The sequence below is a fragment of the Spirosoma humi genome, from assembly GCF_054776575.1.
The window spans coordinates 172,249-287,591 of record NZ_BAAHBR010000005.1 but is presented as its reverse complement, the minus strand read 5'-3'; the positions used below and the strand labels follow the sequence as shown (position 1 = coordinate 287,591).

Annotated in this window: 106 protein-coding genes and 1 other RNA gene (2 of these 107 only partly in view); 48 read left to right on the top strand and 59 right to left on the bottom strand. The window is 50.4% G+C overall.

All coding sequences use genetic code 11. The features are described from left to right. Positions 1–2,085: the 3' portion of a lantibiotic dehydratase gene (locus ACYU8Y_RS08180; protein WP_460936035.1), read on the top strand. It extends 957 nt beyond the left edge of the window; 2,085 of the gene's 3,042 nt are visible here — the last part of the coding sequence; the start codon falls outside the window, past its left edge; it ends in the stop codon at positions 2,083–2,085. Positions 2,086–2,110: 25 nt separating this feature from the next. Here the strand turns inward: ACYU8Y_RS08180 and ACYU8Y_RS08175 are convergent, their stop codons facing one another. Further along, positions 2,111–2,863: a hypothetical protein gene (locus ACYU8Y_RS08175; RefSeq protein WP_460936033.1), complete on the bottom strand. Its 753-nt coding sequence runs from the start codon at positions 2,861–2,863 to the stop codon at positions 2,111–2,113. 342 nt (positions 2,864–3,205) lie between these two features. Here ACYU8Y_RS08175 and ACYU8Y_RS08170 point away from each other — a divergent pair, with 342 nt between their 5' ends. Further along, positions 3,206–4,234, top strand: coding sequence for a LacI family DNA-binding transcriptional regulator (locus ACYU8Y_RS08170; RefSeq protein ID WP_460936031.1), 1,029 nt, complete (start codon positions 3,206–3,208; stop codon positions 4,232–4,234). A gap of 9 nt (positions 4,235–4,243) precedes the next feature. Here ACYU8Y_RS08170 and ACYU8Y_RS08165 read toward each other — a convergent pair whose 3' ends face one another. Then, positions 4,244–5,110 carry a helix-turn-helix domain-containing protein gene (locus ACYU8Y_RS08165; RefSeq protein WP_460936029.1) on the bottom strand — a complete coding sequence of 289 codons (867 nt, stop codon included), beginning with the start codon at positions 5,108–5,110 and terminating at the stop codon, positions 4,244–4,246. A 164-nt stretch (positions 5,111–5,274) separates the two neighbouring features. Here ACYU8Y_RS08165 and ACYU8Y_RS08160 point away from each other — a divergent pair, with 164 nt between their 5' ends. The 3 genes from ACYU8Y_RS08160 to ACYU8Y_RS08150 are packed head-to-tail and all read left to right on the top strand — an operon-like array spanning position 5,275 to position 8,510. Continuing rightward, complete coding sequence (locus tag ACYU8Y_RS08160; protein ID WP_460936027.1) at positions 5,275–6,186, top strand: dihydrodipicolinate synthase family protein; 912 nt, start codon at positions 5,275–5,277, stop codon at positions 6,184–6,186. A gap of 60 nt (positions 6,187–6,246) precedes the next feature. After that, positions 6,247–7,251 (top strand): 4-hydroxyproline epimerase, encoded by a 1,005-nt coding sequence (locus ACYU8Y_RS08155; RefSeq protein ID WP_460936025.1) that lies wholly within the window; start codon positions 6,247–6,249, stop codon positions 7,249–7,251. After that, the gene (locus ACYU8Y_RS08150; protein ID WP_460936024.1) at positions 7,248–8,510 is read left to right on the top strand and encodes an NAD(P)/FAD-dependent oxidoreductase; all 1,263 of its coding nucleotides are present in this window, start codon (positions 7,248–7,250) and stop codon (positions 8,508–8,510) included. Before ACYU8Y_RS08155 ends, ACYU8Y_RS08150 begins: the two co-directional genes overlap by 4 nt. 94 nt (positions 8,511–8,604) lie before the next feature. On the opposite strand, the gene ACYU8Y_RS08145 is transcribed toward ACYU8Y_RS08150, so the two are convergent. From ACYU8Y_RS08145 to ACYU8Y_RS08125, 5 genes are all read right to left on the bottom strand, one after another. Beyond that, entirely contained in the window at positions 8,605–9,804 is a 1,200-nt protein-coding gene (locus ACYU8Y_RS08145) for a BamA/TamA family outer membrane protein (RefSeq protein WP_460936022.1), read from the bottom strand. A gap of 304 nt (positions 9,805–10,108) precedes the next feature. Beyond that, positions 10,109–11,512, bottom strand: coding sequence for a tetratricopeptide repeat protein (locus tag ACYU8Y_RS08140; protein WP_460936020.1), 1,404 nt, complete (start codon positions 11,510–11,512; stop codon positions 10,109–10,111). Positions 11,513–11,624: 112 nt separating this feature from the next. Then, positions 11,625–12,680, bottom strand: coding sequence for an NAD-dependent epimerase/dehydratase family protein (locus ACYU8Y_RS08135; protein WP_460936018.1), 1,056 nt, complete (start codon positions 12,678–12,680; stop codon positions 11,625–11,627). Next, positions 12,661–13,053 carry a hypothetical protein gene (locus tag ACYU8Y_RS08130; protein WP_460936016.1) on the bottom strand — a complete coding sequence of 131 codons (393 nt, stop codon included), beginning with the start codon at positions 13,051–13,053 and terminating at the stop codon, positions 12,661–12,663. The genes ACYU8Y_RS08135 and ACYU8Y_RS08130 overlap by 20 nt, the downstream gene beginning before the upstream one ends. A 115-nt stretch (positions 13,054–13,168) precedes the next feature. Beyond that, positions 13,169–14,338 carry an AAA family ATPase gene (locus ACYU8Y_RS08125; RefSeq protein WP_460936014.1) on the bottom strand — a complete coding sequence of 390 codons (1,170 nt, stop codon included), beginning with the start codon at positions 14,336–14,338 and terminating at the stop codon, positions 13,169–13,171. A gap of 46 nt (positions 14,339–14,384) precedes the next feature. On the opposite strand from ACYU8Y_RS08125, the gene metG reads away from it, so the two are divergent. Both metG and ACYU8Y_RS08115 read left to right on the top strand, forming a co-directional pair. Then, the gene (gene metG, locus ACYU8Y_RS08120; RefSeq protein WP_460936012.1) at positions 14,385–16,436 is read left to right on the top strand and encodes a methionine--tRNA ligase; all 2,052 of its coding nucleotides are present in this window, start codon (positions 14,385–14,387) and stop codon (positions 16,434–16,436) included. 259 nt (positions 16,437–16,695) lie between these two features. Beyond that, on the top strand, positions 16,696–18,459 hold the full coding sequence (locus ACYU8Y_RS08115; RefSeq protein ID WP_460936010.1) for an ABC transporter ATP-binding protein: 1,764 nt from the start codon (positions 16,696–16,698) through the stop codon (positions 18,457–18,459). A gap of 80 nt (positions 18,460–18,539) precedes the next feature. Here the strand turns inward: ACYU8Y_RS08115 and ACYU8Y_RS08110 are convergent, their stop codons facing one another. Both ACYU8Y_RS08110 and ACYU8Y_RS08105 read right to left on the bottom strand, forming a co-directional pair. Next, positions 18,540–18,851 carry a hypothetical protein gene (locus tag ACYU8Y_RS08110; RefSeq protein ID WP_460936008.1) on the bottom strand — a complete coding sequence of 104 codons (312 nt, stop codon included), beginning with the start codon at positions 18,849–18,851 and terminating at the stop codon, positions 18,540–18,542. Between the two features lie 51 nt (positions 18,852–18,902). Continuing rightward, complete coding sequence (locus ACYU8Y_RS08105) at positions 18,903–20,192, bottom strand: hemolysin family protein (RefSeq protein WP_460936006.1); 1,290 nt, start codon at positions 20,190–20,192, stop codon at positions 18,903–18,905. A gap of 117 nt (positions 20,193–20,309) precedes the next feature. On the opposite strand from ACYU8Y_RS08105, the gene ACYU8Y_RS08100 reads away from it, so the two are divergent. Further along, entirely contained in the window at positions 20,310–21,005 is a 696-nt protein-coding gene (locus tag ACYU8Y_RS08100) for an NUDIX hydrolase (protein WP_460936063.1), read from the top strand. 25 nt (positions 21,006–21,030) lie between these two features. Here the strand turns inward: ACYU8Y_RS08100 and coaD are convergent, their stop codons facing one another. From coaD to ACYU8Y_RS08080, 4 genes are all read right to left on the bottom strand, one after another. Next, positions 21,031–21,504, bottom strand: coding sequence for a pantetheine-phosphate adenylyltransferase (coaD, locus tag ACYU8Y_RS08095; RefSeq protein ID WP_460936004.1), 474 nt, complete (start codon positions 21,502–21,504; stop codon positions 21,031–21,033). A gap of 21 nt (positions 21,505–21,525) precedes the next feature. Then, a complete protein-coding gene (locus tag ACYU8Y_RS08090) occupies positions 21,526–22,416 on the bottom strand; it encodes a DUF3822 family protein (protein ID WP_460936002.1) in 891 nt (296 codons plus the stop codon). A 67-nt stretch (positions 22,417–22,483) separates the two neighbouring features. Then, positions 22,484–22,990: an NUDIX domain-containing protein gene (locus tag ACYU8Y_RS08085; protein ID WP_460936000.1), complete on the bottom strand. Its 507-nt coding sequence runs from the start codon at positions 22,988–22,990 to the stop codon at positions 22,484–22,486. A 108-nt stretch (positions 22,991–23,098) separates the two neighbouring features. Then, positions 23,099–23,536, bottom strand: coding sequence for a CBS domain-containing protein (locus ACYU8Y_RS08080; RefSeq protein WP_460935998.1), 438 nt, complete (start codon positions 23,534–23,536; stop codon positions 23,099–23,101). A 139-nt stretch (positions 23,537–23,675) separates the two neighbouring features. Between ACYU8Y_RS08080 and ACYU8Y_RS08075 the strand changes: the two genes are divergently transcribed. Both ACYU8Y_RS08075 and ACYU8Y_RS08070 read left to right on the top strand, forming a co-directional pair. Beyond that, positions 23,676–25,166 carry an ATP-dependent DNA helicase gene (locus ACYU8Y_RS08075; RefSeq protein ID WP_460935996.1) on the top strand — a complete coding sequence of 497 codons (1,491 nt, stop codon included), beginning with the start codon at positions 23,676–23,678 and terminating at the stop codon, positions 25,164–25,166. A gap of 145 nt (positions 25,167–25,311) precedes the next feature. Next, complete coding sequence (locus ACYU8Y_RS08070) at positions 25,312–25,947, top strand: DUF4126 domain-containing protein (protein ID WP_460935994.1); 636 nt, start codon at positions 25,312–25,314, stop codon at positions 25,945–25,947. 64 nt (positions 25,948–26,011) lie between these two features. On the opposite strand, the gene htpG is transcribed toward ACYU8Y_RS08070, so the two are convergent. After that, on the bottom strand, positions 26,012–27,841 hold the full coding sequence (gene htpG / locus ACYU8Y_RS08065; RefSeq protein WP_460935992.1) for a molecular chaperone HtpG: 1,830 nt from the start codon (positions 27,839–27,841) through the stop codon (positions 26,012–26,014). A gap of 157 nt (positions 27,842–27,998) precedes the next feature. On the opposite strand from htpG, the gene ACYU8Y_RS08060 reads away from it, so the two are divergent. Then, a complete protein-coding gene (locus ACYU8Y_RS08060; protein ID WP_460935990.1) occupies positions 27,999–28,370 on the top strand; it encodes a hypothetical protein in 372 nt (123 codons plus the stop codon). A 54-nt stretch (positions 28,371–28,424) separates the two neighbouring features. Then, the gene (locus ACYU8Y_RS08055) at positions 28,425–28,721 is read left to right on the top strand and encodes a rhodanese-like domain-containing protein (RefSeq protein ID WP_460935988.1); all 297 of its coding nucleotides are present in this window, start codon (positions 28,425–28,427) and stop codon (positions 28,719–28,721) included. Here ACYU8Y_RS08055 and ACYU8Y_RS08050 read toward each other — a convergent pair. The 3 genes from ACYU8Y_RS08050 to rplS all read right to left on the bottom strand — a co-directional run bounded on the left by ACYU8Y_RS08050 (position 28,718) and on the right by rplS (position 30,963). Beyond that, on the bottom strand, positions 28,718–29,647 hold the full coding sequence (locus ACYU8Y_RS08050) for a bestrophin family protein (protein WP_460935987.1): 930 nt from the start codon (positions 29,645–29,647) through the stop codon (positions 28,718–28,720). The two genes, ACYU8Y_RS08055 and ACYU8Y_RS08050, sit on opposite strands and share 4 nt — an antisense overlap. A gap of 44 nt (positions 29,648–29,691) precedes the next feature. Then, on the bottom strand, positions 29,692–30,510 hold the full coding sequence (gene dapF / locus ACYU8Y_RS08045; protein ID WP_460935985.1) for a diaminopimelate epimerase: 819 nt from the start codon (positions 30,508–30,510) through the stop codon (positions 29,692–29,694). Positions 30,511–30,588: 78 nt separating this feature from the next. Further along, positions 30,589–30,963: a 50S ribosomal protein L19 gene (gene rplS / locus ACYU8Y_RS08040; RefSeq protein ID WP_460935983.1), complete on the bottom strand. Its 375-nt coding sequence runs from the start codon at positions 30,961–30,963 to the stop codon at positions 30,589–30,591. 114 nt (positions 30,964–31,077) lie between these two features. Here rplS and ACYU8Y_RS08035 point away from each other — a divergent pair, with 114 nt between their 5' ends. Then, positions 31,078–32,595 carry an NAD(P)H-hydrate dehydratase gene (locus ACYU8Y_RS08035; protein WP_460935981.1) on the top strand — a complete coding sequence of 506 codons (1,518 nt, stop codon included), beginning with the start codon at positions 31,078–31,080 and terminating at the stop codon, positions 32,593–32,595. A gap of 379 nt (positions 32,596–32,974) precedes the next feature. Here the strand turns inward: ACYU8Y_RS08035 and feoB are convergent, their stop codons facing one another. The 3 genes from feoB to ACYU8Y_RS08020 all read right to left on the bottom strand — a co-directional run bounded on the left by feoB (position 32,975) and on the right by ACYU8Y_RS08020 (position 36,238). Next, positions 32,975–35,092 (bottom strand): ferrous iron transport protein B, encoded by a 2,118-nt coding sequence (gene feoB / locus ACYU8Y_RS08030; protein ID WP_460935979.1) that lies wholly within the window; start codon positions 35,090–35,092, stop codon positions 32,975–32,977. Between the two features lie 70 nt (positions 35,093–35,162). After that, positions 35,163–35,396, bottom strand: coding sequence for a FeoA family protein (locus ACYU8Y_RS08025; protein ID WP_460935977.1), 234 nt, complete (start codon positions 35,394–35,396; stop codon positions 35,163–35,165). Positions 35,397–35,473: 77 nt separating this feature from the next. Next, a complete protein-coding gene (locus ACYU8Y_RS08020) occupies positions 35,474–36,238 on the bottom strand; it encodes a sulfite exporter TauE/SafE family protein (RefSeq protein ID WP_460935975.1) in 765 nt (254 codons plus the stop codon). Positions 36,239–36,456: 218 nt separating this feature from the next. Between ACYU8Y_RS08020 and ACYU8Y_RS08015 the strand changes: the two genes are divergently transcribed. The 10 genes from ACYU8Y_RS08015 (at position 36,457) to ACYU8Y_RS07970 (ending at position 44,811) form a co-directional block, all read left to right on the top strand. Next, a complete protein-coding gene (locus ACYU8Y_RS08015; protein WP_460935973.1) occupies positions 36,457–37,131 on the top strand; it encodes a heme exporter protein CcmB in 675 nt (224 codons plus the stop codon). A gap of 69 nt (positions 37,132–37,200) precedes the next feature. Beyond that, on the top strand, positions 37,201–37,860 hold the full coding sequence (gene ccsA / locus ACYU8Y_RS08010; RefSeq protein WP_460935971.1) for a cytochrome c biogenesis protein CcsA: 660 nt from the start codon (positions 37,201–37,203) through the stop codon (positions 37,858–37,860). Between the two features lie 97 nt (positions 37,861–37,957). Beyond that, positions 37,958–38,212, top strand: a complete 255-nt coding sequence (locus ACYU8Y_RS08005) for a CcmD family protein (protein WP_460935969.1) — start codon at positions 37,958–37,960, stop codon at positions 38,210–38,212. A gap of 59 nt (positions 38,213–38,271) precedes the next feature. Continuing rightward, positions 38,272–38,712 (top strand): cytochrome c maturation protein CcmE domain-containing protein, encoded by a 441-nt coding sequence (locus ACYU8Y_RS08000; protein ID WP_460935967.1) that lies wholly within the window; start codon positions 38,272–38,274, stop codon positions 38,710–38,712. A gap of 96 nt (positions 38,713–38,808) precedes the next feature. Further along, positions 38,809–41,490, top strand: coding sequence for a cytochrome c biogenesis protein CcsA (gene ccsA / locus ACYU8Y_RS07995; RefSeq protein ID WP_460935965.1), 2,682 nt, complete (start codon positions 38,809–38,811; stop codon positions 41,488–41,490). Positions 41,491–41,586: 96 nt separating this feature from the next. Continuing rightward, complete coding sequence (locus tag ACYU8Y_RS07990; protein WP_460935963.1) at positions 41,587–41,814, top strand: hypothetical protein; 228 nt, start codon at positions 41,587–41,589, stop codon at positions 41,812–41,814. A 49-nt stretch (positions 41,815–41,863) separates the two neighbouring features. Further along, a complete protein-coding gene (locus ACYU8Y_RS07985; protein ID WP_460935961.1) occupies positions 41,864–43,144 on the top strand; it encodes a hemolysin family protein in 1,281 nt (426 codons plus the stop codon). Between the two features lie 32 nt (positions 43,145–43,176). Further along, entirely contained in the window at positions 43,177–43,815 is a 639-nt protein-coding gene (pyrE, locus tag ACYU8Y_RS07980) for an orotate phosphoribosyltransferase (protein WP_460935959.1), read from the top strand. A 77-nt stretch (positions 43,816–43,892) separates the two neighbouring features. Next, entirely contained in the window at positions 43,893–44,336 is a 444-nt protein-coding gene (locus tag ACYU8Y_RS07975; RefSeq protein ID WP_460935957.1) for an OsmC family protein, read from the top strand. A gap of 25 nt (positions 44,337–44,361) precedes the next feature. Continuing rightward, complete coding sequence (locus ACYU8Y_RS07970) at positions 44,362–44,811, top strand: (4Fe-4S)-binding protein (RefSeq protein ID WP_460935955.1); 450 nt, start codon at positions 44,362–44,364, stop codon at positions 44,809–44,811. A gap of 35 nt (positions 44,812–44,846) precedes the next feature. Here ACYU8Y_RS07970 and ACYU8Y_RS07965 read toward each other — a convergent pair whose 3' ends face one another. From ACYU8Y_RS07965 to ACYU8Y_RS07945, 5 genes are all read right to left on the bottom strand, one after another. Then, entirely contained in the window at positions 44,847–46,196 is a 1,350-nt protein-coding gene (locus tag ACYU8Y_RS07965) for a dihydrolipoyl dehydrogenase family protein (protein WP_460935953.1), read from the bottom strand. Positions 46,197–46,308: 112 nt separating this feature from the next. Further along, a complete protein-coding gene (locus ACYU8Y_RS07960) occupies positions 46,309–47,940 on the bottom strand; it encodes an ABC-F family ATP-binding cassette domain-containing protein (RefSeq protein WP_460935951.1) in 1,632 nt (543 codons plus the stop codon). Between the two features lie 124 nt (positions 47,941–48,064). Beyond that, a complete protein-coding gene (locus ACYU8Y_RS07955) occupies positions 48,065–49,180 on the bottom strand; it encodes a formylglycine-generating enzyme family protein (protein WP_460935949.1) in 1,116 nt (371 codons plus the stop codon). Further along, complete coding sequence (locus tag ACYU8Y_RS07950; RefSeq protein WP_460935947.1) at positions 49,143–50,738, bottom strand: sulfatase family protein; 1,596 nt, start codon at positions 50,736–50,738, stop codon at positions 49,143–49,145. The genes ACYU8Y_RS07955 and ACYU8Y_RS07950 overlap by 38 nt, the downstream gene beginning before the upstream one ends. A gap of 112 nt (positions 50,739–50,850) precedes the next feature. Beyond that, complete coding sequence (locus tag ACYU8Y_RS07945) at positions 50,851–51,789, bottom strand: EamA/RhaT family transporter (RefSeq protein WP_460935945.1); 939 nt, start codon at positions 51,787–51,789, stop codon at positions 50,851–50,853. 110 nt (positions 51,790–51,899) lie between these two features. Between ACYU8Y_RS07945 and ACYU8Y_RS07940 the strand changes: the two genes are divergently transcribed. The 3 genes from ACYU8Y_RS07940 to ACYU8Y_RS07930 all read left to right on the top strand — a co-directional run bounded on the left by ACYU8Y_RS07940 (position 51,900) and on the right by ACYU8Y_RS07930 (position 53,842). Then, positions 51,900–52,571 carry an outer membrane beta-barrel protein gene (locus ACYU8Y_RS07940; protein ID WP_460935943.1) on the top strand — a complete coding sequence of 224 codons (672 nt, stop codon included), beginning with the start codon at positions 51,900–51,902 and terminating at the stop codon, positions 52,569–52,571. 145 nt (positions 52,572–52,716) lie between these two features. Next, the gene (locus ACYU8Y_RS07935; protein ID WP_460935941.1) at positions 52,717–53,205 is read left to right on the top strand and encodes a hypothetical protein; all 489 of its coding nucleotides are present in this window, start codon (positions 52,717–52,719) and stop codon (positions 53,203–53,205) included. Between the two features lie 82 nt (positions 53,206–53,287). Next, the gene (locus ACYU8Y_RS07930; RefSeq protein ID WP_460935939.1) at positions 53,288–53,842 is read left to right on the top strand and encodes a hypothetical protein; all 555 of its coding nucleotides are present in this window, start codon (positions 53,288–53,290) and stop codon (positions 53,840–53,842) included. A gap of 70 nt (positions 53,843–53,912) precedes the next feature. On the opposite strand, the gene ACYU8Y_RS07925 is transcribed toward ACYU8Y_RS07930, so the two are convergent. After that, the gene (locus ACYU8Y_RS07925) at positions 53,913–54,653 is read right to left on the bottom strand and encodes an EcsC family protein (protein ID WP_460936061.1); all 741 of its coding nucleotides are present in this window, start codon (positions 54,651–54,653) and stop codon (positions 53,913–53,915) included. Between the two features lie 106 nt (positions 54,654–54,759). Between ACYU8Y_RS07925 and ACYU8Y_RS07920 the strand changes: the two genes are divergently transcribed. Beyond that, complete coding sequence (locus ACYU8Y_RS07920; protein WP_460936059.1) at positions 54,760–55,479, top strand: murein L,D-transpeptidase catalytic domain family protein; 720 nt, start codon at positions 54,760–54,762, stop codon at positions 55,477–55,479. On the opposite strand, the gene ACYU8Y_RS07915 is transcribed toward ACYU8Y_RS07920, so the two are convergent. The 4 genes from ACYU8Y_RS07915 to ACYU8Y_RS07900 form a co-directional block, all read right to left on the bottom strand. Beyond that, positions 55,449–56,648 carry a L,D-transpeptidase family protein gene (locus ACYU8Y_RS07915; protein WP_460935937.1) on the bottom strand — a complete coding sequence of 400 codons (1,200 nt, stop codon included), beginning with the start codon at positions 56,646–56,648 and terminating at the stop codon, positions 55,449–55,451. The genes ACYU8Y_RS07920 and ACYU8Y_RS07915 overlap by 31 nt on opposite strands. 321 nt (positions 56,649–56,969) lie before the next feature. Next, positions 56,970–58,982 carry a M13 family metallopeptidase gene (locus tag ACYU8Y_RS07910; protein ID WP_460935935.1) on the bottom strand — a complete coding sequence of 671 codons (2,013 nt, stop codon included), beginning with the start codon at positions 58,980–58,982 and terminating at the stop codon, positions 56,970–56,972. 357 nt (positions 58,983–59,339) lie between these two features. Then, complete coding sequence (locus ACYU8Y_RS07905) at positions 59,340–59,918, bottom strand: fasciclin domain-containing protein (RefSeq protein ID WP_460935933.1); 579 nt, start codon at positions 59,916–59,918, stop codon at positions 59,340–59,342. A gap of 145 nt (positions 59,919–60,063) precedes the next feature. After that, positions 60,064–62,463, bottom strand: coding sequence for a T9SS type B sorting domain-containing protein (locus tag ACYU8Y_RS07900; protein WP_460935931.1), 2,400 nt, complete (start codon positions 62,461–62,463; stop codon positions 60,064–60,066). 550 nt (positions 62,464–63,013) lie between these two features. Between ACYU8Y_RS07900 and ACYU8Y_RS07895 the strand changes: the two genes are divergently transcribed. Then, positions 63,014–63,481, top strand: a complete 468-nt coding sequence (locus ACYU8Y_RS07895; RefSeq protein ID WP_460935930.1) for an FKBP-type peptidyl-prolyl cis-trans isomerase — start codon at positions 63,014–63,016, stop codon at positions 63,479–63,481. Between the two features lie 77 nt (positions 63,482–63,558). Continuing rightward, positions 63,559–64,512 (top strand): L-threonylcarbamoyladenylate synthase, encoded by a 954-nt coding sequence (locus ACYU8Y_RS07890; RefSeq protein ID WP_460935928.1) that lies wholly within the window; start codon positions 63,559–63,561, stop codon positions 64,510–64,512. Positions 64,513–64,522: 10 nt separating this feature from the next. Here ACYU8Y_RS07890 and ACYU8Y_RS07885 read toward each other — a convergent pair whose 3' ends face one another. The 3 genes from ACYU8Y_RS07885 to ACYU8Y_RS07875 all read right to left on the bottom strand — a co-directional run bounded on the left by ACYU8Y_RS07885 (position 64,523) and on the right by ACYU8Y_RS07875 (position 68,036). Then, entirely contained in the window at positions 64,523–65,596 is a 1,074-nt protein-coding gene (locus tag ACYU8Y_RS07885) for a phosphotransferase family protein (RefSeq protein ID WP_460935926.1), read from the bottom strand. A gap of 30 nt (positions 65,597–65,626) precedes the next feature. After that, entirely contained in the window at positions 65,627–66,919 is a 1,293-nt protein-coding gene (locus ACYU8Y_RS07880) for an acyl-CoA dehydrogenase family protein (RefSeq protein WP_460935924.1), read from the bottom strand. Positions 66,920–67,112: 193 nt separating this feature from the next. After that, entirely contained in the window at positions 67,113–68,036 is a 924-nt protein-coding gene (locus ACYU8Y_RS07875; protein ID WP_460935922.1) for a 1-aminocyclopropane-1-carboxylate deaminase/D-cysteine desulfhydrase, read from the bottom strand. A 71-nt stretch (positions 68,037–68,107) separates the two neighbouring features. Between ACYU8Y_RS07875 and ACYU8Y_RS07870 the strand changes: the two genes are divergently transcribed. The 4 genes from ACYU8Y_RS07870 (at position 68,108) to ACYU8Y_RS07855 (ending at position 72,485) form a co-directional block, all read left to right on the top strand. Further along, a complete protein-coding gene (locus tag ACYU8Y_RS07870; protein ID WP_460936057.1) occupies positions 68,108–69,160 on the top strand; it encodes an RluA family pseudouridine synthase in 1,053 nt (350 codons plus the stop codon). A gap of 71 nt (positions 69,161–69,231) precedes the next feature. After that, a complete protein-coding gene (locus ACYU8Y_RS07865; RefSeq protein ID WP_460935920.1) occupies positions 69,232–69,684 on the top strand; it encodes a GNAT family N-acetyltransferase in 453 nt (150 codons plus the stop codon). Between the two features lie 144 nt (positions 69,685–69,828). Beyond that, complete coding sequence (locus ACYU8Y_RS07860; RefSeq protein WP_460935918.1) at positions 69,829–72,102, top strand: transglycosylase domain-containing protein; 2,274 nt, start codon at positions 69,829–69,831, stop codon at positions 72,100–72,102. 11 nt (positions 72,103–72,113) lie between these two features. Next, entirely contained in the window at positions 72,114–72,485 is a 372-nt protein-coding gene (locus tag ACYU8Y_RS07855) for a hypothetical protein (protein ID WP_460935916.1), read from the top strand. 9 nt (positions 72,486–72,494) lie between these two features. Here the strand turns inward: ACYU8Y_RS07855 and ACYU8Y_RS07850 are convergent, their stop codons facing one another. From ACYU8Y_RS07850 to fumC, 13 genes are all read right to left on the bottom strand, one after another. After that, the gene (locus ACYU8Y_RS07850; protein ID WP_460935914.1) at positions 72,495–73,127 is read right to left on the bottom strand and encodes an NAD(P)-dependent oxidoreductase; all 633 of its coding nucleotides are present in this window, start codon (positions 73,125–73,127) and stop codon (positions 72,495–72,497) included. Positions 73,128–73,236: 109 nt separating this feature from the next. Continuing rightward, complete coding sequence (locus ACYU8Y_RS07845; protein ID WP_460935912.1) at positions 73,237–74,067, bottom strand: phosphatase PAP2 family protein; 831 nt, start codon at positions 74,065–74,067, stop codon at positions 73,237–73,239. A gap of 2 nt (positions 74,068–74,069) precedes the next feature. Then, positions 74,070–76,142, bottom strand: coding sequence for a polyphosphate kinase 1 (gene ppk1, locus ACYU8Y_RS07840; RefSeq protein WP_460935910.1), 2,073 nt, complete (start codon positions 76,140–76,142; stop codon positions 74,070–74,072). Positions 76,143–76,173: 31 nt separating this feature from the next. After that, positions 76,174–76,848, bottom strand: a complete 675-nt coding sequence (gene trmD, locus ACYU8Y_RS07835) for a tRNA (guanosine(37)-N1)-methyltransferase TrmD (protein ID WP_460935908.1) — start codon at positions 76,846–76,848, stop codon at positions 76,174–76,176. Beyond that, entirely contained in the window at positions 76,838–77,446 is a 609-nt protein-coding gene (gene rimM, locus ACYU8Y_RS07830; RefSeq protein WP_460935906.1) for a ribosome maturation factor RimM, read from the bottom strand. Before rimM ends, trmD begins: the two co-directional genes overlap by 11 nt. A 181-nt stretch (positions 77,447–77,627) precedes the next feature. Next, complete coding sequence (locus tag ACYU8Y_RS07825; protein ID WP_460935904.1) at positions 77,628–78,206, bottom strand: 30S ribosomal protein S16; 579 nt, start codon at positions 78,204–78,206, stop codon at positions 77,628–77,630. 155 nt (positions 78,207–78,361) lie between these two features. Further along, positions 78,362–78,772, bottom strand: an RNA gene (gene rnpB / locus ACYU8Y_RS07820) — RNase P RNA component class A. A gap of 76 nt (positions 78,773–78,848) precedes the next feature. Then, the gene (locus ACYU8Y_RS07815) at positions 78,849–80,144 is read right to left on the bottom strand and encodes a DUF4403 family protein (protein ID WP_460935902.1); all 1,296 of its coding nucleotides are present in this window, start codon (positions 80,142–80,144) and stop codon (positions 78,849–78,851) included. A 145-nt stretch (positions 80,145–80,289) separates the two neighbouring features. Continuing rightward, positions 80,290–81,318, bottom strand: a complete 1,029-nt coding sequence (locus tag ACYU8Y_RS07810) for a Smr/MutS family protein (RefSeq protein WP_460935900.1) — start codon at positions 81,316–81,318, stop codon at positions 80,290–80,292. 149 nt (positions 81,319–81,467) lie between these two features. Next, a complete protein-coding gene (gene eutC / locus ACYU8Y_RS07805; protein ID WP_460935898.1) occupies positions 81,468–82,256 on the bottom strand; it encodes an ethanolamine ammonia-lyase subunit EutC in 789 nt (262 codons plus the stop codon). Further along, the gene (locus tag ACYU8Y_RS07800; protein WP_460935896.1) at positions 82,253–83,635 is read right to left on the bottom strand and encodes an ethanolamine ammonia-lyase subunit EutB; all 1,383 of its coding nucleotides are present in this window, start codon (positions 83,633–83,635) and stop codon (positions 82,253–82,255) included. The genes eutC and ACYU8Y_RS07800 overlap by 4 nt, the downstream gene beginning before the upstream one ends. Before the next feature lie 15 nt (positions 83,636–83,650). After that, on the bottom strand, positions 83,651–84,985 hold the full coding sequence (eat, locus tag ACYU8Y_RS07795; protein WP_460935894.1) for an ethanolamine permease: 1,335 nt from the start codon (positions 84,983–84,985) through the stop codon (positions 83,651–83,653). Positions 84,986–85,112: 127 nt separating this feature from the next. Next, on the bottom strand, positions 85,113–86,513 hold the full coding sequence (gene fumC / locus ACYU8Y_RS07790; RefSeq protein ID WP_460935892.1) for a class II fumarate hydratase: 1,401 nt from the start codon (positions 86,511–86,513) through the stop codon (positions 85,113–85,115). 267 nt (positions 86,514–86,780) lie between these two features. On the opposite strand from fumC, the gene ACYU8Y_RS07785 reads away from it, so the two are divergent. From ACYU8Y_RS07785 to ACYU8Y_RS07775, 3 genes are all read left to right on the top strand, one after another. Then, positions 86,781–87,197: a helix-turn-helix domain-containing protein gene (locus ACYU8Y_RS07785; RefSeq protein WP_460935891.1), complete on the top strand. Its 417-nt coding sequence runs from the start codon at positions 86,781–86,783 to the stop codon at positions 87,195–87,197. Positions 87,198–87,268: 71 nt separating this feature from the next. After that, positions 87,269–88,033 carry an SDR family oxidoreductase gene (locus ACYU8Y_RS07780; RefSeq protein ID WP_460935889.1) on the top strand — a complete coding sequence of 255 codons (765 nt, stop codon included), beginning with the start codon at positions 87,269–87,271 and terminating at the stop codon, positions 88,031–88,033. Between the two features lie 207 nt (positions 88,034–88,240). Next, on the top strand, positions 88,241–89,098 hold the full coding sequence (locus ACYU8Y_RS07775) for a dienelactone hydrolase family protein (RefSeq protein WP_460935887.1): 858 nt from the start codon (positions 88,241–88,243) through the stop codon (positions 89,096–89,098). Between the two features lie 249 nt (positions 89,099–89,347). On the opposite strand, the gene ACYU8Y_RS07770 is transcribed toward ACYU8Y_RS07775, so the two are convergent. From ACYU8Y_RS07770 to zwf, 4 genes are all read right to left on the bottom strand, one after another. Continuing rightward, on the bottom strand, positions 89,348–89,536 hold the full coding sequence (locus tag ACYU8Y_RS07770) for a hypothetical protein (RefSeq protein ID WP_460935885.1): 189 nt from the start codon (positions 89,534–89,536) through the stop codon (positions 89,348–89,350). A 99-nt stretch (positions 89,537–89,635) separates the two neighbouring features. Further along, positions 89,636–90,361, bottom strand: a complete 726-nt coding sequence (gene pgl / locus ACYU8Y_RS07765; protein WP_460935883.1) for a 6-phosphogluconolactonase — start codon at positions 90,359–90,361, stop codon at positions 89,636–89,638. 41 nt (positions 90,362–90,402) lie between these two features. After that, positions 90,403–90,744, bottom strand: a complete 342-nt coding sequence (locus tag ACYU8Y_RS07760) for a cupin domain-containing protein (protein WP_460935882.1) — start codon at positions 90,742–90,744, stop codon at positions 90,403–90,405. An 83-nt stretch (positions 90,745–90,827) separates the two neighbouring features. Beyond that, entirely contained in the window at positions 90,828–92,327 is a 1,500-nt protein-coding gene (gene zwf, locus ACYU8Y_RS07755) for a glucose-6-phosphate dehydrogenase (RefSeq protein ID WP_460935880.1), read from the bottom strand. Positions 92,328–92,456: 129 nt separating this feature from the next. Here zwf and rpiB point away from each other — a divergent pair, with 129 nt between their 5' ends. The 7 genes from rpiB (at position 92,457) to ACYU8Y_RS07720 (ending at position 99,934) form a co-directional block, all read left to right on the top strand. Further along, positions 92,457–92,888, top strand: coding sequence for a ribose 5-phosphate isomerase B (gene rpiB / locus ACYU8Y_RS07750; RefSeq protein ID WP_460935878.1), 432 nt, complete (start codon positions 92,457–92,459; stop codon positions 92,886–92,888). An 11-nt stretch (positions 92,889–92,899) separates the two neighbouring features. Further along, on the top strand, positions 92,900–94,666 hold the full coding sequence (locus ACYU8Y_RS07745; protein WP_460935876.1) for an ABC transporter ATP-binding protein: 1,767 nt from the start codon (positions 92,900–92,902) through the stop codon (positions 94,664–94,666). 15 nt (positions 94,667–94,681) lie between these two features. Next, positions 94,682–96,808 carry an FUSC family protein gene (locus tag ACYU8Y_RS07740; RefSeq protein ID WP_460935874.1) on the top strand — a complete coding sequence of 709 codons (2,127 nt, stop codon included), beginning with the start codon at positions 94,682–94,684 and terminating at the stop codon, positions 96,806–96,808. A 150-nt stretch (positions 96,809–96,958) separates the two neighbouring features. Beyond that, the gene (locus ACYU8Y_RS07735; protein ID WP_460935872.1) at positions 96,959–97,576 is read left to right on the top strand and encodes a 3'-5' exonuclease; all 618 of its coding nucleotides are present in this window, start codon (positions 96,959–96,961) and stop codon (positions 97,574–97,576) included. Between the two features lie 4 nt (positions 97,577–97,580). Continuing rightward, on the top strand, positions 97,581–98,696 hold the full coding sequence (locus ACYU8Y_RS07730; protein ID WP_460935870.1) for a helix-turn-helix domain-containing protein: 1,116 nt from the start codon (positions 97,581–97,583) through the stop codon (positions 98,694–98,696). Positions 98,697–98,799: 103 nt separating this feature from the next. Beyond that, positions 98,800–99,309 carry a hypothetical protein gene (locus ACYU8Y_RS07725; RefSeq protein WP_460935868.1) on the top strand — a complete coding sequence of 170 codons (510 nt, stop codon included), beginning with the start codon at positions 98,800–98,802 and terminating at the stop codon, positions 99,307–99,309. Positions 99,310–99,334: 25 nt separating this feature from the next. Next, positions 99,335–99,934, top strand: coding sequence for a YceI family protein (locus tag ACYU8Y_RS07720; RefSeq protein ID WP_460935866.1), 600 nt, complete (start codon positions 99,335–99,337; stop codon positions 99,932–99,934). A 29-nt stretch (positions 99,935–99,963) separates the two neighbouring features. Here ACYU8Y_RS07720 and ACYU8Y_RS07715 read toward each other — a convergent pair whose 3' ends face one another. The 4 genes from ACYU8Y_RS07715 to ACYU8Y_RS07700 all read right to left on the bottom strand — a co-directional run bounded on the left by ACYU8Y_RS07715 (position 99,964) and on the right by ACYU8Y_RS07700 (position 104,551). Beyond that, complete coding sequence (locus ACYU8Y_RS07715; RefSeq protein WP_460935864.1) at positions 99,964–101,115, bottom strand: site-2 protease family protein; 1,152 nt, start codon at positions 101,113–101,115, stop codon at positions 99,964–99,966. Between the two features lie 63 nt (positions 101,116–101,178). Next, positions 101,179–101,844: an HAD family hydrolase gene (locus tag ACYU8Y_RS07710; protein ID WP_460935862.1), complete on the bottom strand. Its 666-nt coding sequence runs from the start codon at positions 101,842–101,844 to the stop codon at positions 101,179–101,181. A 208-nt stretch (positions 101,845–102,052) separates the two neighbouring features. Next, positions 102,053–103,006 carry an acetyl-CoA carboxylase carboxyltransferase subunit alpha gene (locus ACYU8Y_RS07705; protein WP_460935859.1) on the bottom strand — a complete coding sequence of 318 codons (954 nt, stop codon included), beginning with the start codon at positions 103,004–103,006 and terminating at the stop codon, positions 102,053–102,055. Between the two features lie 99 nt (positions 103,007–103,105). After that, positions 103,106–104,551, bottom strand: coding sequence for an MBL fold metallo-hydrolase RNA specificity domain-containing protein (locus tag ACYU8Y_RS07700; protein WP_460935857.1), 1,446 nt, complete (start codon positions 104,549–104,551; stop codon positions 103,106–103,108). A gap of 134 nt (positions 104,552–104,685) precedes the next feature. Here ACYU8Y_RS07700 and dacB point away from each other — a divergent pair, with 134 nt between their 5' ends. Further along, positions 104,686–106,248, top strand: a complete 1,563-nt coding sequence (gene dacB / locus ACYU8Y_RS07695) for a D-alanyl-D-alanine carboxypeptidase/D-alanyl-D-alanine endopeptidase (protein WP_460935855.1) — start codon at positions 104,686–104,688, stop codon at positions 106,246–106,248. Between the two features lie 60 nt (positions 106,249–106,308). On the opposite strand, the gene ACYU8Y_RS07690 is transcribed toward dacB, so the two are convergent. The 4 genes from ACYU8Y_RS07690 to ACYU8Y_RS07675 form a co-directional block, all read right to left on the bottom strand. Then, complete coding sequence (locus ACYU8Y_RS07690) at positions 106,309–106,770, bottom strand: response regulator (protein WP_460935853.1); 462 nt, start codon at positions 106,768–106,770, stop codon at positions 106,309–106,311. Continuing rightward, positions 106,727–108,202, bottom strand: a complete 1,476-nt coding sequence (locus ACYU8Y_RS07685; RefSeq protein ID WP_460935851.1) for a sensor histidine kinase — start codon at positions 108,200–108,202, stop codon at positions 106,727–106,729. Before ACYU8Y_RS07685 ends, ACYU8Y_RS07690 begins: the two co-directional genes overlap by 44 nt. 50 nt (positions 108,203–108,252) lie before the next feature. Then, positions 108,253–108,792: an ATP-dependent protease subunit HslV gene (gene hslV / locus ACYU8Y_RS07680; RefSeq protein WP_046574578.1), complete on the bottom strand. Its 540-nt coding sequence runs from the start codon at positions 108,790–108,792 to the stop codon at positions 108,253–108,255. Between the two features lie 108 nt (positions 108,793–108,900). Next, a complete protein-coding gene (locus tag ACYU8Y_RS07675; RefSeq protein ID WP_460936055.1) occupies positions 108,901–109,380 on the bottom strand; it encodes an Lrp/AsnC ligand binding domain-containing protein in 480 nt (159 codons plus the stop codon). Positions 109,381–110,039: 659 nt separating this feature from the next. On the opposite strand from ACYU8Y_RS07675, the gene lepA reads away from it, so the two are divergent. Then, entirely contained in the window at positions 110,040–111,827 is a 1,788-nt protein-coding gene (lepA, locus tag ACYU8Y_RS07670) for a translation elongation factor 4 (RefSeq protein ID WP_460935849.1), read from the top strand. Positions 111,828–111,890: 63 nt separating this feature from the next. Here lepA and ACYU8Y_RS07665 read toward each other — a convergent pair whose 3' ends face one another. Then, complete coding sequence (locus ACYU8Y_RS07665; RefSeq protein ID WP_460935847.1) at positions 111,891–112,307, bottom strand: OsmC family peroxiredoxin; 417 nt, start codon at positions 112,305–112,307, stop codon at positions 111,891–111,893. A 135-nt stretch (positions 112,308–112,442) separates the two neighbouring features. Here ACYU8Y_RS07665 and ACYU8Y_RS07660 point away from each other — a divergent pair, with 135 nt between their 5' ends. The 3 genes from ACYU8Y_RS07660 to ACYU8Y_RS07650 all read left to right on the top strand — a co-directional run. Next, entirely contained in the window at positions 112,443–113,036 is a 594-nt protein-coding gene (locus ACYU8Y_RS07660) for a Crp/Fnr family transcriptional regulator (RefSeq protein ID WP_460935845.1), read from the top strand. A gap of 588 nt (positions 113,037–113,624) precedes the next feature. Further along, the gene (locus tag ACYU8Y_RS07655; protein ID WP_460935843.1) at positions 113,625–113,906 is read left to right on the top strand and encodes a hypothetical protein; all 282 of its coding nucleotides are present in this window, start codon (positions 113,625–113,627) and stop codon (positions 113,904–113,906) included. 160 nt (positions 113,907–114,066) lie between these two features. Next, positions 114,067–115,343 carry the beginning of a SusC/RagA family TonB-linked outer membrane protein gene (locus tag ACYU8Y_RS07650; RefSeq protein WP_460935841.1) on the top strand. It continues 1,723 nt past the right edge of the window, so 1,277 of the gene's 3,000 nt are visible here — the first part of the coding sequence; the start codon lies at positions 114,067–114,069; its stop codon lies beyond the right edge, outside the window.

Genomic DNA, 115,343 nt, shown 5'->3' with positions numbered 1-115,343 from the left:
AGCTCGTTATCGAATCTGGCGAACCGAAGCCCTCCCCTGGTTCAACCCAGGCTCGACGCCTTCAGGCAACGTTTTTTTGCCCGCTACGAACACCAGTCGGTTGCCCTGCTGACGGCCTTAGACCCCGATATGGGGGTTGGGTATGATAGTCAGCCGGGTGTTCCTACCCCCTGGCTAGACAGCCTGCCCTGGACAGCGTCCGCGCTGGCCACCCAAACGCCAGCTCCCGTTTCTGAGCATCTGTTGCGGCTATACAGCGAAGCCATCCGAAAGCGACAGTTTACAATTACACTGTCTCTAAATGATCTGGATCGTGTTTTGCCGGTGCAGGCGAACAGGGTGCTACCCGCCAGTGGGTATGCGCTGGGCCAATTGATTCGCGTTACCGACCAGCCCGATCCTCTATTTTTGTTGAAAGGAATGGGCGGCCCGTCGGCGGCTAATTTAGTAGGTCGTTTTGCCCACCTTTCCCCTGAACTCGAAACCCGTTTGCAGCAATGCCTGGAAGACGAGCAGGCAACCTACCCCGACATACGGCTGGCCGAACTGGTCCATTTACCAACCGCCCGAACGGGTAATGTGCTGCGCCGGCCTATTCTCCGGGCGTACGAAATACCCATTCTTACCCAGTCGGCGGTGCCGGAGACTCGGCAATTACCCCTTCACGACCTCTCGATTAGCATGCCCACTGGTCAGCAGGTTGTTCTATACTCGAAAAAGCTCAACCAACGCGTTATCCCCCGCCTGTCAACGGCGCACAACGTTCTGTCAGGCGGGCTGATGCATTACCGATTTCTGTATGACCTTCAACACCAGGATGCCAGTCTGCGGCTGGGCTGGGACTGGGGAGCCCTGTCAACGATGCCTTTTCTCCCCCGGGTGCAGTTTCGGTCCGTCCTGCTAAGCCGGGCCCGCTGGCATGTTCGGTCAGAAGATGCTGGGCACGATTTTGGCGCAGACTGGTCATCCTGGCGACTGGCTTATGGGCTGCCCCGCTTTGTGTTGCTGGTCGAAGGGGACAACGAGTTGGTACTGGATGTTGACACACAGACTGGCCGCACGCTGCTGCGGCAAACGCTCAAACGAGATGGCCAGGCAACGCTGGTGGAATGGCTCGATGCCACCACGGAATCCGTAGTCCGGTCGGATGACCAAAAGCGGTGGAACCACGAGCTGCTCATTCCGTTGCGCCGTGAACAACCATCGTTCACCCAGTGTCAACCACCCGTTTCCCAACCGTCAGAGACTTCTGTGCTTACCCGCAGCTTCGCGCCGGGAACCCGTTGGATCTATGTAAAACTCTACGCGGGTTCGGCCTGCCTGGATGAGTTACTGCGGGAAAACCTGCCCGTTTTTCTGGCAGATCCGGCACATCGAGATCTGGTAGCCTCCTGGTTTTTTATCCGTTATGTCGATCCGGAGAATCACCTGCGTATTCGTTTTCTGGCCAGCCAGGGGCAGGAGCAGACCTTGCTCAGTGCCGTGAGTTCCTGGGCCAATCAACGCATGACTACTGACAGCCGCATTCGTTTGGTGCAGTTCGATACTTACCAGCGGGAAATAGAGCGGTTTGGGCTGGCGACTATCGACGCGTGTGAAACCTGGTTTAGCTATGATAGCCAGACTGTGTTAACCCTTTTAGCTCAACTCAATGGACAGGCCGATTGGCAGCGGCTGCGCGTTGGCTGTTTGGTTGTTCATCAGCTACTTACGGCCTGGCAATACGATCCGGTAAGCCAGTGCAACCTGGTAGAAACCTGGTGCGCGAGCTTTCTTCGCGAATTTCGGGTCGATAAATCATTCCTGACAGACGTAAACACCTTATTTCGTGACTACAAGAATTTACTTGTGAAACCCGGCCCTGACGAACAACCGCTGGCCGCGCTATTGACCGCTTATCAGGTACAGGCCACGACGTTTTATGAAAAGCTCCGGCTGGCCGATGCGCAATCGCCCGAGCGATTGATATCGTCGATCACGCATCTATTCCTCAATCGCCTGTTTATCGACAACCAGCGGCAACATGAGCTCATTGTTTATTGCTTTTTAAGCAAGTTGATCAAACAGTGGCTCAATGCCCGGTAGCTCCACGACCCGCTTCCCAACAGTATTACCACACCCGGCTCGCGGCCAAATTGATCAGCACGTTGATTACAAAGGCAATCCCGAAGGACTGTGCAATCGAAAATTCGTTGAGCAGAAAGGCCTGCAAGAAAAGAAACGTAGTGAACCCCAGGAGGCCAATAACTAGGCCACGAAGTGTTGTAATGGTAGCGCTGCTTCCCTGGAGCGTATGGGTAAAGATGGCCAGGATAGTCGTCATGATTGGGAAGGGCGTGAGAATACCACTCCAGTTTGGGCCCAGTATGCTGGCTAATGCCGTGATAGCCAGAACGAACACCGTAGCAACAGCCATCCGAATCGGAATATCGAAGGGCAATCGCCGGGTGCTTGCTGGCGGTCCGGTAGGCGACGGATAAACCTGTAGACTCACCACGATACTGAGCATAACAAGGGCATAACTAACGTATACGTTCAATTGTAAATACTTGAATACCAACGCTGTAATCGTGTATAGCGCGTACGAGATCAGGAGCGTGGGCAACCAGCTTAGTTTTCGGGAAAACGCAGAGTAGCTGACACAAAAACTGATCAACGCCAGTATGCCGATCATCGACCCCTGGATAGAATAGATACCAAACGCCTTGCCCTGTTCCAGGATAAAAAATAGAAGAATCGGACCCGCCACCCAGGGCATGCTGCCAATCAGGCCACCTGCTTTACTGCCCCACTTTCGAATGGCCAGCGTAACCAGCGCAATGACGGAAGGCATTAGTGTTATTTTGAGCAGGAGTATATTCATTCGAAAACGGTTGCTATTGCGCCTGAGTGAACCTTTACCACTTCGCAAACGGGCTGATGAGCGAAGGCTCAGGGCTGCCGCGAAGTTACGATCCTTTCCTTTTTTTGGTTTTCGGAATTGAACGTTGCCGTAAATTTCTGCATCCTGATCTTGCCGACCCCGAAGGGTATGCACGATCGCTGACCAGCAAGACGGACAGGCCGCTCCTAATTGGACGAAGGGTAAAATCTTTAAACTTTTTTCGTTAGTATTGACAACGGTTCCAATGACTCTCCGAATCCTTTACACATTCCAGAGAAAATTAGGGCTGGTACGTATGTTGCGAAGAGGCCTGCTCATGTTATGAAGAATACACCCGTAACCATTAAAGATATTGCCCGCTCGCTCAACATCTCCATTTCGACTGTGTCGCGGGCGTTACGGGGACTACCTGAGATTCATCCGGCGACACGGGATGCCGTAGTTAAGCTAGCCGAAGAGCTTGATTATCAACCGAACCAGCTGGCTAAAAACTTAGCCAAAAGCCGCACCAAAACCATTGGTGTGATTGTGCCCAATTTGAGCTATCATTTTTTCTCTGCGATGCTCAACAGTATCGAAGAGGCTGCCCTTCAGGCGGGATACAGCGTGCTGGTCTGCCAAACCAATGAATCATACCTCCGCGAAATCACGAACATTCAGAATTTACTACGAAGCCAGGTAGAGGGATTCATCATTTCGCTATCGCGCGATACCGATAATTATGAGCATGTCGAACGGCTGGCCCGCAAAAATATTCCCCTTGTCCTGTTCGATCGGTATGCCGAAAGCATCGATGTTTCAAAAGTCATCGTCGACAATGAGGCTGCCGCTTTCAAGGCCACGGAACATTTAATTGAGAACGGCTGTCAGCGAATCGGCTTTCTGGCTGGTCCGGCCCGATTACTCTTGAGCAACCAACGCATAAAAGGGTATCAGGCTGCGCTGGCGAAACACAACCTACCGCCCGACGACCACTATGTGTTTCACTGCGACTACACCCAGGAAAACACGGTTATGCAAACGTTAGCGTTGATGAGTCTACCACAACCGCCCGATGGCGTTGTTACGATCAGTGATCGGGTGGCTTATCCGGCCATTTATGCCATGAAACAAAAAGGACTTCGGGTACCCGACGATGTGGCGGTTGTCAGTTTTAATAACGAACCCGTATCTGCCTTCTTCTCTCCCCCGCTGAGCAGTGTCAGTCAGCCCATTCAGGAGATGGGCACGGAAACGGTTCGCCTGTTGCTCAACCAAATAGAAGCCAGCGATACGGGGGCCGTTAAAGAAACCCGAATTATGGACACCCAGCTTATTATACGGGCGTCGTCGCTTCGCCCAAAGAACTGATACTCTGCGCTATATACGATAGCTCCGAATGTATTCGCCGGGGGGCATGCCCACAATTTCCTTAAACTGACGATTGAAATTTGACAGGTTCGTGTAACCGCAACTGAAAGCAATCTGACTGATATTTTCCCGCGATTCGCGCAAGTGCCGACACGCGTGTTCGATACGAACTTCATTGAGCAGTTGCGAAAATGTTTTGCGCGTATGTTGCCGAAAAAATCGACAGAAAGCGCCGGGCGTCAGGTTTGCCACATTCGCTACGTCCTCCAAAGAAATGGGCTGGGCGTACTGTTGCAGAATATACGAAAAAACCTGCTCCAGCCGACGCTGATCGTCTGGTCGCTGGGGTCTCGTGTAAGCCGTAGCCGACAACACCTCCCGATCGGGATGTGTTGCCAGGTTATCCAGTAAAGATAGTAAGCTTAATAACTGCTCGAATGGCCGCTGTTTTGGCATAGTTTCCAACTGTGCCGTGAGTGCGTTACTTATTCCGCAGCGCAGCCGGACGCCGTGCTGGGCTTCTTGTAGCAGAACGCTTAAATGCTTCGTTTCCGGCAGACTCAGCATGGTTGCTTCCAGATGCTCCGGTTTAAAAAGTACAGTAACCGAGGCCACTAACTGCGTTGAAGCGGGCAGATAATAGCGGGGATCGTTCAACAAAACATGGGGCAGGTTAGCGCCGAGCAACAGTATATCGTACTGACCGAAGCGGTCTATTTTATCGCCGACGATCAGCGTACCTTCCCCCTGCTGAATGAGGGTCAGTTGTATTTCGGGATGAAAGTGCAGGTGTCCATAGAAGTGAGGAGCACTATCCTGCTCAATTCGAAACGAGCGGTCATCGACGGCGGGTACCCGAAAGAGAAGCGGTTTCATTAATACCTATTTAGCTGATTTTCGCAGCAATGTCGCGAATATTGTGAAATAAGTATCAGTATCCACGAATAATTGGCAACGAGACTTTTTCATAAATAATGAACTTTGGTGATGGCAAACGATCAAGCCGTTCAACGAAAGCACTTAACATTTCCAATACGCCAATGAATGTATCTGTCCTGTGGGAAGGTGTCTATCCCGCGCTCTTAACGCCATTTACAGCTGATGATGAACTAGATATTCCACTCTTCGAGAAAAACCTGCAGGCCCAGCTCGACGCGGGTGTACACGGATTTATCATTGGCGGCTCATTAGGCGAAGCCAGTACGTTGCTGAATGAGGAGAAAATCACGCTGTTACAATCAGCACTGGGCGTTTGTCAGGATAAAGTTCCTGTTCTGATCAACATAGCCGAGCAAGGAACCAAACAGGCCATTGCCCGCGCCCGCGAGGCCGAAGCGAATGGAGCCGATGGGCTGATGCTCCTCCCGCCGATGCGCTACCCGGCCGATGCCCGCGAAACGGTTACGTTCTTCAGATCGGTTGCGGAGGAGACGGCCCTGCCCATTATGATTTACAATAATCCGTACGATTACAAAATCATGACGACGGTGGCCATGTTCGACGAACTGGCAGAGCTACCCAACATTCAGGCAGTCAAAGAATCGACCCGTGACCTGACCAACATTACCCGCATGCGAAATGCCTTCGGCAACCGGTTCAAACTGATGGGTGGTGTCGATACGCTGGCCCTGGAAGCCCTGTTGCTCGGCTGCGATGGCTGGGTGGGTGGTCTGGTCGATGCGTTTCCGCAGGAAACAATCGCGATCTACGACCTGGCAAAAGCTGGTCAACTTGCTGAAGCACTGGAAATTTACCGCTGGTTTATGCCCCTCCTCGAACTGGACATTCACCCGAAACTGGTACAATACATTAAACTGGCCGCTCAGGCTACCGGCATCGGTTCAGAATATGTTCGGGCTCCCCGCCTACCGCTCATCGGTGCCGAACGAGCCCAGGTGGAGCAGATTATTCAAACGGCCTTGGCGAAACGCCCCGTTTTAAATGTAGCGTAGGCGCGTAGCCTACATACAGGCCGAATGTAGCCAATTCGTTTTTTACTCTTCACTAAACACATGGCCGAGTATCACTTTTTCTGCATCGACGCTCATACCTGCGGCAATCCGGTCCGGGTAGTGACGGGCGGCAGCATTCCGTTTCTGCAGGGGGAAACCATGAGCGAGAAACGGCAGCATTTTTTGCGTGAATATGACTGGATTCGGAAAGGGTTGATGTTTGAGCCACGCGGCCACGACATGATGTCGGGCAGTATTCTGTACCCACCCACCAATCCAGCCAATGACGCAGGCGTCCTGTTTATCGAAACTTCGGGTTGTTTGCCCATGTGTGGACACGGCACGATTGGCACCGTGACGGTAGCGATTGAACAAAACCTGATTCGCCCCAAAACGCCCGGTGTTCTGAATCTGGAAGTACCCGCCGGACTCGTTCGGGCCGAATACCAGCAGGAAGGCCGGAAAGTAACATCGGTGAAGATTACGAATATCAAGTCGTACCTCGCAGCTGAAAAACTAACTGTCGACTGCCCGGAACTGGGTCTGCTGACGGTCGATGTCGCGTATGGAGGCAACTTCTACGCCATCGTCGATCCTCAACCGAATTTTCCGGGACTGGAGCACTACAAAGCCGAACAGCTTATTGGCTGGGCGCGCGAGATGCGAACGCGCCTGAACGAGCAATACACCTTTGTTCACCCGGAAAACCCGACCATCAACGGGCTCAGTCATGTTTTGTGGACGGGTAAACCGCTGCAGGAAACCTCAACCGCCCGCAATGCTGTTTTTTACGGCGACAAAGCCATTGATCGTTCACCCTGCGGCACGGGCACATCGGCCCGAATGGCGCAGTGGTACGCGCAGGGCCGCCTGAAACCGGGCGAAACGTTTGTCCATGAAAGCATTATCGGATCCATTTTCAACGGACGCATCGAGGCCGAAACGGAGCTGGCCACCAGGCCAGCCATTGTACCAAGCATTGAAGGCTGGGCCCGGATTCATGGCTACAACCACCTTATTCTGGATGAAGACGACCCTTATGCTTATGGGTTTCAGGTAATATGACACATCGGTCCTCGACTAGAGTTGGCATTGTTGGCGGAGGTATCATTGGGCTTAGTTCCGCTTATTATTTACACAAGGCGGGGCACCACGTTACCCTATTCGACCAGACGGCCATTGCCGACGGTTGCTCGTTTGGTAATGCCGGGATGATTGTACCCAGCCATATCATTCCGCTGGCACAGCCGGGCATGATCGCCAAAGGCATGCGGTGGATGCTTGATTCCACCAGCCCATTTTACGTAAAGCCCCGCCTGAACATGGAACTGGCTCGTTGGGGTTGGTTATTTTACCAGCACTCGACAGCCAAACATGTTGCGAACTCCATTCCGGTTTTGCGCGACATTAGTCTGTTAAGTAAAACCTTATATCAGGATTTGGCCGCCAATGGCGATCTGGATTTTGAATGGCAGGAACGGGGTCTCTTGATGCTGTATAAAACGGCATCGGCCGAGCACGAAATGGCCGAAGAAGCCAGTGTAGCGAATCGGGCGGGTATTGACGCGCAGGTGCTGAACGGACAGCAGGTGCAGGATCTGGAGCCCCACACGCGGGTCGATGTGCGCGGGGGCGTGTTATATCCGGGCGATGCGCATCTCAATCCGGGTGAATTGATCCGTTCGCTGGTGGCGTATTTACGGAAGCAGGGCGTTACCATTCTGGAAAACCACACCGTCACGGGTTTCGGCAAAAATCAGGCGCGCATTACGTCGGTACACACCGAGCAGGGTGATTTCCCCATCGACGAACTGGTCGTAGCGGGGGGAGCCTGGTCGCCGTCGTTAGCCCAGTTGCTGAATCTGAACTTGTCGATGCAGGGCGGAAAAGGCTATAGTTTCGCGCTTCGCAACGTTAAAAATACGATTCGTATTCCCGCTATCATGCTCGAAGCACGCGCTACGGCGACCCCGATGGGAAACGATCTGCGTTTTGCGGGTACGCTCGAAGTAGCCGGTACGGATATGACCGTCAACATGAACCGGGTGCGGGGCATCGTTCAGTCCATCAATCAATATTACCCCGACATGCCGGTTGCCATGCCCGATGTGGAAATGGTGTGGCGGGGTTTACGTCCGTGTTCACCCGATGGTTTACCCTACATTGGCCGGACAGAACGATTCGATAATGTAATCCTGGCTACCGGGCACGGTATGATGGGACTGAGTTTAGGCCCCGCGACGGGCAAGCTGGTAAGCGAACTTGTCAATGGCGCAGCCGATAGCCTGGAAATCAAGGCTTTTAGTCCGGATCGGTTTGCCTGATCCTTTCCCTAAATCGTTCGGCTTACTCAGTGGTAAACGCCGGTGAAGTCAGGTTTAAGAACTTAACTTCACTAAGTACCAGATCAAACGGTGCCTAAAATACCTCGCCAAAGTTGAAGAAGAAACCCCTCGCCCCGCCAATGCCAATGCCGTAGTCGATTGCCAGGTTAAGATTGGACTGTTTGTTCATTTTCACCCGTAGCCCAACGCCCCCACCCGGCAACACCCGACCAAAATGGCTCGTGTCGGGATAATCGCTGTAGGTCTGCATATTAGTAAAGGCCACCGCACCCAACAGCCCGTTGTTCAGCAACTGGGTACGGTATTCGGCTTCCAGATAAACCAGATTACGACCTCGGTACCGGCCCTGCACATAACCCCGACCCATATTCGAGTAGGTGTCCCAGCCACTACTGGGCAAGTCCAGATACGGTGCCTGCCCACCTACGCTCAACCAGTTCATGTTCCAGAACGCCAGAATGTGCCGACCCGTTGCCGATAGCGGAATGTATTTTCTAAAATCAGCCACAACCGATTGCCAGTTTTGATCACTGCCCAGCCATTGTAAATTTGGCCGTACAACTACGCTCCCGAAGAAGCCACTTTGGGGGTTATTCGGGTTGCGTCGGTTGGTATACTGCACGCTGAACGTAGGCCCGGATGAGACCGTATGATCAGTCGACGTATAGTGGCCAAAATCATCATTTATCTGAGGAGTCTTGTTCACATCCTGGATATGCCAGTGATAGTCGAGCGCATACCCAATGCCAATCGACAGATTTGGAGCAACCTGACGCAGTACAGCCTGGTGAAAACGCAGATAGGAATACATCAGGCGGTCATCCGCATTGCCGGGCGAGTTATCGCCTAAACCAAAGTTATCGGCAGAATAGTCGTAGTAACGCCAATCCGTAACAATATTATACCGATTTCCTTTTGTCCAGAAATTGACGACAACCGGAATGATAACCTGTCGGTACTGTGTATACTGCGGGGTGGAAATAATGGTCGAAACGTTCTGCTCGGGGTTTGCGCTGGTAAACGATAGGTTTGCGTTTAACCCGATCGCCACGCCCGTTTGAAGGGCATAGGCTAACTCCGGAAAGACGGTCGTGTGTAAACCCGGCTTATCTTTCTCCGCACGTCTATGCCCTTTCCGGTCGATGTATCGATAATACACATCCCATACATCCGCCAGCGAATCGCCGGAGGAAACAGCACCTTGCGGGTGCTTTACCTGTTGAGTAGAATCAACCTGAGCAATGCTACTAACTGACGATGAGGCAACTGCCAAAAAGCTAATGAAGAGTAGACGTAAAACAAGGCATCTGCTTTGCAAAACGCATTCCGCTTTTTGCAGGCTATAAACGTAATTTTTTATCATGCATAATCAATTGGTCGTTTAACTGAATCGTGTACCAATCCGTTCCCCCTGACCAGGAAGTTACAGGCGATTTACGTGTAATTGAGAAGGCGTAAAACCTATCTGGCTCCCCTCCTTCTCAATAAAAATGAAAAATACTTTTTCAATATTGATAACAACAAAAAGTCGCTTCTCGTGAAAGGGAAGCGACTTTTCATAACTGTTAAAACTGTGTTTACTCTTTCTTGTACTGTTGAATGATCTTGTACAAAGCTTTCTGTTTTTCCAGTTCGGGAAAGAACTCGAATAGCTGAACATGCGCGTCATAATCCAGCGCGAGCGCGGCTTCCAGTTGGATGAGCGATTCGCGGTAATGACCGGCATGAATCAAATAAACGGCCGAGCGGTAATACAGGTCAGCTTCAGCAGGCATGTCGTTGATACCCGACTGGATAATATCGTTGGCCCGTAGAAAGTCGCCCTGATCGAACGGCACCAGCGACCACGTCAGGTACACATCGGGGTTTTCCGCGTCGACTTCGGCTGCTTTTTCAAACGCTTCAACACTCGACAGGACATTCCCGATTTTGTATTCCGTTTCGGCAATGGCAAGGTAATATTCACCGTTCTGGTCGCTCAGTTTAACTGCTTTTTGCAAAAACGGCAGGGCTTCGTACCACTTACCCGATTCGCTCAGGCAGACACCGATCCCAAACCAGGCTTCATCCCACATCGCATCTAACTTGATGGCTTCGCGGTATTCCTTGATGGCTTCGGGAATGCGATCCTGCTTTTCCAGGCTGGCGCCGAGATGGCAGAAGGTATCGGCCGTCGCTTCTTCATACTTCAGCGTTTCCCGATAACAGGCTTCGGCTTTCTCGAACAGCCCCAAGTTCATGTAGGTATTGCCCAGGTTGAAATGCGCCGAGGCAAAGTCTCCTTTGATAATAACTGCATAATCGTACGCTTCAGCCGCTTCGGCATAACGGGCCAGTTTGCTATACGCAATGCCGATGTTATACCAGGCATTGTAGGAATACGGGTCCGTGTCGATCAGTTGCTGGTAATAGGACAAACTGTTCTCCAGTTCACCCGTTACATCCAGGCAAAATGCCAGCTCGTAAAGTGCATTTTCATTATTGATGTTGAGCGCAATAGATTTTTTGTATTGCGTAATGGCTTCGTCGTATTTACCCCAGTTCTGGTAGCTCTGCCCCAGCTGAAACAGAATGTCATCCTTATCTTCAGCGCGGTCCAGCAGCTCTTCGAGCACCTGAATGGACTCTTCATAACGACCAGCCATATTCAGTACCGATCCCTGCATAAAAGGAACATCCAGATCACCGGGATTAAACAAAGAAGCCCTTTCCAGCAAATCCAGCGATTCGTCAAACCGCTGAAAATTAGCCAGAATCTGGGCTTTATCGAGCATCAGTTCCAGCGCGTAAGGAAAGTTTTCCAGCCCGGCCTCGGCGGCTTTAAACGCCTTGTCTAAATCACCTTGATTGAGATAATGCTCAATCATTTGTTCATAGACATCCAGGTCGAAAAACTGACTTTGTTGCTGATCCAGCATCTGCTCAAAACGCCGGATTGATTCTTTTATATCGCCTTCTCGTTCTTCGAACTCTTGCTCCATGCTATTGCCTTCAAAATGTGGGCGGATAGGGGCCGCACCAATGGTGCGATTTATCCTTTGGCACTTCAATATAAACTCAAAAAAGCGAAACTCCAACCCCCGAACCGAAAAATTACGGACCGTTTCGAAGCTGCCCAAAGGCGTCTGCCACACGCTTCAGGGTCTCGCTCAGTGCTCGATACTGAAAATCAAGCACCTTCTCAATACTTCGCCCGTCGTACTGGTATAACGAACTTGCCGACCGGGCCGTTTCTTTCGTGATAAGCGGGGTTTTGTCCATCAACCAGGCCCGCACAGCCTCCAGAGGCCAAAGTAGACGGCTCATGGCGGGCGGAATCGACAGTGTCGGTGGCCGCTTACCCAGCACGGTGGCTAGTTGTTCTAACAACGAACGATACGGAATGGTGCCCCCATTTAAAATGAACCGCCGGGAGCGCACGTCCGACTGCATCAGGCCAACAAGCGCATCGGTCACGTCGAGGACGTCGACGTAATTGACTAACCCAGACGGGTAAAACGGCCTTTCATCGTATACGTATTTGATCAGTTGAAGGCTACTGCGATTCCAGTCGCCCACGCCGAGCACAATGGACGGATTGACCATGACGGCGTTAAGCCCTTCGGCAACACCCCGCCACACCTCCAGTTCTGCCCAGTATTTCGTTTTGGCATAGGTAGAATTGTTCGGCGATTCTTCCCATTTCAGTTCCTCATCGATCAACATGGGCTGGCCAGTATTTCCGCCTTTTGCCGTTGGTCGGCCGATGGCGGCTACGGAGCTAACATAGCCTAGTTTTCGGACACCCGCTTTCAGACAAACATTCACGACGTTGGCCGTTCCCTCCACGTTGATCCGCTCCATCCGATCCCGGTCTTTGGGAACGAACGAGACAATGGCAGCGGCATGAATAACATCCACCGAACCGTCGGAGGTGCGGCTATCCGACCGTCCCGCCTGAATACCCGCTTCCAGTGAGGGAATATCCAATACATCACCCTCATGCCAGGTAAGCTGGTCGGCCACATCGGCCAGAAGTCCGTATCCACTCGTCGGGCGGAACAGCGCCGTAACCGCATAGCCATCGGCCAGATAACGCCGGGCAATATGCGAACCGATAAAGCCAGTGGCCCCGGTAATGAAGACCGATTTACGTAAGGATGAATTCATTCAAAATGCGTTCAAGCGTGAGGAAGCCGGGGGCTTGTCGAGTATGTAGGTCCGAGAGAAGGCGGAGGTAATTGGGATCGGTTTCGATAGTTGGCGATTTGGTTTGATCCTTCAACTGTTTTATGGTTGCCCCAAACCCATAGTCATTCATCTGTAAACCAATTTGTTCGGCATTCCACAGTAAAAAACTTTCTATAGCTTTATCAATAACTATCAGGTATTGCTGACGAACCAGATTCCGTCGAAATATCACCTTGTGCTCCTGCGTTACAAGCTCAAATGTTTTAAAGAAGCCTTTACAACGCGTGTCTAAATCGGGATCGTTATCGACCATGCCAATTAATCGGTACTCATCAGCTTTTGGTGAAAGCATCGATCTGGCTACTTCTGGGCAGCCTAAACTGTGTATACTACGTCGATGGTCGGGTATAAAGTGCCGAAGGAGCGCTGTATCTGCGTGACATTCAGGCAAAAACTGGATGTTACGATCAGGCATTCGGCTCGTAACGGTTAAGGTTATAAAACAAATCAATACTCAAATCCTCAGCCTCCTCTAACTCATCGGGTGTCAATGCTCTAACACACGTTTGATAATCTTTATAATAGGTTATAAACACTGACAAATCTGCCGCATCAAGTTCACGAATTAGCGTTTGCAACAGGTATGGGCTATGCGTTGAAACAAAAAACTGGTTTGTCTCGCTAGATAAAATCCTGTGAGCTAGTGTTTTCACATAGGGTGGAAATGAATGCACTTCCGGTTCTTCCAAAACAATTACAGAGTTTTCATTGGACTCAATAGCTGTTATGTAAAACATGAATCGCCGGAAGGTGTCGGCGATTGAGAAGAATGGGTATTGCTTTACTCGTGAGCCATCCTTCTTTTGGAGGACAAAACTCTGCTCATGGTCAGATAATACGAACTCTAAATTTTGGTCTTGAAAGAGCTTCGCAAATTCTTGCCACAGCTTAGGGGTTCGATCTATTACCGCATATAAATTACCTCCATGGGGTGGAAGTAAATACTGGCTAAACGTGTTTTTGAAGTTATCTAATTGTTTAAAATCATACTTCTTGATTGGACTAGTACGATAAGTATCAAAATGATCTTTCTTACTACGTTCATTAAAGACGCCAGCACCAAATGCTCCTAATTTACCTCTTTCATCCAAGGAGAAACTCCTATATGTAGATGGTCCACTTTCTCTTTTTAAATTAAAATGTGCCTCAGAAACAATTTCACCAAAATTAATTTGCTCAAGCACCGCAGTAATTTGATTAGTTGCAATTATGATAGGTTTTTCAGGATTATTATCTCTAAATAGCTCTCTAATTTCATTGTATCTAACAGCACCACTTAAATACTTTTCATCATTATAACTTGCTCCCAACAACCCCAACCCTTCCAGAATATTCGACTTTCCTACATTGGGCTTGCCGATAAATACGTTTACACGCTTGCAGTTCAGCCGCAGGTCTTTGATCGACTTGAAGTTTTTGATTTCGACCCAGTTGAGGAAATTATTCGTATTCGGCGTGGTGTTCTCCATAGCAGCCCGGCAGTTCTCTTTGTGTAAACATAACAACGTTCGGCCCTGAATTGCTAATTTTGCGGGCAAATAAGGTTTTCCGTTCCCGGTTTGCGGTGGTTCGTTCAAGCCACGGGTAAACTGAAGACCAGAAACCGAAAACCGAAACCAATCTATGTCTCTAGAAAATCCACAGCGCTATACCGTCACGGCAGCTCTGATCTACGCAAACGGTCCCATTCACATTGGGCACCTTGCCGGTTGCTACCTACCCGCCGACATTTACGTTCGCTACCTCCGCTCGACGGGTAAAGATGTTGCCTTCATCAGCGGCACCGATGAACATGGCGTGCCCATCACCATAAAAGCTAAAAAAGAAGGCATCACGCCACAGGAGGTTGTCGATAAATACTATGGCCAGATCAAGCAGGCGTTCAGCGAGTTTGGTATCTCGTTCGATATTTACTCACGAACGTCAAACCCGATCCACCACGAAACCTCGCAGGAATTTTTCACGAAACTCTACGAAAAAGGTGACTTCGATGAGGAAGTAACCGAGCAATATTACGACGACGTAGCCGGGCAGTTTCTGGCTGACCGGTACATTGTTGGCACCTGCCCGGTTTGCGGCAACCCCAATGCTTATGGTGACCAGTGCGAACGATGCGGCACCGCTCTCAGCCCCACCGAGCTCATTGAACCACATTCCATGCTGTCGGGCTCCAAACCCAGCCTGCGCTCTACCAAAAACTGGTTTCTGCCACTGGACCGGATGCAGCCTAAGATTGAGGAATACGTTAACAGCCATACGGAATGGAAAACGAACGTATTTGGCCAATGCCAGTCGTGGCTGAAGGAAGGGTTACGCCCCCGCGCTATGACCCGCGACCTGGAATGGGGCATTAAAGTACCGCTTCCCGATGCGGAGGGTAAAGTGCTGTACGTCTGGTTCGATGCCCCCATCGGTTATATTTCCATGACCAAGGAATGGGCGGAGGAGCAGGGCCGCGACTGGGAATTGTACTGGCGCGACGAGCATACCAAGCTCGTCCATTTTATCGGCAAGGACAACATCGTTTTCCACTGCATTATTTTTCCGGCCATGCTGATGGCCGAAGGAAGCTATATTCTGGCGGATAACGTACCGGCGAACGAGTTCATGAATCTCGAAGGCGACAAGATCAGTACGTCACGCAACTGGGCCGTGTGGCTGCACGAATACCTCGACGAGTTGCCGGGTAAGCAGGATGTGCTACGCTATGTGCTGGCGGCCAACGCTCCCGAAACCAAAGACAGTGAGTTTACCTGGAAAGATTTTCAGGCGCGGAACAACAACGAGCTGGTTGCCGTTTTCGGGAATTTCGTAAACCGGGCGGTTGTGCTGACGCAGAAATTCTGCGACAACCGTGTACCTATCCGGGGTGAATTGACCGAGTATGACAAAACCGTCTTTAACGAACTCGCGCTTTTCCCGGACCGTATTGGGCAGGCCATCAGCCAATATAAATTCCGGGAAGCTCTCGGGCACCTTATGGATCTGGCGCGTCTGGGCAACAAGTACCTGGCCGAAACCGAACCCTGGAAAGTTGTCAAGACCGATCCGCTGCGGGCAAACACCATCCTGAACATTGCCCTTCAGATTTCGGCAAACCTGAGCATCGTCTGCGAACCGTTCCTACCATTTACGAGCGAGAAATTACGCAGCCAGCTTAACATCACCGAGCACTTCAACTGGACCAATGCTGGTCGGGTCGATTTGCTGACCGAAGGCCATCTGCTGGGCAAAGGTGAGCTCCTCTTTGCTAAAATCGAGGACGACGAAATCAACAAACAGATTCAGAAATTACTGACGGCCAAACACATGAATGAGTTAGAAACCAAGACCGTTCCGGTCCTTCGGGACGAAATTACATACGATGATTTTGCCAAAATGGACATCCGTATCGGCACGATCACCGAAGCCGAGCGAGTACCCAAGAGCGACAAGCTTCTGAAACTGAAGGTGGATGACGGCCTGGGCGGACGCCAGATTCTGAGCGGTATTGCCAAGCATTTTGCGCCGGAAGATATTATTGGCAAACAGGTAACGTTTCTGGCCAACCTGGCTCCTCGCAAAATGATGGGTTTCGAATCGCAGGGCATGATCCTGATGGCCGAAGATCGTGACGGCAAATTAGCCCTCATTGCCCCCGGCGACGCCGTCTGGAACGGAGGAACAGTCTCTTAACTCGTTATTTTTCGTAGCGTAAAAAAGCCGGAAGCATTAGCTTTCCGGCTTTTTTACCTTAACAAAGCGCGTAAATAGTCGCTGCTTTACCATTTTCTCCCATCGGCATTTCTCCCAAAAAAGCTAAGTCGTACCCGTTTTTACGGCATCTCAACGGAAGGCTCCAGGATTGCAACCATTAGTCGGGAAATGCCTGATTCGGTGAAACGTTCGGTTTGAAAACACTGTTACCCATCTGAACTTGCCCCTTAGTTACCCTGTGAACGAAGAACAGAAAACCGCTGGCCGGATATTTGACCTTGCTATCCTCCGGCGATTGTACGCGTTTGTAAAACCATACCAGGCGCGCTTTTACCTCCTGATCGGCATCATTATGCTGGCAGCCTGCCTGGCTCCGCTAACGCCCCTGCTTATCCGTTACACCATCGATAATGTGATTGCCATGGGTGATTACCAGCGCTTGACAGTCATGCTGGTCATTATGATTGGCGTACTCGTTGCACAGGCCGTTATCCAGTTTCTGAACACCTATCTTTCCGGTTGGCTGGGGCAGTACGTGATCCGCGATATTCGGGTACAGCTGTACCGTAAAATACTGCATCTAAGACTAAAATTCTTCGACAACACGCCCATCGGTCGGTTAGTTACGCGCTCGATTTCTGACGTTGAAACACTAGCCGATGTATTCAGCGAGGGCATGGCAGCCATTGCGGGCGACATCCTGCAACTGATTCTCATCATCGGCGTCATGTTTTACACCGACTGGCGGCTGGCGGCAATCAGCCTGTCGACCATTCCGCTCATGCTGTTCAGTACGTATGTGTTCAAGGAAAAAATTAAAAAGTCGTTCAATGAAGTGCGAACGGCCGTCGCTAACCTGAACTCGTTCGTTCAGGAGCACATTACGGGCATGAACATCGTCCAGATTTTCGGCAGTGAAAAAATTGAAGCCGAAAAGTTTCGAGTGATCAACAACGAGCACCGGGCTGCCAACATCCGTTCCATCTGGTATTACTCCGTCTATTATCCCGTTGCCGATATTATTTCGGCGGTGGCCGTTGGCTTGGTCGTTTGGTACGGTGCCCAACAGATCATCAGTTCGGACGTTACGTTCGGGACGGTTACGGCTTTTGTCATGTTCATCAACCTGTTCTTTCGCCCAATCAGGATGCTGGCCGATCGGTTCAATACGCTCCAGATGGGTATCGTTAGTACCGATCGTATTCTGAAACTGTTGGACAGTGATGAGTTCACGGTTAATGAGGGCACTTACGCTCCCACCACCATTCGGGGTGCCGTTGAGTTTAAGGATGTCTGGTTTGCCTACAACAACGAAGATTGGGTACTCCGCGACATCTCGTTTAAGGTTAATGCGGGCCATACGGTGGCTTTCGTAGGCGCAACAGGCGCAGGTAAGTCATCCATTATCAATCTGTTAAGCCGTTTTTATGACATCAATAAGGGAGAGATACGGGTTGACGGTACAGATATTCACGAATATGAGCTGGGTCATCTCCGCCGGAATATAGGGGTTGTGTTACAGGATGTTTTCCTGTTTTCCGACACCATTGAAAACAACATCACGCTGGGCGACAAACGAATAAGCCGGGAGAAAATAATAGAAGCGGCCAAACTGGTCGGCGTTCACGACTTTATTGAACGGTTACCCGGCGGATACGAGTACAATGTTATGGAACGCGGCTCAACCCTTTCCGTTGGGCAGCGTCAGTTGATCTCGTTTGTGCGGGCGATGGTACAGGATCCTAAGATAATTGTCCTCGACGAAGCCACCTCATCTGTCGATACCGAAACCGAAGAGATGATTCAGAATGCGATTGGCAAGCTGATGAAAGGACGAACGGCTATCGTTATCGCGCACCGGCTGTCAACGATTCAGAAGGCAAACAACATTATTGTTGTGGATAAGGGCCGCATTGTTGAACAGGGCAATCACGAAGAATTACTACAACAGGAAGGCTTCTACGCCAATTTGTACCGAATGCAGTATAAAGAAGTAGTATAAAATCGGAGGTACTATCAGGCTTTCTGTTCCCATACATCCTCTTACGTAGGAGAATGTGTAGCAATCGATGCGTATTGAGATTAAGCCCGTAAAGCTTCCTCTTCGTCGTCAGGTCCGGCACCCGTTATGCCTTCGGAAATTACGTTGTGACCCGACACGTTCGGTTTATCATTCGTTGGGCCGGGGCCGCTGCCGTCGAGCGCATACGCTATTGAGGCTGCCAGATCGTCGGGAACAATCTTCGCTGGTTGTTCGACGGGTTTTGGATATTCTTCACCAGCCTGCTGGTCAATCACTTCTTCATCGGCATTGGGATCATTGTCCATACCAGATGGAACACGGCTGGACGTACCGCCTGTCAACTCGCTGGGATCGGGGCTGAAGTGTCGCATGGGTGTTGCTGAGTTTGATTTCCCCTATAACCCGCAAAACAGGGTCGCTGTTTATTCTTCGGCCAGTTTCTTGACCATTATCTTATCGATTCGGCTCTTGTCCATATCGACGATCTCGAACCGGTAGCCATGCCAGACAAACGATTCACCCGCCTGCGGAATGTCTTTCAGGATGTATAACGCAAATCCACCCAGGGTATCGAATCCGGTTAAGTCACGACGCATCTGCGCATTGATATTGATCGACAACGCCGACAGAAAATCCTCAAACGGCAATTGCGCATCAATCAGGTAGCTACCATCTTCACGTTCCCGAATTTCATAGTCGGAATGGACATCGTCGTTAATATCGCCAACTAGTACGTCCAGAATATCATTGAGTGTGATAATACCCAACACTCCCCCATATTCATCGACAATGACGCCCACGTACTGCCTGCGCTCCCGAAACCGCTCCAGAACCTGGTAAGCCCGGTTGTTCTCAGGGATAAACAGTACGTCCCGTTTCATATCTCCCAGATGCATCAGTTCCGAGTCGAGATCTCTTCCCAGAAAATCCTTGGTATAGATTAAGCCAACCACTTCATCGACTCCTCCATTGCAGAGCGGATAAACGGAGTGCTTATGCTCCAGAATCCTGGCTTTATTCTCCATCAAATCGTCCTCCAGATCAAGAAAAACAATTTCTTGCCGGTTTGTCATGAGGGAAGTAATCTTACGATCGCCCAGTTGAAAAACGTTTTGCACGATTTCCTGCTCAATTTCTTCGATGGCCCCCCCCGAGGTTCCTTCCTGAATCAGGCTTTTGATTTCTTCTTCGGTCACGGCACTTTCATTCGGCCGGATATTCAATAGCTTAAGCAATAAATCACTCGAAATAGTCAGCAGGGCGATAAACGGCGATGTTAGCCGCGAGAGAAAAATCATGGGCGCGGCCATGGTTTTGGCAATACCTTCCGGATTGGACAGACCAATTCGCTTTGGCACCAATTCGCCAAAAACCAGCGAGAGGTAGGTGAGCAGCAAGAGTACCAGGACAACCGCTACAGAGTGCGCATACGGCCGGATGAACTCGATTTGGGCCACATACTCCTGCACGTCGGTGGTCAACTTATCGCCCGAGAAAATACCGAGTAAAATACCGATCAGCGTGATACCGATTTGAACGGTCGACAGAAACCGGTTGGGGGAATTTGACAGGTCGAGTGCTACCTGCGCCTGGCGATCGCCGTTTTTGGCGGCTGTTTCTAACTTGGACTTACGGGAGGAGACTAGAGCGATTTCTGACATCGAAAACACGCCGTTCAGCAATGTCAGAAGGAAAATAATGAGGAGTTCCACAAATAGGATGATTGGCCTATTGCAAAAATATAGAAATGGAACTGGTTTGCAACAGATTCAACAGTGCGACAGACCATCTGTTTTGCTACTTTTACGCTTCGAACCGCTTTTCTTCTGATGATTGTCTTTATTAATGACCGGCCTATTCGGCTCGTTGGCCCCAAAGCCGCTGCTCAATTGACCAATCCTGCCCTGGCAGACCACCCGGAATTTGTTGACTATGACCAGATTGTCGATGCACGGCTGGAAGCCCTCAAGCCCGACGCCCTGCACGGTCATTTGCTCATCATCAACGCTACGCCTGCCACCGTCAATAAGTTGCTCACGCTGCTTCAAAAATCCGACGCGGGCCAGTTATTGTCCATTACCCTGGGTTGCCTGAATAAAGACGATTGCGAAGAGGCCATTAAAAAACCGTTCAGGATTATCAAAGCCGCGGGGGGCGTGGTTTTCAAAGGCGACAAAATGCTGCTAATGTTCCGGCGGGGCGTCTGGGATCTTCCCAAAGGCAAGTTAGACAATGGCGAATCGTCGCGACAGGGCGCTTCTCGTGAGGTACAGGAAGAAACAGGCGTTCAGGTATCAGTTAGCGAACGGATTTGTACCACCTGGCATACCTATACCCTGAATGGCAATCGAATCCTGAAACGCACCAAGTGGTATCGGATGACCGTTGTCAACGACAGCCGGATGGCTCCTCAGACCGAAGAGGATATCGAGAAGCTTGCCTGGTTTGATAAACGAGAAACGAAGCTGGCGCTCACCAATTCGTTCAGCTCGATTCGGTATGTCTTCGACCAGTTAGCCGTATAAGGATTTAACGGGAAGACCTTCCTGTTTACTTCGCTTTATTCGACACCTGTAACTGATACGGCAAAAATTCGTTGACATCCTGACCATATCGATGCAGGTCACGGATAATGCTTGAACTGATGGGTGCCAGATGCGGTGACGTAATCAGAAAGACAGTTTCTACGTCTTCATATATATACCGATTCACCTGCGAGATACCATTTTCGTATTCAAAATCGGTTGTATTACGCAACCCCCGTAGCAGGAACTTTGCTCCGATCGTACGGGCTACATTGGCCGTCAGGCCATCGTAGCTCATCACCCGAACGGCGGGCTGATGGCGGAACGCCCCTTCGATCAGCTCCGTAATTTGCTCAAGCGGAAAATAGCGTACCTTATGGGCATTTCGCCCAATGCCAATTACAACTTCGTCAAATAATTGCAAACCCCGCAGGACAATGTCTTCATGACCCCGGGTGAATGGGTCGAACGAACCAGGAAAAAGGGCGATACGCTTCATAATGAATGGACGAGTGGCTGGTTAGTCACCCATTAAACCTAGCCCGTATAAACTAAGATACCGATGATCGGGCAGGTCATTAAAGTCGGCAGCTGTTGGTAAACCAGGTGGCGTTTGCCCAAAAGACAGGTTGGGCAGAAACCGGCTTAACTCCGCATACGATTCAGCGAAAGGCGTAATCTCGCCATACAAAGAAACCCGGGCCTGCGTAGAATCTAGTTTTTGCTCATCGAGCACATACAGGATGTAATAAGTTAAATCCTGCACATTTTTATACCCAAATCGATTGCAGTAACGAACCTGATGGGCATGGCGGTAGATAACCGTCACGAACTCGTCTTCGAAAAACAAATACACATTATCGGGCGTCAGCGCCAGGCGGTCGAGGTCGGCCGTGGCCTGAATCAGCGCACCCACCTGATGAACAAACGTCAAAGGCTGGAGTGGATACATCTCCGAAAAGAAATCCGCCAGTGGGTGTTCAAGATTGAATACCGATAAGAACCCTTCGGATTTGTGCGCGAAGGACTGGGCAAATTCATGAGCAGGCAGCGCACTTCCCCGCATCAGCGCCAAATAGCTACCGGCATACTCTTTTCGAAAAAGCGGAGCGGGTATCAGCGTAAATGAAGGCGAATTGACACCGATACGAATTTCCTGCCAGGGCCCGGCCGATAGCACCGGATGGTCACGAAATATCTCCGGCAAAACGCCCGTTATGGACCGATCGCTCAGTAGTGACGAAAATGTGTAATCATTGAGGTAAATACCGCGCCCCCCTTTATCCTGCACCAGTAACCGGAATCGGTCTCGACCGACCTCCAGACTTAATACCGAATGTTCGGTCAGTCGTGGATCGAACGAGTCGGAACCAATGGAAATAGTAGGCGTCAGGGTCACAGCGATTTGCACAATATCGAAAAACTAAAGTTTACGAGTAGATGAATTGATAAACATAGTTAAAACGGACAAGTAATTCTCAATGTTTTCCCTGTAAATATCCGCTTAGTTTAAAAACATCATCAATCGAGTTGCAGTAGCGGAACAAGGCATGTACTTCTTCCGGCGGATAACTCTTTATCTCGTCGAAGCTCATTAATCGAACCTCTTCAATAATCTGCCCATCGAGACTCATTTCCGGATCGACTCCCTGCCGGAGCACACCACCGGTAACCTTCACGTCGAAAAACAATTCCATAGCGTGAAGGGGCGGTTGCATGAACTCATTCACAAACAACATATCGCCGATTTCAATCTCCAGCCCGGTTTCTTCAATGAACTCCCGAACAAGGGCCGCGGGTGCCGTTTCGCTAAATTGAGCCCCCCCTCCCGGAGGGCACCAGAATGTATCGGTTGGGCCGATACCCCGGTGGCGAACCATCAATAACTGGTCACCTTCCCGATACAGGCCACAGACACGCAGCCGAAGCCGGTTTCCATACAATTTAAGGACCTCTTCCCGAGGATTGTCAACTACTTGCGTCACGGTATAATGGGTATTTGGGGACGCAAAGGTAAGGAAATTAGGATGTATGATGCATGGTATGGGGTGTATTTACCGGACTGCATCATACATCTTATACCCCGCATCCAATTAATATGGGCTTCCGGATATATAGCTTTCGAGGGAGTCGATTCGGGTTTTCTGATCACGGATAATGGCCGTCACTACGTCGTTGATGGAGATGATACCGATCAGGTTTCCTTTTTCCATAACCGGCAAATGGCGGATGTGCCGATCGGACATGATAATCATACAGTCTTCCAGTGACTGCTCGGGCTCAATGGTAATGACATTAGCCGTCATTACGTCGGCAATGCGGGTATCGTCGGAGTGGCGATCTTTCAGGATCACTTTGCGGGCATAGTCGCGCTCGGAGAAAATACCGGTCAATTCGCCATCATCAACGACGAGTAGCGCACCGATATTTTTGTCGGCCATAACCTTAAGTCCATCCAGGACGGTTTGGCCAGACGAGACGCTGTAGAGGGCGTTAACAGACTTTCCCTGAAGTATTTGACGGATGTTCATTGGGGTAAAGGTTTAGTGGTGGGTGAATATAAGAAAAAGGGAGTAAGGCCGAAAGACGGACTGAAAAAAGGGGTAAAAATAAAAAAACGACCGTCCTTTTGCCCTTTCCTGTTTCCTCCTTTTTTCGTAAATTAGTCGCATGAACGAAACCCAAACGGCGGCCAATTTGCTAGCCAAACGTTTCCCCTTTAAGCCTACTCCTGGCCAGGAACAGTTCTTCGAACAGATTGGCCAGTTCATTACCCCCCAGGAAGTTGAACACTATCGCGACTGTTTTTTACTGCGTGGTTATGCCGGTACCGGAAAAACGACCCTCGTCGGCACACTCATAAAAGTACTCCCCCGCTTTGGCTACAAATCAGTGCTGCTGGCTCCGACCGGGCGGGCAGCTAAGGTGATGACGAATTACGCCAAGAAAGCCGCTCAAACCATTCACCGGAAAATTTATCGGCAGGTGGCCGATCCGGGTTCGGATAGCCTGGCCTTTCAGCGGCAGAAGAATTACCACGAAGATACCCTGTTTATCGTCGACGAAGCATCAATGATCTCGGACGAAGCGGACTTTGGTGGCAAAGGACTCCTCACGGACCTGATCGACTATGTCTTTGAAAACCCCGGCAACAAGCTTATGCTCGTGGGCGATACCGCTCAGCTGCCGCCCGTTGGCCGCGAGCTAAGCCCCGCCCTGGACCGGGGCTTTCTGGCCAGTGCCTTCGACATGACGGTTTATGAGCAGGAGTTAACGGAAGTCATGCGGCAGGACGAAGAATCGGGCATTTTGCACAATGCAACCAGCCTGCGGATGTTGCTCGATGGCGTTTCGGCTACGCCCAAAGCCGTTGGCTTCGATGCCCTGCTCACCGACAACGTGGTCAGTTCGCCGACTGAAATGCCGCCGATTCAGCTCAACGTCCGATCATTTAATGACATTTACAAAATGCCGCTGATGAAGCTGGAAGATGGCATTCGGTATGCCTACGATAAATATGGGCGCGAGAATACGGCCATCATTTGCCGATCTAACAAAACAGCGGTGCAATACAACCAGTTTGTTCGACGGATGATTGACCAGTGTGAGGAAGAGCTCGATGCGGGTGACATGCTGATGATTGCCCGAAATAACTATACCGTTCTGGACGACGACTCTCCGGCGGGATTTCTGGCGAATGGTGAATTTGCGGAGGTACAGAAAATTCGGAACAAAGAAGAAATGCATGGCTTTCGGTTTGCTACCGTCACGCTGCACCTGGTCGATTACGAAGAGCAGCCTGATTTCGACGCCAAGATTATGCTCGATACGCTGCATACACCCGTTCCCTCGCTGACAGCCGATCAATACAAAGCCTTGTATGAAAGTGTAGCAAAAGACTATTTTTATATCAAGAGCAAAAAGGAACGCTCTGAAGCGATCCGGCGCGACCCCTACCTGAACGCCCTGCAGGTTAAGTTTGCCTATGCGCTCACGTGTCATAAAGCCCAGGGCGGTCAATGGAGCGCGGTTTTTGTCGATCAGGGATTTTTACCCGAAGGGCAGGTGAACGATGAATTTGTACGGTGGCTTTACACCGCTCTAACCCGCGCAACGGACGAAGCCTTCCTGATGAATTTCAATCCGCAGTTTTTCGGGTAAAAACATAGTGTACCGTTTATAGTTTTTGGTTTATGACTGACTAAGTACAGTTAATCTGGTCAGCGGACCCAACCGCCGATTGCGGTGGTGACAGACCACGATATACCAGAAGCCATTTACCAACAACGATAAACCACTTTATACTATGTCCCTCGAATGGATTATGAGTGCCTGCATTGGCGTTGGCCTGGCCGCCTGCTGCGGGTTTCGGGTGTTTGTACCGCTGCTGATTGCCAGTGCAGCGACAAAGCTCGGCCTGATTGGCACGATGACTGGTTTCGAGTGGCTGGGAGACTGGCCTGCCTTGTTAGGGCTCACGGTTGCCACCGTCTTTGAGGTTGGTGCCTATTACATTCCCTGGCTCGATAACCTGCTCGATACTGTTGCCACACCTGCGTCTATCATGGCAGGTACTTTGCTTAGTACCTCTTTCCTACACATTGACAACCCGGTGATTCACTGGGGGCTTGGCCTAATGCTGGGCGGTAGCTCGGCCGGAATTGTTCAGGCGGGAACCAGTTTACTACGGCTCGGCACAACGGCGACGACCGGTGGGGTCGCCAATCCGGTCGTGGCTACGGGTGAGAATGTAGCTTCGTTTGGCTTGTCCATATTTACGATTTTTCTACCACTCGTTGCTGTGGTTATTATTGGACTGATCCTGATTTTCATTATTGGCCGTCTGGTATCCCGCCGGAAAGTTTGGTTCACCAAGGCGTCTACACCACAGGCAAGTGGTGCAGTTAGTCAAATCCCCCGCAGCAATAACGGTCGGGTATAAAACCAGAACGGGGATTTTTGTGCTAGCTAGCACAAAAATCCCCGTTCTGTCTCAATTGACGTGTTTACAACGTAGCAACCGTCCGCTTAACAAACGCAGTCAAGTCAGCGCCCGTAAGCATGTTTTGCGAGAGCAACGCCAGATCATAAACTTGCTTTACCAGCGCCTTCTGCGCGTCGACATCGGTTTCGGCCAGGATTTTACCAATTAATGGGTGGTTCGCATTAACGACCACGTTGTGCGTCATTGGGAAATTGCCGTAGAACGACTGCTCACCCGACAGCGCCGACATGTCCTTCATCCGACGCATGAACTCCGGCAAGGTGATCGTAACGGGTAATTCGTCCGTTGGCTGGGCTTCAATGCTTACATTGAGCATTTTGTTGTCCAACACCTGATCGAACACTTCCTTCAGTTTCGTCTTGTCCGCTTCCGACAAAACGCTCTCATTATTCAACCCTTTGTCAATCAGCTTATCAAGCGTATCTGCGTCTACGCGTTGGAAGTTGACTTTTTCAAGCTTTTGCTCAAGGGCATTGATAAAGTGGGCGTCAATGACGTTATCCAGCAGCAACACATCGTATCCCCGCCGACGAGCCGACTCGATATAAGCATCCTGCTGTTTACGATCCGATGTATAGAGCAATACCAGCGTCTCGTTTTTGTCGGTCTGGTTCGCCTGCACTTTCTCGCGGTATTCGTCCAGCGTGGCAAATTCACCTTCCGTATTTTTAAGCAGCACAAAGTTTTTGGCTTTTTCCCAAAACTTATCGTCGCTCAAAATACCGTACTTGATGAATAGGCCAATGTCATCGAACTTCTCTTCGAACGATTTCCGGTCGGCGTTGAACAGGTCGTTTAATTTGTCAGCTACTTTGCGGGTGATGTAGCCGTTGATTTTCTTAACATTCGTATCCGATTGCAGGAAGCTCCGCGACACGTTGAGCGGGATATCCGGCGAGTCGATAACACCATGCAACATCATCAGGAAGTCAGGGACAACATCCTTCACTTCATCAGTAATAAACACCTGCCGACTGTAAAGCTGGATTTTCTCGCGCTGAAAACGCAGTTCATTCTTAATGCGCGGGAAGTATAAAATTCCGGTCAGGTTGAACGGATAATCGACGTTCAGGTGAATCCAGAACAAGGGTTCCTCGCTCATGGGATACAACTCCCGATAGAAGTTTTTGTAATCTTCATCGGTCAGGTCCGAGGGTGATTTTGTCCAGATCGGGGCCGTGTTGTTCACCACTTTCCCGTCGAACTCTACTGGCACAGGTAAGAAACGGGCGTATTTATCCAGGATTCCCTGCAACCGGCTTTTAGTCAAAAATTCTTCCGAATCCGGAGCGATGTGCAGAACGATATCCGTTCCGCGGTCGGCACGTTCGGCAGGTGCCAATTCAAATTCGGTTGAGCCATCACATGTCCAGCGAACGGCTTCCGAGCCCTCCCGGTACGATTTTGTGATAATGTCGACGGTTTCAGCCACCATAAAGGCCGAGTAGAAGCCTAGGCCAAAATGACCGATAATCTGACCCTTGTCGTCAGTTTTATCTTTATATTTTTCCAGAAAGTCGGTTGCCCCGGAGAAGGCAATCTGGTTAATATACTTTTTAATCTCATCAGCCGTCATGCCGAGACCATTGTCGCTAATGGTGATCGTTTTTGCGGCCTCATCGAGCGACACAGTAACTTTCAAATCGCCTAACTCACCCCCAAATTCGCCAAATGAAGCGAGCTGGCGCAGTTTCTGGGTAGCATCTACGGCGTTGGAGACCAACTCCCGCAGAAAAATTTCATGGTCGGAATAAAGGAATTTCTTAATGATCGGGAAGATATTCTCGGTGTGAATCGAAATCTGCCCTTTTTCGTTTTGTACTGCTTCCATAATTTAGTCAGAATGAGATTATGAATCTGCTTAGGCGACGTCAAATCCTGTTCCATCCTGCTGATTTATGACAGATTGACAGATTTTCTGCTCTATGACGGTATTGCAACGTTTACCACTATAGATGGGTCTCTAAACAAAATTATACGGCTTAGCTATGAGACTTACCGGTTATTTATTGCTTGTCATTTTGGTTGGTTGTCATTCTAAACGTGACAGTACCGTTGGACCTGATCGTACACTACTTGGGTTTATCAATGATACCAGCCGTTACGCGGATGGTTGTGAACTGTATATAGAACAGGATAAGGACAGTTTATCAGCCCAAGCTATTCAGTATAAGCCATCCGCCAGTAGTTTATACACGGTAAAGCGAGCCCAGCTTAGCATAGCTCCCGGCCAACTCAATCCGGTGAGAATACCAGTCAAAGTTTCATACAGAGAAACGGGCAAACAGGTCGTGATTCAGTGCGGTTGGGTAAGTCCTACGGTTCCTGAGATTGATATTCTGGAAATCACGAAGCGCTAACGGACACGAACAGCCCATCAGCATCGGTTGTTATGCCTGTATAAGCTTACAAACATGTATACCGACATAACCTTATCAGACTTGAAGGAGCTTCGTCATCAGCCGCGTACGGCTATTGTCGATGTGCGGGATGAGTGGGAATTTGATGAATTCAATATTGGCGGCCTAAATCTACCGCTACCCGATATTCGTATCCGGAAAGCGGAACTCCTCCCCTATCAGACACTGATTGTCATTTGTACCAACGGTGTCCGGAGCCGGGTAGCCGCCAAAGACTTACTTCGGCAGCCAGAGTTTCAGAACAAGACGATCTATCATTTGCACGGCGGTATCATCGAAGCCGTTGACTAGGTAACGATCGTGAAACCCGGTTTGGCAGCCTGTTTTTCAACATGCGGTAAATAGATCTGCAATATATCGTGTACGTTCACCCGAATCAGTTGACTTAACTGGCTCAATGGCAAATCATTACGTTCTAAACCGAACGGTTCTTCTATTTCTTCTCCGATCAGTTCCAGACCAACCAGAATGTACGAGGTTAGCAAAACAACCGGGATCGTTAGGTAGCCGAAAGCAGTAATCACCGTAAAGGGCAGCATCATCACGTAGAGCATGATGAACAGCTTGATAAACAGTGCGTAGGAGAACGGAATGGGTGTGCTTTTAATCCGTTCACAGACCCCACAGACATCCATGAGGGTCGTTAAGTGCTGATTCAGGTTAATGTGCTGTGATTCGGAGATGTGCCCCTGGCGATACAGAATCTCGGTTTTTACCCAAAGCTGGTTGGCTACGCCCGCCGGTTTGTGATCAAAATTACTAAGATCACGTCGCTCACCCTCTTCAACCATGTCAAGTTCACTCACATCGGTCCTATCGCGCAAATGATTTTTCAACGCAACAGGAAAGTTGGAGATCGCTTTGGCAAAGAAGTGTCGGCTGCTGGCGTCGCCCTCGGGCAGAACCGCATTGAAGAAAATAGCCAGGTTCCGGCAATTATTGACCAGTTCGCCCCATGCCTGGCGTCCTTCATAGAATCGGTCGTAAGCGGTATTCGTTCTGAAAATAAGCAGCAGGCTAAGCAGAATACCCATGGCGCTCAAAAAAGAACCGGGCGTATCTTTCAGACGAATGTCGAGGAAAGTCATTTCACCAATTGTAACCAGTGTTACGTACACAGCAATAACAATCAACTGGCGCAGTAACCGTTTGGCAGTAGGCCCCGTGTGAAAATGCCATATGGATGGCAGTAATCCTTTACTCTTATAAATAATCATCCGGTTGTTGTCGTGATTGGCTTCTTGATTAACGGCCTAAATCATCAAACAGTTATGCTTCCGGCAAAAACACGTTTGGCGGGTCCAATCAGATAAATCGTCTCAAACCCACCATCGGCCATCGGCTCGAAGGACACGCGTAGGTTTCCGCCGATCGTTTTGATGGAAACAGGGTTAGCCAGCGCCAACTGCTGGTGAGCAGCCAGCGCAACGGCCGTTACCCCCGTTCCGCAGGAATAGGTTTCGTCTTCAACACCCCGTTCGTAGGTTCGGACAAAAACGGTGTCGTCGGTGAGCACCTGAGCATAGTTCACATTCGTACCACCGGACGAATCCACGCCGGGCAAATCCACCGCACCGGCGGACCGGCCGGGCTCAAATAAGTCGCTGTATCGAATGGCACGACCTTCAGCAACAACATCGAGCGACTCCAGATCGTCTACGAATAAGACAACGTGAGGAGAGCCTGTGTTCAGAAATGTTAGCCCCTTACGGTCTTCGATTCCAGATACGGCACTCATTTTCAGCGAAATATTTTCGCCATCAACTGTGGCCGTGTGTTCACCGTCTACAGCAATAAACCGCGTTTCGCGATCAAAAATACCTAGATCGTGCGCAAACCGGACAATGCACCGCCCGCCGTTGCCACACATGCTACCTTCGGCTCCATCAGCGTTGAAATAGACCATCCGAAAGTCATAGTCCGAATCATTTCGCAGCAGAATCAACCCATCGGCTCCAATACCAAATCGGCGGTGGCACAGGTGTTCAATGAACGCCTGATTAGTGGCTGGAAACGTTTTCTGCCGGTCATCGATCAAAATAAAGTCGTTGCCGGTTCCCTGATATTTGAAGAAGTCCATAGGATGTGGGGCGATTGGCTACAAAAAAAGCCGTCTTTACAGACAGCTTTTCAACGATGTTGTGCAAAATCGGGACAATTAAGCTGCTGCAACTACTTTTGCTTTGCGCTCTTTCACACGAGCAGCTTTACCTTGACGACCACGAAGGTAGAACAGGCGTGCACGGCGAACTTTGCCCAGACGGACGATTTCGACCTTATCGATGTTGGGTGACAGAAGCGGGAAAATCCGTTCAACGCCAACGCCATTTGATACTTTGCGGACTGTGAAAGTCTCGCCACCGGTGCTTGGATTACGGCGCTGAATCACCGTTCCGGTAAACACCTGAATACGTTCCTTATTTCCTTCGCGGATTTTAACGTGTACGTTCACCGTATCTCCCGCCCGGAATGTGGGCAACTCGGTGCGACGCTGCGCGTTGTCTGCCTCCACTAATTTGATTAACTCGCTCATGACCGTATATAAATCGCCAGATAACTATTTGCGAAATGAGCCGCAAAGATAGTAATTTTCTCAGTAGGAGAAAATACTTTTGCAAAATTACCTGCGGCACCAATAACGAACTCCATGAAAATACTGAACGTTGATCAAATTCGTTCCCTCGACCAATCGACAATACAACACGAACCAATAGCGCCAATTAATTTGATGGAGCGGGCCGCGCTCACTTTTGTCGACTGGTTTGTTGATCACTTCCCGTCAACAACCAAAACTAAAATTTTCTGTGGTCTGGGTAATAACGGGGGCGATGGTCTGGCCATCGCTCGTTTGTTATTGGAGCGTGAATACCCCATCGACATCTTTGTTGTGCGGTATGCCCCCCGCGAGTCGGATGATTTCATGCACAACCATCGGCGGCTCAAACTCGTCACTGAAAGCGTTCACTACGTTGAATCGGCGACTGATATTCCGGCCATACGACATACTGACGTTGTCATCGATGCTATTCTGGGCTCGGGTCTATCGCGCCCAACCGAGGGGATTGTGCGGGATACGATCAAAGCCATCAATCGTGCACCAGCCACGGTTGTTTCGGTTGATATTGCCAGCGGTCTCTACACCGATCAACCGAATAGCCCGACTGATGTCATCATTGAACCCGATTATACGCTTTCGTTTCAGTTGCCTAAACTGGCCTTTATGCTGCCCCAGAATGGTCTTTACGTGGGAAATTGGCAGGTACTGGACATCCGGCTGCATAAACGATTCATCGACCTGGCCCCAACGCCTTATTATTTCACTCAACCCGCCGAAGCCCGCCTGCTGCTTCACAAACGGAGCCGATTTTCGAACAAGGGCACTTTCGGTCGTGCCTTACTGCTGGCGGGTAGTTACGGAAAAATTGGCGCAGCCGTTTTAGCGGCTCGTGCCTGTTTGCGGTCGGGGGTAGGCTTATTGACGGTTCAGGTACCTCAGTGTGGCTACGCTATTTTACAATCCAGTGTTCCGGAAGCGATGTGCAGCCCGGATCGCCACCAAAACGTGCTTACGGGAACTGCCCCGGCTAGTCATCCAGGTAATGAAAGTCCGGAGCCGTCCGACTATTCAACAATAGGTATTGGGCCGGGAATTGGCAAGGCTTCCGAAACGCTGGCCATGCTGAAAGGGTTACTACTAACCTTGAAAAAACCGATTGTTGTTGATGCAGACGCGCTGAATCTATTGGCCGAAAATCGTGAATTATTAGTCCAGCTCCCCAAAAATAGCATTCTGACGCCCCACCCCAAAGAGTTCGAACGACTTACAAAAAAGTGGAATGATGACTACGAGAAGTTAACCATTCTGCGTGATTTCGCCAGAAAATACAACGTAGTGGTAATTTTAAAAGGCGCTCACTCAGCTGTTACGACACCCGACGGTGATATTCACTTCAATTCGACAGGTAACCCAGGCTTAAGTACGGGCGGTACGGGTGATGTGTTGACAGGCGTTCTAACGGCTCTGCTCGCACAGGGATATGACCCCGTTGAAGCCGCTGTTCTCGGCGTTTTTGCACATGGCCTCGCTGGAGACCGGGTAGCCGAGCAACGTGGGCCAATCGGGATGACGGCCTCCGACGTTATTGATGCACTACGATGGGAATAAATTTACCAGATAGTGTGGAATAAAATCCACACATCCACACAACTAGATAGAGTAGTAACATAGAGAAACTTACCGTTTACGAAATATCCGAAACAGTTAGTTATAGATACTCTGTGAATTCTGGTTTTTTGCGCTGAACAGGCCTGAAACAAGGTCCCAAATTTGTGCCCGTATTTGTAAACAACAGACTACGGTACAAGATGAAGCAAACAGTACAGCGCGATTGGCGTACAAGCCGTCCCTCCCGGAGGAATCGAATCTCTTTCGATCAAACAACTGCCCTGGGCGGACTAACCATGGCTTTGTTCGCGTATATACTCTACTATTTTATTTACCCAATGATGGCGAAAGGATTACTTTGGTAGGTTCTGGACCCCGGCTACTTTAAGAACTGATAAGTAGCCAGGGCTGAAACATAGGCCAACACCATCATATACGTTAATTGTACGGCTGGCCATTTCCAGCTTTTGGTTTCGCGTTGCGTGGCGGCTAATGTACTCATACACATCATCGCAAATACGTAAAATACCAGCAACGACCAGGCAAGGGCCGGTGTATACATAGCCGCTCCTGTTTCTGGATTCCGTTCCTGCCGAAGCCGTTCCCGAATCGTAACGCCCGCATCGTCGGCTCCATCGCCAATGCTATAAATGGTGGACATCGTACCGACAAACACCTCGCGAGCGGCAAACGAGCTTAACAGCGCAATACCGATCTTCCAGTCGTAGCCAAGTGGCCGAATGACTGGTTCAATAAAGTGGCCAAACTTACCGGCATACGAGGCCTCTAGCCGTTCGGATGCAATACGATTCTGCAACACCTCTGCAGTAGCTGCCGGATTCTGTCGGCGCACATCAGCCTCAGCCTGTTCCATTGAATTGCCGGGGCCATAACTGGCCAGCACCCATAGTACGATGGATATAGCCAGAATAACTCGACCCGCTTCCCATACAAACGACCGGACACTTTCCCAAACCGTTAAACCAACATGATTCCAGCGAGGCAGCTTGAACGTAGGCAGCTCCATAATAAAATACCCACGCTCCTTTGTTTTAAGAAAGAGCTTCAGAACATAAGCAGCCAGTAAAGCACTGATCAGGCCCAATAAATACAGCCCCATCAGCGCTAATCCCTGAAGATTAAAAACACCCAGAACGCGCTGGCTCGGCACTACGAGCGCAATCAGAATCGTATAAATCGGTAGCCGGGCCGAGCAGCTCATCAGCGGTGTTACCAGAATGGTAATCAGTCTATCGCGTCGGGTACCAATGCTGCGCGTTGCCATAATGGCAGGAACGGCACAGGCTACGCCCGAAATAAGCGGAACGACGCTTCGGCCATTTAACCCGAACTTGCGCATGATCCTGTCCATAATCACCATCACCCGCGCCATATAGCCCGACTCCTCCAGTAATGCAATCAGCAGAAACAGAAAAGCGATCTGCGGAATAAAGACAAGAATGCCGCCAATGCCAGCCAATACACCATCGGTGAGCAGATCGGTGAGGGGACCGGGAGGCAAGCTTCCTTTCAATTGCCCATTAAGCCAGGCAACACCCGTATCAATTGCATCCATAAACGGCTGTGCCCAGGCGAAAATAGCCTGAAAGATCAGCAGCAGCACAAAACCAAAAATGGCGTATCCCCAAACGGGATGTAATAAAATCCGATCCAGTTTCTGGCTCCAGGTAGGTTGATTGATCGGGCGCTTGTCGGTAACGACTTCCGTTACGATTGTTGCTATACGTTTGTAGCGCGTGATGGTTTCGTTGGCCTGGAACGTCGACTCGTTGAATTGATGCTTTTCAATAATAGCGTCTAAGCCAACTTGTTGGGTTCGACTCAGAAATGAAAACCCATCGTGCTGAATGATATATTGTAGTGCGAGGTAATTATTATCGAGCTGGTATTGACGTCTGGTTTCGGCGATTAGATCCGCAGCATCGGCGGCCGGATCGAAGAAAAGTTTGCCCGGCAGAGTTGGTTCGTGCATCTGTTCCAAAACGGCCTTTTTCAGCAAATCAATGCCTTCTCCTGTCCGGGCATTGATGCGAACAACGGGAACGCCCAACCGCATTGCCAACCGCACGGCATTAACGGATTTGGCCTGCTGCTCGGCCACGTCAAGCATGTTCAACGCCAGAACAGTCGGCACGCCCAGGTCGATGACCTGTGTAAAAAGGAGCAGGTTCCGGTGCAAGTTGGCAGCATCAATCACAACGACAGCCACATCGGGATAATCAGGGTGACTGGGGTTGGCCAGAATGTCGGTAACGATTTGTTCGTCTAGTGACTTGGGGTAGATGGAGTAAACACCAGGAAGGTCGACAACAGTAGCTGACGTTTGTGCATCCAGGGGCCACGTTCCGGATTTCTTGTCCATCGTGACGCCCGGAAAGTTACCCGTCTTCTGACGCAGGCCAGTCAGTTGATTGAATAAAGACGATTTACCGGCATTTGGGTTGCCAACAAGGGCAATTATAGAAGACGATCTCAAGGCAAGGGTTCAGACGAGGCCGTCCTTACACGATGCATGAAGACGGGACCATCCACACGGTTAAGTACAGTTATTCTTTAGCCTGAATCAGAATAGTAGCCGCTTCAGACTTACGCATCGCCAGACAATAACCGGCTACGTTCAGGCATATGGGGTCACCCAGGGGGGCTTTGCTGTGTAAGCATATTTCAGCACCGGGTAGACAGCCCATTTCGAGCAACTTAAGCGACATCAACTGATTGTTAAACGATTCGATGATGGCTCGTTCTCCAATTTTCAGGTCAGCTACGCTACGCTTGCTCATGATCTTTTAGAGGCTAATCTTATTTAGATTCAGTTTAATTAACACAAGATTACAACGGAAAGTTTATTGATGCAAATCTATTGCAGTAAATCCCACGCAAACCGCACGATAGTCGCGGCAATAAGCATTAAAAAGAAAACCCGGATGAAGCGATTGCCTTTCAGGATGGCCAGTCGTGCGCCGAGAAAAGCGCCCGTCAGGTTAGCAAGGGCCATCGGAAAAGCAAGAGCGTATAAAATCTTCCCTTCACTCACAAAATACAGGGTGCTGGCGAGATTTGTGGACGCGTTGACTAGTTTAGCATGGGCACTCGCCTTAAGAAAATCGAAACCAATCAGGGTAATAAATCCCAGTACCAGAAAACTACCTGTCCCCGGCCCGAAGAAACCATCGTAAAAGCCGATAACCGCTCCCATACTCCACATGCGTATCCGCTGCTGCCGGCTCGTCACGGTTCGGTTGGAGACCTGCCCGAAGTCTTTTTTGGTCAGCGTGTAAATAAACACACACACCAGAATAACGAGGGCAAGCGGCTTCATAAAACTATTGGGTACTTGAGCGAGCGTCCATGAGCCAAGCCACGACGCCCCAAAGGCAATGGCCATCATGGGGGCAATAAACCGGCCCAGGACGGCTACCCGTCGGCTATATTGAAAAGCACCCATCAGACTGCCAAACATAGACGGAATTTTGGTCGTACCGATCAACGTCGGCACCGGGTACTGTGGCAAGGTGAACAGCATAGCAGGCGTTTGAATCAGCCCTCCCCCACCAATGATCGCATCGACAAAACCGGCGAGGAACGAAAAACTACAAAGAACCAGAACCGTAAAATAATCCATCCAGTAAGCGTACTCCTTGTTGACTAAGGTGCAAAGCTAGATACTATCTTTTCTCTGCGTGCCAACGGTCTCATAATTCGCCCAAAGAATATTGTTCCCGGCTCAAGTTAATGACAGGCTGTGGCAAACCAACGACGATGCCTGCGTATCAGAAGGTGAAACTATTTCTTTTTCGCATCAGCATTGCGCTGTAAATTTGCAGAATTAATAGATCGAGCATGGCAGAATCGGTACGGCAGATGAGTGCATTGATGCGGAAGGAATTTCTGCTGGAGTGGCGGCAACGCTATGCACTCAACGGCATGCTGCTGTACATTGTCGGGGCGGTATTCGTGTGCTATCTTAGCTTCAACGCCAAACGCGGTCAATTAACACCCATTGTCTGGAATACATTGTTCTGGATTATTCTGTTGTTTACGGCCATCAATGCCATTGCCAAAAGCTTTGTTCAGGAGCGTGCGGGGCGCCAGCTCTACTATTATACGCTGGCCAGTCCGCAGCAGATCATTTTGTCGAAAATCCTCTACAATACGGCACTCATGCTGATTCTGGCCTTTTTGGGCTTTAGTGTCTACGCCTTTGTTATGGGTAATCCGGTAAACGACATACCACTTTACCTGCTTACGTTATTGCTTGGCGCCATCGGTTTTGCCTCATCACTAACGTTGGTGTCGGGGATTGCCAGCAAAGCCGAGAATCCTGCAACGCTGATGGCCGTGCTGAGTTTCCCTATTATTCTGCCGTTGCTGCTCATGCTGTTAAAAGTCTCCAAGAATGCCCTCGATGGCCTCGACCGGAGCGTAAGCTGGAGTGAAATTGCTACTGTGTTAGCCATCGATGCCATCGTGGTGACACTTTCATGGCTATTGTTTCCGTTTTTATGGCGGAGCTAATGTAACGCGGACACGATGTCCGCCCTTATTTGCCTATAACATTGTGGACAGGATGTCCGCGTTACTTAAATGAAAAAAAACTGGTGGAAGGCCGTCTCGGTCTTAATTTTAACCTACGTGATTTTACAGGGTCTATTGGGTGTCGTGCCGCGCCAGCCAATTCTGAACGAGAGCATTCGGAACGTCTATTTCCACGTGCCGCTTTGGTTCAGCATGATCGTTTTGCTGCTGACTTCGGCTGTTTACTCCATCCGGTACCTGCGCAGCGGCCGACTCGATGATGATCTGGTAGCGGTTGAGTTTGCCAATTCCGCCATTCTGTTTGGCTTACTGGGCTGCCTGACGGGTTCGATCTGGGCCAACTTCACCTGGGGAGAACCCTGGCCAAACGATCCTAAGCTAAATAGCGTGGCAGTAGGTATGCTCATGTACCTGGCTTACCTGATTTTACGCGGCTCCTTCGACGATGAGCAGCGTCGGGCTCGTATCTCGGCGGTCTACAACATCTTTGCCTTTGCCGTATTTGTACCACTCATTTTCATTGTTCCCCGCCTGACAGACTCATTGCATCCGGGCAATGGCGGGAATCCGGCTTTTGGAAAGTATGACATGGACAACCGGATTCGGATGGTGTTTTATCCGGCCGTTATTGGTTTCACCCTGCTGGGCGTCTGGATTACGGAACTGCGTGTTCGGTTCCGGCGACTGAAAGCCGCGCTGGATGATTAAAGTCATAACGGCTCCCGGAACTACCGTTCGGGGAACTACCATTCCGGGAATGATTCGGCTTATCTTTGCGTTATTTTTCTAACTACTTCGTACGACAATGCGACTGCCTTTTCGCCTAACTTATCTTCTGGCAACATTACTTCTCTTCAGCCAAAACCTAATGGCCCAACAGCCGGTAGCCGATGGCATCGAAATGGCTGACCGGCTCCGTGCCGATGGCAAAATCTGGGTGGTCGTGGCTGTAATCGCAGCCGTTTTTACAGGCATTATCGTCTACCTCATTCGGCTTGACCGGCAGATCGGCAAACTGGAAAAAGAGGTAAAGGAAAAGAAGCAACAATTTAGTTTATAGATCGTGGTTCGTGGTTCATTACGTTTATTAACCTACAGCCGCTAAACCAGTTAACCCCCATGAAGCTTTCTCACATTTTTGGTATCGTCGTCATCGCTTTAGCCATTGGTATAATTGTCGCCACAGCGGGTGATGCTAGTTCTTATGTTACCTTCAAGCAAGCTACGGAGCTTGCTCAGGATGGTGACGATAAACTGATTCACGTCGTCGGTAAGGTTCAAAAAGATGCACAGGGCCGTATCACGGATATGCTGTACAACCCCGCTATCGATCCAAACCACTTCGAGTTCACGCTGGTCGACAACGATAACCAGGCGCAAAAAGTGATTTTCAATAGCCCTAAACCACAGGATTTCGACCGGTCAGAGCAAATCGTGATCATCGGTTCGATGGAAGGCGACCATTTTCGGTGCAACAAAATTCTGCTCAAGTGTCCATCGAAATACCAGGATGGCAAGTTAGAAACCACAGAACACGAAGCAAAAACGGCGCAATTATGAAAGAGTGAATGAGTGAATGAGCAAGTCAAAACATCCCCAGTTTGGCATTCGCTCTTCCGCTCCTTCGCTCTTTCGCTCTTTTCTAATTATTAGCGAATGATACATACCACAGTCGGGCAACTCGGCCATTTTTTCGTCATTTTATCGTTCGTTACGGCACTCGTAGCGACGGTCGCTTATTTTCTGTCGGCTCTTGGGCGAGGGAATACCGTTGCCAAAACCGAAGCGGTTGAAGAACCCCAACTAGCTTATGCCGGTGAGTCGGGGCTGGGAAGCAAAAAAGCCAGACAAAAAACACCGTCAAAACAGACCAGCCTTCGGGAAACAGCCGATAAAGACGACTGGCGCACGCTGGCACGCTGGGCCTTCTACGTGCACGGAGCGGCTGTAGTTAGCGTTGCATCGACTCTTTTTTACATCATCTACAATCATTATTTCGAGTACCATTACGCCTGGAGCCACTCGTCGCGGGCACTCCCGGTTCAGTATATGATCTCGTGTTTTTGGGAAGGTCAGGAAGGATCCTTTCTGCTGTGGCTGTTCTGGAATGCCGTACTGGGTGCCATTCTGATCCGTACGAGCGGGAAAGGCTCGCTGTCCCGGCAATGGGAAGCGCCGATGATGGCCGTTTTTGCCCTTGTACAGGCGTTTTTGGCTTCTATGATTCTGGGCGTCATCTTCGGCGATTCGTTTAAGGTAGGCTCATCGCCCTTCCTGTTGCTGACCGAGGCCATGCCCGACGCGCCTATTTTTACGGCTGACCCAACTTTCGTACCCAAAGACGGGAATGGCCTGAACCCGCTTCTGCAGAATTATTGGATGGTCATTCACCCGCCAACCTTATTTTTAGGGTTTGCCCTGGCGCTGGTTCCCTTCGCTTACTGTATTGCCGGTTTGTGGCGCAACCAACCCCTCGAATGGATACGCCCCGCCTTACCCTGGACATTGATTGCCGGCATGGTCCTGGGCGTTGGTGTCATGATGGGTGGCTACTGGGCCTACGAAACACTCAACTTTGAAGGGTACTGGAACTGGGATCCCGTCGAAAATGCAGTGTATGTTCCCTGGCTGGTCCTGGTGGCGGCTCTGCATACGATGCTAATTGCCAAACGCAGCTCGACGGGCCTGAAGATGTCCATTATTCTGACGATTGCGACGTTTGTTCTGATTCTCTATTCTACCTTTTTATCAAGAAGCGGTATTCTGGGGAACGCATCGGTTCACTCCTTCACCGATCTGGGCTTGTCAGGCCAGTTGTTGCTTTATCTGGTAGCCTTCATCGTGCTGGCCGTTATTCTGGCGGCTAGTAAGTGGAAATACATTCCGGCCGATCAGGAAGAAGCATCGGTTTATACCAAAGAGTTCTGGTTGTTTATCGGGGCTACGGTACTTTGCCTGGCGGCCTTTCAGGTAATTGCTACAACGTCGATTCCCGTTTACAATAAAGTTCTGGAGTACTTCGGTAAAGTTTCCAACCTGGCGCTCCCAGCCGATCAGGTGGCGCATTACAGTAAATTCCAGATCTGGTTCTTCGTTGTCATTGCGTTGCTGACTGGCGTTGGACAATACATGTGGTGGCGTAAACTGGAGAACAAAAAATGGGATGCGCTCATCACGCCCGGTATTTTGACGATGCTCATCAGTGCGGCACTGATTGCTTTCGGGGAAATGAAAAACCCGGTGTACATGGCGTTGTTAGTAGCCTCGGTTTTTGCTTTAGTCACGAACGGAACAATTCTGCTGAATGTCATGCGGGGCAATTACCGGCTGTCGGGCGGTGCTATTTCGCACGTTGGCATGGCTCTGATGCTTATCGGGATTCTCTACTCAGCGGGTTACACAAAAGTGGTTTCGCTCAACAACAGTGGCCTGCTCATTTCCAAACAGGAAGAATTTACCAAGGATAACAACAAGCAGAACAAAGAAAACAAGCTTCTGTGGCTCAACCAGCCAGAGCGCATGGGTCAATACCAGCTCACTTACCGGGGCAAACGTATTGAAGCCCGTGATGTACCGGGTTACATTCCCCGTCAGGACGTTGTAGTCATTGAAGGCGATTTTCACGGTATTGCCCAGCGCGATATTGAACAGAACGGGAAAGTTTATCACAAGAAAGGCGACACGCTGGCTCTGTACCCGGAAAACACCTATTACCAGGTCGAGTACCGGGAGCCCAGCGGCAAAATCTTCAACCTGTATCCTCGTGCCCAGGTGAACGAGCGGATGGGCCTGCTGGCCTCACCCGATATCCGGCATAAGACGGACCGGGACATGTATACCTACGTATCGTCGGTGCCCGATCCGGAAGCGGAGAATACCTGGGAAAAGACTGAAACCTATAGCGTTGCCATCAAGGATACATTCTTCCTGAATGATTACGTCGCTATTCTGGATGATGTCGCCCGTACGAACGAGGTAGAAGGTGTCGAAATTGGCCCCAATGATGCGGCTGTCCGGGCTAAAGTTCGGGTGCTCGACAAAAATGGCGAATACATCATTAGCCCTGCTTTCGTGATCAAGGACCGGATGGTGGCTCACCCGGCCGAGGTGAGCGATGAACTGGGGGTACGGATGCAACTGAACGAAATTGATCCGCGCACGGGCAAATTCACATTTGCCGTTAACCGGACCCAGCGGGATTATATCGTTATGAAAGCCATCGAAAAACCGTTGATCAATATTCTCTGGATCGGTACCCTGATCGTTGCGATCGGCTTCCTGATTGCCACCGTTCGGCGGTACCGGGAGTTTAACAAGATGCAGCGAAAAGCAGTTTAACGAGTTTGTGGTTCGTAGTCTGAAGTGTACAGTATAACGATATACGTTTTGTGCGCTTGGGCTAGGAACCACCAATCATCAACTGCAGCAAGACGTATGAAACTCTCCGAAATGCTTCTTTTGGCCGTTTCCATTGGCTTTTTAGTTATTTGGATCGCGGAATATCAGCGGACTACTTTCGGTGATAGTTATTGGTTATTGATGCTATTTTTAGGGTTTATTCTGGCCTTTCAATACGTCCGAAATAAACGAATCGAACGGGAGAAAGCCGTCTCCCCAACGATTAAACAGATTATCGAAGACCGAAAGAAGAAAAAGAAGTGATGAGTCATAAATAACTCATCACGCATCGCTCACCATTTTTCATTAAGATTTGGAACCTTACGCTCTTTTAATCGGTGCCTTACTTGCTCTCGTGCTGGCTGGTTTTTTTTCGGCAGTCGAGATGGCCTATGTATCTGTCAACCGGTTATATTTTGAATTGCACAGCAAACAGGGACCCTTGAGCGAAAAGCTGGTATCGAATTTCTTAAAAAACCCCATTTTATTTGTTGGAACCACGCTGACAGGTAACACGCTTTTTCTGGTTCTTTATACCGTCTTGGGTGTTACGGTCCTCAACCCGTTTTTGATGGCCATCTTACCCGAGAACTGGGCCGTGCACGAATCGGTATTCATCTCCATCGAAACCCTGATTCTAACGGTTATTTTTCTGCCCCTGGCCGACTATATACCCAAAAGCCTGGCCCTTATTCACCCCGACCGTTTTCTGGAAGCACTGGCCGTACCGCTTTGGGTGATTTACAAAGCCATTGCTCCCATCGTTCGGGTATTGGTCGGCACGGCGAGATTTTTTATTCGGTACGTACTGGGCAAACGTAATCCGGAAATCCGGCCAGTCTTCGGCCTGACCGACCTGAACCACTACCTCCAGCAACTCAATCAGAAAGCGGATACCGAAAAGGATGTAGAAGTCGATACCAAGATCTTCAACAACGCCATTGAGTTTCGGGATGTACGGGTGCGCGATTGTTTAGTGCCCCGAACAGAAATCAACGCCATTGACGTAGAGGATACTGTCGAAGATCTCCGGTTGGCTTTTCAGGACAGTGGTCACTCTAAAATTGTGGTTTACCGCGATACGATCGACGATGTAATTGGCTACTGCCATGCCCTGGCGCTGTTCAAGAAACCAGCAACGGTCGAAGAAATCATTACCCCCATTATCATTGTACCAGAAACCATGCCCGCGCAGGACTTGCTTTTACGCTTTCTGTCGGAACGAAAAAGTCTGGCCCTCGTCGTCGACGAATTTGGCGGTACGGCCGGGATTGTGAGCGTTGAAGACATGGTCGAAAAGATCTTTGGCGAGATTCAGGACGAGTACGATACAAACGAAGACTGGGTAGAGCAACAACTCGATGAGTCGAACTGGCTGTTAAGTGCCCGTCATGAAATTGACGACCTCAATAAAACCTATGGCTGGACGATTCCCGACGGGGATTATGACACACTGGGCGGCCTGATTTTAGAAACGCACGAAGATGTTCCTCGCGTTGGCGAGGTAATCGAGTTTTCGCCTTTTACATTTACCATTATCTCCATGGACGGTACGCGAATCGATACGGTAAAAGTCCATTTGGGAAAGGAATAACTTTTTTGCTTTCGTTACCATTCTCTTACATCGTGAATAAATCATCTATTCAAAAAACTGTAGCGCGCCATTTACTCACGGTACAGGCCGTACGGCTCAAACCTAATGAGCCATTTACGTGGAGTTCAGGCTGGAAATCACCTATCTACTGCGACAACCGAGTAACGCTGGCCTATCCGGAAGTACGTACGTATATCAAAAATGCCTTGGCAGATGCCATTCGGGAGCGATTCCCATCGGTTGAGGTTATTGCGGGTGTCGCTACGGCGGGCATTCCTCAGGGGGCACTGGTTGCCGATGTGCTGGGCCTCCCCTATTGTTATGTACGCCCCGAGCCCAAGGCACACGGCATGGGCAAGCAAATCGAGGGTCATCTGTCGAGCGGCCAGCGGGTTGTGGTTATTGAAGATCTGATTTCCACAGGCGGCAGTTCACTAAAAGTAGTCAATGCGCTTCGGGCGGCTGGTGCCGAAGTGATCGGGATGGCCGCTATTTTTACCTATGGATTTCCGATTGCCGAACAGAATTTTGCCAGTACAAACGTGCCATTGGTGTGCCTCAGCAATTACGATGCCCTGCTGATCGAAGCACAGGCACTCGATTACATATCGGCAGATGCCATGGAATCGTTAGCCTCCTGGCGGCAAAACCCGGCGCAGTGGGGGCAGTAGCTCTGTAGACAATCGCTGCGCATTGCTCCGACATTGAAGTTTGTTTATATTCCACCGTATTAACTACACGAAACGTCATGGCTACGATTACTGCGAGTATTCAGCGAACGCCTTATGAAACGCATTTATCGACGGATTCACAGGTTATTGTTGCCGACGAACCGGTTGACATTGGTGGGCAGGACAAAGGCATGCGACCAGGCGAGTTACTGGCGGGATCGCTGGCCGCCTGTACGGTTATGACCCTGAGAATGTATGCGGATCGGAAAGGCTGGCCACTCGAATCGGCGGTTGCTCATGTCGATTACACCAATGATCCGGAAACCAAACGCTCACTGTTTACGCTACGATTGATTCTGAACGGCAGCCTCAACGAAGAACAACGGACAAGGTTATTGGAGATGGCAGATCGATGCCCTATCCACCGTACACTCCAGAATCCTATCGATTTCAACACGATTCTGGTTGACGATATGCGGTCTACAAAAAAACTAGCCCATACTACGGAAGCAGCGGATTAAACCATTTGTTTAGTAAGCAACAGCCATGAACCCTACCCAACCAACGCCAACGCCAGATATTACCAAAACATACACCAATGGTGAGGTTACCGTTGTCTGGAAGCCGAACGTCTGCATCCACTCTAAGCTTTGCTGGACGCAGCTGCCCGAGGTTTTTAATCCAAAAGCCCGCCCCTGGGTCAATATAGACGGGGCAACCACTCAACGCATTACCGACCAGGTAGACCGTTGCCCATCGAAGGCGTTGAGCTATTTCTGGAATCAGGAGAACATTCGGCCCGAAGACGTACAGGCTGAAAGTATTGTTGAGCCGATCCCTAATGGACCACTTCTGGTGTATGGAAATTTAAAGGTAAAAAGTCCCGACGGTCAGGAAACGCAGAAGAATAAGGTCACGGCTTTTTGCCGATGCGGGGCCAGCAGTAACAAGCCTTACTGCGACGGTTCGCACGTCAGGGTTGGCTTTGTTGGTTGACACAAGCCCAATCCTGACAGACAAAAAACTGGTTTCTATTCAGGGAGCATCGAACTCAGATCCGACCCGTGCGTTGGATAGGCGAGCAATGTATTTCCCAAGTCTTTGGCCGAAATATGGTGCTTTATGGCTACCGTAAATAGATTGATCACTTCGTCGCAGCCAGCACCAAGCAAATGAGCGCCTACGATCTCGTCCGTTTCCTTGTCGACCAGTGTTTTAAAGGCAGAAAACGGCTCGTTAATTCGTCGGCTAGTATACCAGTCACTGGTTTCCTGAAACGTCACCGTCACCTTTTTGCCCTGTTCATTGGCCTGCTCCTCCGTTAAGCCAACGGATGCCAGGGTTGGCACGGTATAAACGGCGGATGGAGCTGGAGTGTCCTGATACGTTTGCCGATGGCCATTCAGTATATTGTCGATGACAATGTTGCCTTCATAGGAGGCTAATGGTGTGAGAGGAAGCCCTTTATCGGCTACATCGCCACAGGCGTAGACGATAGGATTGGAAACGCTTTGCAGGTATTCATTGACTAGTACACCCTTTTTGCCAACATTAACACCCGCTTTTTCCAGGGCCAGTTCTACTGAGTTGACCACGCGTCCGGCAGCATGAACGACCAGATTCGTCGATATCGTGTGGCTCTCTTCCTGCTGCCTGTACCGCACCGTTAATTCATCTTTTTTTCCCGAAACAGCCGTCACGGTAGCATTCAACAGGATGCGTATGCCGATGGCTTCCATTGCTTTGACCAGCACGGCCACCAGATCGGCGTCGAAGCCCTCCAGCGGTCGTTTACCCTGATGCAGAATAGTAACGTTTGCCCCGGCACGGGCCGCAATGTGCGCGAATTCAAAGGCGATGTAGCCTCCACCAACCATCACAAGCTTTTCGGGTAGTTTTGGCAGATCCAGAAAGCCCGCGCTGTCAATCAGCAGTGCCTCACCGGGAATGTTGAGCGGTTTAGGCTCCAGGCCCGACGCCAGAACGATGTGGGCTGCCTGTAACTCAGTTTCGCCAACCCGTACTGTATTGGCCGACGAAAACGACGCAACGCCGTGAAAGGACTGGATACCTAGTTCAGCAAATTTCTCGTCGGTATTTTTAGGGATGGGATCTGTAAACGTTTTCTTGAACGTCATCAGCTCAGGCCAGTTGATAGTTGGTTGCTTCGAAATTCCCTTCCCAATCATTTGTCCGGACCGGGCAATGATTTCAGCGGCTCCAACCAGCACCTTTTTAGGATCACAACCCCGTTGCGAGCATGTACCGCCAAAGGGTAATTTGTCGATAATGGCTACCGTTTTACCAGCCTCCCTGGCCTTCTGCGCAACCGTTGCACCAGCCGATCCGGTACCAATGACAATTAAATCGAAAACCTGCATACAATGAATGGTGAAGCGTTAGGACTATAACACGAAATGAGGAATACCGGCTAAAAAAAAGTGGCTGATTCCCAGGAATCAGCCACTTTTCACTAAAACGATTACCCCCAAATTAGGCCACAGCCTCGTATAGCTCCTCACGTTGCGCTTTCACGCGCTCATCCGTAAGGTATTCATCGTAGGTCATCAGTTTATCCAGGATGCCAGCCGGCGTAATTTCAATTATACGGTTAGCGACCGTTTGTACAAACTGGTGGTCATGTGACGTAAAGAGAATAGGCCCTTTGAAATCGATCAGACCATTGTTCAGGGATTCGATCGATTCGAGATCAAGGTGGTTGGTTGGCTCGTCGAGCATCAGCAAATTAGCCCCGGAAAGCATCATTTTCGATAGCATACAACGTACTTTTTCGCCCCCGCTCAAGACGGTTGCTTTCTTGAGTGACTCTTCTCCCGAGAAAAGCATGCGACCCAGGAAGCCCCGAATAAAGCTCTCATCTTTCTCCACCGAATACTGCCTCAGCCAATCGACCAGGTTCAGGTCCGTCTGGAAAAACTTCTCCTTTTCGGCATCGGTCGGGAAATAAGACATGGTGATGGTGATGCCCCAACGGAATGTACCCGAATCGGCTTTACGCTCGCCCGCCAGAATATCCAGCAAGGCGGAAACGGCCAGCCCATCCCGGCTGAACAGAAATATCTTATCCTGCTTGTTCATGGTGAACGACAGGTTTTCAAATAATTTCGTGCCGTCTTCAGCCGTATACGTCAGGTTTTCGACCGTCAAAATCTGATCACCGGGTTCACGTTCGGCTTTAAAATTGACGTACGGATACTTTCGTGACGAAGGCTGAATATCGTCGATCGTGAGTTTTTCGAGCAACTTACCGCGACTCGTAGCCTGTTTCGATTTAGATGCGTTGGCCGAGAAACGACGGATGAATTCTTCCAGCTCTTTCCGCTTATCTTCCGTTTTCTTGTTCTGATCCTGACGTTGTTTCAGGGCCAGTTGGCTCGACTCATACCAGAACGAGTAATTACCCGCGAAGAGCTTGACTTTGCTGAAATCCACATCGACGATTTGCGTACAAACCTGATCCAGGAAGTGCCTGTCGTGGGATACTACGATTACGGTGTTGTTAAAATTAGCCAGGAAGTTTTCGAGCCAGCTTACCGACTCTACATCGAGGTTGTTGGTCGGCTCATCAAGCAACAAGACATCGGGGCTGCCGAACAGCGCCTGAGCCAGCAAAACACGCACTTTTTCAGAGCCGTTTATTTCGCTCATCAGCGTATAGTGCATGTCCTCTTTGATACCAAGGCCCGATAGCAGACTAGCGGCATCCGACTCAGCATCCCAGCCGTTCATCTCGGCAAATTCCGACTCCAGTTCAGCGGCTTTTTCGCCGTCGGCGTCGGTAAACTCAGATTTAGCATAGAGCTCATCTTTCTCCTGCATGATGTCATACAGGCGTCGGTTGCCCATGATAACCGTTTGCAAAACCGGATACTCATCGAAAGCGGATTGATTCTGGCTCAGTACGGACATACGTTCGCCGGGGGTCATAGTGACCGATCCCGTTTGCGGCTCGATTTCGCCCGATAGAATCTTCAGAAACGTGGACTTCCCGGCTCCGTTGGCGCCAATAACGCCGTAACAGTTGCCGGAAGTGAATTTTATAGTTACGTCGTCGAAAAGCACCCGCTTACCATAGCGCAGTGAGACGTTTTGGACCGATATCATGACGTGATTTCCTGTTCAGATTGAGCCGCAAAGGTACGAAATATTAGCGAGAATTCCGGGTATGATCGTGTTGACTCCTACGACTGGGGTTGTAAACTCAGCCTGGCCGGTTACCGGCAATCGTTTACTCTTCCCGAACACATCGGAAGCCGAGATTATTGCTTCCACTGCTAATTTCACCCTTGCCCCGACTACCGGCTTTGTACCGGATGCAATACTGGTCGCTGCACAGAAACGACCCACCCCGCTGCACGCGTTTGACCGCTCCCGGTTCTTCGGGATCGTAACTGTCGGCGGGGCCTTTCGGATCATCCTGGGGCGATTGGCGATAGTAGTCAGGCCGGTATAAATCCTGACACCACTCCCACACATTGCCGTCCATATCATACAATCCATACGGATTAGCGGGAAACGATTTGACGGGGGCCACACCCGCAAAACCATCTTCAGTTGTGTTATGGGCAGGAAAATCACCCTGGTAAATATTGGCAATCCACTTCCCGGCGGGCTTCAGTTCATTTCCCCAGTAATACGTTCGATTTCCTTTACCGCCCTGAGCCGCAAACTCCCACTCGGCTTCGGTGGGCAGACGCTTACCGGCCCACCTGGCGTAGGCGGTGGCATCTTCATAACTGACGTGGATGACAGGCTCGTGTTCATGCCCGACAAGACTACTTTTGGGGCCATTGGGATGCTTCCAGCTTGCCCCTTTCACGTATTCCCACCACTGTAACGGATTGGCCAGGGAAACCTTTTGAGCCGGGGGCGTAAACACCGCGGAGCCCGGCACAAGCTGCTCAGCCGGGACGCCCGGATAATCCGCCGGATTAAGTGGCCGCTCGGCTACCGTTATGTAGTTCGTAGCCGAGACAAAACGGGCAAACTCGGCATTGGTCACTTCATGCTCATCCATCCAGAAGCCTTTCACCCGAACCGAATGGACTGGCCGGGCATCGGGAAATTCGTCGGCGCCCATCAGAAACGTCCCGCCAGGAATCCAGACCATCTCTTTCGTACCCGTGGCTCCCGAACCAGCCTTCGAAGCCGCCCCGCGAGTAGCCGCCGGCCGGGAAGGCATTCTGTTGGCAACGCAGTAAGCACCCGTATCGGCCATCATGGCCTCCTCGTTTGCCGATTTAGTTGTGGTGTTGCAGGCGGACAACCCGGCCAAAAGAGCACAGCCCAGGAAGGTACTTAGTCCGTTACAGTTTACGTTCCAGAAGGGTAAGCGCTTCATCATCCTTGTACTTCTGTATCTGCCGTTTAAGCCTCGTTTTCAAATCAGCCGTAATGGCATCATAGCCTTTCATGCCGTACAGATTATGCATGTTATGGGGGTCTTTCTTAACGTCATACAACTCCCAAAAATCCTTTGGTCCATAAAACCTGGCCAATGTATACTGGTTTGTCCGGATGCCGAAGTGTGGATACACATGATGCGGCTGTGGGTACTCATAATAGTGATAATACGCTTCTTTGCGCCAGGGGACCTTCTCGCCTTTTAACAAGGGCAGGAATGATTCACCCTGAATTTCCTTGGGAACAGCGGTGCCGGTCAGCGTTAACAGTGTAGGAGCCCAATCGATATTCGAGACCAGATCGTTGATCTGCGTCCCCGGTTTTATAACCCCCGGATACCGAATCACAAAGGGCGTTTTCAGCGATTCTTCGTAGATGAACCGCTTATCGAACCAACCATGTTCGCCGAGGTAAAAACCCTGGTCAGACGCATAAATAACCACTGTATTCCGGGCCAGGCCACTTTTATCCAGGTGATTCAGCAATTCACCAATATTACGGTCCAGCGAATTGGCAACCGACAAATAATCTTTCAGATAACGCTGGTACTTCCATTCGGCCAGGGCGCGGCCAGCCAGTTTTTTTGCGTCGAACTCCTTGCTGATTTTGTTTTCGTAATAATCGTAAAAGGGCTTTTTCTGTTCCGGCGTCAATCGGTTAAAAATACCGCTGTTCTCGTAGTCGGCATGCACTTTTAGGTCCTCTTTCAGGCGCATGGTTTTTTCGATGGTCATGTCCTGATCTTTGGCCGCTTCACGACCCGCATAATCATCATAAAACGTTTTGGGTAATGGAAAGTTGACGTTATCGTAAGCGCCCAGATCGGGAGCGTCGGGTAGCCATTCCCGGTGGGTCGCTTTGTGGCCTACGACCAGAAAAAACGGTTTCGACTGATCGCGTTGCTTGAGCCAGTCGATGGATAGCTTTGTAATCACGTTGGTTACGTAGCCAGGATAGCGAACCGATTCATTTTTGGCGTTAATAAACTCCGAGTTGTAATAGTGCCCATGACCCGGCAGTACGTTCAGGTAATCGAATCCGTGGGGTAAACTACCCAGGTGCATTTTGCCCACCCAGGCCGTTTGGTAGCCGTTTTTCTGCAGTTCTTCCGTAAATACCGGCTGGTTTATATCAAATACTTTTTCGTTTAGTTTATAGCCGTTCAGGTGGCTAAATTTTCCAGTGAGCAACGTCGCCCGGCTGGGTCCACAAATGGAGTTGGTCACAACATTTGTATGCAGAATCGCCCCTTCCCGGGCAATCCGATCGATGTTTGGGGTCTTAGCTAGTTTGCTTCCATAAGCGCTGATTGCCTGAGACGTATGGTCGTCGGAAAAGATAAAAATAATATTGGGCTGGGCCATCGCATGGGGTACGGCATTCCGGCGGGCAAGTGGAAGTGTTTCCTGTTTTTTAGTGGTACTACCGGATACTGCCAACAGACCGGATAGCAGCGTACCAATGGCAAGAGTAGAAAGAATGGTATTTTTTCGGTTCATAACGGATTATAGAATAAGCATAACTCGACCGTTTGCAGGAAAAGGCTTAGTTCAGCCTGTTTTTACTTTTCAGACTTGTGTGTCTGTTCTATCCAGGCCCGGAATTCGTACGCTACGCCCCCACCTTCACCAACTCTTGCCACGAGATCAACCCAATGGCTATTATCGCCAATCCGAGCCCAATTTTGTTCGCGGTCGACAACTGTTCGCGGAAGAAGAGTGCGGCCATCAGAGCAGCCAACAGAATAACGCCAATGTTGTAAAGTGGATAGACAAATGCCCCATTGCTACCAAAAGCCGACAAAGCCAGCAAGAGTGTATAAAAGCTAAGAAAGTTAGGAACGCCCAGGGTAACAGCCCCAATCAGACTTTTGAACTGAATCGTTTCTTTTCCCTGAAGGATCCGAACGATCAGCATACCAAGTCCGGCCACCACAGCGCCCAGAACCATTGTCAGGGTTACCTGAATTGTTTTGTCGGCAGAGGGAATGTAGTGAAGGTTCATGTAGTTGATCATGGTGTTGGTAGCTCCGTAAAACAGGAATACACTCATGGGTAAGAGAATACTGGGGCCTAGCCAGCTTGATTTTCCCGACTCAGCCCCCCCCTGCTTTTCAGTAGGCGGCTCTTTTTTATAGGTGCTCAGCCCAACCGCAACGATCGCCAGAACTAATCCCAGATAGTTGAGCGTGTCGAAGCCCGACGCCCCACCGCCTGTCTGGAAAACAAACAAACTAAAACAGACCGGAATGACCAGCGACAGGTTGTTGGCCAGCGACGTAGCCGTGATCCCGGTTCGCTGGGTAGACGCCCCCGACAGCAGAAACGTCAGAATAAACCCCACGCCCAGGCCCAGCGACAACCCTGTCCAGGTTTGCGAAAAATCGATGGTAAACGATTGGCCGGCTGGCAACAGCAGCCAGCCCGTTAGAAAACAGACCGGGTAGTTGAAAACAATGGCCTGAAAAGTATTGATTTCGTAGCGTGGAAACAGCCGGAAGTTCAGCAGCAGAATTACCGACAGAAGAATACTTAGGCTTAGAAAGAGCATGAGCGGCAGGTATTGACTGATTAATTTTGGCCTAAGATACTCCACTGTTCGGTTGTGCGCTTATCTTTAAAGGCCGTTTAAGCCTCGATTCTACCGATAGCCGCTCCGTTATGCCCATCAATGTACGCCTGCTGATTGCGCTTTTATGGTTTCCAACAACCCTACTGTTCGGGCAGCAGAAACTGGCGATTTCAGCTACGGCGGCCCCTACCTATTCGCATACATTCTATAAATCCCGTTTTTTCTACCCCAACAGTGCCGGCCAAATCGTGGAGCCCATCTACATGAGTGGCAAACGGTGGGCACCAGGTTATTCGGCCGGTTTGTCCGTTTTGTACAATTACGCACCGGGCTGGTCGGTTGCGTCGGGCATCTGGTATCAACAGCTAACCACGCGACAGGCACGCCAGACAGCAGCCGGCGATGGCACAACGACGGTGCATAACCGGGCCATCCGCATTCCTGTACTACTCAATTACGCATCGTCGATAAAGCGTTTATCGCCGTATTTTTCGCTGGGCTTATTAACAGATATTCCCCTGTCGGCGCGGGTGGTCGTTGTGCGGGCGGCCGAATCGACGCAGAATCTTGTCCTGGAGAATAGCCATAGTCCTGTTTTTAACCTCATGCTGGGAGCCGGTGCCAAATACCTGTTAAGCCGTCGGTATACGCTGACGGCTCAACCCATTTGGACGTACCGACTGGGGCAATTGGGTGGCGCCAGTACCAACAATCCAACGTTTGACCTAAGCCTGCAGACACAGTTGGCGTATTCATTTTAGTACTACTTACTGACTAATAATCAGCAGCTTATACAACGCTTTTCAATAGTTTGATCTATCATGTAAACTTGCCCCGATTTTCTTTGGCAAATTAAATGCCCCAATTGGGTTATTTTGGGTTGGCAGGATAAAGAGATAATTATTTATGTTCTCAATTTTTACAGTAGCTTTTTTCTTCATTGTCATTGCTCTACTATTCTTATTGCTGGGAGTTGTTGTTAGAGTTGAAAAATTCAGAGCTTTTTATAAAATAGCGATGATCTTTTTTCTCCTTTTTATTTTACTCTCTATTAATTGGGGACCATCCAGCGAAGAACGAAAGCTATTTACTGGAAAATACTTAATTGATACTTTAAATAGCGAAATTTCTCATAAGAAGCTCAGTAAGTATTCTGATTTAACTGTAACAGTAAAAAAAGACCTAAGCTTTGAGATCAATAGACCTTCGCCTTTTTTTGTATCAACAACAGGTACATGGGATTATGATGATAGAGCAGATTATCAAATTTTGAGTTATAAATTTAGCAGTTCATACAATGAACATCAAATTTTTCCGCTTGATGGTAATGTATGGAAACTTGAAACGACTGATCCAAACGGTAAAACTATTTCATTTAAACGAATAGTTGAATAGATCCGTTTGGTTCACCGCAAGTCTCTTTGGAGCATTGACAGCCATAGTTAATAACAACCGCAAGCCGTAAACTCCTTCAATGATGAATAGTCGACTCGTTGTTTTAGCATTATGTTTTTTCTTTAGTCAATGCCGTCAACAAGAATCTGGACCTACACCTACTGAGTTGACAATTAAATTTGTTAATGAATTAAGACCGAAACTCATAGGGACATGGCAGATGCGTCAAGCCCAAATCAGTCACAAGAATTTAGTCTCTGTTTACTATTCGACAGGGATCACAAAAGATACATTACTACAAGATTTAGCAATCCTTAGCCTGCAGCCTTCATCTGGCATACAATCTGATGCGCGCATTCTTGAACTAGAGGGTAGCCTACAGTTCCGAGCCAAAGAGTACCCAATCTATGCTAAACTGTATCCAATCCAAAACGATACGAAGCTAATAGGTACTATGTTCGTAGACTTCAATTTTAAAGAAGCCGGTCTCAACATAACTTCTCCCGAAGTGGATTACCTTCAAAGCATTGGGCTCATAGGTGAGAACTTCTCTGTGGAAACCACTTTGGGTGAATCTAGTATGACCTGGAGAGGTCTAAACCGCGCTATAGTATCTGCTAGTCTTCATAAGATGTAGCGCCCCTTACCAATCAAAGATAATCTACTCATAATGAGCCAGTTGTCACTCACAGCCTCACAAAAATCTCCTACCCGTTCAACAAGGAGGGCGCATCCTGTAGCAGTCGCATCCGGTACGCATTCATGGCCGTTCGGCCGAGTTGGTTGACAAGTCGGTAGTTGACCACGATACCAACAGCGGCTCCAATGCCAGGAATTAACTGCGCCATTTTGGCCAGATCAATGTAATCGCGGTATTCCTGCTGGAAGGTTAACCAATCAAATTGATTGATGTCATTGGGCAATTGGCGGCTGTGCTCGGGCCAGTTGGCAATGTGCTGATAAACAATCTGCCGACGCTCCTGGCTCGAAAAGGCCAGTTGAAAAACGTATAAAATAAAAACCCGTTCACGGTAATCACTGGTCGAATAGCCGTAGAGACTGGCGATTTCAAACAACAGTTTCATCTTTAAACTCAGTAACAGCGGAAAGTCCGCCAAACCGAGCAGAATACCGCCAGCCCCCGTAACGCCCCCTTCGGCCGCACTGGTTTTCTTGTAAAACTCGATACGCCGGGCCACAGCCGCATCCCGCTGGATTAAGGTCTGCCCGGTTACGGGCGCTCGATTCAGGAAATCAGCCCCGAACAAGACCGCCCTGGTCATCTGCTTGATGGTCGCCGTAATGATGGCGTGAATACGATCCGGTATGATTCGGTTGATCCGTCTTTGTACCGATGTCGAAAGTCTTCCAAACGTTGAAGGTGGCTTTTGCATCGCTTGCTGCCAGCGGATTAGTTCCGTCTGGACGGCTTGTTCATACGAATTCATGCTGCTATTTTTGGCAAAAAGTGGTATCTTCATCGAATCAAAAGATCCGTAAGCTTGTTGAAATAATATGCATATTCATAAATCCCGACGTCGCAAGTTAGTAGGTATGATGAATGTCCTGGTTGTTATGGTGGCTCTGGTATTCATTTATTTTGCCAGCACCGGACACAAAACCATACCGAACCCCACCGTCAAAACGGTGGCGACAACAACCAAGAAAGCCAGAAACATCGCTCATCTGGACGTTTATGACCAGCTGAACCTGAGCAAAGTCGGCCTGCAGAAGAGCGTTTTTGAGTACGCCCTGCGCGGCTGGCAAAAAATCGACACCGCCAAATCAATGCTGACGATTGTCGATCTCAGCCAGCCTTCGTCCCATAAGCGCTTATACGTGGTCGATTTGCTCCACAAGAAACTGCTGTTTAACACCTACGTTTCTCACGGCCGCAACTCCGGTGACCTGATGGCCAACCGGTTTTCCAATACTCAGTCGTCGTTTCAGAGTAGCCTGGGTTTTTACCAGACACTGAATACGTACATGGGCAAGCACGGCCTTTCCCTACAGCTCAAAGGGCTGGAAAAAGGCTTCAACGACAATGTATACAATCGGAACATTGTTCTGCACGGAGCGGACTACGTATGCGAAGATATTATTCGCAAAACGGGCCGCCTAGGTCGTAGCCAGGGATGCCCGGCCGTACCCTATGCTGACTCGAAGGGCATCATTCAGGCGGTGAAAGGCGGCTCTTGCCTGTTCGTTTATTCGCCTAACCCCGACTACCTCAAACAGTCGGCCTACTTGGCCAACGAGTACACGTCTTTGTAAAAATGCAGCTCTCCGCTGGCATCCACATCGGCAATGTTGTACGTAATGAAGACAGGAAACTTCTTCGGGATAGGCAGCGTGCGAGGTTTCTGGTCGATCAGGCATTTGTTCATAAACGCAGCGTCGAAGGTAGGGGTACCCAGCACCAGATTGGCCAGTTCAACGGGTTTCTGAACGCGCACACAACCGTGGCTGCGCCAGTGATCTTTCGTCTTGGTAAACAGATCGCGACTGTTCGTATCGTGCAGGTAAATTGCCAGCGGATTCGCCAGGTTAAACTTCAATAAACCAAGCGAGTTTTCGCAACCCGATGCCTGACGAACGCGATACGGAAAATTCGTTTCAGAAAGGCTTTCCCAGTCGATCTCTTCCGGGTCAACTTCGTGTTCTTTTTCATCCAGAATCTGCAGGTTCTGGTTGTAGATATACGATAAGTCCCGTTTCATCCGGGGCAGCATTTCGCTCAGGGCAATATTTTTCGGTACGTTCCAATACGGATACATCACAATATCCTGAATGTAGGTAGTCATGCAGGGCGTCATTTTATCAGGTTTACCCGAAATAACCTGCATGGGCAGTAACCGTTTGCCAGTCCGGTCGAACACATTCAATTCACCAGCCGGAATATTGACCAGCACAAACTGGTCGGGATCGAATCGATTGACGTACCGATAGAAGTTAAGCGATTGCCGGATCAGGCGTAATGAATCGGCAAAAGCAGGATTTCCCATTCCCTGTTTTCGAAGCCGGTTATAATGCCCAACCAGTTGTTTGTAGGGCGTAAACGTTGCCAATGCGGCCAGCGAACTGGGTTCAGCCTTGGCCGACCAGGTCGAGTCTACCGTTTCTTTCAGGCCGCTAAACGCCATGCGGGAAGGTTTTTTCCCGTAGCGGATTTCCATCATCACATCTGCTAAAACTTCCTCATTTTTAGCGGCATTGGCACTAAGTTTATAACGGGTCGTATCGATGCCTATGGAGTCAGCGTACTGGCAGGCCTGGTGCACGAGCTGAGCGACCCGTCGGCCTGAAGCTTCTGCTTTTTCTTTCTCTATTTTAGCCTGATCTGGCTTTCCGCTTTTGTCTGTAAACAGGTATTTCCCCACAAAGAACAGAACGACCAAACCTAATACCACTGCTACGCCAATTCCTATTCTTCGGTTATCCATATGTATGTAGTCGATATACTTACATCATATAACACCGTAAGCAAGCCATTGGTTGTAATATTATTCCTCAGAAGCATAGGTTAACTCAGCTGTCAGTTCTGTAGCTGTACTGGCTAACCCACACGAACAGGCCACATCGACTACCTGTCCTCAAGCGCGTGTAATGCTGTTAAGGATGTGCCGGTTCTCGTCCAGTGTTCGTTTTTCATGAACAGATCCGGCTACGAAACGAGTGCTAACCGGTATAGCCAACAGGCCTGAGGAGCGCATAGCAATCGGCCTCCAGCGAAGGGCCACCTGCCCTTCGGCCAATGGCGGTAATCACCAAACGGTTATCCTGTCCTTTTCGGGTTTATAGAGTTTGTCGCCCGGCTGCACCGCAAAGGCTTTGTAAAAGGGGGTAAAGTTCATGAGTGGTCCGTTCACGCGCCAGCGGGCCGGTGAATGCGGATTGGTATTGACATACATGCGTAAGAACTCATCCCTGGTTTTTACGCGCCATATTCTGGCTATGGAGATAAAAAACCGCTGATCCGGAGTAAAGCCGTCCAGTTTTGTGGTGTCTTTGCCCTGCTCTGTCAGCTTAAAGGCATCATAAGCAATAGCAACGCCCGCTATATCGGCGGTATTTTCGCCCACGGTCAAGGCTCCCTTTACGTGCACTGAATCGAGAACGATAAACGAATTGTATTGATCGATTACCTGCTGGGTTTTCGCTTTGAATTTGGCATAGTCTTCTTTTTTCCACCAGTTTTTCACGTTACCCTCTTTATCATACTGAGCGCCCTGATCGTCGAATGAGTGTGTTATTTCGTGGCCGATCACCATGCCGATGCCGCCATAATTCAGCGCATCGTCGGCATACAAATCGAAATAAGGCGATTGCAAAATACCGGCCGGAAACACAATTTCATTTAGTGGCGGATTGTTGTAAGCCGTCACCGTTGGCGGAGTCGTGAACCATTCCGTCCGGTCGACCCGCTGACCCACCTTAGCCAGGTTGTAGAGGTAATCATTTTTATTGGCCGACAACCGGTTTTCAAAATAAGCATCCCGTTTCACGGTCACCTTCGAGTAATCCCGCCATTTATCCGGGTAACCAATTTTCTCCGTGAAGGCATAAAGTTTTTCTTTGGCCTTTGCCTTGGTGGAATCGCTCATCCAATCCAGCTTGTTGATACGGGCTTCAAATGCTTTTTCCAGATTGTCGACCAAAACAACCATCCGTTTCTTAGCCGATTCCGGAAAATATTTTTTTACATACACCTGGGCCAGTGCCTGCCCGAGCGAGCCATCGACGGCCTGCGTCATTTCTTCGGCCCGCGTTTTCTTAACGGCCTGTCCGGTCAGAATTTTTGTATAGTCAAAAGACGCATTCACGAAGGGTTGGCTCAAGAAATCAGCGTAATTGGTCAGCGCATGGGCTTTTAAGTAGATTTTCCAGTCAGGGATAGAAACTGATTTTAACAGCGTATTCAGCTTGTCATAATAAGCGGGTTGCCCTACGTTGACGGAATCGACCGTAAGCCCCAATGTATGGATCAACGTAGGCCAGCCCAGATTAGGCTGTTTCCTGGCCAGAGCAGCAACCGCCAGTTTGTTGTAATTCGCCTTTACATCCCGGAGTTCAACATTCGTGCGGTGTGCGCTGGCCAGTTGCTTTTCAATACCGTAGGTAACGGCTGCATTTTTCTGGGCCGTCGTGGCATCAGCGCCGGTCAATTCAAACAACCGGGTGAGGTATGTTTTGTACGCGTTTTGAATCGCGCGTGTCGACGAATCCGTCTTGACGTAATAGTCTCGTTCGGGCAAGCCAATGCCAGTTTGATAAAACTGGGCAATGTTGACCGTACTCTGCTTATCATCCGGGCCTACCGAAAAACCAACGATGGACCCATCCCCCACTTCTTGTTCTTCGGCTACCAGCTTTAGCATCGACGCCACATCGGTTAGGGCGTCGATGCGGGCGAGCACCGGTTTGATGGGGTCATACCCGCGTTTATTGATAGCGGCCGTGTCCATGCCGGATGCATACAGGTCACCGACCTTTTGCTCGATGCTTCCTGCCGGATTGTTGCTTGCCGAAATGCTGTCTAAAATCGCTTGCAGCCGAATACGTTGGGGGTAATTTAAAAAGGAATACGAACCAACGCCCGTTTGGCTGGCCGGTATTTGGACAGTGTCGTACCAGATACCGTTGGCGTAGGCAAAGAAATCATCCCCTGGTTTTTTGGATTTGTCTATGCCGGTTATGACTACCCGTTTTGGTTCCGAAACTTGCTTACAGGCTCCTGCCAACACCAGCGCCAGAGAGAAATACAGTAGTCTTTTCATTGTTCGTAATGTACAGGTAGCTATAGGGGAGGTTCCGCCGGTCAAGTTAGCAACTATCACGGAATTAGATCTGTCGGGAGGCTAATTTAATAACCAGTCGGATTGTCGGTCAAGCATCTGTATTTATCAGCATACAGGCCTGTTGTAAGCACCAGAAGCCAGCCATTCATTGTAACACTACTACCAAAAATCGGCGGATTTCCAACACGAACGCAACCGGCTAACGGCATCTGGAACCAGCCTAATCAGTGCGCCGTATACCCGCCTAAAGTCTGGCACTAGCCCGGTGAGTAAACACGGAAGTCCATAAAGCGATTGTGCTTTATGGACTTCCGTACTGTTGAATTTATAGGAGACTTACTGCTTCGGAGCTGTTGACATCAGCACGGTATCGATCGAATGCACAATACCGTTGGTGGCTTCAACATCGGCCTGATTGATGGTTGCCGTACTGCCCGCCCCGTCGGTAATGGTTATGGTATCGCCCTGCTTGCCTACCGTCAGCGTGCCGCCCGTTACGGTTTTCAATTTCTGACCATCCTGCAACTGATCGGCGGTAAACTTACCCTTCACAACATGGTAAGCCAGCAGCTTTATCAGTTTTGGTTTGCCTTCGGGCTTCCATAATTCAGCAACGGATTCGGCCGGGAGTTTTTCGAAAGCTTCATTCGTCGGCGCAAAAACGGTGTAAGGTCCTTTTCCGCTGGCCTGCTCCGTTAAGCCCGAAACCCGCAAAGCCCGAAACAAGATCGTATGGTTGGCCGATTTAGCCGCACTAATCGCCAGGTCTTTTCCCGTCGACGTACCCGTTTTTACCGTAGCCGTTGTTGTAGCGGTTTGGCCTGCTGAATTCTGACTTTGCGCCACAACGGTCGCATACGAACCCACGAGCAGAGTGAATGATACTGCCAAGCCTAAAAATGGTGTCTTATTCATTTGGATTTAGTTAGAAATAAAACATTCGACCTGCCCCCATACAGACAAGCCCGGAGCAAACGCGCCGATTTATTGATTAAACGGTTAATCTACCCCAGAAAATTGTTCAGGAAAGAAAGAAACTGAGCAAAAGGGACACAATCGGTTAGTGAATAACCGACAATTGGCCCCGGTAAACGGTAGTCAACGGGCCATTTTCCGTTTTAATCTGGTAGGTGTAAATCCCGGTCTGTACGGTTTCCTGCTTGTAGGTACCATCCCAGGGATGGTCGTAGCCTTTTGAAAAAAAGATGAGCTCGCCCCAGCGACTATACACCGACACTTCGGCTTTTGGGAACGAACCAATGTTGGGAATGACCCACGAATCATTCATGCCATCGGCATTGGGCGAGAACGCCGACGGAATATAAAGCGGCTCACTTACGTCAACCAGCACAGCAAACGTAGCGATACAACCACTCACACTAATCGCCGTTAGCGCATAGGACGTCGTTTCGACCGGACTGGCTTCGGGGCTGGCTACATCTGCCCGACTCAAGGCCGTTGGCGGACTCCATTGGTATTGACTGATAGGCTCATCACTCTCCGTCACCAATTGAACGGTAGCCCCTTTTACAATACCGTACGTCGTTTGACCCGTTAGTTTTGGTCCGCCCGAGACAACGGCCCAGCGCTCCTGTGATACCCGACAGCCATCCGCCGATGTTATCGTATAGGTTAGTTCATGTCGACCTACGCCCGCTGTCGTTGGCTCGAAACGGCCATTTATCACGCCAGCACCCGCATAAATCCCGCCCGCCGGTTGCCCCCGCAAGGCAATTGGATTCGGGTTTGTTACGCAAACCGGCGAAATTGAATCGAACTGCACCGTTGGGGGGTCAAACTGATCCAACGCATACGCTTCGGAAACGGCCGTGCAGCCCGTTGGCGCGGCAACGGTGACCTGATACGTTCCCGCCTGGCTTGCCAAGAGCTGGCTTTCCGTATTCGTCAGCGTAGTACCATCACGCTGCCAGACATAGCTGTAATCCGTTCCGGAAACCGTCGTCAACCGGACAGTCGAATCGGGGCAAAGTTTGGCAGCCGATGCGTTGATCTGCGCTACCGGCCGTTCGTTAATCGTAAGTCGAATACTATCCAGCCCATCGCATTCGGCCACCGATGATTTTGTGAACACCCGATAGGTTCCAGACTGATAGACCCGAAGTGTGGCCTGCTCACCAGCGATAGTCCGCCCGTCCCGACGCCACTGGTATTGGGTGCCGGGTTGCCCATCGGCCTGTATCGTGACGGTATCGCCCGAGCAGTATGGAGCTGGCGTTGTTACCGATAGGCTGACGGCTGCGGTTTTTGACACGTTAATTTTTATGGCCTGTGAGACGGTATCGTTTGCACAGACTTTGGCCTGACTCTTGACAACGGTATACACGCCCGACTCCGCAACCTGAAGCGTGTCGGTTATCGAGCCCCGCAGGTTGATTCCGTCTTTCTGCCATTGGTAAGCCCAGGCCGGATTTTTCTCAACGCTGAGCACCAGTGGTTGCGTGCTGCACCAATTGAGTTCTGCAGTCGACTTTCCATTGGCCAGTACGACGGCCGGGGGCGGTGTATTTTTAGAGCAATCGACAACGGGCAGTTGAAAATCCCGACGCACAACACCGATAAGCAGTCCGTTTCGGTATTCTTCACACTGCACCGTGAACAGATAAAGGCCTTCCCGACTAGCCCGAACCGACAACTGCCCGGTTGCCGGATCGATACGCAAAGCTGGATTACCCGGAATTATGTTTGTCAGGCCATATCCCGGTGCCCACAAAATGGTTGGGTAGCTGTCGCGTGGCGACTGGTCTATACTGTTGGGGACACCCCGATTCGTGTAGCCGTTCAGTGGAGTCACGAGCGAATACCGGAGTTGATCGCCATCGTCATCAGTAGCCCCTGCGTTGACGGTAAACGACTTGTTTATGCAGATGTAATTGCCATTCGGCACTCTGAAGTCAGGAGCTGAGTTTTTAAATCTTATGCCATTTTTGGTCATTGCCGGAAACTCCAGGTAATAGACCATGCCAACACCGGCGGCTGTGCCACTGTTGACGTTCGTTAAATCATCCGTTCGGCAACAACGTTCCCAGACCAGGTAGTAGCCCCCCGGATCCGTGTATTTTTTCGTATCGAACTGATAGGTTTTGTAGTACCTGGCCTGCGTAAATTCTAACTGACGAAGCGTCGCACAGGCGGCATTGTCGAATGCAAGGGGAAGCGTTTCCTGAAGTTTGAGTTCAATCCGTTCGATAAGTATAGGATTCTGCTTCCGGTAAATCAGCAATGTGACGGACGCATCCCGATTGCCACTGCTCGTTTTGGTTTGATCCCAGTATTGGTTTAACTGCAACAGAAAAAGGCCGGGTGTTGTGCCTACCGCGTGCATGCTTACATCGCCACCGATTATGTGTGTTGCCCGAGCGCAGAACGACAGTAGTATACTGGCGATCAATACCATGCCCACCTTTATCGAAGATGGGCGCTCACTCTTCACCCGTCGCATCACGCCAGTGCCAGTTAGTCAAATTTGTACAGTCAGTTGCACGAAAAAACAATACTGAATATACAAACACGGGCAGCACTAGTCCGTCATGCGGCTACACTCTATTTATCCTATGGTACTTTAGAGAAATACAACAGAAATAAGTATTGACTAAAATCCCTCATTTTGAGAGGATTCCTTTAGCAATAAGGTATGGAATCAAAAGCCATAAGAGGCCTTTGATAAGAAAAAATAGAAAGCCGCCCCAACCAACGCGTTTGAGCCAAAATTTAAACCGCTCATTCATATCGTAAAGATAATATGCCTTTATGCCCATTCACTTCACACCGGCAACCGCGTCAGCTTACTAAAACAAATACCGATTCATACTGGACGATGATACGGGAATAATTGATGAATGATGTAAACATAAGTCAAGGTCATCTAGGAATCAACAAAATACCGACGGATGATTTTAAAACTCGTTTTCAATAAATTATACCAAAAATTAACAGCAACTTTGTCCGCTCAGTTGTTACTAGTAAAGAATCATTTTAGGGCAGAATCAATCATGAATATTACAAAAAACAAAGTTGCTGCTATCCATTATACCCTGCGTGATAGTAATGGTAACATACTGGATTCCAGCGAAGGACGCGATCCACTGTATTACCTGCATGGTGCCAATAACCTGATTCCTGGTATGGAAGAAGGTCTGGAAGGCCGCACGAAAGGCGATGTACTGAAGCTGGACGTCGATCCCGAAAAGGGCTACGGCAAACGTGATCCTCAACTTGTAGAAGAAGTTCCCATCAAGGCTTTTGGTGGACAGAAGATTGAGGTCGGTATGCAGTTTGAAGCCAACGACGGCCAGGTAATTACCGTGACCAATGTTGGCCCGGAAACCGTCACGGTCGATGCGAACCATCCCCTGGCGGATCAGAGCCTGCACTTTGATGTTGAAGTTATTGACGTTCGGGACGCTACGTCCGATGAGCTATCGCACGGCCACGTGCACGGCCCCGGCGGCCATCATTAATCGGTTCGCGGTTTGTGGCTCGTTGGTATCGACGAACCACAAACCACGAACTGTCCTTATCTTTGCGCCACAAAATCATGGCACAACTAGGTACAGATAAGGAGATTGCTAAGGCATGGCTGGAAGCGGGAAACGTGGTTGGTATGCCAACGGAAACCGTGTATGGATTGGCCGGTAACGCGCTTAACCCCGATGCCGTTCTAACTATTTTTCGGGTAAAAAACCGCCCATCCTTCGATCCGCTCATTGTCCATACGGATTCGTTCGATAAGCTCAGCCAGTTTGTTACACACATTCCAGACCAAGCCTATCAACTGGCCGAAACCTTCTGGCCTGGCCCACTAACCTTACTTTTACCCAAACGGAGCGTAATTCCTGATCTCGTGACGGCAGGTCTAGCCAGCGTTGCGGTGCGCATTCCCAGGCACCCTCTTACGCTCGACCTCCTTCGTTCGCTCGATTTTCCGCTGGCAGCCCCAAGTGCTAACCCGTTTGGCTACATCAGCCCCACAACGGCGCAACACGTAGCCGATCAACTGGGCGATCAGGTACCCTATATTCTGGACGGTGGCCCCGCCGGAGTCGGGATTGAATCCACGATCATTGGATTTGAAAACAAGGAAGCGACGGTTTTCCGACTGGGTGGCATGGCCCTTGAGCAGATCGAATCCCTGATTGGTCCTGTCTCGGTACGAACGCACTCCACCTCGAACCCTAAAGCACCGGGGATGCTGAGTAGCCATTATGCACCCCGTAAACCCTTGATTCTCTTACCCGCTGGCACCAGCCCTGAACCGGGTGAGAGAGTGGGCGCACTCGCCTTTCGGGAACCCTTCGGCGGCATTCGCGAAGAGAATCAGCGCATCCTCTCGCCCACCGGCGACTTAGCCGAAGCGGCAAAAAACCTCTTTGCCCACCTCCGGGCTTTGGATACTTTACCCATCGATGTCATTTATGCCGAACCCTTACCCAATGAGGGATTGGGCTGGGCAATGAATGACCGGCTCAGACGCGCCAGCGTACAGTCATAAGTCTTGTTCTCTACACCTTTCTGATCTCAATGGCTGCTATTGCCTTGTCAGCCAGTTCAATAATCATTGGCAGAAGATGTCCAAATCGAGCATCCTGGCTGTGTCCCTGTTTCCAGCGAGCGTAGATTTGTTGAGCGATCACCGCATTTTTGTAAAGGCCGAACACATAATAGAACAGGATACGGCTTACGTCCCGACCGCTTTTTTCGGCGTACCGGGCAATCACTTCCTGCCGGGTAAGATTGCCGGGAAGCCAGGTCAGGTTGAAGTTCCGATAGGCCGGGCTGTCGCCCGCTTCCGACCAGTAGGCCAGCGTGGCCCCTACATCCATAAGCGGATCGCCTACGGTTGCCATTTCCCAGTCCAGTACCCCTTTGATCACGGGCATTGGCTGGCCCGTAGCCTCATCCAATCCCAGCAACACATTGTCGAATTTATAGTCGTTGTGTAGGAAAGTGGCAGCCTGTTCGGGCGGGTAGTTTTCCTGAAGCCAGTTTCCGGTTGTATCCATAACCGGCATGTTCTCGGTTTCAGCAGTACGGTACCGTTTTATCCAGCCCTCAACCTGCCGCTGCACGTAACCTTCCGGTTTTCCCAATGACCTAAGCCTCGTAGCGTCTATATCCAGCGCATGAATAGCGACCAGATCGTCGACGAGTATTTCCGACAGCTGACGCATGCGGTCGGGGGCGAGGTTCAGCGTTGAGGCCATCGACGCGCGTAAAATAGCCCCTTGTACCCGCGTCATGATGTAAAACGGAACACCCAGCACATCGGTTATTTCGCAATATACGACCGGCTTCGGAATTTTGTCGTAATGCCCCGTCAGCAATGACAAAACCCTGAACTCCCGGCCCATGTCATGACCTCCTTTTATGTTGGCCCCAAAGGGTGGTCGGCGGAGCACGAATTCCTGGTCGGCCGTTTTGAGCAGATACGTTAAATTGGAAAACCCGCCTGCAAACTGTCGGATCTCCAGCACCGTACCCACATTGGGCGCGCTTGTTAGCAGAAAAGCGTTCAGGGCAGTCAGGTCAAGCTCTTCGCCCGCGCGGACCGAACGTGATAAGTCAGAAAGAATCATAGGAAAAAAATTCGTTACCGAGGTCACTGCTCACCCGTTTGCATCGATCATTTTCTCAGCCGCCATCAGCTGGCGGAACTGGCGTAATTCGCGGGCCTTCTGCTTAGTGTCGAGGCCATATTTTTTTAGAATGCTAACGGCCAGATTCTGCTTGTGCACTTCATCGGCGCCATCCCAAATGCGAGCCCCACGCTCGTGGCGGTACATTGCCGATAAAACAGTGTCGTCTGTAACACCCAGCGCACCATGCACCTGAATGGCCCGGTCGAGTACGCGCAAAAAGGCATTGGCCACATAAAACTTAATCCCAGAAACGGCCTCGCGCACATTGCTCACGCCAACCGTATCGATCATATACGCCGTATTGAGCACGTACAACCGACAGGCATCGATCTCGGCCCGGCTCTCGGCAATGAAATCCTGGATAAACTGCTTTTCACCCAGCATCACACCGTCTTCAATTTCGCGCGTTGCGGCCCGTTTACAAAGCAGGTCCAGCGCTTTTTCGGCATTTCCGATCCACCGCATACAATGGTGCACGCGCCCCGGCCCCAGCCGTTCCTGCGCCAGCCGAAACCCCATTCCTTCCCCGGCAATTACATTGGCAACGGGCACACGGCAATTGGTATAGGTAACTTCGGAGTGGCTGAACCAACCTTCTCCCGCTTCACCAAAGACGGGTATATTCCGCTCGATAACAAAGCCCGGCGTGTCCGTTGGAACAATGATCATGCTCGCCCGCTGGTGCGGTGCTGCGTCAGGATTGGTTACCGCCATGACGACCGCAAACGCAGCGCCATCGGCGGATGAAGTAAACCATTTCCGTCCGTTGATAACGTATTCGTCCCCCGCTCCGGCATTCCGGTCACGTACGGCTGTAGTAGCCATACGAGTCGGGTTCGAACCCGCAAACTCGGGTTCTGTCATCGAAAAACAGGAACGAATTTCACCCGCCATGAGGGGTTTCAAATAGCGCTCTTTCAGTTCGTCGGATGCGAATTTGTTTAGCAGTTCGGTATTGCCGATATCGGGAGCCTGACACCCAAATACATAATGTCCGAAAAACGGCGCGTAGGCTAATACTTCGCTAATTTGCCCGAACTCGCAGAGCGTCAGACCGTGCCCGCCCTCCGCTTCCGACAGATGCAACCCCCATAAATCAGCGTCTTTCACCAGTTGGCGTTTCTTATCAAGAATGGGGATTAGGTCACTGAGTTTATTGTGTGAAAAGCCGTCTTCGAGCGGAATCAATTGCGTGTCAACAAATTCGCGCACACGGGCCAGCAAGGGCTTGACGCGTTCGGTAGTGAAAATCGTGTCCATCGTTTGTTTACCTAAGGGCAGGCAAATTATGGCATTTTTTTACACTAAAATAGTACTTTGCAAAAACAATAGACCGCTGATTTTTATGATGGTTATGCGTAAAAATGATTTTAAGAGGTATCTATATTGGGGATTAGTTTAGCTTTTGTCAGCCAATCTGCGTCGACTCATACGGATCCTAAAAAGCAGGGTTCTAGGCTTCGTCGTCAAGCTCGTTACTCCGCCCCTGCAAGCCCCCCGTATGCACCGCGACAACGGTCGCTCGTTTAGGAAAATATCCCTGTCGGGCCAGATCATAAATGCCGTAGAGCAGTTTGCCGGTGTACACCTGCTCCAGAAGGATTCCGTTTTTCTGTTCAAAATCACGTATAAAATTCAGTAAGACGGGCGTCGTTCTGGCGTATCCGCCGAAGTGGTAATCTGGTACCCGCTGGCTTTGGGCTGTCGATGCAGGTAGTTCCAACAGTCCTTGGCTGTGGGGCACTTTCAATGCCATAAACCCCAGGACTTTCGTTTCAGCCAGTGCCGACTGCGCCAGGCCAGCCAGGGTGCCGCCCGTACCGACCGGGCAACAGACGTAATCGGGCGCGTAACCAAGCTGAGCCACGATCTCTGGCATAATTTCGGCGGTCCCCTGAATAGCCAAATCATTGGTGCCGCCTTCAGGTATGACATAGCAAGGCCCGCACCGTTCCGTTAATTCGGCCAGAAAATCAGGGGTATCTTTACGCCGATACGCGTCCCGGCTAACGAACTGGAGAGACATACCAGCCTCTCGGCAAAACCGCAGCGTATCGTTTAGCGGCCTTTCGGCAAGTTCATCTCCCCGAACGATGCCGATTGTCTGAAAACCAAACACTTGCCCAGCCGCGGCCGTAGCAAATAAATGATTGGAATACGCTCCACCAAACGTAAGCAGAGTGGTGTACTCCTGCCGGCGGGCCGCCAGTAGGTTGTACTTGAGCTTACGCCATTTGTTTCCCGACACCAGCGGATGCAGCAGATCGTCCCGTTTCAAAAATAACTTGATATCGACGGGTTCCGCAAAGGGGTTGGCCAGTAGCTGAAGTGGCGAGTTACCGGCCAAATTGGCGAGTTGCCGGGCAAGTTCGTCCATAATCCGTATTTTTGCTGATTCATTACAAACCTAGGCGGTTTTTGAACCCGGTAGGTCTATTAGGCATAGAAATGGTAGCGGAAACGGAAGACGAATTACCCGAAGACGACGAATTATACGAACACCACCGTATTGTGGTGGACAAAGGCCAGAGCCTTCTACGGATTGATCGCTTCCTGATGGATCGGCTGCAAAATGCGACGCGTACTAAAATCCAGGCAGCTATCGATACCGAATCGGTGCGGGTCAACGATAAGCCGACCAAAGCCAGTTACAAAATAAAACCGCTGGATGTCATCACGATTTCGCTCGCTCACCCGCCCCGCGAAACGGATGTTAAACCGGAAAATATACCCCTTGATATTGTTTTTGAAGACGAGGATTTGCTGGTCATCAATAAAGTGGCCGGCATGGTTGTTCACCCGGCCCACGGCAACTGGGACGGTACGCTGGTCAATGCGCTCGTCTATCACTTCCAGAACCTGCCGACCTCCCGGAACGGTGAAATCAGGCCGGGTTTAGTCCACCGCATCGATAAAGACACGTCGGGTCTGATGGTGATCGCCAAAACGGAATACGCCATGACGCACCTGGCCCGGCAGTTCTTTGAGCACAGCATCGAGCGCACCTACAATGCACTGACCTGGGGCGTACCCAATCCGCTGGTTGGCACGATCACGGGCTTTATCGGACGGTCGATCAAAGACCGTAAAGTACAGGCTATTTATGATGACGAGTCGAAGGGAAAGTGGGCCATAACGCATTACACAACGCTCGAAGAACTGGGTTACGTGGCTTTGGTACAGTGTAAACTGGAAACGGGCCGGACCCATCAGATCCGGGCACACTTCAAGCACATTGGCAATCCATTGTTCAACGATGCCATGTATGGGGGCGACCGGATTCTGCGTGGTACACCCGTTGGTAGCTATAAGGCCTTTGTCGAAAATGCGTTCAAATTGTTACCTCGCCAGGCCCTGCACGCAAAATCATTAGGGTTTACGCACCCCCGCACGCGCGAGTGGCTTCAATTTGATTCTGATTTACCCGACGATTTCCAGGCAGCTTTGTCGAAATGGCGAAGCAAAATGACGAACCGATCCGCCGGAGGGGATGACCAATAAAGTAGTATATTCGAGCAGTCACACGTATTCATTCCCTATCTATCATTCACTACCTTACTTTTCTCTGATACATGATTTCTATTCGCCCCGGTACCCTTGAAGACGTCCCAGAAGCGTTCGCACTGGTCACAGAACTTGCTATCTATGAACGAGCAGCCGATCAGGTGACCAACACCATCGAGCAAATGGCCATTGATGGTTTTGGTCCAAATCCACTTTTTGGCATGATCATGGCCGAAGACTCCGATCGCAACAAGATTGTTGGCATGGCACTGTATTTTTACCGGTACTCGACCTGGAAGGGCAAACGATTATACCTTGAAGACATTATCGTTACGGAGAGTTTTCGGGGATATGGGGTTGGGAAATTACTGTTGGACGCCACCATCGAGATGGCCCGCAAAACCCAGTGTACGGGTATGATGTGGCAGGTGCTCGACTGGAATGAGCCCGCCATTGGTTTTTATAAACAGTTTGGCACCCGTTTCGACGATGGTTGGACAAACTGCCATTTAGACTTTTAACGTAGTATTAGGAGTGGGGAGCGAGGAGTTAGGAGGGCTGACGCATTAGCGAAGCTTATAGGTTAGTCCTCCTAACTCCTCGCTCCCCACTCCTAATACTGCCACGAATACCTTACCTTTGCCTTTCGAGCATAGACATTAAGCATGACGTATCGTCAACGGAAAGCCATCCGGATCGCAGGATGGGTGTTTTTAAGTATTTTTTTGCTGGCTCTTGTGGGCGCTGGCGTTGCCTATTTCAAACGGGAAAGTCTGTTAAAAACCGCTCTTGCCCGAGGTATTCGCAAAGCCAAGCGCGACTATAATCTCGATGTCAAGATTGGATCAGTCAACTTCACCGGACTGAGCTCATTAGCCTTTACCGACATCTCCATAGTTCCCGAGAAGCGCGACAGCCTGGCCCGTATTCATCGGGTGGAGCTGGAGGTCCGGTTCTGGCCGTTGCTGGCGGGCAAAATCGGCTTGTCGGGTATGACGCTCGAAAATGGTTTGATCCAGGTAATCAAACGCGATTCCCTGACCAACGTAGATTTCCTGCTTCACCGAAAACGCGATTCGACGGCTACCGACAGCGCGCCCACGGAACCGACTCGACGAACGAATCTGGCCGATGTAACGGAGAACCTGATCGACAACATTTTGTCCAAAATCCCGGACGACCTCAACGTTAGTAATCTGGAATTCAGGGGTATGGATGTCGGAAACGATACCATTAACCTACTCACGCAAACGGCCGTCATCAAAGACGAAAATGTTACCTCAACCATCAAGTTGAATGGAAACCAGGCGATCTGGCATCTGGCGGGTACAGCTGATCCCGGTGACCGTGAATACAACCTGGCTCTCTACGCCGAAGGCCAGAACGGTCGCCCTCAACCTATTGTGATACCTTACATTCAGAAGAAGTATAATCTTAAAATTCAGGCAGATACACTCCGTGCCGAACTACGGGACGTGGATCGGTCTGGTGGGCAGTTCCGGCTCGAAGGGGCAGGTTCTGTACGGAATCTTCGGATTAACCACCCCGCCATTGCCCGCACCGACGTATTGGTTACCAGTGCTGCGGTAGATGCCAATCTGTTTGTCGGGGAGAATTACATCGGTATCGATAGCTCATCGACTTTACATCTGGGCGAAGTGAGTGCGCGGCCCTTTATAAAATATACACTCCCCGATGCAGGCTCGTCTACCGGGCAGGGAAAACTGTATGACGTACAGCTACATACCGATCCGATGGATGCCCAGGCCCTGTTCAACTCGTTTCCTCAGGGGCTTTTTGAATCGCTTGAGGGTATGCAGGTGTCCGGGAAGCTCAAATATGATCTGTCATTTCAATTCGACACCGCCCTCCCCGATTCGGTCAAATTCAACTCCGGCCTGACACAGGACGACTTCCGGGTCATCAAAATGGGCCGAACGGATTTTGCCGCCATCAATAAACCTTTTGTCTATACGCCTTACGAAAAAGGCAAGCCGGTTCGTGACATCATCGTTGGGCCCGAAAACCCGGATTATACACCCATAAACCAGATTTCACCCGACCTCCGGAACGCCCTGCTGACTTCAGAAGACTACAACTTTTTCACCCACAATGGCTTCAATGAAAAGGCGTTCCGGGTGTCAATTGCGACCAACTTTAAGGAGAAGTCATTCAAACGGGGAGCCAGTACCGTTTCGATGCAGTTGGTAAAGAATGCGTTCCTGAGTCGGAACAAAACGCTTTCGCGGAAGATTGAGGAAATCCTGATTGTCTGGCTCATCGAGAATGAGCACATCGTTTCGAAAGAGCGGATGTATGAAGTGTACCTCAACATCATCGAGTGGGGCCGCAACATTTATGGCATTGGTGAAGCCGCCCGTTATTATTTTGCCAAAAGTCCGGCGGATCTGAATCTGGGCGAAAGTATTTTCCTGGCTTTCGTGGTTCCGCGACCCAAAGCAGCCCTCAATTGGTTCATGCCCGATGGCACCCTTCAGACCCGTAACGTACGGGGCTATTTCAAGCTGATTGGCCGTATTATGGCCCGTCGTGGCCTGACGGCGCCAGACTCCGGTGCTTATGGATTTTATGACGTCCGCTTGCGTCCGGGCCTCCGGAAAGAGGTGGCTCCTGTCGACTCCCTGTTTCAGGGCGACAGCCTGATGACCGACCCGGTTGATACAGAAATCGATATCGATGAAGAAAGCGGGAACGGTATTGGCAATTTCTTCCGTCGACTGTTTAAAGGCAAGAAAACCGACGACAGCCGCAATAGCGAAGAGCAACCAACGGTTCAGCCAGACCGTACGGAAGCGCTCCCCGGCGTACCAGCGCCAACCGACACGGTCAAAACCCGTAAGCAACTTCGGCAGGAAAGGCGCGAACGGAAACGGCGGGAGAAAGAAGCGCAGCAGGCCTTGGAGAACAGTAATCAATAAATCTGTAACGCATGAAAGCGCTTTTTAGACTTTTACTGGTGGTTGCCGTGCTGGGTGGTATTATCCTGTATGTCGTTTCCCGGCAAAATAACACATCACTAAGTCCGCAAACCATTGACCTGCGGGTCGACTGTTCCGATCTGGAGAATGTGCTGGTTACCTCTACGGTCAATGTGGTTGTCGAGAATCTGTCGTCCCGGTCACACAATGATATATCGGTAAAGCTAGTGGCCTACGACGATGACGGAAAGGTGCTCAAGGAGAAATACACGACGTTTTCCCGAACACTTTCGCCGAACAGCAACTTCGACAAGCCCGTTACGCTACCCGCCGAAACCAAACGTTGCGATTGCAAAATCGTTAGCTCGCATCCCGTTCGTTAATAGATTGTTCTAGGCACTGGTAAGCGTTATGGCTTTTTGTCGATACGTATCTTTATCAAGTTGACCCAGCAGAAAAGCAGCTACATCGGCGCGACTGATTCGGGGAAAGTCAAATCGACTGAATGGCAAATGCTCGCCAATTCGGTAATGTCCGGTTATAGGGCCATTTGTCAGGCTGGTAGGCCGTACGATTGTCCAGTCAAGTTCACTTTCCCGAACAGCCTGCTCCTGCTTTTCTTTTTCGGCCATAACACCGCTCAGCAGCGTTTTGATGATCAGCTTACTGGGTAAGGAAGCCTCTTCGTAGCTTGTTCCTACGCCCAGCGATGACACGACGAATAACTTCTGAACAGCCGCCCTGCGCATAGCGGCTATTAAATTCCGGGTACCCTCGGCAACAGCCCGATCGGACTGGCCCGGCCGACTTCCCAACGAACAAATAACCACATCCTGACGCCGGACAGCGGGCAATACCGTTTCAGGCTTCAGTACATCGCCCGTCAGGAGGGTTAAATTGGGATGCTGGATAGAAAGTTTAGCCGGGTCGCGAACAAAGGCCGTCACAAAATGACCTGCCTGAAGTGCCTGCTCTACCACTTGCCGCCCTGTACCTCCGGTGGCACCTACTACGAGTAATTGCATAAAAAGCTGGATTGGGGTTTGTGTATAACCCTAAACCAGCCGTTCAGTTTTATCACGCCACGTATCCTTGCCATAATATCTTTACAGTCAACCGTATTGGCAGGATCTCTTAAAGTTTAAGACCAAGCGTCAGACCGCTTTGGCCGGTCGGTGTGAAATACGGATCAAGCGTTACCCTGTCCATGTGCTTTCTCCGTTTGTGCCACTCCGGAATGAGTATACCGGAAGCAGCCCCTACGACAAATCCTGTGATAACATCTGTTTTGAAATGCTTACCAGCCTCCATTCGATTCCAGGCAACCAGAGCGGGCGGTACACTGGCAATGGAGTAGGCCAGGATACGTTTCCACCCTTTGATGCCATGGTAATCGGTAAAAACCTTGGCCAGAAAATAGGTAGATGTAGAGCTGAACGAAACGTGGCCGCTGTAAAATGAGTTGGTTTTGGCCTCCCCAATTTTCGATTCCAGCGGGAGACCCGGATTGTAGGTCAATGGTCTTGCCCGCCGGATTGAATAAGCCGATGCAAAGTAAATAATGTTATCGACGGCGTGCGTTACCGCGTATAAGGTCAATAAGTCGAGCCAATCTTTTCGTATACGTTTGTCGGCCATCAGCAGTACCGGGCTTAAAACAGCAACATTCAGGAAGAGGTCGGACCGGGCCTGCGCCCGCTCAAATCCAGCCGGATCATACAGGGCAACGGGCCTGTCGAACGCGTTGATCTTGTTGATGTCCAGGGCCTTGATATCGTCGGCAGTAAACGATGCCAGTCGGTCCAGTTTCTTAAACCCAACCGAGGATACTCCGATAAACAGGACTGAACCCGTTAGTTCGTACTTTTTGTTTACCTGGTAAATCTTCTGATTTGTAGAATCCGGCTGGCCATATGCACTACGGATAATAAATAGCCACAGGCCTATGGCGATGCGAGTAGTCATAGCTAAACTGAAAAGTGGTTATCGGTGGACAGTTGCGTGTAAATAACCTCCTGCGATCGTATCGGGGCCCCGTCTGCCGGAACGGGTAGCATCCTTAACTGATCATCTATAAGACAGGCCTGTGTATTATCGGCCAACTGAAAATCAATGAGTTGTCGGATTTGGGCCTGCAATTGCGCGTCATAGACAGGAAAACATACTTCAATTCGCCGATAAAGATTTCGGTTCATCCAATCAGCTGAACCGAGGTACGTTTCAGGCTGGTTATTATTGTGAAAGATGTATACTCGACCATGTTCGAGGTAGCGGTCGACAATACGCCGGACGGTGATATGCTCACTCTGCCCAGGCACGCCCGGTACTAACGTACAGATTGCCCGAACGATCAACTCTACCCGCACCCCGGCCTGACTGGCTTCGTAGAGTTTGTCGATCATCGTTTTCTCCTGTAAATTATTGAGCTTAATCGTGATACACGCTTCACGACCAGCGCGTTGATGCGCAATTTCCCGATCAATCAGGGCTAAAAACCGATTCATCAGGTTGAACGGAGCCACAAGCAGGTGCCGAAAGGAAAGAGACGGGTAGGCATCGGGCTGCGCGCGGGTTTGCAGGTAGGTAAAAAGCAAATCCAGTTCCTGGGTCAAGTCCGACTGACTCGTCAGCAGTACATGATCGGTATAAAACCGGGCCGTTCCTTCGTTAAAATTACCCGTTGCCAGTAAGCCATAGTGCTGGCTCTGTGAGCCCTGCTGCCGTTTCACCAGCGCCGTTTTGGCGTGTACCTTCAACGACGGAATACTGTAGACGAGCCGAACCCCGGCCGCTTTCAGCTGCTTACCCCATTTAAGGTTATTGGCTTCATCAAAACGGGCTTTTAATTCGACAAAAACCGTTACCTGCTTGCCATTCAGAGCCGCACTGATCAGCGCATTCACAATCGCCGAATCGGGGGCCACCCGATACAGCGTTACGTAAATTTCGCGCACGTACGGGTCAACGGCTGCTTCGTTGAAAAAACGCAGTACCGAGTTATACGACTGATAAGGCAAATGCAGCAAATGATCCCGCCGATCGAGCTGGGTAAAGATAGATGAGTCGCCCTGCAGAACCGGATAGGCCAGCGGAGGACGTGGCGGGTATCGTAGTCGGCTGCCTACCGGATTGGGTAGTTCGGCCAGATCGCTCAGGGTATGGTAACGTCCTCCTGCTGTCAGTTCCTGCCGGGTCAGAGCAAAATAATCGCAGAGGAAATCGAGCAGGTTGGCGGGCATGGTTGCGTCGTACAAAAACCGGGTCGGGCGACCGGCACTCCGCTGTTCAAGCATTCGGGCTACATTTTCGTCCATCTCGCCCGAGAACTCATCGACGATGCTGACATCGGCATTTCGGTTGATCTTGATACTGTAGCACCCCTGTATGGTAAAATCCGGAAAGACAGCGGCCAAATGCTGCCGAATCACATCGTCGAGAAACACCAGATGACAGCCATTGGCCAAGGCAGGCAGTTCATAAAAACGAGGCAGATGCTGGCGAGGAATAGGCAACAGGGCGTATTGGGTTGATGCCGAAGGTTCAGATGTGGCCAGGACAACGACAAAATAAAGTGAACTATCGGGCAACTGAATTGCTTCCCGACGGTCCTGAGTGAGCCATACGGGCTGGATGAAGGCTAAGACCCGGCTAAAAAAGTAATCGGTTACGGCCGGTTCATGAGCCGGTAATAGCGATTCACCATAATATAAATGCACACCATTTTCCAGCAGCTGCGGCAGAAGCTGCTTTGTCAGCAATCGTCCGAACTCTTCCTGACACTGCTGCACCGTCGCCTGTACGTCAAGCAGCAAATGCGGATCAGTAGCCTCTCTATCAAGCGCTCCCAGCTCGCCTAATGCCATCAGGGCCGACACCCTAACCCGGAAAAACTCCTCTAGATTTGAGGAGAAAATAGCTAAAAACCGGATGCGCTCGTAGAGCGGCACTGCCGGATTAGCCGCTTCCTGAAGGACCCGACGGTTGAAACTGAGCCAGCTTAAATCCCGGTTGAAATACGTATAGGATGAGAGCGGGGCCATCTTGTTTCGATTAGTAGGTACGGCAGGGTTTTTATTCGAGCAAATCGGGTCGTCGGATACGTGTTCGTTCAAGCGCCTGTTCGTGCCGCCATTCGTCAATTTTAGCTTCATGGCCCGACAGTAAAATATCGGGTACCCGATGACCTTCAAATTCGGCAGGACGCGTATAAACGGGTGGCGCCAGCAAGTTATCCTGAAACGAGTCGGTCAGAGCTGATGTCTCGTCATTCAGTACGCCCGGCAATAAGCGGATTATCGCATCCGACAATACGCAGGCTGCCAGTTCTCCCCCAGACAGGACATAGTCGCCGATGCTTATTTCTTTCGTAATGAATACCTCCCGCACCCGCTCATCGACGCCTTTATAATGCCCGCACAGGATAATCAGGTTCTGTCTCAACGAAAGCGAATTCGCCGTCTGTTGGTTCAGTCGTTCGCCGTCTGGCGTCATGTAAATAACCTCGTCGTAAGTACGTTCGGCCTGTAGCGACCGGATGCACCGGGCAATCGGCTCGATCTGCATGACCATACCGGCACCGCCCCCAAAGGCATAATCATCTACACGACGGTGCTTATCGGCCGTGTAATCGCGCAGGTCATGTACCACAACCTCCACATAACCACCCTGTTGCGCCCGTTGCAGAATGGAATGGGCAAAGAAACTATCCAGAAGCCGGGGCAGGCAGGTTATAATATCAATCCTCATCGGTATTGTCCGGGCTGCGGTCAGCGTCGTCGCCGTTTACGTCTGCGCTTTCATTCTCTTTACTATCCTCTTCCATGTAAATCGCCAGTAGCCCATCAGGCAAGGCCACATTGAGTTTCTGGTTGGCCCGATCGACCGTTCGAACAATGTCGCTGTTGATGGGAATCAACACTTCTTTGCCCAGATAATCCATCGCAATCAGGTCCTGTGCGTTCATGGCATAGACCCCCCGAACGAGGCCCAGTTCACCCGCTTCGGCATCAACAACCTGGTATCCAACAATTTCGTGGAAATAGAACCGAGTTTCGTCGGTAATGGGCTCCAGCTCGTCCAGCGGCAAAAAGGCACCACAGTTGATGAGCCGCTCGGCCTGCTCAATGGTGTTTACATCTTCAAACGCAATAATAGCACGACTCCCTTTAACAATAGCGATGGATTCGATAAAGTACGGAATCAGGTCTCCTTTTACCTCCAGTAAAACTGATTCCAGATCGGCGTATTCGGCCGCGTTGTCTACATCTAAAAAAAGAACTAGCTCACCACTAACGCCATGCGTTTTGGTAATGTGTCCTAGCTGGTAACAATCATCTTTTGTCATATATAATGTGGCCCGTGGCGCTTTAGCAGAACGCTGTCTTTACGAGTTATCAATGCGGCAAGTCCGTTGAGCAACGACCGTTGGCGCGCCGATCGACCGTCTGTTGTACAAAAATAGCCTGTTCATCGATGAACAGGCTATTTAGTACCGTTTTTAGTGGAGCACGAGGCTCCGTAGAAAATTATTCGGCAGCAGGCGCGTCCGTTGCAGGAGCAGCTTCAGCAGCAGGCGCGTCCGCTACGGGAGCTTCGTCAGCAGCAGGTGCTTCAGCTACGGGAGCTTCTTCAACTACAGGTTCTTCTACCTTGTTTTTCTTAGCGATAGCTTCAGCGCGCGCTTCGTTCACCTTTTTCTCAGCATCCAGACGAGCAGCACGATCCTGCTCTTTGGTTTGCGATTTAGTGTCGGCAGCACCGGCTTTGCGGTTCTCTTTCTCGCTTTTCCAGGTCGAGTATTTCTCATCGGCCTGTTCCTGTGTGATGGCTCCTTTGTTGACGCCAACCTGCAGGTGTTTGCGATACATAATGCCTTCGTGCGATAATACCGAACGCGCGGTATCGGTCGGCTGAGCACCTACCATGAGCCAATAAACAGCCCGTTCCGACTTCAATACGACCGTCGACGGGTCGGTGTTGGGGTTGTATGAACCAATTTTTTCGATAAACCGGCCATCGCGAGGAGAGGTTGACTCTGCGATCACGATGTCATACATCGCCATTTTCTTGCGTCCACGACGCGCTAAACGAATTTTAACAGCCATTTGTGCTTGCTTGTTTTTGACGGGAGACGCATCCCCCTTGTAAAACGTGGCCGCAAAGGTAAGAAAAAAGTTTGAGGTTTGTTATCAAAAGTTTAAGATTGACTAAGAAAACCTTAAACTTCTGACAACAAACCTCAAATGCTCACGAAATCCCCTCACTACACGAGTCTATAAGCCGGGTTCTGTCCTCCCACCGAAAGCAGGATGGCTTATCATTTATCTAGGATGGTCGTCACCGGCCACCTCGTTCGACCTACCCACGTCGGCAGTCAACGCCCTCCCGGTTGGGAGCACGCTAAAACGGAGACGAGCCGCCCCACGTCCGACGCTTATTTGGTCTTTCAGCCCCTAAGGTTTATCCTGCCCCGTTGGTCACCCAGCGGGCGGTAGGCTCTTACCCCACCTTTTCACCCTTACCTCGCCGTAGCGGGGCGGTTTGTTTTCTGTGACACTGGCTGTCGAACGGTCGTTCCCAACCGTCCGCCTTCCCGTTAGGAAGTAGGGTGCCCTATGCTGCCCGGACTTTCCTCGCCCAATTGCTTAGACGCGATAAGCCGACTCGTATCGCTCAGGGAGCGCAAAGGTACGGATATGTACCGGTTTTGAGAAACCAATGTGGCTTGTTCCGTGCTGATCGGCTTCTCATTGCAACCCTTCTACTTTCACATCGACCCGTCCTTTGGCATGGACAACGGCCAGCATGGCGGTTGGGGTCAAATAAACCTGATCGGGCTTTATTTCGTCAATATGCCCATTGATCGTGACGCCCTTGACAAGCTGGTTATTTTTCAGCCGTTCCTGCAATAGTTTCTGCATATCGGCCAGTTGGGAGCCAATGGGTATGGTAAGCTGCTTTTCGAGGGTTCGGGCAAAGGTGCCTTTTAGCAGCCAGCTAGCCGACTGCTGTAGAACGTTGCGGGTGTCCAAATCATACCGCAGGTCTTTCAACGAGATGGTTTGCTGTTGCGCATCGTAGTAGGGCCGTCCACTTAAATAAATGTCGCCGTTGATCGTGCCTTTCAGGCCAGCCTTGATAATCAGGTTATCATTCTGACCGTACATGTCCATACTCGTGATCGTGATGGTATATCGATTCTCGCTGAAGGAAAACGATTTTCCAACGAATTCGTCAGCGGCAAGTTTAGCCGCTTCCGGATACGTGGCCTCACTCAGCAAACCTATCTGAAAATCATCTTTTACCTGCGGAACAACGACCAGGTCGGGGAGCGATACGGCCGGTTTCACATCCGGTTTAGCACCGGTCGTGGTAAGCGTAAATCCCTCAAAGCCAATGGTAGACCGGATAACCCGACCCTCAAAACGCAAGGGTGTAATGAGTATTCGTTTGGGCACCACCTGTAAGTAGGTCCGGTATTTGTCGGAGATAAGGTAAGGCTCCCGAATTGTGTTCCAGGCTTTTAACACGGGGGTTCGCAGGTCGATGTTCCGGCGTATCTGCTGATCCAGCGTTTTGGTGATGCTGCCCAGGTTTTTGTCGATCATCCGGCCAACAATATTGGTAATCGGGATATTCAGCCCCACAACATTTACCGTTGGTTTGCGTACCCAGCCATACCCATCGGCTTCGGTATGCGTGTTGACCGACCAGTCAGGGTCGAGATCGAACTTCGTTTTAAACCGCAGGTCCAGCTCGAATTCGGTTTCCTTGTACTGCGTGAAACCAAGTACCGACACGCCCGCTTTTACCCAGATTCGTAACGGCACCGTGAAATGGAACAGACTATCCTGCGCATTGACCAGGATCGTACCCCGCTTCCACACCTTCGTCATGAACTGGTCCTTGTTGTTGTCATCCAAGCTGTTATCCTCGTAGATCAGGCCCGTTACCTGCGCATTGATTTGCCGTTCAACGTCGCCCAGCGCAATGGACACAGGTACGTGAGCCGTGGACAAAAAGCGTTCATTTCGAACTTCCATTTCGGTGGTATTATAAGCTTCCTTGGGTGCCTTGGTAGTCAGTCGGTTACCAGACGGATGTCCGCAACTTACTAGAAAAAAACTACAACACAGAACAACACTGCACAAATAGGGAGATAGATAGTCTCTACCGAGCATAATCTGTTTACTTAAGCGTAACCTTGGTGGCACCATAACCAAACTTCTGCTTTTGAGCGTCTTCAAAGAATTTAACATGCGGGTGTTGCCCCAATCGCTTGTGAAGTTCGGTACGCAACGAGCCACTCCCGACACCATGAATGAATGTGATGTCACTCATACCGCTGGCAATGGCGTTTTCGAGCGTTTTTTCGAACGTATCGAGCTGCAGTTTCAGTAGTTCCGCCGGATTTCGGTTGCCTGTTCCTTTGGGTAGCAATTGCTCCACGTGCAGATCAACAATCGAGGTCGGCCGCTCAACGGATACCGTGTCCGAATCTGATTTAGGCTTTAGCATTTCCGCCTTCAAATCCTCGGGGTGAATGACCGTAGGCTTCGGCTGGGCAGTCCGGTTGCTGTTGGGTGCCGATGGCTGTGCCAGATCGCTCTCCGCATCCAGTTGCGTCAGGAAACCGGGCAGATTGATAACGGGGGCGGTAGTTTTATTCTTGAAGAAAGTCGTTGCCCTTGCCTTGAATCGTTTGATCAGCGGCTGGCGCAGCGTCGATTTACCCGCCCTGAACCAAAGCCCCTGCACCACAAACGTCGGCCAGCTTTCGAAACTGGCATGTGCATACAGATCGTTCATCTTCTGCTGCGACTTGGGTTTCAGAAGGCCGCTATGAAGCCCCCGAAACTGAACCCCTCCACCAGCCCCGGCCGACTCCTCGCCCAGCACATAAGCAAACTCCCAATCGGTGTTGTTAATCAAATGAAGCGTGTACTCCCGGTCATTGACGGGCATAAACGCCAGGTAAATACCCTGGTTCGACAGGATGGTCGGTGCCTTCGGCTCTACTGTTTTCTGCGGAGCGAATGTGCTGGTCCTGAGCAAACGGTCGGCTTCCAACGGTGAAACCGGAACCAGTTCCGAACGCATTACCGGAATTCGAAATCCGTCTTCGATTTCAATTTCAATCATATCGCCGGGTAATAAGCGCGATACGACGCCTTGTTCTTTTGCCCGGAGCAACCGGACTTTATCACCAATATTCATAAGGGTAGCGGTCAGTCGTTTTAAGCCAATCGTCAATCAACATAGGGTGTCAATGACCTGTCAAAAGTATAACTGATATAAACAAAAATCCCTTCCCGTTTGGGGCAAATCATTTGAAGAGAAATTTTAACCGTCGATTATTTACGTAACTATTCGGTGATAGTTCCCCGTAAGTCGCTTGCGTCAAGGGCATTATTATCTTTCAGCGCGACGCCCGTCAGTTGCAACCGAAAGGCCGACTGAATGAGATACATCAGCTTATCGACGGCCATTTCTGCCGATAGTCCCTGCTCCCGGATGTTCGAAATGCAGTTTCGTCGTTCATCCGTCAAGCCAGACCTGGGCGCATAGGTAATGTAGGCACCCATGCTATCGAACGAACTCAGGCCTGGTCGTTCACCGATGAATACAATGGCTAACCGGGGGCGCAGAATTTCCCCAATGGCGTCGGTAATGGCCACCCGCCCCTGCTCGACCACGAGTATGGGGGCCAGTGAGTAACCCGCCTGCCGAACCTTACTGACCAGCAACTGAATCAGCGGACCCGCATTTTTCATAATGGCCATTGCCGATAAACCATCGGCGATGATTATACAGATGTCTGCCGGAACGCTGTTAAGCCGTTGGAGGTAGTTAATTGAAGGGTCGTCAAGCAACCGCCCGTAATCGGGTCGTTGCAGGTACATATCCCGATTTTCGGCCCGGCTCCGAAGGGTATGGATGGGCAGGCCGGCGTCGCCCAGAGATGCCCGCAGATCAGCCAGATCCAACTGCGAGTACACGGCATCTTTGGCGTGCGCATGCGCCAGTCTAAATTGAAGGGATTCGTTAAGGGGTACCGAAACGCCGGTTTTCCCCAGCGCAATCCGGGCCCTGGTATATGCCTTGAGCGGCTGCCATTCGTCGGGTTCTAGGCCGTTTTTTTGCGGTTCGTTCATGCTGGAAGAAGGGCCGCGAATAGTTGTTTCTGCGCACTTCCCGACAAGCGATTGCCAATGCCGTCTATAATCCCCTGCCGAAGAAGCCACTCTTCAAATTCGGGCGCTGGTCGCAGGCCCAGCACCCGGCGCAGGTAGAGCGCATCGTGGAAAGAGGTCGACTGGTAGTTGAGCATAATGTCGTCGGCTCCGGGAATGCCCATGATGAAGTTGATGCCCGCTACCCCCAGCAGTGTCAGGAGCGTATCCATATCGTCCTGATCGGCCTGGGCATGGTTGGTATAGCAAATATCCATGCCCATAGGCAAGCCCATAAGCTTTCCACAAAAGTGATCTTCAAGCCCCGCCCGAATGATCTGTTTGCCATCGAACAGGTACTCGGGACCAATGAAGCCAACGACAGAGTTAACCAGAAAGGGGTTGAATTTTCGAGCTACGGCATAGGCCCGCACTTCGCACGTTTGCTGATCGACGTTATGGTGCCCACCCGACGAGAGGGCACTCCCCTGCCCTGTTTCAAAGTACATCAGGTTGTTGCCAAGAGTCCCCCGGTTCAGCGAAAGGCCCGCTTCGTACGCTTCCTGCAAGAGCGATAAGGTAACGCCAAAACTGGCATTCGCTTTTTCGGTACCGGCAATCGACTGGAAGATCAAATCAACGGGTACGTTTTGCCCGATCAACTGCAGGGTGGTCGTTATGTGGCTCAGCACGCAGTTTTGGGTTGGCATGTCGAATCGTTCGCGCAGGTTATCGAGCATGTACAGCAGTTGCGCCGTGGCCGCCGGACTATCCGTGGCCGGATTAATGCCGATCATGGCGTCGCCACTGCCATACAGTAAGCCATCGATAATGCTGGCGGCCACTCCTTTCGCGTCGTCGGTTGGGTGATTCGGTTGCAGGCGAACGGATAAATGCCCCGATAATCCCTGCGTATTTCGGAACCGGGTGACCACTTCACACTTCTTCGCCACCAGAATTAAATCCTGATTTCGCATCAGTTTCGATACAGCAGACACCATTTCGGGTAAAAGTCCGGGCGCTATCTGGCGTAATTGGACGGTGCTGGCCTCATCGCTCAACAGCCAGTCACGGAGTTCTCCGACGGTAAAATGACTAATCGACGAAAAGGCTGCCTTGTCATGCGTATCCATGATCAGACGCGTCACCTCATCGCTTTCGTAAGGGATTACGGCCTCATTCAGGAACGTGGTCAACGACACGTCGGCCAGCGCGATCTGGGCCGCCACCCGCTCTTCGTAACTCTCGGCAACCAGGCCCGCCAGCGCATCACCCGAACGCAGCGGGGTCGCTTTGGCCAACAGTTCCTTCAGGTCCTGGAAGCGGTACGTAAAGCTATCAATGGTGCATGTATAGGCCATTCCAAATTTGTGGTTTTAGGAGCTGCCCGTCAGGGTTTGCTGCCATGCCTGTTTCACTTTTTGATATTTACCCGATGCGTAAAATACGCCAGCAAGAATGACCAGCCCGACAAAGAATAGAAAACTTAACCAGCCATAAAAGTAAATCATGGCCATGAGCGCCACAACCGCCAGCAACAGGGCAAGCGCCGGAACGTAGGGATACAACGGGGCTTTGAAGGACCGTGGCAAGGCGGGCTGGGTCTGCCGGAGCCGGAATAATGCCAGCATACTGATGATGTAAACAACCACCGCCCCAATCGTGGACAGAATCACCAGTTTGCTCGTATCAAACAACAGCAGGGCGATAATGCCAAACACAGCACCTGCCAGCAATGCCCGGACCGGTACTTTCCGGGTTCTACTGACCGACGCCAGCCCATGAGGCAGGTAGCCGCTACGGGCCAGAGCAAAGATCTGCCGGGAGTAACTGATGATGATGCCGTGAAACGATGCGATCAGACCAAACAGGCCAACGCTGGCAAAGAATTTGGTTAGTGGATTCTGTCGGCCAAGCACAATGGCAATGGCTTCGGGCATAGGGTAATCGAGGTGATCCAGGTTTTCCCAATGCGTAATGCCCCCCACACTGATCATGACCGTGAGGGCCAGAAATGTTAGCGTCAACACGGCCGAAATGTAGCCTTTGGCGATGGTATTTTTTCCATCTTTCACTTCCTCGGCCACCATCGCAATCCCCTCCAGACAAACGAACAGCCAAATGGCAAACGGCAGCGCAGCAAAGACCCCCGACCAGCCAAAAGGCATCGGGTTATGCAAAAACGTCTCAAAGCGAGTGTATGGATACACGACGCCAATGAAAAGCAGTAGCTCGCCGATGGCAATAATGGTCATCACCAGCGAGAACCAGGCCGCTTCTTTGATACCCAGCAAATTGATCAGCGTGAACACGATGAACGACCCAATTGAGCACCAGACAACCGAAATACTGGGGTAGAGAAAGTGGACGTAACTGCCCAGCGCCAGCGCAATGGCGGGTGTTGCAAATAAGAACTCGATCAGGGTGGCATAGCCGGCAATTAACGCTCCCAAAGGCCCGAAGGCTTGCAGGGCGTAGGCGAACGGCCCACCGGCATTTGGAATGGCCGTTGTGAGTTCGGTGAAGCTAAAAATAAACGTAAAATAGAGCAGCGTAATAAACAACGTAGCCAGCAACAGCCCCACAGTTCCGGCCACCCCCCAGCCATAATTCCAGCCGAAATATTCGCCGGAAATAACCAGCCCTACGCCAATAGCCCATAGATGAATCGGGGTTAATGCTTTTTTCAGGGCCGGAGATTCGTTAGCCATTGAGGTTGCGCGTCGTTATTTACGGATAATAGAGAAAAGTCAATGCTCTAAAAGTAAAAACAAAAAGCGATCAGCCAATAAATAGCCGACCGCTTTTTGAGCAGATTTACGCGTGTACTAACCGAAATTACTCAATCTTACCAACCATATCTTCCGGTTTCACCCACTCATTGAACTCGTCTTCGGTCAGGTAGCCGAGTTTGAGGGCCGTTTCTTTCAGCGTCGACCCGTTTTTGTGGGCTGTTTGGGCAATTTCAGCGGCTTTGTAATACCCGATCTTCGTGTTCAGGGCGGTTACCAGCATCAGCGACGAATCGACGTGTTTTTTGATGTTCGCTTCGATCGGCTCAATGCCTTCCGCACATTTATCGTTGAATGACACGCAAACGTCGCCGATTAGCCGGGCGGAGTGCAGAAAGTTGTAGATCATAACCGGCTTGAACACGTTCAGTTCGAAATGACCGCTCATGCCCCCAATGTTGATGGCCACGTCGTTACCCATTACCTGCGCAGCGACCATGGTCATGGCTTCGCTTTGGGTAGGATTCACCTTGCCCGGCATAATTGACGAACCCGGCTCATTGTCTGGAATGTGCAGTTCGCCGATACCCGCGCGCGGACCGCTCGACAGCATCCGAATGTCATTCCCGATTTTCATCAGGCTGGCGGCTACGGTTTTCAGCGCACCGTGGGCTTCCACAATGGCATCGTGGGCAGCCAGCGCTTCGAATTTATTTTCAGCCGTTACAAAAGGCAAGCCCGTAACGCTGGCAATGTGTTTGGCTACGTTCTCGGAATAATTCGGGGGCGTATTGATGCCGGTTCCTACGGCAGTACCACCCAGAGCCAGTTCGCTGAGGTGAGCCAGCGAATTGTTGATGGCCCGCAAACCGTGGTCGAGTTGCGAAACATAACCCGAAAGCTCCTGCCCAACCGTTAAGGGCGTCGCATCCATGAAGTGCGTCCGACCGATTTTGACGATGTGCATGAACTGCTTTGATTTGGCCGCCAGCGTGTCGCGCAGTTTGGTAATGCCCGGAATGGTAACGTCGATCAGGATTTTATAGGCGGCAATGTGCATCGCCGTCGGAAACGTATCGTTCGACGACTGCGACTTGTTTACATCGTCGTTGGGGTGCAGAAATTTCTTTTCGTCGCTGAGTTGGCCGCCATGCAAAACGTGTCCGCGATAGGCAATTACCTCGTTTACGTTCATGTTCGACTGCGTACCGGAACCGGTTTGCCATACCACGAGCGGAAATTGATCGTCCAGCTCTCCGGCCAGAATCTCGTCGCAGGCCTGCCCGATCAAGTCGCTTTTTTCCTGCGTCAATCCACCCGCATCCAGGTTTGTCAGCGCGGCTGCTTTTTTGAGGTACGCAAAAGCCCGGATAATTTCCCGGGGCATTTTATTGATGTCCTGCGCAATTTTAAAGTTTTCGATCGAGCGCTGGGTTTGGGCGCCCCAATAAACGTTGGCCGGAACATGTACCTGGCCCATCGTATCTTTTTCGATGCGGTATTCCATGAATAAAGAGTGAAAGAGTGAAAGAGCAAAAGAGTGATTTTGAAAGGCGACGTGTTTTCGCTCATTCAGTCTTTCGCTCTTTCACTCTTTGATGTTGGTGCAAAGGTAAAGCTGAAAAACAATTCCCGCCTATTTTCGGCTGACCTGAATTCTTACCATGAACAGCATTCCGTTGACCGATGGTTAAAGTGGACGCAGAAACAAGCCTGGTGGTGATCTAAAACTGCCCGGAAATAGTTAGTGTCGAAAGGCCATAAGCCCCTCTGTATGCCTACCTATAAATTACCTCAGAAAATAGCGGCTCGTCAGCACGAAATAACGGCGGATTTTCTTCGTATCATCGACCGGCACCTGGCCGATATTGTCGACGGTCGCGTCTTGGACATGTACGAAATCCGGGATATTGCCGCCGAAATGAACATCCACCCGACGCACCTGAGCAACACCATTAAACTGACAACCGGCAAAGCGCCCTGTTTCTTTTTTGAAGAAAAGATCATGGTCATTGCCCGGGCGATGCTGCAGGAGAACCAACGCTCCATTGCCAGCATTGCCACCACCCTTACGTTCGATCCCTCAAACTTTACCAAGTTCTTCAAACGCTTTCAGGGAGTGACGCCCAAACAATACCGGGAATCGGTTTTTCAGGAAGAATGGGCAAAAACTGAACTACTCACCATTTAATCTGAAGCTATCACCATAATCCGACGGACTGTAAAGCTCAATTTTGTGCCATCATTCTTGAACACAACACGATGGCAACTGAAAACAAAATTGCATTAGTGACCGGCGGCAGTCGGGGTTTGGGCAAAAACATGGCCCTCAGTTTAGCGAAAAAAGGCATTGGTGTGGTGCTTACGTACAACAGCCGGCAAGACGAGGCACAATCGGTCGTAGCTGAGATAGAAGCGCTCGGCCAAAAGGCGGTGGCGCTACAACTTAACACCAGCGACGTCCGGAGTTTCGACGCGTTTTATGAACAGCTCAGCACTGCCCTGCAAAACACCTTTACGGCAGACCGCTTCGACTTTCTGATCAACAATGCCGGTACGGCTTCGTACGCCTTGTTTGCCGACACGACCGAAGCGCAGTTCGACGAGATGGTGAATATCCATTTGAAGGGTGTCTTTTTCCTGACGCAGAAGGCCTTGCCCCTACTCAACGACGGGGGGCGGATCATCAACATTTCGACGGGACTGGCCCGTTTCGCCACGCCGGGTTACCCGGCCTATGCCAGCATGAAAGGGGGAGTGGAGGTCTTCACCCGATACCTAGCCAAAGAGCTGGGCGAACGGGGCATTGCGGCCAACGTAGTTGCTCCGGGTGCCATTGAGACCGACTTTGGTGGAGGCCTTGTGCGGGACAACTCCCAGATCAACAGTCACCTGGCCTCGGTTACGGCGCTGGGTCGTGTTGGTCTGCCCGATGACATCGGCGGAGTAGTTGCGTTTCTGTGCACCGAGGAAGCCCGCTGGATCAACGCGCAGCGCATTGAGGTTTCGGGAGGGATGTTTTTATAAAAAAAACCCGCGCATAAAGCCGGGGTCTGTGTCTTCACAAACCCTTTTCGGGTTCAGACCAGTGGTTTGGTTCGACCGGGTTGAAACCTGGTCGGACCAAACCACTGGTATTGAATGAAGTTACTGTCTTGAGAACCCGCTTTACGCGTTTGTATTTCCGTGAACGATTCGTCAGTTTTACAGGATAAGCCCTTAACCAGACGACTCATGGATCAACGCATTATCAATCTCTTCGACGAATACACGCATAAACCATTAAAACGCGACGATTTTTTAAAACGACTAGCGAAACTGACGGGCAGTATGGCCGCAGCATTAACTGTTTTACCGCTCCTGGAAGTTAATTATGCGCATGCTGAAACGGTGCCTCAGCAGGACGACCGCATCAAAACCGAGTCGGTTACGTTTCCCGGTTCAGATACGACAATGAAGGGCTATCTGGCCCGGCCAGCAGCGGCCGGCAAGTACCCTTCTGTGGTAGTCATCCACGAAAACAGGGGATTGAATCCGCACATCGAGGACATAACCCGCCGGTTAGCGCTGGCTGGTTTTCTGGCAATGGCCCCCGATGCTCTTTCGGCTGCGGGCGGAACACCAGCCGACGAAACGCAGATGCGCGAACTATTCGGCAAACTGGATCCTCAGAAAACCCGTGAGAACTTCGAGAAAGCCCTCGACTATCTTAAAACACGTCCTGAAAGCAACGGTAAAGTTGGGTGCGTTGGTTTCTGCTGGGGAGGTGCTATGGCCAACCAGCTCGCCGTTCACTATCCTGACCTCAAAGCTGCGGTCCCCTTCTACGGTCGCCAGCCCGAAGCCGCCGATGTTCCTAAAATAAAAGCCGCCGTGCAACTCCATTACGGCGGTCTGGATGAGCGTATCAATGCAGGCATTCCCGCTTATGAAGAAGCCCTGAAGAAAGCAGGCGTTCCCTACGAACTGTATGTATACGAAGGTGCTCAACACGCCTTCAACAACGATACGGCGCCCACGCGTTACAACGAAGCCGCAGCAAAGTTAGCCTGGGAGCGGACAACAAAATTTCTGAAGGCCAAACTGGTGTAGCGAACCCGCCACTCAATAATAATTCAGAACAATTTAGGTAGTATTTGTTTGTCTCTGTCAGCGGCCCCTTTTAGTGCTGAGTGGTAACGGATTATCAATTCGTTGATAGCTGCCATTCATACCGCAATTTTTTAGCTGTTTTTGCGCAAACAATAACCAAAAAGTTGGCAAAATCAGAAAAATAAAAAATTACGATGGGTTACTTTAGTTTGCGAAGCGTATTAATGACGTAGAAATCTACTAACCACTTCAATTTACCAACGACATGGCAAAATCTGCATTCTTCTTTCTGTCAATGATGGCTTTGGCAACAGCCTGCTCTAGCTCTAAAACTGAATCAACCACATCGACAACGACTGTATCTGACAGCACGTCGATGATGAGCGATTCAACGAAAATGACGACCGACTCGTCATCGACCATGACGAGTGATACCACAAAGAAAGACTCGATCAAGTAGTCTTTTTTTGTGCCCTGTATACTGACAAAGGCCCTCATTATTGAGGGCCTTTGTCAGTATACAGGATTGATCTAAGCTTAATTTTTCAGAAGAGAAGCCGCTTTTTCATCAACCAGCCAAACCAGTTCCCCATCAGTCGGTTTGATAACCTGCGATGGGTATTTATCCGGATTGTAATCTCCTTCCAGCACCTCTTTCAGCGGATCCGCTTTCTTAGGACCGGCCACCAGAAACGCGACACAGGAAGCCCGATTCACAATCGGGGCTGTTAAGGTCAGCCGGTACATGTCCTGTTGCGTCAGGAAATAGGCTTTGGTCCAGGCAGTTGCCTCATGGACCACTTCCGTACCGGGGAACAACGAAAGCGTGTGGCCATCGTCGCCCATACCGAGCAAAACGAGGTCGAAGGTGGGCCCGGTAGTTCCAAAATAATCATGTAGCACCCGGTCGTAATCAGCGGCAGCAGCCTCGGGTTCGAGGTCCGTACGCCAGACATGAATCTGCTCTTCGGGCGTATAAACGTGTCCGAGCAGGGTGTCATAGGCCATACCCGCGTTGCTTTGCTCATCGTCGATAGGCACGTAGCGTTCATCGCCCCAGAAAACGTGCAGTTGAAGCCACGGAATCTGGTCAACGTAAGGAGCCTTCGCCAATAACTCGTGTAGCGCTTTGGGTGTACTTCCCCCCGACAGGGCAATCGTGAAGCGATCCTGCGTTTTAAGTACTTCTTTAATACGCTTGGTAATAAAGTCAGCAGCAGCCTTAGCCAGATCGGCCGGGTTCTTCTTTATAATGAGTTGCATAACAGACAGTTCAGCTTTCGCTCATACTATTGAGCAACAGGTTAATAGACAAAATCTTCGCGCATGGGCGTGAACACATCGACCAGTACGCCAGCCTCTTCACAAACGGCTCCGTGCCAAACATTCGGTGGAATATAGTAAACATCCCCCGCCCGAACGGTTCGCGTTTCATCGCCGATCAAGATGGAAAATGCACCGCTGGCGACATAGCTCATCTGCGTATGGACATGGCTGTGCGCTGCCCCAATGCCACCGGTTTCAAACGCAACTTTGACCATCATCAAATTGGCATCGTAGGTCATAATTTTGCGCTTTACGCCCTCGGTTACCTGTTCCCACGGTAAGTTTTGGTCATCAACAAATAGGGCAGCGAGTTGGGTCATGGGTCTGTGGAATTTGGTTTGAAATTCTCTTCGTGGTTCATGTCCTCTTGGACCACGGAGAGAATTTCAAACCGTTAATACCTTTATTTCATCATCCACTGAAAGCCATCTTTCTCCACCAGTTGCCGGGCCGCGTCGGGGCCCCAGGAACCGGGTGCATAGTTGGGGAAATCGACGGTCTCGGATTCCCAGGCTTCCAGAATCGGGGTAACAACTTTCCAGGCCGCTTCAACCTGATCGGCCCGCATAAACAGCGTAGCGTCACCGGTCATTACATCCAGCAACAGGGTTTCGTAGGCTTCCGGCTCCTGCCCTTCATAAGCCTCTTTGTAACTGAATACCATCTCCACCGGGTCGATGGCGAGGGTTTGTCCCGGCCGTTTGGCCTGGAACCGCAACCGAATGTCCATAGCCGGTTGGATACCGATTGTCAGTTGGTTCGACGACCAATTTTCGGTGGCTTCGTCGGGGAAGGCGTAGTTGGGAGCGGGTTTAAACTGAATATTGATGACCGTTGCTTTTTCGGGAAGCGACTTACCGGTACGCAGGTAGAAGGGTACATCTTCCCAGCGCCAGTTGTCGACAAACAACTTAACCGCGGCAAACGTCTCCGTTTTTGAATCGGGCTTAACGCCTTCCTCCTCGCGGTAGCCTGGAATGGCTTTCCCGTCTTTTTCACCGGGACCATACTGGCCCCGAACAGCAATATCCTTCACCTGATCGGGCTTAATCCGGCGGATGGCATTCAATACATCCACTTTTTTATTACGAACCTCGTTGGCGTCGAACGAAATAGGCGCTTCGGTAGCCACCATACAGAGCATCTGAAGCAGGTGATTCTGGATCATATCCCGCAGCGCACCAGACCCTTCGTAATAACCGCCCCGGCCTTCGAGACCTACCGTTTCCGAAGCAGTAATTTGTACGTATTCTACATACCGCCGGTTCCAGATTGGCTCGAACAGGGAATTGGCAAAGCGAAGGGCCAGAATATTTTGTACCGTTTCTTTTCCTAAATAGTGGTCGATTCGATAGATCTGCTCTTCGGCAAACAGGCCGCCCAACAGCGTATTCAGTTCCTGCGCCGTTTTGAGATCATGCCCGAATGGCTTTTCTACCACAATTCTAACGCGTGATTTATCACAACAAAGTTCGAGCTTGCCCAGGTTTGTGGCAATGCCAGGCACCAGTTGGGGCGCTACAGCCAGGTAAAAGACAATATTGGCCGGGCCGCCCCATTCACCCTCTTTCTGGGATACGAAGTCGCTAAGTTTGGTATACGCAGCGGCATCGCCGGCGTCCATTTGCAGGTAGGAGATAACTTTTGAGAAAGACGTCCACTTGGTTTCCAGGTCATCTTTCCGCCGGGAAAAGGACTGTACGCCTTCGAGCAACCGCTCTCGGAACGATTCGTCCGAGTACTCACTCCTACCCAATCCAACTACCGCAAATTGGTCTGATAAGTAGTTATCGAGCGAAAGATTATAAAGCGCAGGGGTCAATTTGCGAAGATTCAAATCTCCGCTGCCACCAAAGATAAATAAGATCGTTGCCGATGGGCGCTGATTAGTAGCTGGAATCATAGTCAGTAGTATTGACGAGCTGCAAATTACCGCCAGTCTGTTTTCCGAACAAGTTTACTCCGTTAAGGTTTCATCTTAGCACATGATTCTACTACTTTTGGCTGTTGTTTTAATTCCTATCGTTTACATATGAAAATTGCCATAGGCTCCGATCACGCTGGTTTCCGCTACAAAGAAGCGATCAAACAATTTCTCACCGGTCTGGGACATGAGGTTGTTGACAAGGGCACGTATGCCGAAACCCCCTCTGTAGACTACCCCCTTTTCATCCGTCCCGTTGCCGAAGCCGTTGCTGCCGGTGAGGTGGAGCGGGGTGTCGTGCTGGGTGGTTCGGGCAATGGCGAAGCGATCATGGCCAACCGCATCAAGGGCGTGCGCTGCGGCCTGTGCTGGAATGAAGAATCGGCCCGGTTGTGCCGCCAGCACAACGACGCCAACGTGATATCAATTGGTGAACGAATGATGAGCGAAGAAACGGCCCTTAGCCTGGTTAAAATCTGGCTCGATACGCCCTTTGAAGGTGGTCGGCACCAAGCCCGCATCGAGGAGCTGGACCGGTAACTGATCAGCCCATGCGCATACTCTGGACTTACCTGAAACCGTACCGCTGGCTGGCCGTGCTGGCGTTAGCATTGGCGGGTATTGCCCAGATATTGGCCCTGGTCGACCCAATTATCTTCGGTAAACTTATCGACGAATACGCGACCAATCCCGGCAGGAAAACCGACTCGGAAAAGATCAACGGGGTGTTGTTCCTGCTGGGAATAGCCGTCGGGGTGGCTGTTCTGTCCAACATAACCAAGGCATTTCAGGAATATGCCACGCGGCTGGTTGTCCAGAAATTCGGTACGGACATTTTCAACGATGGCCTCAAACAAACCCTTCGGTTATCGTACCAGGAGTTTGGCGATCAAAGCAGTGGAGCCACGCTGTCGATTCTGCAGAAAGTCCGAACGGACACGGAGAAATTTATCAATGCCTTCGTCAATATCCTGTTTTCATCGCTGGTCGGCATTGGCTTTCTGATCTGGTATGCCGTTACGAAACACTGGGCGCTGGTTCCGGTGTTTCTGATCGGCGTATTGCTGCTGGGCGGCCTGACGGGTTTGCTCAGCACCCAGATCAAAACCACCCAACGGTCGATCAACCGCGAAACAGCCCTGCTGTCGGGCGTCATTACCGAGTCACTCCGCAACATTGAACTGATCAAAAGTTTAGGCCTGACGTTTCCGGAAATCCGACGATTGAAGGTCCAGACAGGACGCATCTTCGATCTGGAAATGTTTAAGGTAAAACGGGTTCGGCTGCTTTCGTTCTGGCAAAGCACGACCCTCAATATCCTTAAGCAATCAGTCCTGTTCACGCTGCTCTGGCTTATTTTCCGGCATGTGTTAAGCACCGGTGAACTGATTTCCATGCAGTTTATTTCGGTGGCTATTTTCAACCCGCTACAGGAGTTGGGCAACATTATTCTGGCATATCGCGAAGCCGAAGCGGGCCTGCATAGTTTCGACCAGCTGATGCAGAAACCCATCGAACGCAATCCGGAATCGCCAATCGTTGTCGGACCACTGGAGCGATTGCGCTTCGACGATGTCGTCTTCCGACACCATGGCGCTGGTCAGAATGCCATTGATGGCGTTTCCTTCGAAGCCGAACTGGGCGATACGATTGCTTTTGTGGGGCCATCCGGCTCCGGAAAATCCACGATGGTCAAGCTGTTGGTAGGGCTTTACCGACCCGTCGACGGGGAGATTTATTACAATGACATTTCCACAAAAGACATTCGGTTCAATCCGATGCGTCGGCAAATCGGGTTTGTTACCCAAGACACCCACCTGTTTGCCGGAACCATCCGCGAAAATCTGTTATTTGTCAAACCCGATGCCACCGAAGCCGAAATGCTCGACGCACTGGATAAAGCGGCCTGCGACCACCTGCTGGCCCGCTCAGCCAACGGGCTCGACACGCAAATTGGTGAGGGTGGCCTCAAAATGTCGGGGGGCGAAAAGCAACGGCTATCCATTGCCCGCGCTCTTGTCCGGCACCCACGCCTGTTAATTTTCGATGAAGCAACGTCGGCACTCGATTCGCTGACCGAGGAAGAGATTACGGATACCGTCCGGAGTGTATCGGCCCTGAATGAGCAGATTACCATCCTGATCGCTCACCGCCTGTCGACCATCCTGCACGCGAATACTATTTTCGTGCTGGAGAAAGGTAAAATTGTTGAAATGGGCAGTCATGATGCCTTGGTTGCTCAAAAAGGCCTATATTATGCCATGTGGCGGCAACAAATCGGCGAACGCCGAACAAGTCTGACTTCGATTGGACAGTAATTACGGCGTCTCCTTATGAATAAGCCTAGTCGGCAGGTCAGTTATTTTTTGTCCAGCCAGTATTTTTCAGATGGTTTGCGTACAACGCTGTCCATTCTGCTGCCTTCTCTACTACTCGCTCAGTTCGGGCAGCTTCAGTCGGGGATGGCCATGTCGCTGGGAGCCCTGAACGTCAGCCTGAGTGACGCTCCCGGACCCGTCATGCACCGGCGCAACGCAATGGCGATCAGTGCGTTGATCAGCTTTTCGGTAACCTTCATAACGGGCTTCGCCCGGATGCACCCCTACGTTTTAGGCGTTGAAATATTCCTGTTCAGCTTTTTCTTCTCCATGTTTGCCATCTACGGCAACCGGGCCACATCTGTCGGAACAGCCGCTTTGCTCATCATGATTCTAATGATCGACCGGCCACTCGATGCGCGGGGTGTCGTACATGAGAGTACGTTAGTGCTGGCCGGGAGTATTTGGTACAGTACCATTAGTTTAGTGGCGTCGCGGCTGCAACCTTACCGGCTGGCACAGCAGGCTCTCGGGCAATGCATTCATGAGATCGCCAAGCTCATGGCGATCAAGGCAGATTTTTACGACACCAGTACCCAACTGGACGACAACTACCGCCGACTGATTGCTCAGCAGGTCGATGTAAGCGAAAAGCAGGATGCGGTTCGGGAAGTGCTCTTCAAAAGTCGGCGAATCGTCGCCGAGTCCACACGTACAGGGCGGTTATTACTGCTGACGTTTGTGGATGTAATCGACTTGTATGAGCAGATCATCGCCATGTATTATGACTATTCCGACATCCGTGATCGTTTCGGGAAGTCGGGCGTGCTGGATGAGTTTGCCCGCTCCATTCGTCGGTTGTCGGTCGAACTGGATCACATCGGCTTAGCCATTCAATTACCCGTACCGTTTCATAGACCCGTCGCCAGCACGGTCGAACTGGAAAAACTAAAACGCAGCATCGACGCCCTCGGCGATCAGGACGGCAGTACCCTGGTTCTTAAAAAAGTGCTGGTCAGCCTGCGCACAATCAGCCAGCGGGTCAGTACCCTGCAAAAAAACCTGGCTTCGACCAAACTGAATACGGTCGATAACGAGGCTATGGAATACGGTCGGTTTGTTTCTCACCAGGAAATCGACCTGAAATCATTTCTGGATAACCTGTCCCTCAAATCCTTAACTTTCCGCTACTCGATACGGGTCGCCATTGCCATGTTACTGGGGTTTGTCATTACCAAACTCCTGCCCTATGGCCACCATAGTTACTGGGTATTGCTGACGATTTCGGTGATTTTAAAACCCGCTTTCAGCCTGACCAAACAACGAAATATCCAGCGGATTAGCGGCACACTGGCCGGGGGCATCATCGGGGTGCTTGTATTGACCTTTTTCCCCAATAAAAATGTCCAGTTTGGCTTTATGGTGCTGTTCATGCTAGGCACTTACAGCGCCCAGCGGATCAATTACATCGTCATGGTGATTTGTGTAACGCCTTTTGTACTCATTCTCTTCAGCTTTCTGGGCGTGAGCTACCTGGGCGTCGCCGAAGAGCGTTTTTTCGATACATTGCTGGGAGGCATCATTGCGCTGACGGCCGGGTATGCATTTTTTCCGCAGTGGGAATCGGATCAGTTAATCAAACCCATGAAAGCGATTCTGCACGCCAACATTCGGTATTTACAACTACTGCTCGATAGCCTGTCTGGGAGGGAAATCAATTTGATCGAATATAAACTGGCCCGAAAGGAAGTATATGTCACATCGGCTAACCTATCGGCGGCTTTTGACCGAATGCTGTCTGAACCGAAACACAAACAGCGCAATGAGAAGCTGATTTATGAATTCGTTGTTCTAAATCACATCCTGTCAGCCAACATCGCCACGATCACATCGGCACAAATAGGTACTCAGCCTACGGTTTACCCGGCTACGTTGCTGCGCCCAGTCAAACGGGCATTGTTTACGCTGACCGAAAGCCTTCGTCGCTTGGGTACAGTTACGGACAAATCTATTCAGGATTCAACGTCAGTCCCTTCACTCCTTGTAGAAAACCCACCCGATCCACTACTGAGTGATCAACTGGCATTTATTCAGCAAGTTAGCAGCGATATTGGCAAGCTGGTGGAGCGGGTAGACAAATAAAAACGTCCCCGATAGACTCACTACCGGGGACATTTCTGGATGGTTATAGGTGAAACACCTTCAAAGCTCAGTTTGTTCCGACACAGAAAAACTGTCTAATAATTTTTCATTTTTTTTAAAATTCTCTCTACTGTATAAACGCTCAAAAGCATGCCTTACCTAGTTCTTGACCTCGAAATGACGGGACCAGAGCCTGATTACAACGAGATTATTCAGATTGGTGCTGTCCTGTTCGACGATAACTGGATCGAAAAAGGCACCTACCTCACAAATGTTTACCCGGAGAATAAGGAAGCCTTCTCGTCTTCTTCCGAAAAGATTCATAACTTATCGCTGGCTGAGTTGGAAGATGCGCCCATGATTTATGATGTACTGCCCGAGCTGGAAGAATGGATTTGTGCCCAGCTTGGTCTGCGCGTGCCCAAAGGACAGTTGGACCGCACCCCGTATTTGCGCGATGTGATCATTTGTGGTCAGAGCGTCATAAACGACATCAACTTTCTTAAAGAAGCGTACCGCTATGAGAAACTCAAATGGCCGTACTCCCGTGTGCTGCTCGATTTGCATACGCTGGCTTATTTTACGTTTCGCGTTCTAAAAGCAAACGGACAAAAAGTGCCGGACCGGCTGAGTCTCACGGCCATTGCGGGTTATTTTGGGTTCACCCGCGAAGACGGCTTTCATAATGCACTTGAAGATGCGGTACTAACGGCCAAATGCTTGAAAAAAGTCTTTAAACTGGCCGACGACATGAAACTGGTCGGCTAACCCCATGCAGATTCGCTTCGCATTTGAGGTAATCCTGGCGTTGTCCATCATCAATATCGGCTTTTTTTCGGCCGGACTACTGTGGTTTACCCGTTACAACCGGCTGGCTAACCGCTTTCTGGCGGGGTTGATGGCGGCTATTTCGTGCTGGCAAATTGACGGCTTCTTTCGGGTATCGGGCCTGTATAAACAAAATGCGGGGCTTTATTTTCTGCCCATTTTTTATTCATTCGCCTTTGGCCCGCTTATTTATTTTTACGTCAAAAGCCTGACAAACAGCAACTTTCGTTTTAAGCGAACCCACTGGCTGCATTTTGTGCCAGTTGCGGTTCAGGCATTACTTTATCTCTTTCTCACCTGCCAGTCTTACGAATTCAGAAACTGGTTTTGGGCAAACGTTCATTACCCGATCACCTATAGTATCGAATTCGACGGCACCTGGCTTTCGTTGCTGATCTACCTGATTTTATCGTTGCGGCTACTCCGAAAGTATAGTCATTATGTACAGGAAAACTTCTCGGAAACCAGCCGATTAACGCTACGGTGGCTTCAGATGTTGTTGGTAATTTTAGCCGTGGTGTGCGTACAATGGGCTGTCGAGCTTGTTCTACGCGATGTTTTTCATTCGTTTTACCAATATGACTATTCGTATGAGCTGCTTTGTCTGCTCCTGATTGTATTGGGCGTGGCCGGTTTGAAACAGGGCAATTTAGCTGGCGTGCAATTCAGAAATGATGGGGTAGCCGATATACCACTAAGCCCGGCAAAATCAGCCATCGATATAAACCCTGACCATGTCGAGCGCATTCGTCGGGCCCTGGACATCGACAAGTTATACCTTAACCCCACGCTGACCTTAACCGAACTTGCCCAGCATGTCGAGCTGAACCCCAAAGTAGTTTCGCAGGCCATCAATGCGGGAATTGGTAAGTCGTTCAATGATTTTGTGAACGACTATCGGGTTAACGAAGTAAAGCAGCGTCTGCGATCCAATGATCTGGCTCACCTTACGCTGCTGGGTATTGCCCTGGAATCGGGATTCAATTCAAAAACGACGTTTAACCGGATATTCCGTCAGCATACCGGGCAATCGCCAAGCGAATTTGCCCAGCCCAATTAGGCCCAAATCATCCGTTGGTACGTCCCAATCCTATTCTGGGGCGCCCGGGGCCACTTGAGCCGACACCTTTGTATCGTTCAAACGAAGTAAACCCGTTTCTGCGATGCGCACATTCTTTTTCCTCACAACCCTCATCACCGGCCTGTTCATTGGCCCCATTGCCATAGCCCAGCGTTCGATCACGGGCTGGTCCGACAAGAGCCGACTACTACCCGACAAGCTCCGTTCGTTGCCGGTTGGACTTACGCTCTGGCATACGAACAATCCCTGCGTGCCAACGCTGGAAGGCGGTACGTATTACTGGAAGCATGCCACGATGGTTCGCGCCGACGTTAGCGATCTCGAACTGGTGGAAGCAGGTAGCTTTATCTGGTACGACTCAACAGGATGGCACCCGAACATAACGTACGATACTAACCTGTTCGCTGAAAAATTTGACTGCCCCAATGGAAATTTAAAAAGTGGGCAAACCTACACATTCGACAAAAACTGGCGATTTGGCAAACAGGCATACGGGGGCGATGCCCTCTGGTATATCATTGCGAAGGATCACGAGGGAAAACGGTATAAAGGCTACGGCCTGATCGAGACAGAAGGTAAACCCACTAATTAATCACCCCAGTAAACCAGATACACCCATGAAACCGTTGACAATCCTTATCGTTGCTTTTGCTGTCGTACTTATGCTATCGACATCTGTTCAGGCACAGCCTCAATCGTTCACCATCGACCCCACTGCCAGCCAACTTACCTGGACGGGTTACGCTGAAGTAGGCTCCTGGGCGCCTACCGGTACCCTCCGTCTGGCCAAAGGACAGGTGACGCGTACGGGCAACCAGATTACCAGTGCGATAATGACGATGGATATGACCAGCATACGGCATGAAAATGAGCGGCTGCAAACGCACCTCCGGGATGAAGCGTTATTTGATGCCGCTCACTTCCCGACAGCCACGTTTGTGCTGCGGTCGTTGTCCGGTACGACGGCTACGGGGCAACTCACGCTAAAAGGCATCACGAAACTGGTTTCCTTCCCCGTTTCTGTAAGCCCAGATGGCACCAGTCTGCGCATCAAGGGTCGGGCGCTGATTGACCGGACGCAGTTCGGGATTCGGTATAACTCAACAAGTTTCTTTACTGATCTGGGGGATCAGGCAATCAAAAATGAGTTTGCCTTGCAGTTCGATGTCCTGGCCAAGCCGATTAAACTCGCTAAAGGAAGCGCCACGCGTTCATGAATCTCAAGAGAAGATTTATGACCACAGGATTAGTACATAAACGGCCGTGGGCTGAAGCACAGGATAAAAACAACGACCGCCAGCCAGCCCAGTACTTGCCGTTTGCCATTAAGAGGCTCTTCGAGTTCAGTTTCTGGATGGTAAATTCCCAGAAATCGCCCTAACACAAACGCAAATGCCAGAAAGCCAGAGTACCCCTCGATATCCGGCCGCACCCAGACAACCACCAATTGCGTGGCGACAACGCTAAGGGTAATAATCAGGGAAGTCATGCGGTTTTCGCTGATCCGCGAAAAAGCCAGATAGAGGAAGCCAATGTACAAGCCAAAGTTGCCTAACTCTGAGTAAAAAGCTTCATCGGTTTGTACGGCAAAATCGCTGGGCTTGAACATGCCCAGTCCGGCATAAAACGCAAATGCAGTAAACAGTACAGGGGAAACCCATTGAAACCGCTTGCGGCCGATGAGGGCGTACAAAATATGGCCACCGTCCAATTGGCCAATGGGAATCAGGTTCAGCGAGGTGAAAAACAAGGCCAGATAGCCCGCCATCAGATACGGATAGTGGATCATCTCGTACGGGTGCGGAATTCGGGCAGGATCGGCTACATGGTCCTTGAAAAAGTTAAACAAGAGATTGTCGCCAAGCCGAAGGGGAGAAACGCCTTCAGGTAAATTTTGATAGGCATAGCGGCCATAATCGAGTCCCCATTTCTGATATTCCGGGTGGATAGTAAAGATAAATTCGGGCGGTGGCAAGTGGGTGAAACCGTACCAAAGTACAATCAGTGCCAGGGCAAACCCGGCCAGTGGCCCGGCAATGCCAATATCGAAGTATTTCTGGCGGCTGTTGATGTAATCTTTTATCCGAATGAACGCCCCCAGCGTACCGATACTCTGGCCGATGCCAATCCATAATGGAATGTAGTAGGGCAAGGTGACCCGAACGTGGTTGGCTTTGGCCGTAAAATAATGGCCGAATTCATGGACGGTCAGAATAGCCAGAAAAGGAATCGAAAAATTGAATCCGTCCACAAACTCCGCCCAGCCGAGCGTTTTCATGCCCTCGATCGGAATGAACAACCGCCCAAACATCCACTCGGCTCCCGCCATGGTGGTTGTAATCAGGGTAATTAAAAAAAGACCTCCGTGGAGGAGGTACGTTTTGGTACTTCTATTCATGTACGATGTAGACTATATGACATACGGTATGGAACACATGGTGGTTACAACACACATCCAGTCTCATACATCCTTTAAATAATCTAGTATGGTCAACGGCGGCTCTACGTGTACAGCCTGAATGCCTAACCCGGCAGCAGCCTTGATGTTCGCAGCGTTGTCGTCGAAAAAAGCGGTTTCTTCGGCAACCAGGCCACCCTCAGACAACACATGCTGGTAGATTTCGGGCGATGGTTTTGCCAGACGAACCTCGTACGAATAAAAAACCCGTTCGAAAAGCTCTTCCAAAGGTGGCTGACTCATGCCTACCAATACGCTGTTTACTTTTCGGATGTGAATCGGACTGGTGTTGCTTAGCAGAAACAGGCGATAACCCGACTTCAATTGTTTGATCCGCTCGATGCGTTCGATTGGTAAGTCGAGGAGAATCGTATTCCAGGCCGTGTCAATTACCTCATCAGCCCATTGGTCTGATGCTACCGTTTCAGCACCCGGTTCGTTGGCCCGGTTTTTCAGCAACGTTCGGACATGCGCCCGAAAGGCATCGTCATCGATCAGGCCGGTTTCATACTGCCCAACGATGTCGTGTTGCATCCAAAGTTCCCGTACCTGCTCTTCGGGCAGGTTGGCCAGCATGGCAAAATTCCGAATGGGGGCGGTCAGATCTATCGGGATGATCACATCACCGAGGTCGAAAATAAGGTTTTTGAGCGTTGATGTATTGAGCATAACCTGCACGTATAGCGTCGGTTCGGGCGTTGCGTGAACCGGAAGCCAAAGATAACGTTAGATTTGCAGACAAACGGTGAAACAGGATGGCAAAGTTGACAGTAAAGCAACACCAGGCGCTTCGCCCAAACGAATGAAGCCGCTAGAAGAATCTCCCGGCGGCTTCATTCGCTAATTCTATGGCCAATCTAAAGATTGGTCCGGACACTTATTCCAGAACGACACCCATTTCGCAGAATTTATCAATGCGCTGATTGATACGCTCCTGCGGGTCAATGGCATTTAATTGTTCAATCGACTCTAGGATAACTTTCTTGAGCTGGTTGGCCATGGCCTGATGGTCGTTGTGGGCCCCACCAAGTGGCTCTTCCACAATATCATCCACCAGTTTATTCATCTGCATATCACGGGCCGTCAGCTTCATGGCTTCAGCAGCCTGCTCTTTAAAGTCCCAGCTACGCCAGAGAATGGTCGAGCAGTTTTCGGGAGAAATAACTGAGTACCAGGTGTTTTCCAGCATCAGCACTCTATCGCCGATCGCGATACCCAGCGCACCACCCGAAGCCCCTTCGCCGATAACGATACAAATAACGGGTACCGTTAGCATGAACATTTCTTTCAGGTTGCGGGCAATTGCTTCGCCCTGACCGCGCTCCTCGGCTTCCAAGCCCGGAAATGCGCCGGGGGTGTCGATTAGCGTAATAATAGGCTTGTTGAACTTTTCGGCCAGTTTCATCAGGCGCAATGCTTTCCGATATCCTTCGGGGTTGGGCATACCGAAATTCCGGTACTGACGCTGTTTGGTATTTCGTCCCTTCTGCTGCCCGATAATCATCACCGTTTGCCCCCCCAGCTCGCAGAAACCACCAACCATGGCTGGATCGTCGCGAACGGTGCGGTCGCCGTGCAGTTCGATAAACTGATCGCACATAAGCGAAATATAATCGAGCGTATACGGGCGATCGGGGTGCCGCGATAACTGGACGCGCTGCCAGCGGGTTAGATTCCGAAAAATTTCCCGTCGCAGTTTATCGATGCTCTGCTCCAGCACGTTAACCGCTTCGCTGACATTCACATTGCTGGTTTGCGCTAATTTCTTAGTCTCCTCCAGCCGTGCTTCAAGATCAGCGATGGGCTTTTCAAAGTCAAGGTATGTTCTCATGAAGTAGTAGTTGGAAGCGTGGAGCGAGGAGTTAGGCGTATCGTTCGGCGACTATAATGCGTCAGCCATTCTCACTTCTAACTCCTCACCCCTCGCTACTTATAACTCAAAGCTTTCGCCTTTTTTGGGGATAATCACCTGTGGGAAGCCTTCTTCGGCCAATGTGGCTTTAAATGACTCCATACTTTCATACTCACCGTGAACCAGGAAAATATTTTTGAGCGTTTCGGGCGATTGCATACGCACAAAGTTGATCAGGTCATTTCGGTCACCGTGACCGCTGAACACGTCGATTTTTTCGACATTGGCCAACACCTGATGGTCGGTCCCTTTGATACTGAGCGTTTGCTGCCCGTTCAATAAGCGCCAGCCGAGTGTTCCTTCAGCACAATAGCCAATTATCAGAATGGTCGCGTAGGGATTGCTGATGTTTTCGGCCACGTGGTATTCGACCCGACCGCCCTGCACCATACCCGACGATGAGATGATGATGCAGGGTTCGGCGAAATTGGAAACGGCTTTACTTGCTTTCGATGATTCCAGAAACTGGAAATTCTGAAAGTCGAACAACGTTTCGTTTTCCTTGTAAAACTCCCGAGCCTCCTTATTCAACATACTGATGTGCTGCATGTAAATTTTGGTGCTCTCGAATCCCATTGGGCTATCCGAAAATACCCGGATAGGCGGAAAATTTCGTTCTGTATAAAGCCGGTTGAGCGTATAAAGCAACGCCTGCGTCCGGCCAACACTGAACGATGGAATGATGAGCCGACCCGGTATGTCGATGCAGGTCCGCTGAATAATATCAGCCAGGGCATCTTCGGGCGTCATCAGGTTCTCGTGAAGGCGATTTCCATAGGTGCTTTCACAAACCAGGTAGTCAACGGCAGGCACCGTAGCCGGATCGACCAGGAGCGGGTAGTTTTTGCGGCCAATATCGCCCGAGAAACAAATACTTTTCCGCTCGCCCTTTTCCATCACATTGATCACAATGTGCGCTGCGCCCAGTAAGTGTCCTGCCGGGATAAATGTCACATCGACACCATCGGCAACCCTGAACTTGCGATTGAAGCCGATGGGAACAACATTCTCCATCGTTTCCCGAACCTGCTTGTCTAAGAACAAGTCCTTCTGCATCTGCACCTGCCGATCTTTCACCCGCTGTTTCTTACTGGCGTTCAGCTCGTTGATGCGCTTCTGATTAAGCGATGCTGAATCTTTGAGGAGCACATTCGTCAGGGCGAACGTAGGTTCCGTACAGAGTATCTGACCTTCGTATCCTTCGCGAAACAAATTGGGCAAATTGCCTGAGTGATCCACATGGGCGTGGGTCAGCAGGACCAGATTTATACTTGATGCCTCAAATGGGAAAAATCCCGGATGAGCAACGGCGGGGGGTGTTTGACCGTTTGAACTGGCCTCTCGTGGTGCGGAGCGCTCCAGATCGGAACCACAGTCAATTAGGATGCGGTAATCATCCTCCAGTTCCAGCAGATACATACTGCCAGTTACCTGCCGGGCCGCCCCCAAAAATGATAATTTCATGCGTGCAACTTTAACTATTCGGTGTCGTTTATTCGATATCTTAGGATAGGTGCTTTTAACGCAAGTTGGGTGGCGCAAACTTCGTAAGTTTGCAAAAGTACGAAATAGCCATTGAATCGCCTAACTGTTCCTGAATGCGCTTTATTCCCCATTTTCGGGCTGACCTTTCGTTTGTTTTGGTCGCCAGTCTGCTTGCTTTTTTCACCTCTTTACCCATATTCTCCCAACCCAGGCAACCAGCCGATTCGCTGGCTATTCAGCAACTGCTCAGGCAGGTAGAAACGTTCCAGGCGAGCCCGGCCATTCGATACGGAACCGTTGCGCTGTCGGTTCGGCGGGTACGCGATGGGGAGGAATTTATTAGTTATAACGCGAAGTTAAGCCTACCATCGGCCTCAACTCTAAAACTTATTACAACGGCGACCGCCCTGGCCGTGTTGGGACCCAACTATACATACACGACCAATCTTGAGTACGATGGCACGATAAAAGACAGTGTGTTGACCGGCAGTTTATACATCCGGGGCACGGGCGATCCCTCCCTGGGAAGCTGGCGATTTCCGGCTTATTATGAGTTGCCAACGCTACTCCGGAGCTGGTCGGACGCCGTCCGGGCTGCCGGCATTCGAAAAATACAGGGGGCGGTCGTGGGGGATGCCAGCCTGTACAATGACCTGACGACGCCAGGCACCTGGCCGTTTGGTGATCTGGGTAATTATTACGGAGCCAGTTTAAGCGCCCTGAATATTAATGAAAATCTGTACCGCGTTTTTTTCAGGCCAGGCAAATCCGTGGGTACACCCACCCGTGTGCTGCGTACGGATCCCGCACTCCCCTATATTAACTTTCAGAACACCGTTACAACCGATGCCGCCAACACCGGCGATCAGGTGAATATCTATGGAGCGCCATTTACGAATCAGCAGTGGCTGACCGGCAAAGTTCCCCTGGGTGAACCAGCCAACGAGTTCAGTGTAAAAGGCTCCCTGCCCGACCCCGCCTTTTTTGCCGCCTTTGCGCTTCAAAATCAGCTTATTCAGGATAGTATAACGGTCAGCGGATCACCCGTATCAGAAGGGGGCGGTTTACCCAAAACGGTGGTACCAACCGGCAAACGAACGCTTCTCAATCAGCACAAGTCTCCGTTGCTGACGGAGTTGATTCAACAGACAAACTACCAGAGTATCAATCTATACGCCGAAGCTTTTCTTCGAACGACAGCTCTGGCCTTGACGAAATCCGTTCCGTCGACGGAGGCTGGTGTAAACGCCCTAACGGCTTATTGGAAAAACAAAGGGGTCGATCTGAATGGGTTTCGAATTCGGGATGGAAGCGGCCTATCAACCGTGGGGTCACTGACAGCGGATAACATGACCGGGATTCTCAGCGCCATGGGTCGGGAGAAAGTTTTCCCCCAATTCTATGAAACGATTCCGGTTGTCGGACAAACCGGAACGGTACGAAATCTGGCTCGTGGAACGGCCGCAGCGGGTAACATTCGGGCTAAGAGTGGCTCCATCGAGGGCGTTCGTGCTTACGCGGGTTACTTCACAACTTTGGACGGCGAACGCATGAGTTTTTGCGTATTGGTCAATAAATTCACCCCTGGCCAGAACCGCGCCGTAACCAACGCGCTGGAGAAAATTTTCGTCAGTCTGGTTGGGCTAAACGGCAAAAGCGAACGAGCGAACGAATGAACGAGCGAAAATGGCTGGCCTCCGCATTTTTGCTCGTTCATTCGTTCGCTCGTTTACCTTTTATTCGTCTTCCGAGTGCTCGCAAACGGTTACGACATTGAACCAGTACTGGCCAATGGCTTTTGTTACTTCGCTTAGCCGTTGGAAGGTGGGGGGCTTTGTAATAAAGCTGTTGGCCCCATTAAAATAAGACGTTTCAATATCATCTTTGGCATCCGACGTAGTCAGCACCAGGATGGGGATATGGCGAAAAGTATCGTTCGATTTAATTTCCCGAAGGGCCTCCCGGCCATCTTTGCGGGGCATGTTCAAATCAAGTAATATGAGTTCAGGCAGCGTATGAGCTGATCCTGCATACTTCCCTTCATACCGTAGGAAATCTAGCAGATCTTCGCCATCTTCAGCGAAGGAAATACGGCTCGCTGGATAATGCTGATGAAATGCCTCCCGAGTAAGGTAACGGTCGTCTTCGTCGTCGTCAACTAGCAGGATATGAATAGGTTTCTGAAGTTGGTCGGTCATACTGTTGTTGTGATTGGCTTTCTGGTAAAACGACTACAAACGTGGTGCCGGCATTTGGTTGGCTGCGGGCCGTGATATAGCCGTGGTGATACATAACAACGCGCTTGCAAATAGCCAGTCCAATACCGGTTCCTTCGAAAGCGCTTTTGCCATGTAATCGTTGAAAAACTTTAAAGATGTGGTCAAGATATTTCTCCTCAAACCCGATTCCATTATCCTCGACGGTAATTTCAAAATAAGTACGGCCGGGTATCAATCCGGGATAAGACTCACCATCAATTGCCTGAACATGAATACGAAGTAGCGGCTGAACACCGGGTCGAATAAACTTTAAAGCATTGGAAATCAAGTTATTGAACAAGTGATCCATTTGACTGGCAATCCCTTCAATGTCAGGCAGGTTACCTACGTCAAGCTGAACATCCAACCCCTTGATTCGCAACTCCTGATCATCCAGAATACGCTGCACGGTGTCACGTAACGAAACCCGTTCGAAGTTCTCCCGGTGACTGGAAATACGGGAAAAATTCAACAGGTCTTTTATGAGTTTGGACATGCGCTCGGCCGAATTCGATATTTTGCCCATAAACAGCATACTATCCGCGTCGAACAAGTTACCATATCGATCAGTAATCAGATTGGCAAACGACTGAATTTTACGCAACGGCTCCTGCAAATCGTGGCTTGCCACAAAAGCAAACCGCTCCAGTTCTTCATTCGAGGCTTCCAGTTGTCGAATCTGGCCTCTTAACTGAGTGTCGTATGCACGCAACTGGTCTTCAGTCTGCTGCCGATGCGTCAACTCCTGCTCCAGCAACCGGTACAGCACAACTAATGTTAGGAATGTTAGCAGCGATAGGGCCGCAATAATAATGAGCGTGTTCCGAAAGGATCGATCGGCCTGCCGGTTTCGTACATCCATCAGGGTTTGCTCCGTTTCGTCCATCAACGCCACATGGGTCCGTAATAGATCCATTCGGCGTTTGCTATCCTCATTGATCTGGAGACTGTTTCTGTCCGAAAGCTTCGTTGTAAGGCGTACTTTTGTGATAGCCAGCTTTTCCTGAATAAGTTTTTCAAGAAGGATACGACGCCGGACCTGAATTCGATTGTCGGTGGTCAGGTTTTTCAGTTTCTTTACTTCCCCTGGCAACACGTTCAATGCCTTTCGATAGGGCTCCAGGTACGAGACATCCTTCGTGATCAAATACCCTCCTGAGCTGGCTTCAACGTCTTTTACCAGAGACAATATATTGTCAAGAGCTCTTATTACTTCGTACGTGTGACGAACCCGCTGCGTATCATTCCCATACTGAATGTAGCTGTAGAACGATATGGTAAACCCTGACGCAATCAGCACCATAGCGACCACAAAACCCATCGCAATGCGACGGTTCATGCGCCATGAGCCAATTGAGTTTACTTTTTCCATAACGGGGAGTAATGAAGGGCAAAGATAGATAACGTAGGGGTTATCTATACTTACAACGTCTCAACAACTAAATTATGGTTCGTATAGATACACACATCCGCAGCGATGTGCAGGCTTTCCCGAACCATTTCTTCAGCCGACAGGCCCGATGCATGTTTCTTCAGGGCCAAAGCAGCTGACTGAGCGTACATGCCGCCCGAGCCGATAGCTGCCACATCGGCATCGGGCTCAATGACGTCGCCAGTACCCGATACCAATAATAGATCATCTTTGGAAGCGACAATTAACATGGCTTCCAGTTTACGGAGATAGCGATCAGTCCGCCAGTCTTTTGCCAGTTCGATGGCAGCCCGTTTGAGGTTTCCGCCGTAGGCGTTGAGTTTTTCTTCGAAGCGTTCGATCAGTGTGAACGCATCGGCAGTAGATCCGGCAAAACCGGCCAGCACTTTTCCGCCCATCAGTATGCGTACTTTGCGTACGTTACTTTTGGCAACGGTGTTGCCCATTGTAGCCTGTCCATCGGCACCGAGCGACACCTGCCCGTTGTGCCGAATACCGACTACTGTAGTTGCATGAATTTTAGGTTGCATGAATTGTACATTGTTGATGTGTATAACACCAAGTCTGTGGTTTGTAGTTCGTGATTACCCGACGCAGGAAGCGATGTCGTTGGTTGATCTCGTCCATCGATCCAAAAACTATAGACTGTTTTCCGAAAAAGGAATAGGCCGGTTTACGCTCTCTTCGAGCGAGATGAAAGTTTCAGTGCGCTGAATGCCACTTACTTTCTGAATTTTATCGTGTAGCACTTCCCGCAGGTGTTGGGTGTCCCGGCAAACAATTTTGGCAAAGATGCTGTAGATACCGGTTGTGTAGTGGACGTTGACAACCTCCGGAATTTTTTCCAGCTGCCGGGAAACCTCCTCGTATAAAGAACTCTTGTCCAGGTAAATGCCCAGGAAAGCACTGATATCCCAACCGAGCTTCGCGTGATCAATAACCAGCTGCGACCCCCGCACGATACCCATCTGCTTTAATTTGTTCATCCGAACATGAACCGTACCGCCCGATACGAAAATACGTTTTCCTATTTCAGTATAAGCCATATTGGCGTCCTGCATCAGTAAACTCAGTATTTTCAGATCAGTATTATCAATTTCTAAATTTTTCTCCGTCATTTCGGCGCATTTTTTGATGAGTGCTAACAAAATTAGCTTTTTTTTGAACTGCTTATAAATTTTAGGAAATTTTTATATAAAATTTGCAACGAAAGGGCCATATACCTTATCTTTGTATTGTCAAGTTGATCGAGCGGGGTCACACGCCGGTCTTCTTGATTCTTTTCCTCACACTGTAGGATGTCGAAATTGGCAGACGTGCCCTCCTGTCTCGGGGGTGGTGATAAAGGATAAACGCAGCATAATGCCGCCCGCAAGGGCGACTGGGGTTGACCACCAGAGTTGTACTGTAGCTAACTGCACCGTGGGCGGTTCGAGTCCCCCTCCTACAGCAAGTTTCCGCTTCAGCGGGTAACGATTTTAGTTTGTTGATGAAGTGTAATTGAACACGCCGGCTCCCCGATGAGTCCGGCGTTTGTTTTTTTATGTCCCTTCCACAACAAACACCTGGCTGGCCGGCCGGGATACTAGCTCGACATTCCCGTCAATCCGGAAGCCCTGTTCGGAAAAAAGCTCCATTGCCCCTCTTTGCTGAGGCCTTACCACAAACTTGTCGTACTCACCCCGCCCATACTTAGCTTGAACGCGGAGTTTTTTGCGTATTTTTGCCATTTATTTAAGATAGACTCCCCGTCGTAAGGACGATCCGATATTCCAACGTGAAACATATTCGTAATTTTTGCATTATCGCCCACATTGATCACGGTAAGAGTACCCTGGCCGACCGTTTATTAGAATTCACCAAAACAGTTGGCTCCCGCGATATGCAGGCCCAGTTGCTGGATGATATGGATCTGGAGCGTGAGCGCGGCATCACGATCAAAAGCCACGCCATCCAGATGGACTACGTACACAAAGGGGAAACCTATACCCTGAACCTGATCGATACGCCGGGCCACGTCGATTTTAGCTACGAGGTATCGCGCTCCATTGCCGCTTGCGAAGGCGCGTTGTTGTTGGTCGATGCATCGCAGGGAACAGAAGCTCAGACGATCTCGAATTTATACCTGGCCCTGAATAACGATCTGGTTATTATCCCCGTCCTGAACAAGATCGACCTGCCGGGTGCCAGGCCCGAAGAAATTAAGGATGAAATGGTGGATCTGCTGGGTTGCGAGCGGGACGACATTATTCCGGCATCGGGTAAAGAAGGTATTGGCGTTCCGGAAATTCTGGCCGCCATTGTCGAACGAATCCCGGCCCCGCAAGGCGAACCGGCGGGCCCGTTGCAGGCGCTGATTTTCGATTCGCACTTCAACTCCTACCGGGGTATCGAAGTTATTTTCCGGGTTAAGAACGGTCGTATTCGCAAAGGTGATAAGGTGAAGTTCATGAACACCGGTAAGGAATACACCGCCGATGAAATCGGGACGCTCCGATTGAGCCAGGAACCCAAAGACGTGATCGAGTGTGGCGATGTAGGGTATTTGATTTCGGGGATCAAAGTGGCCAAAGAAGTAAAAGTTGGCGATACCGTTACGACGATCGACAACCCCGCTACGGTGGCTATTCAAGGATTCTCAGAAGTGAAACCGATGGTCTTCGCCGGTATTTACCCGGTAGAAACCAGCGAATTCGAAGACTTACGCGATGCCATGGAGAAACTGCAGCTCAATGATGCCGCCCTCGTATGGGAACCCGAAACGTCAGCAGCCCTGGGTTTTGGTTTCCGGTGTGGCTTCCTGGGTATGCTCCATATGGAAATTGTGCAGGAGCGCCTGGAACGCGAATTCGACATGACCGTGATCACGACCGTGCCCTCGGTGCGTTTTGAAGTCATGACCACCAAAGGTGAAGAACTTCAGGTATCGGCCCCCGCCGATATGCCCGATCCGAACCAGATCGATTATATTGAAGAACCGTTTATCCGGGCGCAGATCATTACCAAAGCTGAATACGTAGGTGGAATTATGGGGCTCTGCATGGATAAACGGAGCTTGCTTAAAAACCAGGTATACCTGACTGCCGACCGGGTTGAGCTTCAATTCGAAATGCCGCTCGCCGAAGTCGTGTTCGACTTTTTCGATAAGCTCAAGACGATCTCCCGCGGGTATGCCTCCCTCGACTACGAGTTTATGGACAACCGCGAGTCGGACATGGTGAAACTCGACGTAATGCTCAATGGCGATAAGGTCGATGCTCTTTCTGCCATTGTTCACCGCTCGAAGTCATACGAGTGGGGTAAGAAATTATGCGAAAAGCTCCGCGAGTTGATTCCCCGCCAACAGTTTGAAATTGCGATTCAGGCCGCCATCGGCCAGAAGATCATTGCCCGTGAAACCCTGAGTGCCCTGCGCAAAGACGTATTGGCCAAGTGTTATGGCGGTGATATTTCCCGGAAGCGTAAACTGCTCGACAAACAGAAAAAAGGGAAGAAGCGAATGCGCCAGGTGGGCAACGTAGAGATACCCCAGGAAGCCTTTATGGCCGTGTTGAAGATAAATTAAGAAAATGACCAGCCCGAAAGAGCTGGTCATTTTTCATATATGCCTCACTGAATAAATTAAGTCTTACGCCAACGTAGCGTCTACTTTGATTGTCGTATTGAATAATTTCGAGATTGGGCAGTTGTGCTCGGCATGATCGACGAGTTCATCAAACTTAGCCTTCTCAAGACCCGGTACAGCCGCTTTGAGTGTCAATACGGAACTCGTGATTCCACCATCTTCGAGGGTGATCGCGCAGCTTACATCCAGCGAATCGGCGGCAAAGCCAGCCTGCTGAATGTTGAACGCCAGTTGCATGGCAAAACAGCCAGCGTGAGCCGCTGCCACTAACTCTTCCGGGTTGGTTCCTACGCCATCCTCAAAACGGGTTTTATACGAGTATTGTGTTTTGTTTAAAACGGTACTGGCCGTCGTAACGGTGCCCTGACCATCCTTACCAGTTCCGGCCCAATGAGCCTGTGCATTGCGGGTAATTTTCATAATTTTACCAATTGACTTTGTTTGTTATTTCGTTTTGTTGGGTCAAAAGTAAGCAGTACAATTCTACCAATTTTTCACCTATGTTAAAAAGTGATCGGTAGTCAGAAAATAGAATCGCCGTTTCGAACCCAACCAATGACATCACCACAGCACGCTATATTACAGCAACAGTTACACCAGTTCGCCCAGCTTTCGGATGCGGATATTGACTTGTCTTATGAATTCTGGCAAGCCAAAACCGTCAGTCGGCATGAATTTTTTAACGTACCTAATTCGCTCTGTCGGCATATCGGCTTTATCGTCAGGGGCATCTTCCGAATCTATTATGTAGATCCGAAAACAGAATTGGAACATAATCTCTACTTCGCTGCCGAGAATATGTTTATTACTTCCTTGAAAAGTTTGCTCACCCGAACCACTTGTCCTTACATAATAGAAGCGCTGGAAACATCGGAACTGATGGTCATGCAGTATGATCACCTGCAGCAACTGTACGACCGTTCGCACGGCTGGGAACGCTTTGGTCGCCTGTTGGCGGAGCAGTTTTTTTTAATGAATCAACTTCGATCCGAGAGTCTGCTGACTCAAACTGCCGAAGAACGCTACGTTGACTTACTCAATAATCATCCGGACCTTCTTAACCGCGTTTCGCTGAGTCATATCTCATCCTATCTGGGAATAAAAGGACCATCGTTAAGCCGAATCCGGGCACAGGTAGCCCGAAAATAGTAGCAATGCACAAACAAAAATTATGGTAAGAATTACTCTTGTCTGAACCAGGCGAACCTTATTTAATAGCCTCAAACTGTAAAACTTAGAGCATCCCCTGACGTGCTTACTCGCGTTGAGCAGATACATTAATAACTCAGCATGTGGCCATCAATAACCGTATATCTCGATAGAGTATTAGGTAAAAGTCTGATAATCATTTTTTTACATTTATTTTGGAAAAACAAAATACGCTAGTCACCTTTGCTCAGCAGCTAACAAAGCTCCCCTAGCTTTACTCGCTTTACCCGTTCGATTGACATGATTACGTTACACCAACCGGCACACTTCGTTTCAACCATCACCGCTTCTCCTTTCCGGAATTCAGCGATGTGCCGAATGCCCATGCCTTTCTGCTGTTGCAGGTAGGTTCAACTCCGCCCTGCATCCTGATTGAGTACCCGTTTAGTTGACGGACTCGTTCGTTTCCACTGACTCAAGTGCCTACCCGTAATCACAGCAGGATACAGTAAAGAGAAAATTACCCTACTTAGTCAATAGAATACATAAACATAAAATGAACCTTCTCATTCCATCAGCAAATCAACTATGCACACTTCACTTATTTCTTCCCGGCCCGATTTTCAAGGTCTTGTTGCGCACGTGACGTACCAGATTGCGGGTTTCGACCGATTGAACTTCGTCAGTGATATTGCGAATACAGTGCCTCAGGATGGCGGCTACATCATTCAGGCCTTATCCTTCGAAGGTGATGGTATACAGGCCAGTGGTTTACTAACGGTTCAGATGCAGGAAAAACATCGACGCGACGGTTCTCTGGTTCAGCGCTTGCGCTCCGTACGGGGTATGGTGAGTGTGCAGGAAATCTAGTATATCCTTTTTCGGTTACCAGCGGGTTAATCAGCGGCAACTGATTGGCTTGCTCATAAAAAAGCCGAAACGGCGGCAACCGTTCCGGCTGGCTAACAATAAGGCTTAGACATCCGAAGCGTCGGACTGGCCTCATTTTTCACATAACCAAGACAAAGTAATGCAAAAACTTTTATTTGCGGGAGTAGTCTGGCTACTCGCCTGCGGAGGATTGCTGGCACAGTCAACCGCAACACGACTATCGGGTACCGTTCGAACCGATAATGGCGAGCCACTGCCGGGTGCAAACGTGGTATTAAAAAATCAGACAAAAGGGGCCACAACAGACGCAAACGGTCTTTTCAGCCTGGACGCTCGCTCGGGCGATGAGCTTGTCATCTCGGCCATCGGCTACCAAACGACCCAGGTTAAAGTTGGCTCAAAAACAACCCTCGATATTTCCCTACGGGAATCTGCCTCGCAACTCAATGAAGTGGTGGTAGTGGGGTACGGCACACAGGACCGCAAAAATCTGGTCGGTTCGGTTACACAAGTCAACGCAGACGAAATCAAGAACCGCCCGGTTGCCAGCTTCGATCAACAGTTGCAGGGTCGGGCGGCTGGTGTTCAGGTAGCCGCTAACACGGGCGTGCCGGGCGATGGTATTTTCTTCCGCATCCGGGGCACCACATCCATCAACGCCAGTAACGATCCGCTCTACGTGGTCGATGGTGTGTTTGTAAATAATCAGTCGCTCCAGAAAATCACCACCCAGGGCCAGGCCAACAACCCGCTGGCCGACATTAACCCTGCCGACATTGAATCCATTTCGATTCTGAAAGATGCCGAAGCAACCGCTATTTATGGAGCACGGGCCGCCAATGGGGTTGTCCTGATCACGACCAAACGGGGTGCTTATAACAGTAAAACGAAAGTTAGCCTGAACGCATCGGTCGGACAGGCTTGGGCGCCCAAACTCTGGGATCTGGTTACGGGCCCCGAACACGCGACGATCATCAACGAAGCCTGGATAAACGATGGCAAACCCGCTTCTACCCGGCCCTTCCGTCCCGTTTCGGAAGGGGGGCGCGGCTTGCCAGAAGACCAGCCAACTTACGATCGGCTGAGTGATATTTTCCGGACGGGTGCCCTGCGAAATTACGATCTGGCCGTATCAGGCGGCACGAAACAAACCCGTTTCTACCTGGGTGGCGGCTACACCAGTCAACAGGCAACGCTGCGTACCAATGACTTTGCCCGGGCGAGCTTCAAAATCAATCTGGACCAGGACATTACCGATAAAATCCGCATCGGCACGAGCAACATTTTCTCACAATCCAACCGCACCAACGCCCGCGTTGGCGATGGCCCACAGGGCGGCATTTTACAGGCCGCGCTGCATACGCCAACGTATTTGCCTAAGTTCAACACCGACGGTACGTATGCAAAATGGGCTGG

Bases quoted from the DNA above. Each gene is read 5' to 3' on its own strand.
- ACYU8Y_RS07920 (WP_460936059.1), top strand. From the start codon at position 54,760: ATGATGAATGTCCTGGTTGTTATGGTGGCTCTGGTATTCATTTATTTT.
- metG (WP_460936012.1), top strand. From the start codon at position 14,385: ATGTCTCTAGAAAATCCACAGCGCTATACCGTCACGGCAGCTCTGATC.
- ACYU8Y_RS07735 (WP_460935872.1), top strand. From the start codon at position 96,959: ATGCCTTACCTAGTTCTTGACCTCGAAATGACGGGACCAGAGCCTGAT.
- htpG (WP_460935992.1), bottom strand. From the start codon at position 27,841: ATGGAAGCAGTACAAAACGAAAAAGGGCAGATTTCGATTCACACCGAG.
- ACYU8Y_RS07810 (WP_460935900.1), bottom strand. From the start codon at position 81,318: ATGAATATTGGTGATAAAGTCCGGTTGCTCCGGGCAAAAGAACAAGGC.
- ACYU8Y_RS07675 (WP_460936055.1), bottom strand. From the start codon at position 109,380: ATGACGGAGAAAAATTTAGAAATTGATAATACTGATCTGAAAATACTG.
- dapF (WP_460935985.1), bottom strand. From the start codon at position 30,510: ATGGACTTCTTCAAATATCAGGGAACCGGCAACGACTTTATTTTGATC.
- ACYU8Y_RS07915 (WP_460935937.1), bottom strand. From the start codon at position 56,648: ATGGATAACCGAAGAATAGGAATTGGCGTAGCAGTGGTATTAGGTTTG.
- ACYU8Y_RS07720 (WP_460935866.1), top strand. From the start codon at position 99,335: ATGAAACCGTTGACAATCCTTATCGTTGCTTTTGCTGTCGTACTTATG.
- ACYU8Y_RS07725 (WP_460935868.1), top strand. From the start codon at position 98,800: ATGCGCACATTCTTTTTCCTCACAACCCTCATCACCGGCCTGTTCATT.
- ACYU8Y_RS07705 (WP_460935859.1), bottom strand. From the start codon at position 103,006: ATGAGAACATACCTTGACTTTGAAAAGCCCATCGCTGATCTTGAAGCA.
- rimM (WP_460935906.1), bottom strand. From the start codon at position 77,446: ATGACAAAAGATGATTGTTACCAGCTAGGACACATTACCAAAACGCAT.
- ACYU8Y_RS07940 (WP_460935943.1), top strand. From the start codon at position 51,900: ATGCCCATCAATGTACGCCTGCTGATTGCGCTTTTATGGTTTCCAACA.
- ACYU8Y_RS07865 (WP_460935920.1), top strand. From the start codon at position 69,232: ATGATTTCTATTCGCCCCGGTACCCTTGAAGACGTCCCAGAAGCGTTC.
- eat (WP_460935894.1), bottom strand. From the start codon at position 84,985: ATGGCTAACGAATCTCCGGCCCTGAAAAAAGCATTAACCCCGATTCAT.
- eutC (WP_460935898.1), bottom strand. From the start codon at position 82,256: ATGAACGAACCGCAAAAAAACGGCCTAGAACCCGACGAATGGCAGCCG.
- pgl (WP_460935883.1), bottom strand. From the start codon at position 90,361: ATGCAACTCATTATAAAGAAGAACCCGGCCGATCTGGCTAAGGCTGCT.
- ACYU8Y_RS07910 (WP_460935935.1), bottom strand. From the start codon at position 58,982: ATGAAAAGACTACTGTATTTCTCTCTGGCGCTGGTGTTGGCAGGAGCC.
- ACYU8Y_RS08160 (WP_460936027.1), top strand. From the start codon at position 5,275: ATGAATGTATCTGTCCTGTGGGAAGGTGTCTATCCCGCGCTCTTAACG.
- ACYU8Y_RS07655 (WP_460935843.1), top strand. From the start codon at position 113,625: ATGCACACTTCACTTATTTCTTCCCGGCCCGATTTTCAAGGTCTTGTT.
- ACYU8Y_RS08025 (WP_460935977.1), bottom strand. From the start codon at position 35,396: ATGAGCAAGCGTAGCGTAGCTGACCTGAAAATTGGAGAACGAGCCATC.
- ACYU8Y_RS07880 (WP_460935924.1), bottom strand. From the start codon at position 66,919: ATGGACACGATTTTCACTACCGAACGCGTCAAGCCCTTGCTGGCCCGT.
- ACYU8Y_RS07855 (WP_460935916.1), top strand. From the start codon at position 72,114: ATGAAAGCGCTTTTTAGACTTTTACTGGTGGTTGCCGTGCTGGGTGGT.
- ACYU8Y_RS08135 (WP_460936018.1), bottom strand. From the start codon at position 12,680: ATGAATTCATCCTTACGTAAATCGGTCTTCATTACCGGGGCCACTGGC.
- ACYU8Y_RS08020 (WP_460935975.1), bottom strand. From the start codon at position 36,238: ATGGATTATTTTACGGTTCTGGTTCTTTGTAGTTTTTCGTTCCTCGCC.
- ACYU8Y_RS08130 (WP_460936016.1), bottom strand. From the start codon at position 13,053: ATGCTTTCACCAAAAGCTGATGAGTACCGATTAATTGGCATGGTCGAT.
- ACYU8Y_RS08055 (WP_460935988.1), top strand. From the start codon at position 28,425: ATGTATACCGACATAACCTTATCAGACTTGAAGGAGCTTCGTCATCAG.
- ACYU8Y_RS07885 (WP_460935926.1), bottom strand. From the start codon at position 65,596: ATGATTCTTTCTGACTTATCACGTTCGGTCCGCGCGGGCGAAGAGCTT.
- ACYU8Y_RS08110 (WP_460936008.1), bottom strand. From the start codon at position 18,851: ATGCGACACTTCAGCCCCGATCCCAGCGAGTTGACAGGCGGTACGTCC.
- ACYU8Y_RS07870 (WP_460936057.1), top strand. From the start codon at position 68,108: ATGGTAGCGGAAACGGAAGACGAATTACCCGAAGACGACGAATTATAC.
- ACYU8Y_RS07760 (WP_460935882.1), bottom strand. From the start codon at position 90,744: ATGACCCAACTCGCTGCCCTATTTGTTGATGACCAAAACTTACCGTGG.
- ACYU8Y_RS07900 (WP_460935931.1), bottom strand. From the start codon at position 62,463: ATGCGACGGGTGAAGAGTGAGCGCCCATCTTCGATAAAGGTGGGCATG.
- ACYU8Y_RS07685 (WP_460935851.1), bottom strand. From the start codon at position 108,202: ATGGAAAAAGTAAACTCAATTGGCTCATGGCGCATGAACCGTCGCATT.
- ACYU8Y_RS07950 (WP_460935947.1), bottom strand. From the start codon at position 50,738: ATGAACCGAAAAAATACCATTCTTTCTACTCTTGCCATTGGTACGCTG.
- ACYU8Y_RS07775 (WP_460935887.1), top strand. From the start codon at position 88,241: ATGGATCAACGCATTATCAATCTCTTCGACGAATACACGCATAAACCA.
- ACYU8Y_RS08150 (WP_460936024.1), top strand. From the start codon at position 7,248: ATGACACATCGGTCCTCGACTAGAGTTGGCATTGTTGGCGGAGGTATC.
- ACYU8Y_RS07975 (WP_460935957.1), top strand. From the start codon at position 43,893: ATGGCTACGATTACTGCGAGTATTCAGCGAACGCCTTATGAAACGCAT.
- ACYU8Y_RS07710 (WP_460935862.1), bottom strand. From the start codon at position 101,844: ATGCTCAATACATCAACGCTCAAAAACCTTATTTTCGACCTCGGTGAT.
- ACYU8Y_RS07660 (WP_460935845.1), top strand. From the start codon at position 112,443: ATGACATCACCACAGCACGCTATATTACAGCAACAGTTACACCAGTTC.
- ACYU8Y_RS07800 (WP_460935896.1), bottom strand. From the start codon at position 83,635: ATGGCCTATACATGCACCATTGATAGCTTTACGTACCGCTTCCAGGAC.
- ACYU8Y_RS08100 (WP_460936063.1), top strand. From the start codon at position 20,310: ATGATTGTCTTTATTAATGACCGGCCTATTCGGCTCGTTGGCCCCAAA.
- ACYU8Y_RS08005 (WP_460935969.1), top strand. From the start codon at position 37,958: ATGCGACTGCCTTTTCGCCTAACTTATCTTCTGGCAACATTACTTCTC.
- ACYU8Y_RS07715 (WP_460935864.1), bottom strand. From the start codon at position 101,115: ATGAATAGAAGTACCAAAACGTACCTCCTCCACGGAGGTCTTTTTTTA.
- coaD (WP_460936004.1), bottom strand. From the start codon at position 21,504: ATGAAGCGTATCGCCCTTTTTCCTGGTTCGTTCGACCCATTCACCCGG.
- ACYU8Y_RS08170 (WP_460936031.1), top strand. From the start codon at position 3,206: ATGAAGAATACACCCGTAACCATTAAAGATATTGCCCGCTCGCTCAAC.
- zwf (WP_460935880.1), bottom strand. From the start codon at position 92,327: ATGATTCCAGCTACTAATCAGCGCCCATCGGCAACGATCTTATTTATC.
- ACYU8Y_RS08060 (WP_460935990.1), top strand. From the start codon at position 27,999: ATGAGACTTACCGGTTATTTATTGCTTGTCATTTTGGTTGGTTGTCAT.
- ACYU8Y_RS07745 (WP_460935876.1), top strand. From the start codon at position 92,900: ATGCGCATACTCTGGACTTACCTGAAACCGTACCGCTGGCTGGCCGTG.
- dacB (WP_460935855.1), top strand. From the start codon at position 104,686: ATGCGCTTTATTCCCCATTTTCGGGCTGACCTTTCGTTTGTTTTGGTC.
- ACYU8Y_RS08165 (WP_460936029.1), bottom strand. From the start codon at position 5,110: ATGAAACCGCTTCTCTTTCGGGTACCCGCCGTCGATGACCGCTCGTTT.
- ACYU8Y_RS07815 (WP_460935902.1), bottom strand. From the start codon at position 80,144: ATGGAAGTTCGAAATGAACGCTTTTTGTCCACGGCTCACGTACCTGTG.
- trmD (WP_460935908.1), bottom strand. From the start codon at position 76,848: ATGAGGATTGATATTATAACCTGCCTGCCCCGGCTTCTGGATAGTTTC.
- ACYU8Y_RS07970 (WP_460935955.1), top strand. From the start codon at position 44,362: ATGAACCCTACCCAACCAACGCCAACGCCAGATATTACCAAAACATAC.
- hslV (WP_046574578.1), bottom strand. From the start codon at position 108,792: ATGCAACCTAAAATTCATGCAACTACAGTAGTCGGTATTCGGCACAAC.
- ACYU8Y_RS08050 (WP_460935987.1), bottom strand. From the start codon at position 29,647: ATGATTATTTATAAGAGTAAAGGATTACTGCCATCCATATGGCATTTT.
- ACYU8Y_RS07740 (WP_460935874.1), top strand. From the start codon at position 94,682: ATGAATAAGCCTAGTCGGCAGGTCAGTTATTTTTTGTCCAGCCAGTAT.
- ACYU8Y_RS08080 (WP_460935998.1), bottom strand. From the start codon at position 23,536: ATGAACATCCGTCAAATACTTCAGGGAAAGTCTGTTAACGCCCTCTAC.
- ACYU8Y_RS07780 (WP_460935889.1), top strand. From the start codon at position 87,269: ATGGCAACTGAAAACAAAATTGCATTAGTGACCGGCGGCAGTCGGGGT.
- ACYU8Y_RS08015 (WP_460935973.1), top strand. From the start codon at position 36,457: ATGGCAGAATCGGTACGGCAGATGAGTGCATTGATGCGGAAGGAATTT.
- ACYU8Y_RS07905 (WP_460935933.1), bottom strand. From the start codon at position 59,918: ATGAATAAGACACCATTTTTAGGCTTGGCAGTATCATTCACTCTGCTC.
- ACYU8Y_RS07935 (WP_460935941.1), top strand. From the start codon at position 52,717: ATGTTCTCAATTTTTACAGTAGCTTTTTTCTTCATTGTCATTGCTCTA.
- ACYU8Y_RS07960 (WP_460935951.1), bottom strand. From the start codon at position 47,940: ATGATATCGGTCCAAAACGTCTCACTGCGCTATGGTAAGCGGGTGCTT.
- ACYU8Y_RS07925 (WP_460936061.1), bottom strand. From the start codon at position 54,653: ATGAATTCGTATGAACAAGCCGTCCAGACGGAACTAATCCGCTGGCAG.
- ACYU8Y_RS07785 (WP_460935891.1), top strand. From the start codon at position 86,781: ATGCCTACCTATAAATTACCTCAGAAAATAGCGGCTCGTCAGCACGAA.
- ACYU8Y_RS07690 (WP_460935853.1), bottom strand. From the start codon at position 106,770: ATGACCGACCAACTTCAGAAACCTATTCATATCCTGCTAGTTGACGAC.
- rpiB (WP_460935878.1), top strand. From the start codon at position 92,457: ATGAAAATTGCCATAGGCTCCGATCACGCTGGTTTCCGCTACAAAGAA.
- ACYU8Y_RS07875 (WP_460935922.1), bottom strand. From the start codon at position 68,036: ATGGACGAACTTGCCCGGCAACTCGCCAATTTGGCCGGTAACTCGCCA.
- ACYU8Y_RS08155 (WP_460936025.1), top strand. From the start codon at position 6,247: ATGGCCGAGTATCACTTTTTCTGCATCGACGCTCATACCTGCGGCAAT.
- ACYU8Y_RS08000 (WP_460935967.1), top strand. From the start codon at position 38,272: ATGAAGCTTTCTCACATTTTTGGTATCGTCGTCATCGCTTTAGCCATT.
- ACYU8Y_RS07930 (WP_460935939.1), top strand. From the start codon at position 53,288: ATGAATAGTCGACTCGTTGTTTTAGCATTATGTTTTTTCTTTAGTCAA.
- ACYU8Y_RS07860 (WP_460935918.1), top strand. From the start codon at position 69,829: ATGACGTATCGTCAACGGAAAGCCATCCGGATCGCAGGATGGGTGTTT.
- ACYU8Y_RS07700 (WP_460935857.1), bottom strand. From the start codon at position 104,551: ATGAAATTATCATTTTTGGGGGCGGCCCGGCAGGTAACTGGCAGTATG.
- ACYU8Y_RS08140 (WP_460936020.1), bottom strand. From the start codon at position 11,512: ATGGAGCAAGAGTTCGAAGAACGAGAAGGCGATATAAAAGAATCAATC.
- ACYU8Y_RS08075 (WP_460935996.1), top strand. From the start codon at position 23,676: ATGAACGAAACCCAAACGGCGGCCAATTTGCTAGCCAAACGTTTCCCC.
- ccsA (WP_460935971.1), top strand. From the start codon at position 37,201: ATGAAAAAAAACTGGTGGAAGGCCGTCTCGGTCTTAATTTTAACCTAC.
- ACYU8Y_RS07945 (WP_460935945.1), bottom strand. From the start codon at position 51,789: ATGCTCTTTCTAAGCCTAAGTATTCTTCTGTCGGTAATTCTGCTGCTG.
- ACYU8Y_RS08035 (WP_460935981.1), top strand. From the start codon at position 31,078: ATGAAAATACTGAACGTTGATCAAATTCGTTCCCTCGACCAATCGACA.
- ACYU8Y_RS07825 (WP_460935904.1), bottom strand. From the start codon at position 78,206: ATGGCTGTTAAAATTCGTTTAGCGCGTCGTGGACGCAAGAAAATGGCG.
- ACYU8Y_RS08070 (WP_460935994.1), top strand. From the start codon at position 25,312: ATGTCCCTCGAATGGATTATGAGTGCCTGCATTGGCGTTGGCCTGGCC.
- ACYU8Y_RS07730 (WP_460935870.1), top strand. From the start codon at position 97,581: ATGCAGATTCGCTTCGCATTTGAGGTAATCCTGGCGTTGTCCATCATC.
- ACYU8Y_RS07845 (WP_460935912.1), bottom strand. From the start codon at position 74,067: ATGACTACTCGCATCGCCATAGGCCTGTGGCTATTTATTATCCGTAGT.
- ACYU8Y_RS07895 (WP_460935930.1), top strand. From the start codon at position 63,014: ATGAATATTACAAAAAACAAAGTTGCTGCTATCCATTATACCCTGCGT.
- ccsA (WP_460935965.1), top strand. From the start codon at position 38,809: ATGATACATACCACAGTCGGGCAACTCGGCCATTTTTTCGTCATTTTA.
- ACYU8Y_RS07665 (WP_460935847.1), bottom strand. From the start codon at position 112,307: ATGAAAATTACCCGCAATGCACAGGCTCATTGGGCCGGAACTGGTAAG.
- ACYU8Y_RS08175 (WP_460936033.1), bottom strand. From the start codon at position 2,863: ATGAATATACTCCTGCTCAAAATAACACTAATGCCTTCCGTCATTGCG.
- ACYU8Y_RS07965 (WP_460935953.1), bottom strand. From the start codon at position 46,196: ATGCAGGTTTTCGATTTAATTGTCATTGGTACCGGATCGGCTGGTGCA.
- fumC (WP_460935892.1), bottom strand. From the start codon at position 86,513: ATGGAATACCGCATCGAAAAAGATACGATGGGCCAGGTACATGTTCCG.
- ACYU8Y_RS07955 (WP_460935949.1), bottom strand. From the start codon at position 49,180: ATGATGAAGCGCTTACCCTTCTGGAACGTAAACTGTAACGGACTAAGT.
- ACYU8Y_RS07850 (WP_460935914.1), bottom strand. From the start codon at position 73,127: ATGCAATTACTCGTAGTAGGTGCCACCGGAGGTACAGGGCGGCAAGTG.
- ACYU8Y_RS07990 (WP_460935963.1), top strand. From the start codon at position 41,587: ATGAAACTCTCCGAAATGCTTCTTTTGGCCGTTTCCATTGGCTTTTTA.
- ACYU8Y_RS07890 (WP_460935928.1), top strand. From the start codon at position 63,559: ATGGCACAACTAGGTACAGATAAGGAGATTGCTAAGGCATGGCTGGAA.
- rplS (WP_460935983.1), bottom strand. From the start codon at position 30,963: ATGAGCGAGTTAATCAAATTAGTGGAGGCAGACAACGCGCAGCGTCGC.
- ppk1 (WP_460935910.1), bottom strand. From the start codon at position 76,142: ATGGCCCCGCTCTCATCCTATACGTATTTCAACCGGGATTTAAGCTGG.